The sequence below is a fragment of the Polaromonas sp. P1_G1 genome (assembly GCF_056405595.1).
The window spans coordinates 57,672-170,999 of record NZ_JBFUBU010000011.1 but is presented as its reverse complement, the minus strand read 5'-3'; the positions used below and the strand labels follow the sequence as shown (position 1 = coordinate 170,999).

The window sequence follows — 113,328 nt, the reverse complement described above, 5'->3', positions numbered from 1 at the left end:
GGCCGCGATCAGGGAAAAAATCAGTTTTTTCATTGTTGTTATCTCCTGCTTAGTGGCCGTGAAAAACGATACGGTCAGGCGGCGTCTTGGCAGCCCCCTGGCGGCTCCACCACGGCATCAAAAGGAAGAAACCAAAATAGAACAGGGTGCCGAGCTGGGACACACGCTCACCGATGGCCGACGGCGGCTGCACGCCCAGGTAGCCGAGCACCAGGAAATTGACGACAAAGATGCCGTACATGTATTTGTGCCAGTCAGGGCGATAGCGGATGGACTTGACCGGGCTGTGGTCCAGCCAGGGCAGGAAGAACAGAATGATGACCGCGCCGCCCATCACCACCACGCCCCAGAACTTGGCGTCAATGCCTTTGACCATCATGCCCCAGAGTTCACCAAGGAAAGGCACGCCGGCCAGCGGTGCGGCCAGCGCATCGAGGCCCTTGGCGATGCCGGTACCAACGGATGGCAGGATCAGGCCGACCCAGTTGGCGATGGAAGGCAGCAAACCCAGCAGCAAAGCCGCGCCAATAGCGACGACCAGCACTGCAGGCTTGAAAATGCCCTTGAGTTTGCGGCCGGCGAGCACTGCGGAGACGATCGCGATGATGCCCAGTGCGCCCGCCATCTCGCCGGTGATGGCGCGCAGCATCGAGTAGTAAGGCGTGAAATACCAGACCGGGGCGATGTGCGCCGGCGTCTTCAGCGGRTCGGCCGGGATGAAGTTGTTGTACTCSAGGAAGTAGCCGCCAAACTCGGGCGCGAAGAAGATGATCGCCGAGAAGATCATCAGGAACATGCTCACGCCAAAAATATCATGCACCGTGTAATAGGGATGGAAGGGGATGCCGTCCACCGGGTGGCCTGCAGCGTCCTTGGGCGCATTCGGGCCCTTGATCTCGACGCCGTCGGGGTTGTTGGAGCCGACTTCGTGCAGCGCGATGATGTGCGCGGCCACCAGGCCCAGCAGCACGAGCGGCACGGCGATCACGTGGAACGCGAAGAAACGGTTCAGCGTGGCGTCGCCCACCACGTAGTCGCCGCGGATCAGCAGCGCGAGGTCAGGACCGATGAAGGGAATCGCGGCAAACAGGTTGACGATCACCTGGGCGCCCCAGTAGCTCATCTGGCCCCATGGCAGCAGGTAGCCCATGAAGGCTTCGGCCATCAGGCACAGGAAAATCGCGCAGCCGAAAATCCAGACCAGCTCGCGCGGCTTGCGGTAGCTGCCGTAGAGCAGGCCGCGGAACATGTGCAGGTAAACCACCACGAAGAAGGCCGAGGCGCCCGTCGAGTGCATGTAGCGGATCAGCCAGCCCCAGGGGACGTCGCGCATGATGTATTCGACCGAGCCGAAAGCCAGCGCGGCGTCGGGCTTGTAGTTCATCGTCAGGAAGATGCCGGTCACGATCTGGATGACCAGCACCAGCATGGCCAGCGAGCCGAAGATGTACCAGAAGTTGAAGTTCTTCGGTGCGTAGTACTCGCTCATGTGCTCTTTGTAGAGCTTGCTGGCGGGAAACCGGTTGTCGACCCAGTTCATCGCCTTGGCGGCGAGCGGGGCATCGGGGGAAATTTCTTTGAATTCAGCCATAACTGATCCTGGTTCGGTGGGGTTCTTTGGCAAGCGCCGGATAGGTGCGTCTGGGTGTCGGCAGCTATCTGGCGCTGGCTACAGGGTCTTGTGAAGGAGCTCGGGGAACAAAGCGCCTTCAGGCCTTCTTGTCTTCACCAATCAGCAACCGGGTGTCTGACAGGTACATGTGCGGAGGGACTTCGAGGTTATCGGGCGCGGGCTTGTTCTTGTAGACGCGGCCGGCCATGTCGAAGGTCGAGCCGTGGCAGGGGCACAGGAAGCCGCCGGCCCAGTTGTCGGGCAACGAAGGCTGCGCGCCGGGCTGGAACTTGTCGGAAGGGGAGCAACCCAGGTGCGAGCAGATACCGACGACGACCAGCGTTTCGGGCTTGATGGAGCGGTTTTCGTTGCGTGCGTAGGCGGGGGTCAGTTCGTCGGGCTTGCGCTCGGACTTGGGATCGGCCAGCAGGGCATCAACCTTGGGCAGTTCGGCGAGCTGTGCGGGCGTGCGTTTGATGATCCAGACCGGCTTGCCGCGCCATTCCACCGTGATTTTTTCACCGGGCTTGACGTCGGAAATATCGACTTCGACGGCGGCGCCGGCGGCTTTGGCTTTTTCGGAGGGCTGGAACGTGCTGACAAAGGGAACAGCGGTGGCGAGGGCGCCTGCGCCGCCCACCGCACAGGTGGTCACCAGCCAGTTTCTTTTATCTTTGTCTACGGGAGCGCCGTGCGGCACACCATTCACGCTTGCTTCGCTTGCTTGGGTCATGAGAGTCCTTCAAGAACTGGCTTGAAATAGGCATAGTGGGGTCAACCCGCAATTGTAGCGGAGCGCGATGCCGGTTTTCAAGGCAAGCGGCCGTATCCCGGTGGCCCGAAGCTACGCCGCGGCGTGCTGTCTGCCTGTTTTTTAAGCACCATCCGGATTGCACATACTTTGTTTCAAGCCGGGCCCGCGCGCGGGCCGCGCCGGCAGGCCCAGCCTTGATAATGTTTTTTCCAACAAGAGGAGAGACTTCATGGGAATGATGCAGGAATTCAAGGAATTTGCCGTCAAGGGCAACGTGGTCGACCTGGCCGTCGGCGTGATCATTGGCGCGGCCTTCGGCAAGATCGTGGACGCCGTGGTGAGCGACCTGATCATGCCGGTGGTGGGCCTGGTCTTCGGCAAGCTGGATTTTTCCAGCATGTATGTGCTGCTGGGCAACGTGCCTGCCGGCACCGACATGTCGCTGGACGCGCTGCGCAAGGCCGGCGTGCCGGTCTTCGCTTACGGCCACTTCCTGACCGTGACCGTCAACTTCGTCATCCTGGCCTTCATCATTTTCCTGATGGTCAAGCAGATCAACCGCCTCAAGCGCAGCCACGAAGCCGCGCCAGCGCCGGCGGCAACCCCCGAAGACATCGTGCTACTGCGCGAGATCCGCGACAGCCTCAAAAAATAGGCCGTAACGCAGGCCGATAGGCGTCAGCAAGCCGCAAGCCGCCGCGCCATGCGTACGGCGGCCAGCAGGCTGGAGGCATCGGCGCGGCCGCTGCCCGCGATGTCGAAAGCCGTCCCGTGGTCGGGACTGGTGCGCACCAGCGGCAGTCCCAGTGTGACGTTGACCCCCTGCTCCACCCCCAGGTACTTGACCGGGATCAGCCCCTGGTCGTGGTACATCGCGACCACCACATCAAACTCGCCGGGCTTGCCGGCGGCCTGGCGCGCGCGCATGAACACCGTATCGGGCGCGAAGGGGCCGCTCACATCGAGGCCTTCCGCGCGGGCGGCGGCGATGGCCGGGGCGATGATGGTTTGCTCCTCATGGCCGAACAGCCCGCCTTCGCCGGCATGGGGATTGAGCCCGGCCACCGCGATGCGAGGTGCGCGCCCCAAGCTGGCGCCCACGGCGCCGTGCGTGATGCGCAGGGTTTGCAGCACATTGTCGAAAGTCACGGCCTCGATGGCCTGCCTCAGCGACATGTGGATACTGACCAGCACGGTGCGCAGCTCGTCATTGGCCAGCATCATGCGCACCGGCACCTCACTCACGGCTTTGCCCAGAAACGCAGCCGCTTCGGCCTGCAGCATTTCGGTGTGGCCTGGAAAACCGGCCGCCCAGCCACCGGCGGCGGCGGCCAAGGCCTCCTTGTGGATGGGCGCGGTCACCAGCGCCGCGGCCTCGCCGGCCAGCACGCGACGCGACGCCCAGACGATGCAGTCAGCCGCGGCTTGGCCGGCCATGCCGCTGACCTGCCCGTAAGGAACAAGGCTCGGCAAGGCGCACTGTTGCAACACCGGAATGCAGCGCGGCGGCACACCGGGCAACGCCGCCAGGCTGTCCAGCTGCRCCACCGGCAGCGCCAGCGGGGATGCGGTCAGCGCGGCGGCACGGCGCAGCGTGGCCACGTCGCCCACCACGGCACAGCCGGCCAGGTCGGCAGGCGCCTCGCGAAAAGCTTTTGCGATGATTTCCGGGCCTATGCCAGCCGCGTCACCCATGGTGATGAGCAGCGGCTTAGCCACAGCGCATCCCCCGCCGCAATACGGCGAATTCCAGTGGCAAGGTGCATTCCGCGGCCGGACGGACCATAATCGCGAAAAAATGGGTACGCCCGCGAGCGGCATGGCGCCGCGGCTGGCAAAAAAATACGAGGGGTTCGGGCAGATGCATTCTTGGGGTATTTTGGCGCAAACCACAGCGCAGCGGCCGGCAGGCCCTTGCACGCAGCGCTGAGCCGGCCATGAGTGCGGCCGTCCACCCCATGATGCCCGGCGCCGACATGATGCTGTGGAGCGCTGCCGCCGGCGCGCTCGGCCTGGTGGTCCTGCTGGCCCTGGCCGATACCTTTTACAGCCGCACGCGCGCCGCCTCGCAGACGCTGACCTACCTGGCCCTGTGCTGGGTGGTGGTGGTGCTGCTCAGCGGGCTGCCCGCCGCCGCCTGGCCGGACGCGCAAGACCCGCTGGCCACGGCACAGGTCCTGGCCGGGCCGCTGTGCGCGGCCATGGGCAGCTACGGCGCCAGCCAGTGGCTGTCGGCCCACCAGCGCGACCACCTGATGAAAGTCAGCCTCCTGGCGATGACCCTGGTGTGCCTGGCGGGCGGGCCGCTGTGCCTGCTGCTCGCGCCCGAATGGCGCCTGCCGGTCTCCGGCGCGCTGGCGATCGCCAACCTGTCGGTGGTGCTCTGGCTGTCGGTGCGCGCCACGCAGCTGGGCGACCGTATGGCCTGGGGCCTGGCCCTGGGCTGCCTGCTGACCCTGCCCGCGCAAATCGGCCTTTACGGGATGGCGTTGAATACCACGCGGCCGCCGCTGCCGCTGCAGGCCGGCGTGGCGCTGGCGGCGCTGCTCAGCGTGCTCATCACCGCAGCGATGCTGTGGCTGCGCAACCACCAGATCCGGCAGATGATGCAGGGCGAGGTGTCGCGGCGCGACCCCATCACCCAGCTCTACGACGGCGTGGCCATGGTGCAGAAAATCATTCGCGCGCAGCGCCGCCGCCAGCGCACCCGGCGCGACGGCGCCCTGATGGCCGTGCTGCTGTTCGAGCCCGAGCGCCTGCTGCCGCAAATAGGCCAGGCAGGCCTCAACGACATTTACATCCAGCTGGCGCGCCGCATGCAACGCCACACCGGCACCGTGAACCCGGCGGGCCGCTACTACGACCGCTGCTTCGTGGTGCTGCTGGAGACCATGCACTCGCCGCGCTGGATACGCACGCTGGGCCTGCGTGTGGCCACCAGCCTGCGCCGCCCTCTGGACGTGGCCTCGCTGGACGGACGGCACATCCGGATCTCGCCGGACATCGCCGTCGGCATCGTTCACCTGTCGGCCGCCGGCAAGGACGTGGACCAGTTGCTGCACGAAGCGCAGTCGGTCGCCGAAGCCGCACGTGCAATGCGCTCCCGCGCGGCGCTGCTGGACCCGGAAAGCCGCACCGCCGTACCGGTGGAACATGCCGAACTGGGCTCCAGCTGGCGCGCCCTGCGCGATGCCGTGCCGAAGGCAGTTTCACGGCCCAAAACCCCGAAAAACCCGAAAACCGCCGGCATCAAGCCGCCCCGGGCCGGCCGGCCGCGCCACAAGCCGGCTTGACCCTGCCACTGCGGAAAAGGCCTCAGGCCGGGTTGTCGATGTCGATGAACTGGTGGGCCAGGCCCAGTCGGGCCGCGACCTGTCCCGCCACCGCCGGTGCGCCGTAGCGCTCGGAGGCGTGGTGGCCGCAGGCGATGAAGGCCACCCCCATCTCCCGCGCGTAATGCGCTTGCGGCTCGGAAATCTCACCCGTGATGAAAGCATCGGCGCCCGCGGCGATCGCCGCCTCGAAATAACCCTGTGCGCCACCCGTGCACCAGGCGATCCGGTGGATGGCCTTCTGCGCCGGCCCGGCCTGGACCACGGGCCGCCCCAGCACCTGCTGCACATGCGCCGCCAAAGCAGCGGTATCGGCAAAACGGCCGCTGTCGGCGCGCTCCCCCATAAAGCCCAGGTCCTGCTCGCCAAAACGCCCGCTGGCAGCCAGCCCCAGTTGCAGGCCCAGTTGCGCGTTGTTGCCCAGTTCGGGATGCGCATCGAGCGGCAGGTGGTAGGCGTAGAGGTTGATGTCGTGCGCCAGCAGCAACGCCAGGCGCTGCTTCATCCAGCCCGTGATGCGGCCGTCCTGGCCGCGCCAGAACAGGCCGTGGTGCACAAAAATGGCATCGGCCCGCGCGGCAACCGCCGCCTCTATCAGCGCCAGGCTGGCGGTGACGCCGGAGACTATCGTGCGGACTTCAGGCTTGCCCTCGACCTGCAGGCCGTTCGGTCCATAGTCCTTGAAGCGCGCCGGCTGCAAAAGCGCGTCAAAGGCCTGCAGCAAGTCCTGTCGTGTAGTGCTCATGCCTCCATTGTGTCAGGGCACTCAGGTTTTCTCGAGGCCCAGCAGGGCGTCCTTCAGCATGAAGTCGGCCGGCACGGAGCCCAGCCAGATGCCCAGCACCATGCGGAAGAACTCCGCGTCGCCGACCGGCGCGCCCTGCGGCTGCTCGACGATGAAAAAGCTGGTGCCTTTGCCCGGCACGAATTCCATCGCGAACGAATCGCCGGGCATCAACTTGCTGCGGCCCGAGAAGATGTCGATCAGCCGGTTGCTCGACACCGAATGGCGGCTGACCGCATCGCGGCTGGAGTTGTCGGCCATGCCGCGCAGGAAAAGCCGGCCGAGGTCGGTGCCGGAGACTTCCCGCAGCGCCACGAATGCCAGGCGGATGGGCGTGCCCAGCTTCATCGCCTCATCGGCCGACGCCACCTTGCGGCTCGTATACATGGCCATGTCGTAGACCTGGAAAATGGCCTTGAAGCGTGTGCCGGCGCCGTTGAGCTGCAGCGCCGTGCCCTGCACCACCAGGCTGGCCGGAAATTTCGTCGCGGTGGGCGCGGCCAGGACCGGCAACGCCAACCCCGCCGAACCCGCCGCCATAGCGGCCGCGCCGCGCGCGAGCCAGGCCCGCCTTGAACATTGATGCATGAATGTCGCCTCCGTTATGGTTGTTGATCCCGGGACGGCTGTTCCGGCCAGTCCCGCGGCGCGGTCTGGCAGCCGCCCGGAAACATGGTACCGGAGCAAAGCGGCATGCTTGCTTACAAGCGGCCGGGGACCCGAAGCGATAAACTTCATCACCCGGCCGCTCCCCGGCCAGGCCCCTGGCTTCACACCTGTTTGTTCCCCGCATCCCGCGCACCCGCCCCCATCGCTTCATGAAACGTACCTGGCTTCTTTTTTCCCAAACGGTGACCGTCCTGCTGGCCGCCTATTTTGTGGTGGCCACGCTCAAGCCACAGTGGCTGGACCGCGGCAACACGCCCGGTGTCTCCGTGATCGAGGCGCCRGCCGGCAGCGCGCCGCGCAGCCCGGGCGCCGCCGGCGGTTTTGCCTCGGCCGCCAAAACAGCCTCTGCGGCCGTCGTCAGCATCAACACCAGCAAGGCTGCCGCCAGGAACCCGCACGCCGAAGACCCGTGGTTCAAGTTTTTCTTCGGCGACCAGAGCCCCAACGAGCCGCAGGGCGGGCTGGGCAGCGGCGTGATCATCAGCGCCAGCGGCTACATCCTGACCAACAACCATGTGGTCGAGGGCGCCGACGACATCGAGGTCATCCTCAACGACACGCGCAAAGCCAAGGCCCAGGTCATAGGCACGGACCCCGACACCGACCTGGCCATCCTCAAGATCGACCTGGACAAGCTGCCCGTCATCGTGCTGGGCAACTCCGACGCATTGCAGGTCGGCGACCCGGTGATGGCCATCGGCAATCCCTTCGGCGTGGGCCAGACCGTGACCGGCGGCATCGTGAGCGCGCTGGGGCGCAACCAGCTGGGCATCAACACCTTTGAGAACTTCATCCAGACCGACGCRGCCATCAACCCCGGCAACTCGGGCGGCGCGCTGGTCGACGTGAACGGCAACCTGATGGGCATCAACACTGCGATCTACTCGCGCTCGGGCGGCTSCATGGGCATAGGCTTCGCCATTCCGGTGTCCACCGCCAAACAGGTGCTTGAAGGCATCGTGAAGGACGGCCAGGTCACGCGCGGCTGGATAGGCGTGGAGCCGCAGGACCTGAACCCCGAGCTGGCCGAGACCTTCGGCCTCAAGCCCGCCGCGGCCAGGGACGGCGGCGTCATCATCACCGGCGTGCTGCAAAACGGCCCCGCCGCGCAGGCCGGCATACAGCCGGGCGACGTCATCACCGCGGTGGATGGCAAGGGTGTGCGCAATGTGAGCCAGTTGCTGACCGCCGTGGCGGCCCTCAAGCCCGGCACCCCCGCCCCGCTGACGGTGCTGCGCAAGGACAAGCAGACCGAAATCGCCGTCACGCCCGGCAAGCGCCAGCGGCCCAGGGCGCAGCAGCAGCGCTAGGCTGCCGGCGGCCGTTTCAGGATTTGGCCGCTTCGGCGTCGCCGTCGGTTTCGGGCGGCTTGGTGTGCTTGACGAAAAGCAGGGCGGCGAGGATGCCCACTTCATAGAGGCCTCCGACAACGCCCAGCAGCATGATCATCGAGCCCGCGTCCGGCGGCGTGACCAATGCGGTGCCGATGGCGGCCGCCACCCAGAAGTAACCGCGGTACTCGCGCAACTGGGCCACGGTGAGCACGCCCATGCGCACCAGCAGGATCACCGCGATCGGCACCTCAAAGGCCAGCCCAAAGGCCAGAAACATGCCCAGCACGAAGCTCAGGTATTCCTCTATGTCAGGCGTGGCGATGATGGACTTGGGCGCAAAACTCTGGATGAAATGAAACACCTGCCCGAACACGACGAAATAACAAAACGCCACACCGATAAAAAACAGCAGCGTGCTGGAGATCACCAGCGGCATGACCAGCTTTTTCTCGTGCGAGTAAAGGCCCGGCGCCACAAAAGCCCATACCTGATAAAGCACCACCGGCAGCGCGATCATGAAGGCCGCCATGAACAGAATCTTGATCGGCACCACAAAAGGCGTGATCACGCTGATGGCGATCAGTTTGGAGCCCTGGGGCAGGGTTGCCACCAGCGGCGCTGCCATCAGGTCATACAGGGCACTGGCACCGGGATAAAACGCCAGCACCACGGCGGCGATACCGATGGCGATCACCGCTTTGATCATCCGGTCGCGCAGCTCCATGAGGTGCTGCACAAAGGGCTGCTCAGTGCCCGCGAGTTCGTCGGGCTTGTCGGTGTTGGGATCGCTCATGAAGGAAGTTTGCGCTGGGTGGGTGGCGCCGTGGGATGCGCAAAGAACAGAAGGTCAGCGGGAAGGCTCAAGACAGGCGGCCCGGCTGCGGACGGAAACGTGCCACGCGGGCTGCGCCGGACTGCGCGCGGGTGCGCACGCCGGAACGGGCCTTGTACCACTGGGGTGTCGCGCCTTGCTTGAGCCGCCACTTCTTTTTGGGATGCTTGTACTCGGGAAAGATTTCCATGCCCGGCAAGGCGCCTGAGGACGACTCGCCCGTGGCCTCGGCCCAGGACTTCTCGAAGTCGCTGGCATTGGTCTGGATGGAATTCTCGACGTCGCGGGCCGCGCCCTCGACGGTTTCCTTCATCTTCTTGAGTTCGTCCAGCTCCATGGAGCGGTTGACCTCGTTCTTGACGTCGGCCACATAACGCTGGGCTTTCCCCAGCAACATGCCCACGGTGCGCGCCACGCGCGGCAGCTTTTCCGGGCCGATAACGATCAGCGCCACGGCGCCTATCAGCGCCATTTTGGAAATGCCGAGGTCAATCACTGAATGTCAGGCCTGAATTACGACTTCTGGCGAGCTTCGACGTCGATCGTGGTCTTGTCCGAGGCCTGGGCATTCGTCGTGACGCTTGCGGGCGGCACGGGAACGTCGGCGGGAGGCTGGCTGCCGTCCTTCATGCCGTCCTTGAAACCCTTGACCGCGCCACCCAGGTCGCTGCCCATGTTTTTCAGCTTTTTGGTGCCGAAGACCATGACCACGATCAACAGCACGATCAGCCAGTGCCAGATGGAAAATGAACCCATGATTTGCTCCTAATCTGTAAATACAGGTGTAAATGCAATATTGCCGGTTGGGGCGGTTTGCACGCAGTTGCGTTGATTCTAAAGGCCAGTCCCGCCTGGGTACCGATTACACCCATTGGCCTACCGGGTTAGTGTGTTTACGCGGCCCGGGGTTCCCGCTGCTTCCTAGCCCTTCAGCCAGGGGCGAGGGCCCCCGATCACGTGGAAATGCAGGTGGTGAACTTCCTGCCCGCCTTCCGCGCCGGTATTGGTCACGATGCGGTAACCGCCAGCTGGGTAGGGGTTGCAGCCCTGCTCAATCGCCAGCTTGGGCGCCAGCACCATCATGCGGCCCAGCAGCGCGGCGTGTTCGGGACCGACCTGCGCCATGGACGGGATGTGCGCTTTGGGGATGACCAGGAAATGCACCGGCGCCCAGGGATTGATGTCGTGAAAAGCGAACAATTCGTCGTCTTCATAGACCTTGCGGCTGGGGATGGCGCCTGCGGCGATCTTGCAGAAAATGCAATTGTCGGAATGGCTCATGGGGCTTGGTCAGTTTGGAAGGACTTAAGTGGGGCGATGGCTGTTGAAACGCATCCAGCCGCGCACGCAGCGGTACAGGTACCAGAGCCACACGACGACGTAGGCGATAAAACCCGGGAACACAAACAGCAGCCACAGCGGCGACAGCAGCACCAGCCAGCCCAGCGTCCACCAGAAGGTGCGGATCATGTAATTGTGGTGGTCGATGTAGAGCGGGTCGGACTCTTCGGCGCGGCGTATGTAATTGACGATCAGGGCGATCACCGCGAACACGCCGCCGCTGAACCAGGCCAGCGTGTGCAGGCCGTACAACACGTGCATGACAACGCGGTCGTTGGGGTTCTTGCCCTCGAATTCGGCCAGATCGGTTTCCATGGGTCAGCTTCCTGTCACGGTGAAGTCAAAAATGAAATCGGCGGCCGGCGCGCTCACGGTTTTTCGGCCGCGTCGCGGTGCTGGGCCTTGCGCAGCGCCTTTTCCTCGATGCCGCTGGTGCCTTCGCGGCGCTCCAGCTCGGCGATCACGTCGGCCGGGCTCAGGCCGTAGTGCGCCAGCGCGATCAGGCTGTGAAACCACAGGTCGGCGACTTCACCGACCAGCTTGCCCTTGAGCTCGTTCGACGCGCCGCCCTGGGCCAGCGCACAGTCGATGTCCTTGGCGGCCATCACGGTTTCGGTGGCCTCCTCGCCGATTTTCTTCAAAAAGGCGTCGGGGCCCTTGTGCAGCAGGCGCGCCACATAGCTTTTGTCCGGGTCGCCACCGTTGGCCGCTTTGCGGCTTTCGATGATAAGCGCCAGGCGCTGGAGGGAGTCATTCGTGGTCATGTTTGCCGGGAGTCTGTTTGTACATGGTTGTCGGGTCTTTCAGGACCGGCTCGGTCACCACCCACCGGCCGTCTTTATACACACTGAAAAAGCAGCTGTGACGGCCCGTGTGGCAGGCGATGCCCGGCGTGTGGCCCAGCTGCGTCACCTTGAGCAGGATCACGTCGTTGTCGCAGTCCAGGCGGATTTCATGCACCGTTTGCTGATTGCCGGATTCCTCGCCCTTGTGCCAGAGACGGCCGCGCGAGCGGCTGTAGTAGACCGCCTGGCCCAGCTCGGCGGTTTTTTGCAGCGCCTCGCGGTTCATCCAGGCGAACATGAGCACATCGCCGCTGGAGGCTTCCTGTGCAATGACAGGGATCAGGCCCTTGTCGTCCCAGCTAACATCGTCTAACCAGTTCATGGGGCTATTGTCGGGGATTGCACGAAGCCTGCGGAGGTTGCGTCACATCCTCACGGGGATACCCCGTTTTGCCATATGTTGCTTGGCCTGCAACACTGTGTATTCGCCGTAATGAAAAATGCTGGCGGCCAGCACTGCATCGGCGCCGCCCGTCTGCACGCCGTCGGCCAGGTGTTCCAGGTTGCCGACGCCGCCCGAGGCGATCACCGGCACGCTGACGGCATCGCTCACCGCGCGGGTCAGGGCCAGGTCGAAGCCCGACTTGGTGCCGTCGCGGTCCATGCTGGTCAGCAAAATCTCACCGGCGCCGCGCCGTGCCATGTCGGTGGCCCAGGCCACGGCGTCCAGGCCGGTGTTTTTGCGCCCGCCATGGCTGTAGACGTCCCAGCCCGGGCCCACGGGCTCGCCGGCGGGGGTCAGGCGTTTTTCGTCTTCCGCGTTGCGGCGCTTGGCGTCAATGGCCACCACGATGCATTGCGAGCCGTATTTGGCCGACGCGTCGGCGATCACCTGCGGATTGGCGATGGCGGCCGAGTTGAAACTGGTCTTGTCGGCCCCGGAATTGAGCAGGCGCCGCACGTCTTCGACGGTGCGCACACCGCCGCCCACCGTCAGGGGAATGAAGACCTGCGAGGCCACAGCCTCGATGATGKGCARGATCAGGTCGCGCCCGTCGCTGGTGGCMGTGATGTCGAGRAAMGTGAGTTCGTCGGCGCCYTGKTCGTTGTAGCGSGCGGCGATTTCCACCGGGTCGCCTGCGTCACGCAGTTGGGTGAAGTTGACGCCCTTGACCACGCGGCCGCCAGTGACGTCAAGGCAAGGGATGATTCGTTTGGCGAGCATGTTGGGTTCAGTGGACCTGGCGATGATTGAAGATGCCTCTAGGAGTGCCTAGAAATTCGATTGTCGGGATGCAGGGCAAGGCGCCCGGAGCGCAGGAACCGGAATGCACTTGCGGTGCATGAGGATTTCGAGCACCGCGCAACGCCGCCATGAGCCCGAGAATCGGATTTATAGGCACTCCTAGCCGTTCAACTCATCTGCTCTGGCCTGAGCCTTCTCAAAATCCAAGTCGCCGCTGTAGATCGAACGGCCGCAGATCACGCCTTCCACACCTTCTTCCTCGACCTCACAGAGCTTTTCGATGTCGGCCATGTTCGAAAGGCCGCCAGACGCGATCACGGGAATCGTCAGCGCCTGGGCCAGTTTGACGGTGGCATCGATGTTGATGCCGGTCAGCATGCCGTCGCGGCCGATGTCGGTGTAGATGATGGATTCGACGCCGTAGTCCTGGAATTTCTTGCCCAGGTCTATGACCTCATGGCCGGTCATCTTGCTCCAGCCGTCGGTGGCGACCTTGCCGTCCTTGGCGTCCAGGCCGACGATGATGTGGCCGCCGAAGGCGGTGCAAGCATCCTGCAGGAAACCCGGGTTCTTGACGGCGGCCGTGCCGATGATGACGTAGCGCAGGCCGGCGTCGAGGTAGCGCTCGATGGTGTCCAGGTCGCGGATGCCGCCGCCCAGTTGCACGTCGATTTCGCTGCCCACTTCGGCCAGGATCTGCTTGATGGCCGCCTCGTTCTTGGGCTTGCCCGCGAAGGCGCCGTTCAGATCCACCAGGTGCAGGCGCCGCGCGCCCTTGTCGACCCAGCTGCGCGCCATGGCGGCCGGGTCTTCGCTGAAGATGGTGGATTGATCCATGTCGCCCTGTTTGAGGCGGACGCAGTGACCGTCTTTCAGGTCAATCGCGGGGATGAGTAGCATGTGGCGGTAAAAAAGACGGTAAAAAAAGAAAACGGGTGCTCAGGGTAACAAAAAGCGGGAAGCCCCGATACCGGGTCTGACCCAAGGCGGCTGTGAGTGGCTACGGGTTCCAGTGCAGGAAATTGCGGTACAGGGCCAGCCCGTGGTCGGCGCTTTTCTCGGGGTGGAACTGGGTGGCAAAAATATTATCGCGTGCAATCGCCGCCGCGAAGCGCGCGCCGTAATCGGCCTCGCCGGCGATGTGGCGCGCATCCGACGGGCGGGCATAAAAGCTGTGCACGAAGTAAAAGTAGGCGCCGTCGGGCACGCCGGCCCAGACCGGGTGGGGTGCCGTGCCCGCACCATTTTGGTAAACCTGGTTCCAGCCCATCTGGGGTACCTTGTAGCGGCTCCCGTCAGGCTGTGTCCTGCCCGCCAGTTCGAACTTGACGACCTGGCCCGGAATCAGCCCCAGGCCGGGGGTGCCGGCACCGCCGTCGCCGGGCTGGCCTTCGTCGCTGTGGCTCAGCAGCATTTGCATGCCCACACAGACGCCGAACAGCGGTTTGTGGGCCGCCGCGTGCAGCACCGACTCCAGCATGCCGGAATCGGCGAGCTCACGCATGCAGTCGGCAATGGCGCCCTGGCCGGGCAGCACAATGCGCTCGGCGTTCATGACGTCTTCGGCTTTGGAGGTGACCAGCACCTCAAAGCCGCTGCCCGCCGCCACATGGCGCACGGCCTGCGAGACAGAGTGCAGGTTGCCCATGCCGTAGTCGACCACGGCCACTGTTTTGGGTTTTGCCATCAGGGGTTCAAGAAGGGTTGGCTGTGAATTTAAGGGCTGCCGGCGCCCATTGTTAGGGGGCGATGCCAAAAACAAAGGTGGGTTTCGGCGCGGCGGCTTTGGGAAGAAGCTTAAAGCGAGCCCTTGGTCGAAGGGATCACACCGGCCGCGCGCGGGTCTATCTCCAGCGCCATGCGCAGCGCGCGGGCAAAGGCCTTGAACACGGTCTCGGCTTGGTGGTGGGCGTTTTCACCCTTGAGGTTGTCGATGTGCAAGGTCACGAAGGCATGGTTCACAAAACCCTGGAAGAACTCGTAGGCCAGCTGGCTGTCGAAGGTGCCGATCATGCCGCTCTTGAAGGGCACGTGCATCTCCAGGCCCGGGCGGCCCGAAAAATCGACCACCACCCGCGACAGCGCCTCATCGAGCGGCACATAGGCGTGGCCGTAACGGCGCAGGCCTTTCTTGTCGCCCACGGCCTTGGCCACGGCCTGGCCCAGCGTGATGCCCACGTCTTCCACCGTGTGGTGGCCGTCGATGTGCAGGTCGCCCTTGGCCTGGATGTCCAGGTCGATCAGCCCGTGGCGGGCGATCTGGTCCAGCATGTGGTCGAAAAAGCCTATGCCCGTGGACAGGCTGGCCTTGCCGGTGCCGTCCAGGTTGAGCTTGACGGTGATCTGGGTCTCCGCCGTGTTGCGCGAAACTTCGGCCGTCCGGGGCGCCAGGGGAACGGTGGAAACAGGTGTGGGGGTAGTCATAGGGATTTTTCAAGCGCCGCCAGCATTTGCGCGTTCTCGTCCGCGGTGCCGACCGTCAGGCGCAAACAATTGGCCAGCAATGGATGCATTTTAGAAACGTTTTTAACCAGGACCTTGTGCGATTTCATGCCGTCAAAGGTTTTGGCCGCATCGGGCACGCGCACCAGGATCATGTTGGCATCGCTTTTCCAGGTTTTGACACCTCTGGACGCCATGCCGGCCAGCGCGTCCATCAGCGCGGCGCGCTGGGCCACCAGGTCCTGGGCCTGGGCGGCGAATTCTTCCTGGTGCTCTAGCGCGAACAGTGCGCATTCGTAGTTGAGCACGCTGATGTTGTAGGGTGGGCGCACCTTGTCGACCTCGGCAATCAGGGCCTTGGGCCCCATCATGTAGCCGAGGCGTACGCCGGCCAGGCCGAACTTGCTCAGGGTGCGCATCAGCAGCACGTGGCCATGTTTGGCGATACGGTCGATATAACTTTTGCTCGAGAAGGGCTGGTAAGCCTCGTCCATCACGACCAGCCCAGGCGCGGCTTCGACGATCTTTTCGATCACCGCGTCGTCCCACAGGTTGGCCGTGGGATTGTTCGGATAGGCCAGGTAGATGATGGAGGGCTGGTGTTCCTGGATGGCGGCCAGCATGGCGGCTTCGTCCAGCTCAAAGTCGGCCGTCAGCGGCACGCCGATGAATTTCAGGCCCTGCAGCTGGGCGCTCATGCCGTACATCACAAAGCCCGGCAGAGGCGCCAATATCGAGCCGCCCTCCACGTCGCATGCCATGGCCAGCAGCGAGATCAACTCGTCCGAGCCGTTGCCCAGCATGATGTCGAAGCCCTCGGGCATGCGCGCGTAGTCAGCCAGTGCCTTGCGAAGGTCGTTGACCCGGCCGTCGGGGTAACGGTTCAGCGCCAGCGCACCCAGGCGCAGGCCCAGCTTGGCCTGCAGCGCCGCAGGCAGCCGATGCGGGTTCTCCATGGCGTCAAGCTTGACCATGCCGGCCGAGTCCTGGATGGCGTAGGCATGCATGGACTGCACGTCCTGGCGTATCAGTTTTTTGAGCTTGTTATCCAACAGAGGGGCAGGCAGGGTCATGCAAGGGGCTCCAACAGTTCAACGCCGGTTTTAAAAGGATTGATCACCTGCACACCGCCGTAGTGCTGCTCATGCGCCAGGTTTTCGCTGAGCAGGTAGCGGCAACCCAGGTGCTGCGCCGCCGCGACCACCAGGCTGTCCCGGTAATCCAGGCCATAGCGGCTTTCCACCGCCCAGGCGGACTCGACGGTGGCGTGGTCGGTCAACCAGGGCTGCCAGAGTTCATAGCGGCGCACCTCGGCGCGCGCATCGCCCGCGGGCATGGGCGGCTGGATCTTGCGCGTGGCCAGCAGGTAAAACTCATTGAGCACCTGCGTGCTGGTGCGGCCCAGGCCGCGCCGCCACAACACGGCCAGCCAGGCCAGCGCGGCTTGTTGCCGGGCCGGGTCGGCGCCGTCTTCGCTGTAGAGCAGGATGCTGGCGTCCACAAAAACGTTGTTCGAAGCCTCGCTCATGCGCCCGCCTCATCCAGGTCGACGCGCCTGGGATAGGGCTGGCCGTCGGACACCCATAGCCGGTCCTTGTTTTGCCAGTCGTGCATGGCGCGCTGGTAGGCGTCTGTGCGCTGCATCTTCTCGGCCAGCATCTCGCCCACCAGGCGCGAGACGCTGGTATTGCGCCGCGCCGCCTCGATGCGCGCCCATTCCAGGGCAGCATCGTCGACGGTGATGGTGACGTTCTTCATGGCTCAAAGTTTACACGAATTTCGTGTTGCACGAAATTCGTGTGATTTAAAGCCTTATTTCAGCCGCATCTCGGCCGCCCGCGCATGCGCCTGCAGGCCTTCACCGTAAGCCAGCTCGGCGGCGATCTTGCCCAGCACCTGGGCGCCGGCTTCGCTGACTTCGATCAGGCTGGAACGCTTCTGGAAGTCGTAGACACCCAGCGGTGAGCTGAAACGCGCCGTGCCGCTGGTGGGCAGCACGTGGTTGGGGCCTGCGCAGTAGTCGCCCAGCGATTCGCTGGTGTAGGCGCCCAGGAAAATGGCGCCAGCGTGCTTGAGCAGGGGTTCCCACTTGTGCGGGTCGCGGCTGGAGACTTCCAGGTGTTCGGGCGCGATGCGGTTGCTGATCGCGCAGGCCTCTTCCATGCTGCGCGTGTGGATCAGCGCGCCGCGCCCGCTCAGGGATTTGGCGATGATCTCGGCGCGCGGCATGTCGGGCAGCAGGCGGTCTATGGCGGCCTGCACGGCGTCGATATACGCGGCGTCGGGGCACAGCAGGATGCTTTGGGCCAGTTCATCATGCTCGGCCTGGCTGAACAAGTCCATCGCGACCCAGTCAGCCGGCGTGCTGCCGTCGGCCAGCACCAGGATTTCCGAAGGGCCGGCGATCATGTCTATGCCCACCGTGCCGAAGACGCGCTTCTTGGCGCTGGCGACGTAGGCATTGCCGGGGCCGGTGATCTTGTCGACCTTGGACACCGTTTGTGTGCCATAGGCCAGCGCGGCCACGGCCTGCGCGCCGCCAATGGTGAAGGCGCGGGTCACGCCGGCCACGTAGGCGGCGGCCAGCACCAGGGCGTTTTTCTCGCCTTTGGGCGTGGGCACGACCATGATGATTTCGCCGACGCCGGCCACATGGGCCGGGATGGCGTTCATCAGCACCGACGAAGGATAAGCGGCCTTGCCGCCGGGTACATAGATGCCGACGCGATCCAGCGGCGTGACTTTCTGGCCCAGCAGGGTGCCGTCTTCGTCGCGATAGCTCCAGCTTTCGCCGCTGGCCTTCTTCTGGGCCTCGTGGTAGCTGCGCACACGGCGCGCAGCGGCTTCGAGTGCATCGCGCTGCGCCGCCGGGATCGCATCAAACGCGGCCTTCAGCTCGGCTTGCGTGAGTTCCAGCTGGCCCATGGCGGCCGCGTCCAGGCCGTCAAAGCGCGCGGTGTATTCCAGCACCGCCGCATCGCCACGCCGCTGCACGTCGGCCAGGATGTCGGCCACGCGCTGCTCGATGGCGGCGTCGGTGTCGGCGGACCAATGCAGGCGCGCCTTGAATTCGGCCTCAAAGTTGGCGGAAACAGTGGACAGGCGGGCGGGTGCGGCGGTCGGCTTCATGGGTCAGGATTTTCGCGAGGAGGCCGTGGCGGCCGAAAGGGCATCTATGAGCTGGCGGATCGGCTCTTGCTTGAGCTTGAGCGCGGTCTGGTTCACTATCAGGTGCGAGCTGATGTCCATGATGCGCTCGACTTCGACCAGATGGTTGGCCTTGAGCGTGCTGCCGGTGGAGACCAGGTCGACGATGGCGTCGGCCAGGCCCGTGAGCGGCGCGAGTTCCATGCTGCCGTAGAGCTTGATCAGGTCGACGTGCACGCCCTTGGTGGCGAAGAAGTCGCGCGCGATTGCCACGTATTTGGTGGCGACCTTGAGGCGCGAACCCTGGCGCACGGCGGCGGCGTAGTCAAAACCCTCGCGCACGGCCACGCTGATGCGGCATTTGGCGATCTGCAGATCGAGCGGCTGGTACAAGCCCTGGCTGCCGGACTCGAGCAGGGTGTCCTTGCCGACCACGCCGATGTCGGCGCCGCCGTACTGCACGTAAGTGGGCACGTCGGTGGCGCGCACCAGCACCACGCGCACGCCGGGCTGGTTGGTGTCCAGGATCAGCTTGCGGGATTTTTCGGGGTCGTCCAGCACCTCGATGCCGGCCGTTTTCAGCAACGGCAGGATGTCGTCGAAGATGCGGCCCTTGGACAGCGCGAGCGTAATCATGCTTTCACCCGTTCTATGTCTGCGCCGATTCCGCGCAATTTCGCTTCCATCTGGTCGTAGCCTCGGTCCAGGTGGTAGATGCGGTCCACCAGGGTTTCGCCTTCGGCCACCAGGCCGGCGATCACCAGGCTGGCGGAGGCGCGCAGGTCGGTGGCCATAACGGTGGCGCCGGAAAGTTTCTCAACGCCCTCCATCACCGCGACCTTGCCTTCGATCTGGATCTTGGCGCCCAGGCGCACCATCTCGTTGACGTGCATGAAGCGGTTCTCAAAAATCGTCTCGGTCACGGTGCTGCCGCCCAGGGCGATGGCGTTGAGCGCCATGAACTGCGCCTGCATGTCGGTCGGGAAACCGGGGTATTCGGTGGTGCGAAAGGATTGCGCCTTCATGCGGCCGCTGGCCTGGATGCGGATAAAACCCTCGCCCGCCGTCACGGTGGCGCCGGCTTCGCGCAGCTTGTCGATCACGGCGTCGAGGTGGTCGGCGCGGCCGTGCTTGAGTACGACGTCGCCGCCGGCGGCCGCCACGGCGCACAGAAAGGTGCCGGTCTCAATGCGGTCGGCCACCACCTGGTGAGTGCAGCCGTGCAGGCGCTCCACGCCCTGGATACGGATACGGCGCGTGCCGTGGCCTTCGATCTTCGCGCCCATCTTGATGAGCATTTCAGCCAGGTCGCCGATTTCCGGCTCCTGGGCCGCGTTTTCCAGGATGGTCTCACCTTCGGCCAGGCTGGCGGCCATCAGGAAGTTTTCTGTCCCGGTGACGGTCACCATGTCGGTGGTGATGCTGGTGCCCTTGAGCCGCTTCTGACCGGCCGGCAGCTTGGCCAGCATGTAGCCGTGCTCCACCGCGATCTCGGCGCCCATGGCCTGAAGACCCTTGATGTGTTGGTCCACCGGGCGCGAACCGATCGCGCAGCCGCCCGGCAGCGAGACCGTGGCTTCGCCGAAGCGCGCCAGCAGCGGTCCCAGGGCCAGCACGGAGGCGCGCATGGTCTTGACCAGCTCATAGGGCGCCTCGGGAGAACTGAGCTTGCCGGCGTTGATGCGCACCGTGCCGTCATCGCCGCGCTCGGCCTCGACACCCATGTTGCGGATCAGCTTGAGCATGGTGGCGACGTCCTGCAGGCGTGGCACGTTGCGCAAGGTAACGTCGTCGGCCGTCAGCAGCGCGGCGCACAGCTCGGGCAACGCGGCGTTCTTGGCGCCGGAAATCTCGACCGTGCCGGCCAGCGGCTTGCCGCCCTTGATAAGTAGTTTGTCCATGTTTTATTCAGTTCGCGTTGCTGTTGTCGTTGCTGTTGTTATTGGCCCATTCGGCCGGCGTATAGGTTTTCATCGACAGCGCATGCACCTCGTCGGTCTGCATGCGGCCGCCCAAGGTGGCATAGACCTTCTGGTGGCGCTGGATCAGGCGCTGGCCTTCAAAGGCGCTGGAGACCACGGTGGCATACCAGTGGCGGCCGTCGCCCGACAGCTCGAGGTGCTCGCAGGGCAGGCCCGCGGCGATGATGGATTGGAGTTCTTCGCTGGTCATGTTTCTAGTGTCTTATCTTGTAGCCGGTGCGCAGCAGGTTGATGGCCACCGCGCTGACGGCCAGCAGGGCCGTCGCCACGATGCCCAGGCTCAGCCACGGCGAAACGTCGCTGACGCCGAAAAAGCCATAGCGGAAGCCGTCAATCATGTAGAAGAAGGGGTTCAGGTGGCTGACCTTCTGCCAGAAAGGCGGCAGCGAGTGGATGGAGTAAAACACGCCGCTCAGGAAGGTCATGGGCATGATGACGAAGTTCTGGAACGCCGCCATCTGGTCGAACTTCTCGGACCACAGGCCGGCGATCACACCCAGCGCGCCCAGCATGGCGGCGCCCAGCACCGCGAACAGCACGATCCACAGCGGCGCCACAAAAGCCGGCTGGCCGAAAAACACGGTGACGGCGAACACGCCCACACCCACCAGCAGGCCGCGCGCGACCGAAGAGCCCACATAAGCAAAAAACCAGTGCCAGTGCGACAGCGGCGTGAGCAGCACAAACACCAGGCTGCCCATGATCTTGCTCTGGATCAGCGAGGAGGAACTGTTGGCGAAGGCGTTCTGCAGCACGCTCATCATCACCAGGCCCGGCACCAGGAAGGCGGTGTAGCTGACCTGGTTGTAAACCTTGACCTGGTCCTGCAGTACGTGGCCGAAGATCAGCATGTAGAGCACGGCGGTCAGCACGGGCGCKSCCACCGTCTGAAAACCCACCTTCCAGAARCGCAAGGTCTCTTTGTAGAGCAGTGTTTGCCAGCCGGTCATGTTGCTACTTTCGCGAGGTCTACCGCCACGGCCGCGGTCTCGCCGGCGGGCTTCTTGTTCATGACGTCGAGGAAGACGTCTTCCAGGTCGGCTTTGCGGATTTCAACGTCTTCGGCCACCAGGCCCGCCTCGCGGATGGCCGCGAGGTATTGCTCGATTTCGTTCGCATTGTGGGCCGGAAACTGCACGATGCGGCCGGTGATGCGGGCCTGCACGGCCAGGTGCATGGGCAGTTCGCTGTCGATCTTGAAACGCAGCACGTTGGAGGACGCCGCCTTGAGCAGCTCGGAAGTCTGCGCCAGCGCCACCACCCGGCCCTGCTTGAGCATGGCGATGCGGCTGCACAAGGCCTCGGCTTCTTCGAGGTAATGCGTGGTCAGCAACACGGTGCTGCCCTGCTTGTTGAGTTTGGCGATGAACTGCCACAGGGTCTGGCGCAGTTCCACATCGACGCCGGCGGTGGGCTCATCCAGCACGATGACCTGCGGCTTGTGCACCAGGGCCTGCGCCACCAGCACGCGGCGCTTCATGCCGCCCGAGAGCTGGCGCATGTTGGCATTGGCCTTGTCGGCCAGGCCCAGGCTGACCAGCAGCTCGTCGATCCAGTCGTCGTTGTGCTTGATGCCGAAATAGCCGGACTGGATGCGCAAGGCCTCGCGTACCGAGAAGAAGGGGTCRAACACCAGCTCTTGCGGCACCACRCCSAGCTTGCGSCKGGCRTYGGCATAGTCRGTCWGCACRTCGCTGCCGTGTACCTTGACGCTACCGCCGCTGGCGCGCGACAGGCCGGCCAGTATGCTGATGAGGGAGGTTTTTCCAGCGCCGTTGGGGCCCAGCAAGCCAAAAAATTCGCCCTGCCGGATATCGAAACTGACGTCGTCAAGCGCCTTGACGACGGGACCTGTCTGATTTCRCGCGGAGGAGTAGGTTTTGGAGACGGACTGGAATGAGATCGCTGGCATGAGCCCGCCATTTTAAGGGCTGATGCTGTTTTTCAACTGGGCGCGCCGTGCAATGCCCTTGGCGGGACCGCCTTGGGGACCAACGGCGGCCAGTGGCGGGTGAAGCGCCTCAGGCCTGGGCGGCCGGAATCAACTCAGCCACGCCATAGAGGCCGGCCAGCTGGCGCAGGCGGGACGGCAGACCCGCCACCGAAAAATCCTTGCCGGCGGCCAGCGCCTCGCGCCGGCACTCGAGCAGCACGGCCAGAGCGGAGGAGTCAAACTCCTTGAGCGCGCCGGCGTCCGCCACCACACCAGCCGGCTGGGACAGCACAGCCTGCTTCAGGCCGCGGGCAAAACCTGCGGCTTCGGTATGCGTGAGGATGGGGGGGAGCGTCAGCACCGGCAGCGCGTCCGCTCAGGACTTCTTGGCGCTTGCGCCGCTGTTGGACTGGTTGCGCTGCACCAGCGAGGCGATCAGGCCGTCCACGCCCTTGGTGCTGATTTCCTGGGCGAACTGGGTGCGGTAGGTTTCCACCAGCCACACGCCGAGCACGTTCAGGTCATAGATCTTCCAGCCCGTGGGGGTTTTTTCCATGCGGTAGTCGAGCTGGACGGGGTCGCCACGGCCCAGCACTTCGGTGCGCACCACCACCTCGGTGTCGGCAGCCTCCGCGCGCAGCGGCTTGACGCTGACGCTCTGGTCGCTGACCTGCGCGAGGGCACCGGAATAGGTGCGGATCAACAGGATCTTGAACTCATCCTGCAGCTTCTTTTGCTGCTCGGGCGTGGCCTGGCGCCAATTGCGGCCCACGGCCGCCGCCGTCATGCGCGTGAAGTTCACGTTGGGCATGATCTTGCTGTCGACCAGGGACAGCACCTTGGTCAGGTCGCCGGCTTTGACAGCTTTATCGGTCTTGATGTTGTCCAGCACTTCTGCGGACACCCGTTTGATCAAGGCGTCAGGGGCCTCGACCTGTTGGGCGCGGACAAAGGGCGCGGCGCCCAGCAGGGCCAGGCTAAGAGTGGCGGTCAACAAGTGGCCAAGGGTTCTGCGTTTCATGGTGCTCCTTCGGTGTCGAAACTTGGAATCAACTTCATGGGCATCGGGTTGATGCATCACGCGTTGAAAACCGGTGTTTCGAGGATATTTTGCGGGATTGTTTCCGGACTGGGGATGAAGTTATTCGGCAGTCTTGTAAATATTGGCGCTACCAGGCCTTCTCAAGGCCTGGTTTTGGCCCCTGTTCAAGCTTGTTTCACCTGCTTACTTGGCTGCCGGCGCGGGGGCGGGCGTGGCCTGCGCGCCTTCAGGCAGGTCAAAGCGCTCTTCCTTTTCCGCTGTCCCATTGCCGATCAGGCTGTTGCGGCGCTGCTGGTAGATATCACGGGTAAAACTGTATTTGTCCAATGCAGCCTGGTCCAGCACGTCACTGGCGCCCAGCAGGTTGGCGCGGACATTGACCACGCGCAGCGTCGTCAGGGTATTGCGGACACGGACATTGCTGGCCTGGGTGACCGCGTCCATCTGGGAGTCCACCAGCAGGCCGGCGGTATCGCGAACCGAGGAGGAGCCCAGCACGGGCAGTACCAGGTAAGGACCCGATCCCACGCCCCAGACACCCAGGGTCTGGCCGAAATCTTCCGAGTGTTTCGGAATCTTCATTTCACTCGCCACGTCAAAAATGCCGCCCAGGCCCCAGAGGGTGTTGGTAGTGACGCGGAACAGGCTGTCGGCGGCCGCTTCGCCCTTGCCCTGCAGCAGGTTGTTGACCATGGACCAGACATCGGAAATGTTGCCGAAGAAGCTGGTGACGCCGGTGCGCACGGGCTGGGGCGTGACGTCGCGGTAGGCGGTGGCCACGGGCTTGAGCACGGTGCGGTCCAGGCCTTCGTTGAAGCCGAACATGGCCCGGTTGAAGGGCTCCAGCGGGTCGGACGGATTGGCGCCGGGGCCGGTTGCGCATCCCTGAAGCAGCGCTACTGCGAGAACAGCGCCGGCCCACCCTGTTGATTTTTTCATTGTGTTGTTGCTTGTCATTTTTTTTCTGTCGTCGCTGGTGGCGGCGCAGACCCTGATCCGGAACTGCTATCCGCCGCTTTACTGTATAAAAACTGGCTGATCAGATTCTCAAGTACTACGGCAGATTGCGTGTTTTTGATCACGTCTCCCGCCGCGAAATTTTTCTCGTCCCCGCCGGCCTCCACGCCGATGTACTGTTCGCCGAGCAGGCCGCTGGTCAAAATCTTGAGCGAGCTGTCTTTGGGAAACACATAACGGCTTTCCATCGCCAGGCTCACGCTCGCCTGGTAGGACTTGTCGTCGAAAGTGATATTTTCAACCCGTCCAACCACCACGCCGGCACTTTTAACCGCGGCGCGCGGCTTCAGGCCGCCAATATTGTCGAATTTCGCCGTGATCTTGTAAGAAGTATCGAAATTCAGTGAGAGAAGGTTGGCGGATTTCAGCGCCAGGAACAGGATGGCGGCGCCCCCAATCAGGACAAACAGGCCAACCCAGAGATCATTTTTGGAGCGTTGCATGGTTCTTCTTTCAGTGGCCCCGAAGGGCTGCCCTGCACCGACCATTCAACAAGGCGAACACTGGAACGGTGGATTTTCTCATGGGCGGATTAAAAATGTTTTAGGGTGGTTGAAAGGCCGGATCAGAGGCTGAACATCGACGCGGTGAGCAGGAAATCCAGCCCCAGCACGGCCAGCGAAGCCACCACCACGGTGCGCGTGGTGGCGCGCGAGACGCCTTCGGGCGTGGGCTGGGCCTCAAATCCCTGGTGCAGGGCGACAAAGGTGACGGTCACGCCGAACACAAAACTCTTGATGATGCCGTTGCCCACGTCGCGCCAGACGTCCACGCCGGACTGCATCTGGCTCCAGAAGGATCCGGCGTCTATGCCGATCATGACCACGCCGACCAGCCAGCCGCCAATGATGCCSACMGCGCTGAACACSGCMGCCAACAGCGGCATGGCAATGACGCCACCCCAGAAGCGCGGCGCCAGGATGCGGCGTATCGGGTCGACCGCCATCATTTCCATGGCCGACAGCTGCTCGCCGGCCTTCATCAGGCCGATTTCGGCGGTCAGGGCCGTGCCGGCGCGGCCGGCGAACAGCAGCGCGGTGACCACCGGCCCGAGTTCGCGCACCAGGCTGAGCGCCACCAGCAGGCCCAGCGCCTCGGCCGAACCGTAGCGCTGCAGCGTGTAATAGCCCTGCAGGCCCAGCACAAAGCCGACAAACAGGCCGGACACCGCGATGATGGCTAGCGAATAGTTGCCCAAAAAGAAGATCTGGTCGCGCACCAGGCCAAAGCGGGCCAGGGCCGGCCCGGTCAGGGCCACCAGCCGCGACATCAGCCGCGCGGCATAACCCAGGTCGACCAGTTGCCTGCGCACCGCAAAACCGAGGTCGGACACCAGGCCGACGGGACTGTAGCGGCTCATGCGCGCTCCTTTTTGGCCGCATCCGCGTTGCCGAAGTCAGCCTCCACGCCCGGCCCCGGGTAATGGAATTTCACGGGGCCCTCGCTCTCGGCATTGACGAACTGGTGCACCAGCGGGTCTGTGGAGTGCCTGACCTCATCGGGCGTGCCCTGCGCCGCGATGCCGCCGTTGGCCAGGATGATGACCTTGTCGGCGATGCGGAAGGTTTCTTCCAGGTCGTGCGAGACGACGATGCTGGTGATTCCCAGGGTGTCGTTGAGTTGGCGTATGAGCTGTGCGGCGGTGCCCAGCGAGATCGGGTCCAGCCCGGAGAAGGGCTCGTCGTACATGATGAGTTCGGGGTCCAGCACGATGGCGCGCGCCAGCGCCACGCGCCTGGCCATGCCACCGGAGATTTCGCTCGGCATCAGGTCGCGCGCGCCGCGCAGGCCCACGGCATTGAGCTTCATCAGCACGATGTCGCGGATCAGGCGTTCACCCAGCGCGGTGTGCTCGCGCAGCGGGAAGGCCACGTTGTCGAACACGCTCAGATCGGTGAACAGCGCGCCGAACTGGAACAACATGCCCATGCGCCGGCGGGCGAGATAGAGTTCTTCCTGCACCAGCTGGCCGACGTCCTTGCCGTCAAACAGGACGGCGCCGCCGGTGGCCTTCTGCTGGCCGCCAATCAGGCGCAGCACGGTGGTCTTGCCGCCGCCCGAGGCGCCCATCAGCGCGGTGACCTTGCCGCGCGGCACGGACAGGGTGACCTTGTCGAGGATGACGCGATCGCCGGCCGAACCCGGGTAGGAGAAGGTCACATCCTTGAATTCAACCAGTGATGAAGCGGAGATGTCGGCCATGGGGCAAAAGGAAAGCCGACGAAGGCGCCGGCGGTGCTAAGGGAATGCCCTAATGATACGGGGTTTGGCCCGGCCCATCCCGGGAAGTAATACCCGCCGGTAATACCGTGGGGTCTCCGCCCTGCTCACCTTGCGGTGCAGGCCATCGCGCATCCCGGCAAACGCCTGGATTTCCTTAACCGCCAGATAAGGCGTTCAACAGGGCGTTTAGCGAGGCAAGTCGCTATAACCCATCAGGAACTCATCCACGGCGCGCGCAGCCTGGCGGCCTTCGCGAATCGCCCATACCACCAGGCTTTGTCCGCGGCGGATATCGCCGGCGGCAAACACCTTGGGCACGTTAGTGGCATAACCGCCGGTGAAATCCGTGCTCGCCTTGGCGTTGCCGCGGTTGTCTTTTTCAATGCCGAAGGCTTCCAGCACGGAAGCCACCGGCGAGACAAAGCCCATGGCCAGCAGCACCAGGTCGGCTTTCAGGGTCTGCTCGGAGCCGGGCACCTCGACCATCTTGCCGTCTTTCCATTCGACGCGAACGGTCTTGAGGCCCGTGACCTTGCCTTTTTCGCCCATCAATTCCTTGGTGGAGATGGCGAACWCGCGCTCGCAGCCTTCCTCATGCGACGAGSAGGTGCGCAGYTTGAKCGGCCAGTARGGCCARGTCATGGGGCGGTTTTCTTCTTCGGGCGGCTGGGGCATCAGTTCAAACTGCGTGACACTGACGGCACCGTGCCGGTTGCTGGTGCCCACGCAATCAGAACCCGTATCACCGCCGCCAATCACAATGACGTGCTTGCCGTCAGCGCGCAACTGGCCTTTGACCTTGTCGCCGGCATTGACCTTGTTCTGCTGGGGCAGGAACTCCATGGCGAAATGSAYGCCGTCCARGTCGCGGCCGGGCACGGGCAGRTCGCGCGACTGCTCGGCGCCGCCGGTCAGGATCACGGCGTCAAAGTCTTTTTGCAGTTGCTCGGGGCTGATGCTTTCCTTGGCCCAATTGGTGACTTTGGAGTCCTTGGGCAGGCTGCCGACCATCACGCCGGTGCGGAAGTTCACGCCTTCGGCCTTCATCTGCTCGACGCGGCGGTCGATGTGGACTTTTTCCATCTTGAAGTCGGGGATGCCGTAGCGCAGCAGGCCGCCGATGCGGTCATTCTTCTCGAACAGGGTCACCTCGTGGCCGGCGCGCGCCAGCTGCTGGGCCGCGGCCATGCCGGCGGGGCCGGAGCCGACGACGGCGACCTTCTTGCCGGTCTTATGTTTGGGCATCACCGGCTTGACCCAGCCTTCGGACCAGGCGCGGTCGATGATGGCGTGCTCAATCGACTTGATGCCGACGGCGTCGTCGTTCACGTTCAGCGTGCAGGCGGCCTCGCAGGGCGCCGGGCAGATGCGGCCGGTGAATTCAGGGAAGTTGTTGGTGCTGTGCAGCGTGTCGATGGCGTTTTTCCAGTCGGCGCGAAACACCATGTCGTTGAAGTCGGGAATGATGTTGTTGACCGGGCAGCCGTTGTTGCAAAACGGCGTGCCGCAGTCCATGCAGCGCGCGGCCTGCTTGTTGGCCTGCGCGTCGTCCAGCCCGATGACGAATTCGCGGTAGTTCTTCAGGCGCTCCGGCACGGGCTTGTAGCCCTCCTCGACGCGCTCGTATTCCATGAAGCCGGTGATTTTTCCCATGATGAGGTCCTGTGCAATTCTTCTTTAAGCTTTTCCGGCTGCCGGCCCATGCATCATGGGCGCGGGCAGTTCCGGTTCAATGCAAGCGTGGGGCTTGGCGGCCTACTTGGCGGCCACCGCTTCCTGGTTGGTGGCGACCTGGGCCCGGGTGGTCTCGGTGGCCGCTTCCAGGCGGCGCTCCTTGCGCTCGATCAGGGCCCGCTTGTACTCATTCGGGAAGACCTTGACGAACTTCAGGCGCGACTCGCTCCAGTTGTCCAGCAGTTCGCGCGCGCGCTTGCTGCCGGTCCAGCGGTTGTGGTCCTGCAGCAGGCGCTTGAGCAGTTCCTCGTCGCTTTCGCCGGCGTGCCAGTCGGCCTTGTCATGGGTGTGCTGCTCGGCCGTGGTGACGATGCGGTCCATGGAGACCATGGAGGTGTTGCAGCGCGTGGCGAACAGGCCGTCCTCGTCGTACACATAGGCCACACCGCCGCTCATGCCGGCGGCGAAGTTGCGGCCGGTCTTGCCCAGCACCGCGACGGTGCCGCCCGTCATGTATTCGCAGCCGTGGTCGCCCGTGCCTTCAACGACCGCCGTGGCGCCCGAGAGCCGCACGGCAAAACGCTCGCCGGCCACGCCGCTGAAGAAGGCCTCGCCGGTGGTCGCGCCGTAAAGCACGGTGTTGCCGACGATGGTGTTCTTCACCGCGTCGCCGCGGAAGTCGATGCTGGGGCGCACCACGATGCGGCCGCCTGACAGGCCCTTGCCGGTGTAGTCGTTGGCGTCGCCTATCAGGTACATGGTGATGCCCTTGGCCAGGAAAGCGCCGAAGGACTGGCCGCCCGTGCCTTCCAGCTGGATGCGCAGGGTGTCGTCGGGCAGGCCCTGCGGATGGTGGCGCGTCAGCTCGCCCGACAGCATGGCGCCGACGGTACGGTTGACGTTGCGCGCCACTTCGATGAACTGGACTTTTTCGCCCTTTTCAATCGCGGCTTTGGATTTTTCGATCAGGCGCACATCCAGTGCCTTGCCGAGCGCGTGGTCCTGCTCCATCACATGCAGGCGCGGCACGTCGGCCGGCACGTTGGGCTGGTAGAACAGGCGGCTGAAATCCAGGCCGCTGGCCTTCCAATGCTCGATGCCTTTTTGCGTATCGAGCAGGTCGGCGCGGCCGATCAGGTCGTCGAACTTGCGCACGCCGAGCTGTGCCATCAGCTGGCGCGCCTCTTCGGCGACGAAGAAGAAGTAGTTGACGACGTGCTCGGGCTTGCCGCTGAACTTCTGGCGCAGCACCGGGTCCTGCGTGGCGACGCCGACGGGGCAGGTGTTGAGGTGGCACTTGCGCATCATGATGCAGCCTTCGACCACCAGCGGCGCGGTGGCGAAACCGAACTCGTCGGCGCCCAGCAGCGCGCCGATGATGACGTCGCGGCCGGTTTTCATCTGGCCGTCTGCTTGCACGCGGATACGGCCGCGCAGGCGGTTGAGCACCAGGGTCTGCTGGGTTTCGGCGAGACCAATTTCCCAGGGCGAGCCGGCATGCTTGATGGACGACCAGGGCGAGGCACCCGTGCCGCCGTCATGGCCGGCGATCACCACGTGATCGGACTTGGCCTTGGCCACGCCTGCCGCGATGGTGCCGACGCCGACTTCGCTGACCAGTTTGACGCTGATGCTGGCGCGCGGGTTGACGTTCTTCAGGTCGTGGATCAGTTGGGCCAGGTCCTCGATCGAATAGATGTCGTGGTGCGGCGGCGGCGAAATCAGGCCCACGCCGGGCACCGAGTAGCGCAAGGCGCCGATGTATTCGCTGACCTTGCCGCCGGGCAGCTGGCCGCCCTCGCCGGGCTTGGCGCCCTGCGCCATCTTGATCTGGATCTGGTCGGCCGACACCAGGTATTCGGCGGTGACGCCGAAGCGTCCCGAGGCCACCTGCTTGATGCGCGAGCGCAGCGAGTCGCCGTCCTGCAGCGGCAGGTCGACCTCGACCTGTTTCGGGCCGATCACGCTTTTCAGCGTTTCACCCTTCTTGATCGGGATGCCCTTGAGCTCTTGCCGGTAGCGGTTCGGGTCTTCACCGCCCTCGCCCGTGTTGCTCTTGCCRCCWATGCGGTTCATGGCCACGGCCAGCGTGGCATGGGCCTCGGTGCTGATGGAGCCCAGCGACATGGCGCCGGTGGCGAAACGCTTGACGATGTCCTTGGCCGGCTCGACTTCATCAATCGGGATGGCCTTGGAGGGGTCGATCTTGAACTCGAACAGGCCGCGCAAGGTCATGTGGCGGCGGTTCTGGTCGTTGATCAGCTGCGCGTATTCCTTGTAGGTGTTCCAGTTGTTGGAACGCGTGGAGTGCTGCAGCTTGGCGATCGCGTCGGGCGTCCACATATGGTCTTCGCCGCGCACGCGCCAGGCGTATTCGCCGCCGGCGTCCAGCATGTTGGCCAGCACCGGGTCGTCGCTAAAGGCGGCGCGGTGCATGCGCAGCGCTTCTTCGGCGATCTCGAACACGCCCATGCCTTCGACCTGGCTGGCGGTGCCCGTGAAGAACTTGGCCACGGCGTCGCGGTTCAGGCCTATGGCCTCGAACAGCTGCGCGCCGCAGTAACTCATATAAGTAGACACGCCCATCTTGGACATGATCTTGGACAGGCCCTTGCCGATGGCCTTGGTGTAGTTGTAGACGGCTTTCTCGGTGCTGAGCTCGCCCGGCAGGCCCTTGGACAGCTCGGCCAGGGTTTCCATGGCGAGGTAGGGATGCACGGCTTCGGCGCCGTAACCGGCCAGCACGGCGAAGTGGTGCACTTCACGGGCCGAGGCGGTTTCGACCACCAGTCCGGCCGTCGTGCGAAGGCCTTCTTTCACCAGGTGCTGGTGGATGGCCGACAAGGCCAGCAGCGCCGGGATGGCGACTTGCGTGGCGCTGATGCCGCGGTCGCTGACGATCAGGATGTTCTTGCCGTCCTTGATCGCATCAACCGCCTCGGCGCACAGCGAGGCCAGCTTGGCCTCGACGCCCTCGTGGCCCCAGGCCAGCGGGTAGGTGATGTCCAGGGTGTAGCTCTTGAACTTGCCCTGGGTGTGCGACTCGATGTCGCGCAGCTTCTGCATGTCGGCAACGTTGAGCACCGGCTGGCTCACTTCGAGCCGCATGGGCGGGTTGACCTGGTTGATGTCCAGCAGGTTGGGCTTGGGGCCGATGAAGGACACCAGCGACATCACGATGGCTTCGCGGATCGGGTCGATGGGCGGGTTGGTCACCTGTGCGAACAGCTGCTTGAAGTAGTTGTACAGCGGCTTGTTCTTGTTCGAGAGCACGGCCAGCGGGCTGTCGTTGCCCATGGAGCCGGTGGCTTCCTCGCCGTTGGCGGCCATGGGGGACATCAGGAATTTGATGTCTTCCTGGGTGTAGCCGAAGGCCTGCTGCCTGTCGAGCAGGGGGATGTCGGAAACGGCGGGCACGGTCACCGGAGCAGCCTTCGCAGCCTTGCCGGCCACGTCGTCCAGCTTGATGCGCAGGTTTTCGATCCACTGCTTGTAGGGCTTGCTGTGCGCCAGCGTGGCCTTGATTTCCTCGTCGTCGATCATGCGGCCCTGTTCCAGGTCGATCAGGAACATCTTGCCGGGCTGCAAACGCCATTTGCGCACGATTTTGTGCTCGGGAATCGGCAGCACGCCCGATTCGGAGGCCATGATGACCAGGTCGTCGTCGGTCACGCAGTAGCGCGAGGGGCGCAGGCCGTTGCGGTCCAGCGTGGCGCCGATCTGGCGGCCGTCGGTGAAGACGATGGAGGCCGGGCCGTCCCAGGGCTCGAGCATGGCGGCATGGTATTCATAGAAGGCCTTGCGGCGCTCGTCCATGGTGGTGTGCTGTTCCCAGGGCTCGGGGATCATCATCATCACGGCCTGGCTGATRGGGTARCCRGCCATGGTCAGCAGTTCCAGRCAGTTATCGAAGGTGGCGGTGTCGGACTGGCTGGCAAAGCTGATCGGGTAGAGCTTTTGCAGGTCGGCGCCCAGCACCGGCGAGGACATCACGCCTTCGCGCGCCTTCATCCAGTTGTAGTTGCCCTTGACGGTGTTGATCTCGCCGTTGTGCGCGACGTAGCGGTAGGGGTGGGCCAGCGGCCACTCGGGGAAGGTGTTGGTGGAAAAACGCTGGTGCACCAAGCCGAGCGCGGAAACGCAGCGCGTGTCGGTCAGGTCGCGATAGTAGGTGCCCACYTGGTCAGCSAGCAGCAGGCCYTTGTAGACCACSGTGCGGCTGGACATGCTGGGAACGTAATACTCTTTGCTGTGCGTCAGGCGCAGGTTCTGGATGGCGGCGCTGGCGGTCTTGCGGATGACGTAGAGCTTGCGCTCCAGTGCGTCCTGGACGATCACGTCGTTGCCGCGGCCGATGAAGATCTGCCGCAGGATGGGTTCTTTTTCGCGCACGGTAGGCGACATGGGCATGTCGCGGTTGACCGGCACGTCGCGCCAGCCCAGCAGCACCTGGCCTTCGGCCTTGACGGCGCGCTCGAGCGCCTGTTCGCAGGCCAGGCGGGAAGCGTGCTCTTTCGGCAGGAACACCATGCCGACGCCGTATTCACCGGGCGGTGGCAGCTGAACGCCTTGCGTCGCCATTTCTTCACGGTACAGCGCGTCGGGCAGCTGGATCAGGATGCCGGCGCCGTCACCCATGAGTTTGTCGGCCCCCACTGCACCCCGGTGGTCGAGGTTTTCGAGAATTTTCAGGCCTTGCTGGACGATGGCATGGCTTTTGTGCCCCTTGATGTGCGCCACGAAACCGACGCCGCAGGCATCGTGCTCGTTGGCTCCGGAGTACAAACCGTTTTCTTCAAAATGCTTGATTTCAGCAGCCGTGGTCATGGCAATTCCTCGTCGGTTGGGGATGACGGCGATGCAAGGGTGGCCTCGAAAAAAGGCCGGCAACGCTTCCATCCGCAAGGTTCATAATTTTTCGCAGGGAATGGGAGCATAGTGCAGTGCAACAACAATGCCAAGCACTTTAAATGGGGTCAGATACTGATTAAATATCGATTAAATTAATCGGAATTTAATTGGGGACATATTAAATTTCACCGCAGCAATCCCCTTGAGAAAGGTTCTGCTCAGGAGGTCGACACTTCCTCTTTTGGCGCCGCAGGCGGACGCCCTGCCTGGTTTTTGGTCACCCGGCGGTCCGTGCGCTTTTGCAGTTCCGCCAGAAAATCAGCCCCGCCGAGCGCCCAGCCGCTGAGGGCCGCGCGGGTCAGCAAGTCTTGCTGCTCCAGCGTGATGCCGGCGCGCACCAGTTCGGCGTAAGCCGCCTCCCGGGCAAAAGGCGTGTTGCCCAGCGCCCAGACCAGCGGATGTGGCGTCAGCAGGCTGTCTACCCGCAGGCCCGCGTAATGGCCGTGGCTGGACCAAGGATAGTCCCTGGCCTCGGCCACCAGGCCCGCGCGGACCGGGTTCAGGTCCATATAGGCCATGCAGGCCAGCAGGTAGCGCTCGGCCTCGATCACGGTGGCGCGGTAACGCCCTTCCCACAGGGTGCCGGAGCGCCCCTGGCTGTCATTGAAGTAGCGCACATAACGCCGCCCCGCGGCCTGCATCATCTGCGGCAGGCCCTCCGCTGTGCTGGGCGTGGCCAGCAGGTGGAGATGGTTGTCCATCAGCACGTAGGCGTGCAGGGCAACGCCGGATTTGCAAGCGCTTTCGTCGATCAGCCCCAGCAGCATCTGGCGGTCGGCGGCGGACGAAACGATGGCCTGGCGGTTATTGCCCCGCTGGATGATGTGGTGGGGGTAGCCGGGAAGGGTCAGACGCGGAAGACGGGCCATGGGATGCAATGCCTGGAGTTTGCACCATGATATTGGAACCCGACCCTGATTTCACCCTCTCCCCCGAGAGGGCCGAGAAAGCGGCCGCGGCGTTTAGCGGACGACCTTGCCGTCGGGGGTGATGGTGACCAGGTCTATCGCGCGCACCGATTCGTATTTCTTCGGACGCAGGTTGACGCGAAAGCCGCCCACRTCGTAGTCCGTCATTGATTCAAAGGCTTTTTGCAGACCGGCCCGGTCCGGCTTGCCGCTACCCGCCGCGCTGCGGCGCACGCCTTCAGCGAAGGTGCGGGCGGCGATGTAGCCTTCCACGCTTTCATAGCTGGGGGTCTGGTCGGTCTGGTTCAGCACATCAAGGTATTCCTTGATGATGGGCGTGCCGGTGCTGCGCGGCGAAGGCACGACCTGCGAAATCACGACACCGCCGATTTCCTTGCCGAGGGCGCTGAACAGCGGATCGATGCCGACGACAGAAAAATTCAGGAACTGGCCGCCGAAGCCGGCTTGCCGCATCTTGCGGATGAAAGCCGCCGATGAATTGAACAGGCTGACCTGGATGACGGCCTGCGGCTGCGCCTTCATCAGCGTTGCCACGGCCGCGTCGACCTTGTCGCTGTTGACCGGTGACAGCGCGCTACCGACGATGGCCGGCCGCTTCAAGTCTATGAGCGCCTGGTTGACGGCCGCCAGGCCGCCGCGACCCATGGCGTCGTCTTCGGCAAACACGGCGATGCGGTCCTGGTTCAGCGTGGCGCAATGGCGCGCGATCTTGTAGGCCTCGTCGGCCAATGCGGGACGCACATGGAACACGTTGCTGAGTGCGGGATCGTGCAGCGCGTCCGACGCGGCGAAGGGCGCGAAGAACAAGGTGCCCGAAGCTTTGGCGGCGGCAAACGCGGCATCGCAACTGGCCGTGCCGGTGAAACCGAAAAGCGCGTCAACGCCCTCGTCGATCAATTGCTTGGCATTGGCCGCGGCCTTGGCCGGCGCGTAACCGTCGTCCAGCGCTTTGACTTCGATCTTGTAGCCGCCCGCGCCGTTCTTGGCGTTGATCGCGTCGAAGTAAATCTTGGCGCCGTTCAGGTAGGCCAGGCCGATCTGGTCGGCGGCGCCGGTGAGCGGCACGGATTGCCCGATGACGATTTTTCGCGCGGTCTTGCTTTGCGCCCACAGCGCGGGACTTGCCACCACAGCGCCTGCCGACACACCACCGAGAATTAACTGACGCCGATTGAAACCCATGACAACACCTTTTGAGATACGGGAATAGCCAAAGCAGGTTTGATGCCTGCATTGCAGCATGCGCTTACTGTTCCAAAGAAATGTCACAAAGTGTGCGCAGACCTCAAGCGTAATCCGTGTGAAGCCGAAAAGACAGCGGGGAAATGCCGACACGTCATAAGCCTATGCGCCGTCTTATAGCCCTTGATGACGGCACTCGGCGCTCTATTGTGTGGGACTGGCGCTAATGCGTCGGTGTGCGCAAAGCCGCCAAGCGGTGCAGCTGCAGCGCCAGGACAAGGCCAAGCGCAGAGCTGGCCGCAGTGACCCAGCCCGTCCATTGCCAGCCCCCTGCTGCCGCAGCCACCCAGGCCACCAACGGAGGGCCCGCGAACTGGCCCAGCGCCGACCACTGCTGCATCCAGCCCACCGTGGTGGACACCGTGTCGGCACTGGGGGCCAGGCGGACGGCCAGGCTGAACAGGGTCGCGGGAATCAAGCCGCCAACCATGGAGAAACCGAGGATGGCCGCGTATTGCAGCGCGGGCGGCACGCCCGAAAAAGCCAGCAAGGCGCCGCCGCCCATTGCCAGGAAGCCCGCGCCCAGCAACACCAGCGGCGGCAGGCCGCGGCCCAGCAAGCGCCCGGCGGCGACGTTGCCGATGATATTGACGGCGGCGGCCAGCGCCGTCAGCGGCCCCGCCCAGTTAGCGGCCACACCGGCCTGCGCATAGATGGACGGCAGGAAACCGACCACCGCGAGCCATTGTCCCGAATACGCCGCAAAGGCCATGGCCATCAGCCAGGCAGCGCGCGAGCGCAGGGTTGCCGCGATGAGTTGGCCGCCGCGGGGCCGGCCGGCCGCCGGGACCGCCTCGGGCGGCTCAACCGGCACCCGCCATGCGAGCACCAGGGCCAGCACCGCAGCCAGTGCGGCCAGCAGCCACCACAGGATGCGCCAGCCCCATTGCGGGCTGCCCAAAGCGATGAGGTGGGGTCCGCCCAGCAACGCCAGTGAAGCGCCCAGCGGCATGTAAGCGCCCCACATGCCGAGCATGCCGTTCAGCTTTTCCTTTGGTACCAGCCGGCGCACCAGGGCCGGCGCCGGCAGCACCACCCACAAAAATCCCAGGCCTTCCAGGACGCGTGTCGCCAGCAGGCCATAAACACCAGGCGCCATGGCCCCCAGGGCGCTGGCCAAGGCCAGCACCCAGAGGCCCGCCACCATGCTGCGCTTGAGCCCCGCGCGCTGCACGGCCAGCCCCGTCACCAGCCCAAGCGCCATACCGGCCAGTTGCACCAGCGACAACAAAAAGCCAGCCTGCAGCAGCGAGACGCCCAGCACCTGGCCCAGCACAGGCAAAGCGGGCGGCAGCTTGCCCACATGCAGCGCGGCCACCACGCCGGCCGCGATCACGCACCAGGCGGCTCGCATGCTGGCGACGGTATCCGGCTTGGTTTCAGTCACGCGGGGGCAAGGCGTGAGGGGAAAGTTCAGGCCGCGAAAGCGGTCCGCCCCTTGAGGCGTTCATGTTCTTTGGCGGCAAAGCGGTCCGTCATGCCGGCGATGTAGTCGGCCACCACGCGCTCGGGCTTGGCGCCGGCGGCGTGCGGGACGTCGACGCCGTCAAAGCGGTCGATGTGGGCCTGCGGCATCTGCGCGGGGTCGGCCATGTAGGCCTCGAACAGGTCGCGCACAACTTGCTTGGCGGCCTGCGTGGTCTCCACCACCTTGGGGTGGCGGTAGAGGTTTTGCAGCAGGAAGCGCTTGAGCAAGGCCGACTGCCGCGCCATCTCTGGCGTGAAGCAGACCAGCGCGGGGTGCTGGCGCACCTCGTCGGCGCTCGCGGGCGCCGCCTTGTGAATCGCCGCCCAGGTCGCATCCATCACGTTGTAGACCTGCGCGCTGAGCATGCGGCGTATGGTCTCAAACAGCAAGCGGCGACCCTGCAGGCCGGGATGGGCCAGCCGCGTCTCGCGGCAATATTGGCTGAAGAGTTCCACATCCTCGAATTGCTCCAGCGTCAGCAGGCCGGAGCGCACGCCGTCGTCGATGTCGTGCGCGTTGTAGGCGATTTCGTCGGCCAGGTTGGCGAGCTGCGCTTCCAGGCTGGGCTGTTGCCATTGCGGGCCTTCGGTGGGCTGCTCCACGAATCGGCGGGCCACGCCGCCCGGCTCGCGCGCCTCGATGCGCAGCGCATTGCGCCTGGAGCAGTGTTTGAGGATGCCCTCGCGCGTCTCGAAGCTGAGGTTCAGGCCGTTGTAGGCCGGGTAGCGCTCTTCCAGCGCATCCACGACGCGCAGGCTTTGCAGGTTGTGCTCGAAGCCGGCGCTCTCGGGATGGCCGGCTTTGAGGCAGGCGTTCAGGGCATCCTGGCCGGCGTGGCCGAAGGGCGTGTGGCCCAGGTCGTGCGCCAGCGCGATGGCCTCCACCAGGTCCTCATTGAGCTGCAGCGTGCGGGCGATGGAGCGCCCCAGTTGCGCCACCTCCAGCGAATGGGTCAGGCGGGTGCGGAACAGGTCGCCCTCGTGGTTGAGGAACACCTGGGTCTTGTAGACCAGGCGCCGAAAGGCCGTGGAATGCACGATGCGGTCGCGGTCGCGCTGGAAGTCGGAGCGCGTGGGCGCGACCGGTTCGGTGTAGCGGCGCCCGCGCGACAGCGCGGGGTCACAGGCATAAGGCGCGAGGGTCATGGTTCACGCTCTCCAGGCGGTTACGCGCACTACGCGCAGCACAAGTCGATCACGCCGCGCACCAGCGCGTCGGGCGCGCTGCGAAGCGCCGCTTTGCCTGGGCCGTCGATCACGATAAAACGGATCTCGCCGGCTTCGGATTTTTTGTCGACACGCATCAGTTCCAGGTAGCGCCCGGCATTGTCGGTGGCCGACAGCACAGGCGCCTTGACCGGCAGACCGGCGCGCCGCACCAGCCGGGTCAGCCGCTCCACAAAAGCCATGTCGACCAGGCCCAGGCGCTCGGACAGGTGGGCGGCCATCACCATGCCGCAGCCCACGCCCTCGCCGTGCAGCCATTCGCCGTAGCCCAGGCCGGATTCAATCGCATGGCCAAAGGTGTGGCCGAAATTCAGGATGGCCCGCAGGCCCGTTTCACGCTCGTCCTGGCCCACCACCCAGGCCTTGATTTCACAGCTGCGTTTGATCGCGTGGGCCATGGCCGCGGGTTCCCTGGCCAGCAGGCCGTCGAGGTTGGCCTCTATCCACGCCAGGAAATCCATATCGGCGATCGGTCCGTATTTGATGATCTCGGCCAGGCCCGCGCTCAGTTCGCGCGGCGGCAGCGTCGCCAGGGCATCGAGGTCGCAGACCACCAGCAGCGGCTGGTAGAACGCGCCAATCATGTTCTTGCCGAGCGGGTGGTTGATGGCCGTCTTGCCGCCCACCGAGGAATCCACCTGCGCCAGCARGGTCGTGGGTACCTGCACAAASGGCACGCCGCGCATRTAGCTGGCGGCGGCGAAWCCGGTCATGTCGCCCACCACGCCGCCGCCCAGCGCGAACATCACCGTCTTGCGGTCGCTGCCGTTCTCGAGCAAGGCGTCAAAAATCAGCTGCAGCGTGATCCAGTCCTTGTGGACTTCGCCGTCGGGCAAGCTGACCAGCAGCACCTTGCCATAGCGCTGGCGCAGCGCCTGGCTAAGTTGCGCCGCATACAAAGGGGCCACTGTCGTGTTCGACACCACCAGCGCGGTGGCGGCTTTCGGGAGATCCTGGTAAGTCAGCGCATTGCCGAGAAGCCCGTTGCCGATGGCGATCGGATAGCTGCGCTCGCCAAGGTCGATCTGGACCCGTGCCGCCGCTGAAGAGGAATTTGCGTGCATAGGTGGGAGTGTAGAGGGACTCGCCGCGCCGCGGCTACCCGCTTGCAGCCAAAGGGGTGGTCAGGGCGGAGCCAGCAAGCCGGCCAGCTCCAGCTGCATGAGGATCATGTTGACCAGGGTGGACACCGAAGGGCGACCGGTCTCGATGACGAAGTGGGCGGTTTCGCGGTACAGCGGGTCGCGCGCGGCATAAAGGTCCCTAAGCCTGGCCAACGGGTCTGCCACCTGGAGCAGGGGCCGGTTCTGGTCGTGCCGCAGGCGGCGAAATACTTCTTCGGGAATGGAATGCAGGTAGACCACTTGCGCGCGCTCGCGAAGGTGCTGGCGATTGGCGGGGCGCAGCACCGTCCCGCCGCCGCTGGACAGCACGCAGGACTGGCCCTGTGTCAGCTCGTCGATCACCTGCTGCTCGATATCGCGGAAGGCGTTCTCGCCCTCACGCTCGAAAAACTCGCGGATGGAGCAGGCGATGCGCTGCTCGATCACCTGGTCCGAATCGATGAAGCGCAGCCCTATTTTGCGGGCCAGATGCCGGCCGACGGTGGACTTCCCCGAACCCGGCAGGCCCACGCAGGCAATTCTCAACGGGTTTGCATTCAATGGAGTCTGGGGGCATTCGCCCCGGGATGCGTGATTGGAGGAAGGAAAGGAAATGGGCCGGCTTCACAAACGCGACAGGCCCCAAAGGGCCCGCCGTTACCTGCATTTTCCACCAAACCGGCCCCGCCTCGCGGCGCAGCCGGCCCCCGGGTTCAGCGCAGTGCCGATCCGTTGGTCAGCATCTTGGGCGTAATGAACACCAGCAGCTCGGATTTCGTGGCGGAGCGGGTCCGCTGCTTGAAGAGGTTGCCGACGCCCGGCAGGTCGCCCAGGAACGGAACCTTGGTTTCGTTGTCGCGGTCGTTTTGTTCAAAAATACCGCCGATCACCACAGTCCCGCCGTTTTCCACCAGAACCTGGGTCTGGATGTGCTTGGTGTCGATCGCGAAGCCGTTGGCCGTTTCGCGGCCCACGCTGTCCTTGTTGACGTCGACGTTCAGGATGATGTTGCCTTCAGGCGTGATCTGCGGCGTGACCTCGAGCTTCAGGTTGGCCTTGCGGAAGCTGATGGACGTGGCGCCGCTGGAAGTCGCCTGCTGGTACGGCAGTTCCGTGCCCTGCTCGATCAGCGCCTTCACCTGGTCCGCCGTGACAACGCGGGGGCTGGAAACGATCTTGGTCTTGCCGTCAGCTTCGGAGGCGGAAATCTCCAGATTGAGGAATCGCGTCTTGGCCGCATTGAACAGGGACACGGCAAACGTCGCCGCCGAGAAGCCGTTCTGGCCCACGCCCGGCAGGCTCACAAATTCACCGGCATTGGTGCCCGCCGTCGCCGCGCTGTAGGTGCCGCCGAACGCCGTGTTGGTATTCTGGTTGAAGGGCTGGCCGCCGAGGCGCACGCCCAGCGACTTGCCGAAGGTGTCCGAAGCCTCGACGATGCGCGCCTCGATCAGCACCTGGCGAACCGCCACGTCGAGTTTGGTGATCAGACTTTGGACCGCCTCCAGCCTCGAGGGGATGTCGGTCACAAACAGCTGGTTGGTCCGGGCTTCGGAAATGACGCTGCCGCGCTGGGACAGGATACGGGCGCTCGCCGGCCCGCTTCCGCCGGCGCTGATCTGTGTCGCGATGTCCGCAGCCTTGGCGTAATTGATCTGGAAAGACTGGGTGCGAACGGGCTCGAGACTCTGGATGGCATTGCGCGATTCCAGGTCCAGCTTGTCCTTGGCAGCCAGTTCGTCCTTGGGCGCGATGACCAGCACGTTGCCGTTTTTGCGCATGCCCAGGCCCTTGGACTGGAGAATGATGTCCAGCGCCTGGTCCCAGGGCACATCCTTCAGCCTCAGCGTGACGCTGCCCGTCACGGAATCGGACGTGACGATGTTGAAGTTCGTGAAGTCGGCGATCACCTGCAACAGGGAACGGATTTCAATGTTCTGGAAGTTCAGCGAGAGTTTCTCGCCGGTGTAGCCGGGTCCCTGGGTCAGTTTGCTCGGGTCGACCTTCAGGGGGCGGACTTCCAGCACAAACTGGTTGTCGCTTTGGTAGGCGCTGTGCTCCCAGGCGCCCTTGGGCTCCACCACCATGCGGACCTTGTCGCCGGTCTGGAAAGTTGTGACGGTTTGCACCGGCGTGCCGAAGTCGGCCACGTCGAGCCGGCGGCGCAGGCCTTCAGGCAAGGCCGTCTTCAGGAATTCAACTACCAGGGTCTGGCCCTGCTGGCGTATGTCAACGCCCACTTCGTTATTGGTCAGGCCCACGACGATGCGCCCGGCACTGTCGGTTCCACGGCGGAAGTCGACATCCTTGAGCGGCAACACATCGCGATTGCGGCTTTCCGCGAACACCTGCGCGGGCGCCGCTGGCGAAGCACTTGCCGAGGAGGACGGATCCAGTGTGATCACCAGTGATTTGCCCTGAATGTCGGCCTTGTAAGTCGACGGCGCCTTGAGATTGAGCACCACGCGGGTCCGGTCGCCGGCCTGCACCACGTTTGCCGAGCGCAGGTTACCGACGTTCATGTCCACCGCGGTCCGTCCCATGGCATTGCTTACACCGGGGAAATCCAGGGCGATACGCGCCGGCGACTGGATGGTGAATCCGTTGGGGATGGCGGTCAAAGGCTCGGCCAGGTCGATGCGGATGATCTCTGAGCCGCCCTGGACCGAACCGGTCACCGATTGAATGGAGTTTTGCGCCTGTGCGGCCGCCGGCAGCACCGCCACCAGCAGCGACAAAGCCATGCCGAATGAAGCGCCGCGCAACACACGTTCAAGCAAACGCGTCAGGCCGCCTCCCGTACCCTGTGCTGCCAATGCCCATGTTTGCTTGTTCATTTTGATCCCTCTAATAGCTGTAAAGTCGCCGTCCGCTCAATCCATTCGCCCGCAGCGTCCTGCACGATCTCACGCAGGGAAAGGCTTGTTTCACCCACCTGCGTGATCCGGCCGTAATTCTGCCCAAGGTAGTTGCCGACCCGGACCTGGTAAATCAGGTTGTCGACCTTGACCAGCGCCACCGGCTGGCCCACCTTGATCAGGCTTCCGACCATGAAGGTCGCGTCCAGGGGGTAGGCTTCCAGGGGTTCCTTGCGCCGGCTCAGTTCCGGCGCGATCAGGCCCGCATTTGCCGTCGCCTGGTTGGAGTCACGCTTGAGAGCCTGCGTCAATTTCTGGTTGCTGAAGGGCTCAATGGCGCCTTCCTGGTTATAGGCCTGCGGCGAGAATTTGGTGGGCTCGGGCAGAGGGTCGACCTTGGGCCGGGTCGCGTTGCGCTGCTCCGTCATCCATTGCTGGAGTTCTTCCTGCTCGGACGAGCCGCAACCGGCCAACGTCAATAGCGCCAATACCAGACCGCCGGTCAGCACATAGTTGTTAAGCCTCATTTTTTGGCTCCCGGGGCGCTCTTGCGCTGCAGGGCCACTTCCTCGGGGTCGAGGTAGCGGAATGTCTTGGCCGTGGTGTCCATGACGAGATTCCCGTCTTTGGCCGGCACCAGGGCCAGGTTGTTCAAGGTCACGATGCGGGAGAGATTGGCGATGTCCGCGGCAAAGGCGCCAATGTCGTGGTAACGGCCCGTGACGCGCACGGCGATGGGCAGTTCGGCGTAGTACTCTTTAACGCTGACCTGGCCCGGCCGGAACAGCTCGAACTGCAGGCTGCGGCCCAGGCCGGCTTGATTGATGTCCGACAGCAGGGCATCCATTTCAGCCTTGCTCGGAAGCTGCTTCTCCAGCTGGGTCACATATTGCTGAACCTGCTCGCGCTGCTTTTTCAGGGCATCGAGGTTCACCGCCTGCACCAGTTTCTTCTTGTAATCTTCCCGCAACTGGACTTCCTTGGCCTGCTCGGCCGTCAGTTCTTCGTCCGAGGAACTGAGCCAGACAAACCACAGCGCGACCACCACGAGAACCGTGACGGCGACGCAGAGAAGATAGCGCGGCAGCGCCGGCCATGACGGCGGGTCATTGGCGTCAAGCCCGGAGAACTGGGCCTTCAGGCTGTTTTGGATCGCCGAGAAATCGACGGAGATTTTGGGAGTTTTTGCCATGATCGTTCAACCTGCTTCAGGCTTTGGCCGGGATCGCCGCAGCCGCCGGCGCGGCACCAGGCGTCGAGCCGGCCGGTGCGGAACCGGGCGCCTTGGGCGCGGCGGGGCGCTTGAGCCCGACACGCATGGAGAAATTGGATACACGCCGCTGGTCGCGCGGCGTCAGCGACACCATGCTGGCCGTGATTTCAACCAGTTCCGGCCGGGTCAGCCAGGGGCTGTTGTTGGCCAGGTTGCGCAGAAGTTCGGAAACCCGCTCGTTGGACTGGGCCACGCCGGTGATGAACACCGTCTGGTTGTCCTGCTTCATGCTGTTGATGTACACGCCGTCAGGCAACTGCTTGACCAGCTCGCTGAGCAGGTAGACCGGCAGGTTGCGGTTACCTTGCAGGTCTTCCACCGCGTTCTGGCGTGCCCTCAGTGCGGCGATTTCCGCCTGCAGCGTGGCGATGTCCTTGATCTGCGCTTCCAGGCGCGTGATCTCGACTTTCAGGAAATTGTTCTTGCTGCGCTGGGCTTCGATCTGTGCGAGGTACCAGGAGTACACGGCGCCGCAGATCAAGCCGCCGATCAGGGCGGCCATGCCAAGCGTGGCGAAAAACGTTTCGCGCCTGCGCTTGCGCGCAGCTTCGCGGTGCGGGAGCAGATTGACCAGAATCACTGCAGGAACCTCCGCAAAGCCAGACCGCAGGAGGTCAGGTAAGACGATGCCTCACGGCGCATTTTCTTTTCCCGTACGCTGTCGCCCAGTTCCATGCCCTCAAAAGGGTTGGCCAGGAGGCAGGCGAACGAAGTCTGCTGCGTGACGGAATCGGTCAGCCCCGGCAGGGCGGAAGAACCGCCGGCCAGCATGACGTAGTCCACCTTGTTGTGCGGGGTGCTGGTAAAGAAGAACTGCAGGGCGCGGCCGATTTCCTGGGCCATGCTTTCCACAAAGGGCTTCAGGACGCCGGAGCCGTAGTCTTCCGGCAGGTCGCCGCTGCGCTTCTTGCTTTCGGCCTCTTCCGGCGAAAAGCCGTACTGGCGGACGATCAGCTGCGTCAGTTGCGCGCCGCCGAAGGCCTGGTCGCGCTCATACAACACTTCGTCGTTCTTGATGACCTGCATGCTGGTGGTCAAGGCGCCGACCTCGAACAGGGCGACCATGGTGTCCACCCCCTTGTTGGGCAGGTTTTCGATCAGGCGGGCGGTTGCCAGGCGCGAAGCGTAGGACTCCACATCGACCACGATGGGCTTGAGCCCCGCGGCTTCCGCCAGGCCTTCACGGTCCTGGACCTTCTCCTTGCGCGAGGCCGCAATCAGCACCTCGACATCGCCGCTGGAGGTGGCACTGGGGCCCACCACACAGAAGTCAAGGCTGACTTCATCCAGGGAGAAGGGAATATATTGGTTGGCTTCCGACTCGACCTGGGTTTCGAGTTCGGCGTCCGTCATGCCGCCGGGCAGGATGATTTTTTTGGTGATGACCGCGGAAGCGGGCAGCGCCATGGCGACGTTTTTGGTGCGGGTTCCGCTCTTTTTGACCAGGCGGCGCACGGCGTCGGCGACTTCGTCGAATTTTTCGACGTTGCCGTCGGTGATCCAGCCGCGTTCCAGGGGCTCGATCGCACAGCGATCCAGCACCAGGTTACCGGCCTTGTCACGGCTCAACTCCACCAGCTTGACGCTGGACGAACTGATATCCAAACCCAGCAAAGCGGGTTGTTGGCGGTTGAATAACGACCCCAGAGAGATCAAGGCAGTCCCCAAATGACGGCTAATATGTAGCCCTGCATACTTAAGAAATCACTTGAATAGTAGCAGTAAGCTCTTTGTGCAGTAAGGATTTTTCCTGTTCCGCACATCCAGAACGTTGTCAAAAGCCGACGCTTGTAACCGAGTGCAAGTGAGCCGACGGGGGTAAGACGATGTCTGCAAACGTAAAAGAGTGATGCGGCGGCGCCAGCCCGGTACGCCCCGGTTTCCAGGATTTTTATAATAGTGACGCGACTTTACGATTGCCTACATGCCCTCCACGCCCACCTCTCCTGATTCAAATCCCGGCCCGGCCAAGTCGTCAAGGCCAGCCAAGTCCTGGCTGCCGCGCTGGCTGGTCAAACTTATGCTGTGGAGCACCGGCCTGTTGCTCGCAGGCGTCGTCAGCGTCCTGCTGTTCGTCGCCGTGGCCCTGTCGGTTGCCTACCCCAACCTTCCCGACATCTCGGACCTGGTGGACTACCGGCCGAAACTGCCGCTGCGCGTTTATTCCGCCGATGGGGTGGTGATCGGCGAATTCGGCGAGGAGCGGCGCAGCCTGACCCCCATCAAGGACATCCCGCAGGTCATGAAAGATGCCGTGCTGGCCATTGAGGACGCGCGCTTTTTCTCCCATGGCGGGGTGGACTACCTGGGCGTGATCCGCGCCGGCTTCGCCAACGTGGGCCGGGCCAAGAGCCAGGGCGCCTCCACCATCACCATGCAGGTGGCACGCAATGTCTATCTCTCGGCGGAAAAAAGCTACACCCGCAAGATCTACGAGATCCTGCTGACCTTCAAGCTGGAGCACATGCTGACCAAGGACCAGATCCTTGAGATCTATATGAACCAGATCTTCCTGGGCAACCGGGCTTACGGCTTTGCCGCGGCTTCCGAGGCTTATTTCGGCAAGCCGCTCAAGAACATCACGATCTCCGAGGCGGCCATGCTGGCCGGCCTGCCCAAGGCGCCGTCGGCCTACAACCCCATCATCAACCCCAAACGCGCCCGGGCGCGCCAGCTCTACATCATCGAGCGCATGGAGGAAAACGGCTTCATCACGGCCGAGCAGGCCAAGGCCGCCAAGGAAGAGCCCCTGAAGGTCAGGACCGGGCCCGACGCCGGCCGGGTGCATGCCGAGTACGTGGCCGAAACGGTGCGCCAGCTGGTCTACAACCAGTACGGCGACGAAACCTATACCCGCGGGTTGAACGTCTACACGACCCTGCGCGCCACCGACCAGACCGTGGCCTACAAGGCGCTGCGCAAGGGCATCATGGATTACGAGCGCCGCCAGATCTACCGCGGCCCCGAGAAATTCATAGATCTGCCCGCCAATCCCCAGGAAACCGAAGACGCCATCGACGACGCGCTGACCGACAACCCCGACAACGGCGACGTCATGTCAGCCGTGGTGCTCGAGGCCAATCCCAAGCGCATCCTGGCCATGCGCCAAAACAGCGAAACCGTCGAAATCACCGGCGACGGCCTCAAACCCGCGCAGTCCGGCCTGGCCGACAAGGCCGGCCCCAATATCAAGATCCGCCGCGGCGCCCTGATCCGCGTGGCAAAAACGCCGAAAAACACCTGGGAAATCACCCAGCTGCCCGAGGTCGAAGGCGCTTTTGTGGCGCTGGACCCGCGCGACGGCTCCATACGCGCGCTGGTGGGCGGCTTTGATTTCGAGAAAAACAAGTTCAACCACGTGACCCAGGSCTGGCGCCAGCCCGGCTCCAGYTTCAAGCCCTTTATCTACTCGGCCGCACTGGAAAAAGGCTTCACCCCCGCCACCGTGGTCAACGATGCTCCGCTGTTCTTYGACGCCGGCGTGACCGGCGGCCAGCCCTGGGAGCCGAAGAACTACGACGGCAATTTCGAAGGCCCGATGAGCCTGCGCACCGGCTTGAAGAAATCCAAGAACATGATTTCCATCCGGATCCTGCAGGCCATTGGCGCGCCCTACGCCCAGGACTGGATCACCCGCTTCGGTTTTGAGGCCGAAAAGCACCCCGCCTACCTGACCATGGCGCTGGGCGCAGGCTCGGTCACGCCCATGCAGATGGTGACCGCCTACTCCGTGTTCGCCAACGGTGGCTACCGCGTCAATCCCTACCTGGTCACCAAAATCACCGACCAGCGCGGCAAAGTCCTGCTGGACACCAAGCCGCCCGCGCTGGACGAGTCGGCCCGGGGCATAGAGGCGCGCAACGCCTTCATCATGGACAGCCTGCTGCAGGAAGTCGCGCGATCCGGCACGGCAGCCAGGGCGCAGGCCACGCTCAAGCGGCCCGACCTCTACGGCAAAACCGGCACGACCAATGACTCCATCGACACCTGGTTCGTGGGTTTCCAGCCCACACTGGCGGCGGCGGTCTGGATGGGCTACGACACGCCCAAGAAGCTCGGCGACCGGGAAACCGGCGGCGGCCTGAGCCTGCCGATCTGGATCAATTACATGGAATACGCCCTCAAGGGCGTTCCGGTCGCCGAATACCCGGCGCCCGAAGGCGTCGTCAACGTGGGCGGCGAGTGGTACTACAGCGAGTACGCCCGGGGCTCGGGTGTCAGCACCGTGGGCATCCAGCAAGACCCGGCCGCCGCCAATGCGGGCCAGCCGGCCAGCCCCGCCGGACCGGGCGGCGCGATCCAGGTGCTGCCGCCCTCGGACGAGAAAAAGCGCATCCTGGACCTGTTCAAGAACTGACGGTCGCGCACCGTGCATGAAAAACGGCCCTCACGGGCCGTTTTTCACTTCCAGCGCGGCCGGAGCAATCAGTCCGGCGCCTTGAACACCAGCGGCTGGCCGGCCTGCTCGCCGGCGTAGCGTGAGAGCTGGGCGAAAAATTCGCTGGAATCCTTGGTGTCAGCCCAGCGCCCCGCACTGTATTTATAGTGAAACCCGCCGGCCCTGGCCGCCATCCAGATTTCCTGCAGCGGTTTCTGCAGGTTGATGACGATCTGGCTGCGGTTGGCAAAGGTCAGCGTGACCATGCCGCCGGTCCGCTGGTTGTCGATGTCCGCATCGGTCTCATCGTTGATCCGGTCGCAGGCCGCTTCCACTGCCTGGAGCGCGCGCTCGGCCAGATCCTGGTATTCAAGGTCCGTCATTACAATCCCGTCATGGTTTCTTCAGTTCAAATTTTAGGCCGCGCCCGCAATCCCGGCTTCCGGCATGGCCTTGCCGCGATTGTGGCCGCAGCCGCCCTGCTGGCCGGTTGCGGCCAAAAAGGCGCGCTTTACCTTCCCGTGCCACCCAAGGTCCCGGCCGCGGCCCTGCCCACCTCGCCCACGCCATCAACCACTCTTCCCGAGGCACCTCCCGCCGCGGTAACCGCACCGGTTGTGCCGGCCTCGGCCGCCCGCTAAACATTTGACGACCGGCCTTGAGGGACTCCAGGCCGTGCGCGGCCTGAACCTTGAAATCCAAGGCATCGACGCAAAGACACCTTGAATCGGTCATGGCGCGCAGGCCGCGCGCTCCTTAAGATACCTCGAACCTTTCCTTCCACAGCCAGCACCACCCATGACCCGCCCATCCCTTCCCGGCCATCCGCATTTCGCCTACCGTGAGGGCGAGCTCTTTGTTGAAAACCTGCGCCTGCGCGATCTCGCCGCCGCGCACGGCACGCCGCTCTTCGTGTATTCCAAGGCCGCCATGCTGTCGGCGCTGGCCGCCTACCAGCGCGGCTTTGCCGGGCGCCATGCGCAGATCTGCTACGCCATGAAGGCCAACTCCTCGCTGGGCGTACTGCAGGTGTTTGCCCGCGCCGGCTGCGGTTTTGACATCGTCTCGGGCGGTGAGCTCGACCGCGTGCTGGCGGCGGGCGGCGAGGCGGGAAAAATCATTTTCTCGGGCGTGGGCAAAACCCGCGCCGAAATGCGCAAGGCGCTGGCCGCCGGCATAGGCTGCTTCAACGTCGAAAGCGAGGCCGAGCTCGACGTGCTGTCCGGGGTGGCGCTGGCCCAGGGCCTGCGCGCGCCCATCAGCATCCGCGTCAACCCGAACGTGGATCCCAAGACGCATCCCTATATTTCCACCGGCCTCAAGGACAACAAGTTCGGCGTCGCGCATGAAGACGCGCTGCGCATTTACCGGCATGCGGCTTCGCTCAAGGGCTTGCGCGTGGTCGGCATCGACTGCCACATCGGATCGCAGATCACCGACGCCACACCCTACCTCGACGCCATGGACCGGGTGCTGGACCTTGTGGCGGCCATTGAAGGCGCCGGCATCCCGCTGGAGCACATCGATTTCGGCGGCGGCCTGGGCATCAATTACAACAACGACACGCCCCCCGAAGCCGATGCGCTGTGGCAGCAATTGCTGGCCCGGCTGGATGCACGCGGCTACGGTGGCAAAAAACTCATGATCGAACCCGGCCGCTCCCTGGTCGGCAATGCCGGCGTGTGCCTGACCGAGGTGCTCTACGTCAAACCCGGCGAGCACAAGAACTTCTGCATCATCGACGCGGCCATGAACGACCTGCCGCGCCCGGCGATGTACCAGGCTTTCCACGCCATCGTGCCAGTGTCGGTTGCCGCCACGCCCGGAGCCGCGGAGATGACCTATGACGTGGTTGGGCCGGTCTGCGAAAGCGGCGACTGGATAGGCCGCGACCGCGCGCTCAGCGTGGTGGCGGGCGACCAGCTGGCCGTGATGTCGGCCGGCGCCTATTGCATGAGCATGGCCAGCAACTACAACACCCGCGGCCGCGCAGCCGAACTGCTGGTCGACGGCGACCAGGTGCACCTGATACGCCGCCGCGAAAGCGTGGAAGACCAGATGCGGCAAGAGCAACTGGTGGCTGGCTGAAGGCCTGCCCCGCGCTGCCTGCCGCTAGGACAGCTTGCCGCGCACGCCGTAGGCGGGCTGCGGTTTCTTTTTCTTGAAGTACTGCTGCACGCGCCAGCCCAATAGCACCGCGATGATCGCCGCGTAGACAAACACCTCGGCAAAGTTGTTCTTGCCGGCGCGCATCCAGAAAAAATGCAGAAGCCCCAGGCCGGCGATCAGGTAGACCAGCTTGTGCAGCCACTGCCAACGTTTTGCACCCATGGCCTTGATCGCGGCGTTGAAAGACGTGGCCGCCAGCGGCGTCAACAGCACAAAGGCGGAAAACCCCACCAGGATGAAAGGCCGCTTGGCGATGTCCCTGGCGATGTCGGCAAAGTCAAAGCCCATGTCGAACCAGCTGTAGCTCAGCAGGTGGATGACGACATAAAAATACGCAAACAGCCCCAGCATGCGCCGAAAACGCGCCAGCGCCGCCACGCCGCTAATGACCCTGAGCGGCGTGACCGCCAGCACGATGCAGATGAAACGCAGCGTCCAGTCGCCTGTGGCGCGTATCAGCGCTTCGGCCGGGTTGGCGCCCAGTTGGTTGCTGAAAGCGCCGTAGAACAGCCAGGTGAAGGGCAGCAGGCAAGCGATGAACAACACCGGCTTGGCCGCGGGGTGCAACAGCCACTTCTGCGTTGCCGCCATCACAGCCATCCGCCGCCGGGCCGCGCCAGGGCGGTATGAGACATATACCAGCAGGGGCCGGGGAACCGGCTTTGCCGGGCCGCAGGCGCAGCGGCCCCCTCGGGGGGCAGCGCAGTACGCGAAGCGACAAGCGTGGGGGCCATATTCATCAGAAGTTCTTCTTGAGGTCCATGCCCGCGTAGAGCTGGCCTACCTGGGCTTCATAGCCATTGAACATCAGGGTCTTGCGTTTTTTGGCGAACAGGCCGTCTTCGCCGATGCGGCGTTCGGTGGCCTGGCTCCAGCGCGGGTGGTCCACGTTCGGGTTCACGTTGGAATAAAACCCGTACTCCTGCGCCGCAGCCTTGTTCCAGGCCGTGCGCGGTTCCTTGTCGGTGAAGCGGATCTTGACGATGCTCTTGCCGCTCTTGAAACCGTACTTCCAGGGCAGCACCATGCGCACGGGCGCGCCGTTCTGGTTGGGCAGCACTTCGCCGTACATGCCGAAGGCCAGCAGCGCCAGCGGATGCATGGCTTCGTCCATGCGCAGGGCTTCCACATAAGGCCAGTCCAGCACGCGCGAGCCGACGAAGGGCATGGTCTTAGGATCGGCCAGGGTGATGAACTCGACATACTTGGCGTTGCCCAGTGGCTCGACCTTTTTGATGAGCTCGGACAGCGAATAACCGACCCAGGGAATCACCATGGACCAGCCTTCGACGCAGCGCAGGCGGTAAATGCGTTCTTCCTGCGGTGCAAGCTTGATCAGGTCTTCCAGCGTGAAAGTTTTGGGCTGCTTGACCAGGCCTTCAACGGCCACCGACCAGGGTTTGGTCACCAGCGTGTGGGCATTCTTGGCGGGGTCGGCCTTGTCGGTGCCGAACTCGTAGTAGTTGTTGTAAGTGGAGGCGTCTTTGTAGTCGGTGACCTTTTCCATGGTCGTGGCGCCGGCCACCGCCGATTTACCGCCGGTCAGGGCTGCCAGCTTGCCGGGCTTTTGCACCGTCTGCGCCATGGCCTGGCGCCCCGCCCAGCTCGCCATGGCCGTGCCCGCGGCGCCCGTGGCCATCAGCTTGATCAGGTCGCGACGGCCCTGGTAAATGCCCTGTGGCGTGATCTCGCTGGGAACAGTGTGGTCGAAACCGCTGGCGTGGGTCTTGATGAGCATGGGAGCGTCCTTGAAAAAATCCGTTATGGCTTAGTCTGAATACGCGGCAGTTTCTTACACGGATTCAGCCAGGGTAGAACCTGTTTACGCTCTAAGCGGTGCCGCGTTGGGGTGCAATCGGGATGAGTGGACCGACCGGGAACGCCGCATGGGCTAATGCCCATGCAAGGGCTCGGATGGCTCAATCGCCCGATTTCATCCCAACCCGGAGGGCAAGCGCCTTCTCGGGCGGTCTGCGGCGTTGCGGCGCTAGCCCATAGGTGAACTATGGGCGTCGCACCGCGCCTTGCATCCCATCCCGAGAAGGGGCTTGCGCGGCCCCGCTTAGAGCGTAAACAGGTTCTTACAAAGACTCCCCGCCGGCTACAAGGTTCCGTAGCTGTGCAAGCCCGAAAGGAACATGTTGACGCCCAGGAAGGCAAACGAAGTGACCGCCAGCCCCACCAGGGCCCACCAGGCGGCGACCGTTCCGCGCAGGCCTTTCATGAGCCGCATGTGCAGCCAGGCCGCGTAATTGAGCCAGACGATCAGCGCCCAGGTCTCYTTSGGGTCCCAGCTCCAGTAGCCACCCCAGGCCTCGGCGGCCCACAGGGCGCCCAGCACGGTGGCGATGGTGAAGAAAGCGAAACCGACGGCAATCGCCTTGTACATCACGTCGTCCAGCACCTCGAAGCTGGGCAGGCGCGCCGCGATGCGTTTGCGGCCCAGCAGGATGCCGGCGGCGATCAGCCCCGATACCGCGAGGTAACCGACCCAGTAGTAGCTGCCGCCCACTTCAGCCGGCGATTTGCTGCGAAACACRATGGGCACAAAACACAGCACCACACCCAGCAGCCACAGCGGCGTGAGCTGATGCCAGCGCTTTTCATCGGCCTGCTGCTTGATCAGGTAAGACAGCGACACCATGGCGGCCAGCGAGAACATGCCGTAGCCGATGAAGTTGGCCGGCACGTGCAGCTTCATCCACCAGCTTTTGAGGGCGGGCACCAGCGGCTGGATTTCATGGGCTTCGCGCACCACGGTGTACCAGAGCAAAAAGCCGACCGCGGCGCTGACCACCAGCATCACAAAAGCGCCCAGCGCGCGGGTGTTGTACTGCGATTCAAAGTAGAGGTAGAAGGCCGCCGTCATCCAGCAGAACAGCACGAACACTTCGTACAGGTTGCTCACGGGAATGTGGCCGACGTCGGCGCCGATCAGGTAGCTCTCGTACCAGCGCACCAGCGTGCCGACCAAGGCCATGCCGACGGCGACCCAGGCGATTTTGGAGCCCAGCGACTCCAGCGTGCCGCTCTGGCCTTTGGCGAACATGCCCAGCCAGTAAAAAATCGTGCTCATGAAGAACAGCACGCTCATCCACAAAATGGCCGACTGGCTGGACAGGAAATACTTGAGCCAGAACACCTGCTCAGCCCGCGCCAGGTCGCCCTGGTAGGAGGCGATGCCCAGCAGCGCAAAGACGCTCACCACCACCATCAGCACGCGCAGCGGCCGCCAGAACCAGCCCATCGCGATGGCCGCGGGAATAGCCGCCAGCAGGATGCCTTTTTCATAGACGTCCATGAAAGCGCCGTAGCGCGCGAAGGCGTAGAGAAAGCCGCCGGCGACCAGCGCGGCGAACACCCAGTCCAGCACATTGCGCCGGGCGAAATAGCCTTCGTTGAGGCTGAGCGTGCTGTCGCCGCCGCCGGCCTTCAGCGTGGTAGTGTTCACCGCCGTGGTGTTGATGGTGGAGGTATTCATAAAGGCCATAAAGGCGCCTGCAACAGTTTCGTTTTCAACATCTCGAACTCCTTGTCGCCATCCAGGGTCTTGCGATTGGTGGACAAGGCCATGGTGGCCTGGCTGCTTGAGGCCGATTCTGGCACTGAATCCACAACATTGTGATCCTTTGCCTGGTCGCTACCTGCGCCGCGCGGCGCCAGCCAGACCCAGACGCGGCGCTCGCGCACATACAGCATTGCGAACACGCCCAGGATCAGGAAGGCGCAGCCCAGGTACACGATGGTTTTGCCCGGCGCGCGCGCCACCTGGAACACGCTGGCCTGGACCTGGGTGAAATCCTTGAGTTCAAAGGCCATGGGCGCCGGATAGAAATGGGCGTCCGACAGGCTCAGCACCATCTGCGACATGAAGGCCAGGGTTTTTTCGTCCTGCGCCATGGGCTTGAGCCCGGCCTGCTCGCGTGTCATCTGGGCCAGCTCGAACAGCGCGCCGTTGAGGATGCGGACCAGCACCTCGCCGGCGCGGTTGCGCTCGGCCTCGGGCACGTTGGCTTCCATGAAATCGGAAATTGCCTGCAGGCCGGCGGTCTTCCCGCCAGCCGCATCGGGGCCGCCGCCCGCAAACAACGCCAGCGCGCGCGAAGCCGAGGCCGCCAGTTGTTGCGCCAGTTCGGGCCGTTCGCGGCCTATGGCCTGGCTGGCGTAGCGCTTGACGGCCAGCTCGCGCTGGGCCGGGTTGGCCAGCGCTGCGCGCAGGCGCAAAAAGGTTTCCATGCCGCCTTCGGCATCGACTGGAATGCGCAGGTACTGGAAAGGGGCCGAAGGGGTTTCACGCACGCCCATCAGGTAGACCGCGGGGCTGTTTTCGCCGGGGTCGGTCTTGACCGGCAGCATGTAGTTGTGGAACTCGCGGGCCTGGCCGGCGGAATCGCGCAGCTTGTAGCTCACGCTGGGCCCGACGTTGCGCAGCTCTTTTTGCGTGACCGTCTTGTTGGCCGCACCCAGGCGCGAATCGATGGCCTGGTGCAGGTCGACCTTGCGCACGTCGGCGCCCGAGCCGCCCATGCTGCCGCCCGAGGCGAAGTTTTCGACGTTGATGACGCGCAGCGCGGTGTATTCGAGCGTTAGTTTTTCGGCGCTGTCGCCCTGCCCGTTGGTCAGGCTGCTGGTGCCGCCTATGGTGCCCTGGATTTCAAAGGGCTTGGTGGCCGCCGCCATCGGAATGGCCTTGAGCGTGACGCTGGAGCCGCCGTCGTCGAAGCTGGACTGGTAGATCTCGACGCCCTTGTGGCGGGCCGGGTGGTTGACCTCCACGCGCGCCGGGATTTTTTCGCCGGTTTCCTTGTCGTGGATSATGATGTCRYTGGCRAACAGCTTGGGCATGCCGGTCGAGTAGTACTCGACGATGAATTTTTTCAGTTCGATGGAAAACGGCAGCTCCTGCAGCAGCACGCCGCCGGGCTGGTTCAGGATGGCGGTGCTGGACTGCGTGCCTTCGGCCACCAGCAGGTTGGCGCGGAAGGTCGGGTTGCTGTCGCTCAGGCGGTACTGCGCCGGCACGTCGGCGATCAGGCCGCCGCCGGTGTAGATGGATTTGCCGTTGAGCCACATCTGGCCGCGCACGATCATGTCGCCGTCCAGCAGGCCGCCCACGCACACCAGCACGATGGCGCTGTGCGCCGCGATGTAGCCCAGCTTGTTGGCCGCACCCTTCTTGGCGGCCACCATCCAGCCATCGCCTTCGGGCGTGCGGCGCTGCTGCAGCTTGACCCTCCAGCCGCTTTGCACCAGCGTCTGGCCGATGCGGCGCGCGGCGGCTTCGGGCGCTTCGGCCAGCGCGGCCTCGGCGCGGTGGCCGAAGGCCTTGAGGCCTTGCTCGCGGACGTTTTCCTTGAGCTGGTTCAGGTCCACCAGGATTTTGGGCGCATTGCGCGCGATGCACAGCGAGGTGGAAATGACCAGGAAGGCCAGGATCAGCAAAAACCACCAGGCGCTGTAGACGGTGTTGAGGCTCAGCAGGCTGAAGGCCTGGGCCCAGAACGGGCCGAACTGGTTCACGTAGTTACCCAGCGGCTCCGCCTGCTTGAGCACCGTACCGATGATGGACGCGATGCAGATCACGGTCAGCAGCGAGATGGAGAACCGCATGGACGACAGCAGTTCCACCGACGCCCGCAAGCTGCGGGAGCCCCAATTGACCTTCATACCCTGGGTGGAAACTGTCATGCTTTAAATGGAACCGGATCGGGCTGGCGGCAGCCGGCAAGAGAGAAAAAAGAAAAAGGCGGGCTTTCATCAGAAAGACCCGCCTTTGGTGTGATTGGTTTTAGCGGCTTGGGTTCAATACGGCAGTCGCGCTGCGTGTATTTTTTCGGCAAAAAGCCCGCCCTGCGGCAGGCCTCGCCTCAGCGCAGGCCGGCGATGTAGTCGGCCAGGGCGCGGATTTCGCGGTCGTTCAGCTTGGCGGCCACTTGGGTCATGGGAACGCTGTTCTTGCGGCCGCCGTCGCGGAAAGCGGTCAGCTGCGTCACGGTGTAGTCGGCATGCTGGCCGCCCAGGCGCGGGTATTGGGAAGGAATGCCGGCGCCGGTCGGGCTGTGGCAGCCCGCGCAAGCGGCGATCTGGCGATCCTGCACGCCGCCGCGGTAAATGCGCTCACCGAGGGCGACCAGTTCCTTGTCCTTGGCAAAGCCGGTCTTGGCTTTTTTCGAGGTGGCCCAGTAGGCGATGTTTTTCATGTCGTCGTCAGACAGCGCCGAGGCGAAGCCTTGCATGATGGGGTTCTTGCGCTTGYCGGAYTTGAACTCYTGCARYTGCTTGACCAGGTATTCGGGGTGYTGCTGCGCCAGCTTGGGGTWGGCGGGSGTGCCCGAATTGCCGTCGTCGCCGTGGCAGCTGGCGCACACGGCAGCAAAGCTGGCCCCGCCCTTGACCAGGTCAGGCTTGGCAACCTTGGCCGGGGCCGCTGCGGCAGCCGGGGCGGCATCGTGCGCGGGGGCGGCTTCGCCGGCGGCAAACGACGACACGGCGGGCACGGCCAGCAAAGCGGCCAGGAGGGAAGTAACGAACAGCTTCATATCGGGGGTTTTAATTGGTTGGCGCACAAAACTTATAACTTTCTGATTTTACAATGGCTTCAGGGCACCCCCGATTATTCGGGTCTTGCCGCGGCAATCCGCCAGGGGCTCCCTGCCGGTGCACGGCCTCCCAAGCCCCGCCCACAGGGGCGCTGGCCCCTTTCAACGCATGCCGCCGGCATGCAACCGACCTTCAGGGACCGCCCGACCATGACTTCCGCTTCCCCGCCTAAAACGCCCCCAGTCGCACCCGGCACCCCCGATCCCAAGATCGCCATGGGCTGGCTGCACACGGCCAAGTTCCTGACCACCGCGCCCGAACTCAAGCACCTGCCTCGCGTCGACGTGCCGGAAATCGCCTTCGTGGGCCGCTCCAATGCCGGTAAATCCACCTGCATCAACACCCTGACGCAGCAGCACAGGCTGGCGTTTGCCTCCAAGACGCCGGGCCGCACGCAAAGCATCAACCTTTTCAGCCTGGGCAAGCAGGGCGTGACCGACGCGGTGCTGGCCGACCTGCCGGGCTACGGCTATGCGGCCGTGCCCAAGGAAGCCAAATACCGCTGGCAGCAGGTCATGGGCAATTATTTGCAGACACGCGACAACCTCAAGGCCGTGGTGCTGCTGTGCGACCCTCGCCTGGGCCTGACTGAGCTCGATGAAATCCTGCTCGACGTGATCCGGCCGCGCGTCGAAGAAGGCCTGAAATTCCTGGTGCTGCTGACCAAATCCGACAAGCTCAACAAGACCGAAGCGGCCAAGGCGCTGTCCATTGTGCGACTGCAGGCCGGCGGCGGAGACGTCAAACTCTTTTCTTCGCTGAAGCGCCGCGGTGTCGAAGAAGTCGCCCAGCATTTGTGGGACTGGGCGCACCCGCCTGAAAAGCCGGCCAAGGCCGCCAGGGCCGCGGCTGAAGACGTGCCCGAAATCAACGATTAAGGCCGGGCGGCGCTTTCAGCCTTCAACAGGAAGCAAAGCGCAACGCCATGATTGAAACCAGTTTGCAGGCCCTGCCGCACGGCATCACCCTGTCCTGCCGCGCCAGCGGCGCCAGAGGCCGGCCCGTGCTGATGTTCCTGCACGGTTTCCCGGAAGCCGCCTTTGTCTGGGACGGCCTGCTCGAACACTTCGCCCGCCCTGAAAACGGCGGCTTTCGCTGCGTCGCGCCCAACCTGCGCGGCTTCGAGCAGTCCAGTGCGCCCGCGGACGCCGCCGCCTACCGGCCCAAACACCTGGTGCAGGACATCGCCGCGCTGATAGCCCTGGAAGGCGGGCAGCTTGAATGCCTGGTTGCGCATGACTGGGGCGGAGCCGTTGCCTGGAACCTCGCGGCCGGCCAGCCGGCCTTGATGAAGAAGCTGGCCATCATCAACTCGCCGCATCCCGGCACTTTTTTGCGCGAGCTGCAGCAGTCGCCGGTGCAGCAGGCCGCCAGCGCTTATATGAACTTCCTGATCCGTCCCGACGCCGAGGCGCTGCTGGCCGAGGACGACTTTCGCCGCCTCTGGGAATTTTTCACGCACATGGGCGCGGCCGACGGCCCGCACGCCTGGCTGACCAATGCGCTGCGGGACCAATACCGTGCCATCTGGCGCCAAGGCCTGACCGGGCCCTGCAACTACTACCGCGCCTCGCCGCTACGACCGCCCCGGCCCGGCCCACCGCACAACGACCCTGCCGCGGCGGCCGTGACGATTCCGCGCGAGATGCTGGAAGTCCACCTGCCCACGCTGGTGCTTTGGGCTATGGACGACATCGCCCTGCCGCCGGCCTTGCTGGACGGCTTGCAGGACTATGTGCCGCGCATGGACCTGAAGCGCATTGAGGGCGCGACCCACTGGATCGTCCATGAGCAGCCGGCGCTGGTGGCGGCGTACCTGCGGGATTTTTTGCGCTGAAGGCCGCGAGGCCGCTCCAACTCAATACAGAGAAGGATCGCCTTCAGGCCGGGTCTTGAAACGCTTGTGCACCCAGTAGTACTGCGCCGGCATGGCCTCGATGTAGTCGCGCAGCCGCGCGTTCATCAGCGCAGTGTCGGYCACCGGATCTTCGGAGGGGAAGTCCGTCCAGGCCGGCAGCACCTGCACCTCGTAGCCGGTGGGGGTGATGCGTGGCAGCAGCGGCAACACCTTGGCGCGGCCCAGTTTGGCGAAGCGCGACAGGGAAGGCACGGTGGCGGTCGGCACGCCGAAAAAAGGCACAAACACCGAATCGTCGGGACCGAAATCCATGTCGGGCAACAAATACAACGGCTGGCCTTCGCGCAGCGCCGCCACGATGGGCTTGACGCCGGCCGCGCGGCCGAACAGGCGTAAATTGCCGAAGCGCCGGCGGCCGCGCAGTATCCAGCGGTCCACCAGTTTGTTGGACTGGTCGGTGTAAATCGTGGTGGAGGGCCGGGGCATCTGCAGCGCCACGGCGGTCCACGCCGCGTCAAGCCCCACAAAATGCGGCAAAAAAATCACCGTGGGCGCGTTGCCCGCCAGTTCTTCCAGCGCCCCCGTGAGGTTCACGCGCCGCTGCACCCAGGCCTTGGGCGCATGCCACAGCCAGSCACGGTCCAGCCAGGCCTGGGCGAAATAGATGAAGGTCTGCACGTTCAGCCGGCGCCGCTCGTCCGCGGAAAGTGCCGGGAAGCACAGGGCCAGGTTGCTGTCCACCACGCGCCGGCGCGCACCCACCACGGCGTACAGCACCCAGCCGAGCAGCGTGCCCAGGCCGCGTGTCCACGAGAGCGGCACCAGGGCCAGCAGCTGCATAAAGAGGATGCCGCCGCGGGTTACCAGCCGGCCGGCCATCTGTCGGGCAGTCTTCAAAGCGGTGCTTCCTTGCGTGGTGTCTTGTAGCGCGCATAACCCCACAGGTATTGGCCGGGCTGGCTCAGTACGATGGCTTCAATGGCGCGGTTGATCTGCGTCACGGCCTGCAGCAGCTCGGCGCGGGGCTTGCCGGAATCGTCCGGCTGAACGCCTTCGACCGCCGGCCATATCTTGAGGAAATAACCCCGGCCGCGCGGCAGGCGCTCGCAACTCACCGGCAGCAGCACCGCACCGCTTTGCAGCGCCAGCCGCGCCGCCAGGGTCATGGTGTAGGCCGGCTTGCCGAAGAACGGCGCCCAGACGCCCAGCCCCTCGGGCGGCACCTGGTCGGTCAGCAACGCCACGGCCTGGTTGGCCTTGAGGGTTTTGTGCATCAGGCGGATTCCGCTCAACGATGCCGGTACGACGGTGAGGTTGGCGCGGTCGCGCGCGAGGCGCTCCAGGCGCGCCAGCCAGGCCTTGCGCGCGGGCCGGTAGATGGCGGTGATGGGCCCGTAGAGTTCGGCCAGCGCCTGCGGGCCCAGCTCGAAACTGCCGCAATGCGGGCCGAAAAAAATCACGCCGCGGCCCTGGGCGAATGCCTGCTCCGCGTTGGCCTGGCCTTCCACCCGCACATTGCCCAGGCAGGACTCCGTGGCCGGCCGCATCCACAGCTTGGGCAGCTCGGCGATAAAACGCCCGGCTTCGGCGATCGCCGGACGGGCCAGCTCAAACGGCAGGCCGGCCTGCGCCACATGGGCCCGGAACTGCGCACGGTAGCGCGGGCTCGCGGCCCAGACCAGCCAGCCCAGCGCAGCGCCAAGCGCATGCAGGGCGGCCAGCGGCCAGAGGGCGAAGAATCGGAACAACCAGGGCATTGAGCGGAAAAAAGGGGTATTGAAGGGCCAATCCGGCCCAAAACAGGCTGTCTTATAATGAAGGCTGTCGCTGAGTTACTGAACAACTTGCAGGGCGACATTAAACCAAACTGCTAAAGCGTTCGCCGAAGCATTCCAGCCGGCAACGCGCCGACAAACTTTATGGAGTGTACGCAATGGCGAACGATTTTCTCTTTACTTCCGAATCCGTCTCCGAGGGCCATCCCGACAAGGTTGCCGACCAGATTTCCGACGCGATCCTCGACGCGATTTTCAAACAGGACCCGCGCAGCCGCGTCGCAGCCGAAACCCTGACCAACACCGGCCTGGTCGTGCTGGCCGGCGAGATCACCACCAACGCGCATGTCGACTACATCCAGGTCGCGCGCGACACCATCAAGCGCATCGGCTACGACAACACCGAATACGGCATCGACTACAAAGGCTGCGCCGTCATGGTCTGCTACGACAAGCAGTCCAACGACATCGCCCAGGGCGTGGACCACGCCAGCGACGACCACCTGAACATCGGCGCCGGCGACCAGGGCCTGATGTTCGGCTACGCCTGCGATGAAACCCCCGAGCTGATGCCCGCGCCGATTTATTACGCGCACCGCCTCGTCGAGCGCCAGGCCCAGCTGCGCAAGGACGGCCGCCTGCCTTTCCTGCGCCCCGACGCGAAAAGCCAGGTCACCATGCGCTACGTGGACGGCAAGCCGCACAGCATAGACACCGTGGTGCTGTCCACCCAGCACAGCCCCGACCAGAGCGAAACCGCGCACAAGATGAAGGCCTCCTTCAACGAAGCCATCATTGAAGAGATCATCAAGCCGGTGCTGCCAAAAGGCATGATCACCAAGGACACCCGCTACCTGATCAACCCGACCGGCCGCTTCGTCATCGGCGGCCCGCAGGGCGACTGCGGCCTGACTGGCCGCAAGATCATCGTCGACACCTACGGCGGCGCCTGCCCGCACGGCGGCGGCGCTTTCAGCGGCAAGGACCCCAGCAAGGTGGACCGCTCGGCCGCTTACGCCGCCCGCTACGTCGCCAAGAACATCGTGGCAGCCGGCCTGGCCCGCCAGTGCCAGATCCAGGTGGCTTACGCCATCGGCGTGGCCAAGCCCATGAACGTCACGGTCTACACCGAAGGCACCGGCGTGATCTCCGACGAAAAACTTTCGGCCCTGGTCAACGAGCACTTCGACCTGCGCCCCAAGGGCATCATCCAGATGCTGGACTTGCTGCGTCCCATCTACGAAAAGACGGCAGCCTACGGCCACTTCGGCCGCGACGAACCGGAATTTACGTGGGAGCGTACCGATAAAGCTGCTGCCCTCCGGGCTGCAGCCGGCCTGTAAGGCCGCCGCGCATCGCGCGGTATCGGTATGCGGGCGGAGTTCATATTCGCAACGCGAATGTGAACGTAGACCAAAAGACGGACAAGGCAGCTGCGCTTCGCGCGGCTGCGGGCCTGTAAGGCCCCGAGCGAAGCGAGTTTGTCTGGCTTTCAGCGCAGGCTAACTTCGCATCGCGAAGTTAAGGGCCGAAGGCCCGGTGCCGAAGCTAAAAACCGATAAAGCTGCAGCCCTCAAGGCTGCAGCCGGCCTGTAAGCTCCACGCAACAAGCCCGATACCAAGGCGCGGCGTCCTACGCCGCCGCCTGCCAAACACCGGCAACATAAAGCCACCTTCGGGTGGCTTTTTTCATGCCCTGCCGGGGAGGCCGGCCCCTACAATTTTGGACAGATTGCGCCGGCCAGCGGCGCCATTTCGAGAACTTCCACGAAAGCTCCCATGCGAAGCACTCCCCACAAAATGGCCGTCAACATCGCCTGCGCCCTGGTCGCCGTGCTCACGCTGATCGGCATCAGCGAGCTGTCGTACCTCCGATCCATGGAGGCGATGGACGAGGTGGCCAAGGCCCACGTCGCGCGCAGCCATGTGCAGCGGCTGCTGCGCGATGTGCTCGACGCGGAAACCGGGCAGCGCGGCTACCTGCTGACCGGCGACACCATGTACCTGGAGCCCTACAAGGCCGCCATCGCGGACATCAGCCAGACGCAGGACCAGCTGCGCGAACTGCTCGCCATGCGCAAGGACCAGGTCGACACRCTGTCGACGCTGGGGCGGACGGTGCAGCGCAAGCTGGCCGAAATGGACCTGTCCATCCGCATGAAGAACGAGGGCAAGGACGACGCCTGGCGCTTTGTCCTGACCACGGAGGTGGGCAAGGAACAAATGGACATCATCCGCAACGGCGCCGGCCGGCTGGTCACCGAGACCAACCAGGAGACCGCCAACGGCTACACGGAAGTCCGGCACTCACTGCTGTTGACGCGCATTGGCATCACCCTGGTGGCAAGCGTTGCTTTTATCGCCTTCTGGCTGTATTTGCGCCAGACAGCCGCCCTGGACCAGGCCGGGCAGCGCCAGCAGCTGGCATTGCAGGCCGAGCGCGACCTGCTGGACGTCCAGGTCAGGGAACGCACCAGCCGGCTGGCCGAACTGGCCACCCACCTGCAACAGATCCGGGAAGAGGAAAGAGGCCACCTGGCGCGCGAACTGCACGACGAGCTCGGCGCCCTGCTCACGGCGGCCAAGCTCGATGTCGCGCGCATCAAGGCCAAGCTGTCCGGCGACAACGGCGACCTGCCCGCGCGCATCGAGCACCTGATCGAAACGCTCAACAGCGGCATCGCCCTGAAGCGGCGCATCATTGAAGACCTGCGCCCCTCCTCGCTGTCCAATCTCGGGCTGGTGCCGGCCCTGGAAATCCTGACGCGCGAATTCGCCCAGCGTTCGGGCCTGAGCATCGCCACCAACCTTGAGCCCGCGGCGCTGGACGAAACCATCCAGCTGACGGTTTACCGGCTCGTGCAGGAAGCGCTGACCAACATCGCCCGCTATGCGCAGGCGCAGAACGTGGACATCAACCTGCTGAGCTACAAGGACTACATCGTGGTGACGGTCCACGATGACGGCCGGGGGTTCGATCCGCAGGCCGTCCAGGCCTCAAGCCATGGCCTGCAGGGCATGCGCCACCGGGTGGAGGCCTCGGGGGGGCGCCTTGACATCAACGCCACCCAGGGCACGACCATCGCGGCCACGCTGCCCCTGACGGTGCTGCGCAAGTCAGCGCACCAAACCGCCATTCTGGAGACTCACCCGCGCGTGTAAGGCGTCTTTCCGATATGCGGGGTGTTGCCCAATTCTTCGGACGGTTCGCCGTCGGCCTTGGGCTGGGGAAGGGTTTTGTTGGTGCCCTCCTTGCCGAATTCATCCGAAGCCTTCTTGCGGGGCGGGCCCGCAGGGGTCTTTGTGCCGCCGGTCCGCCGGTTTCCCGGCTCCGGACTGTCCGGACTGGATCTGGTGTTCATGTCCCTCTCCCGGGCACAAAGGCGGCGGATTCCATGGAATCCATCAGGTGACAAAACTGCTGCCGGCCGGGACGGATCCTGACGGGCCGGCTTGCGGTCGCGCCGGTGCCGCAGGCACGCCGATCTGCTTGCCGGACACCGGAAAGGGCCAGGGATGGCGGGACCTGGCTGGTTCGGCCGCCGCTTCGCGCGCCGGGCGCAAGCCGCGGCTGTCCTGTGCTTCCTCGCGTGGAAAACTGTCTAGAAACATCTTGCTGCCCATGGGGCCCGGAGTGGATGAATTTCGACTTTAGGGGCGGAGGGGGTAACAAGTCGTCAGCGGGAGAGGAATTCCGTGTAGGACAAGCTCGATTCGGCTGGCACCAGCCCTTCATTTTCGCGGCGCTCTTTTCCACCGCAATCCGCCGCCTCCGCAGCTAGGCCTCCAGGCGCACAACGACCTTGCCGGAGTGCCGGCCCTGTAACAGGTCTGCCAGGGCGGCGGGCGCTTCCAGAAGGCCGTCCACAACATGCTCCACTGCTTTGACCTGTCCACTGCCAACCCATTCGTCCATTTCACTGCGGAACACGTCAAAGCGCGCGCCATAGTGGTCAAGGATGATGAAGCCCTGCACCCGTACCCGCTTCTGCAGAATGGCGGCCAGGAACTGCGGCAACTGGTTGGCGCCGGCTGGGCCTGCCGAGTCGTTGTAATGCGCGACAAAACCGCACACCGGCATGCGTGCGCCGATATTGAGCAGGGGAAGGACTGCCGACAACACCTCACCGCCGACGTTCTCAAAGTACACGTCAATGCCCGCCGGGCATGCGGCGGCAAGCTGCTCTCCAAATAAGGGCCCGTGCCTGTCGATGCAGGCATCAAAGCCCAGGTCGTCGACAGCCTGCCGGCACTTGTCCTCACCGCCGGCGATACCGACGACACGAGCACCCTTGAGTTTCGCGATCTGGCCGACCATGGCGCCCACCGCGCCGGTGGCCGCCGCGACCACCACGGTTTCGCCGGCCTTGGGCTGGCCGATGTCCAGCAGGCCGACGTGCGCCGTGAAGCCCGGCATCCCGAGCGCGCCCAGCGCCAGGGATGGACGGGCCATCTCACCTATCGCCAGCAGGTCGCTCCCATCGCTGACGGAATAGTCCTGCCAGCCGGCGTTGGCGAGCACGAGATCACCCGCGCGGTATTGGGGATGCCTGGACTCCACGATGCGGCTGACGGTGCCGCCCGGCATGGTGCCGCCAAGCGGAACGGGGGGCGCGTACCCGGGCCCGATGCTGTCCATCAGGTTGCGCATGTACGGATCCAGCGAAAGGAACTGCGTTCGCAGCAATACCTGGCCTTCGCCCGGACGCGGCACGGGCTCGGTCACGAGATGGAAGTCGGACGCAACAGGCAGGCCGCGCGGGTGCGCCGCCAATGTGATGCGCCGATTGGTGTCGGGGTCTGGTTTCGGCTTGGCCATGTTCACCTCCGCGATTCAGCCGCGGCCTGATCCGGGGCCGCGCCGCCATGCCAGCAGGCCGCCCAGCACCACCGCCACCATGGCGAATGCAGGGGCGCCGAGCGCGCCTGTCCAGTCAACGATGAGGCCGCCCGCGATGGCGCCCGTGGCAATGGCGATCTGGAAGGCCGCCACCAGCAGGCCGCCCGCGGCCTCCGCCTGGTCGGGCGCGGCGCGCACGATCCAGGTCTGGAAGCCGACCGGGAATGCGCCGAACGCGAAGCCCCAGAGCGCCACGGCCACGGCGGTGACCACGGTGGAGCTGCCGCCGATGAGCAGCGCAGCCGCCAGCAGGGCGATCATCGCGCTGCCGGCGACGATCGCGTAGCGTTCACTGCGCCCCGCCAGCCAGCCACCCGCAAAGTTGCCGAAGAAGCCGCCGATGCCGTAGCCCAGCAGCACGGCGGAGATCGCCGCCACAGACAGTTTCGTCACGTCTTCGAGCACGGGCCGGATGTAGGTGAAACCCGCGAAGTGGCCGGATATCACCAGCAGCACCGCCAGCAGCGCAATGCGCACCGGCCCCCGCGTGAGCAGGTCGCGCAGGCCCTTCAAACTGGCCTTGTCGCGTGGCGGCAGCGCCGGCAACGCCGCCAGTTGCACCAGGAAAGCCAGCACGCCGACCACACCTGCCGCGACAAAAGCGCTGCGCCATCCCCACAAACTGCCCATCCAGGCGCCGACCGGCGCCGCGCAGACGGTGGCAATGGAGACGCCGGTCAACACCAGTGACATGGCGCGCGGGAAAAGCCGCTCCGGCACCAGGCGCATGGCCAGCGCCGCCGCCATCGACCAGAAGCCACCGAGCGCGACGCCGAGCACCACGCGCGCGAACAGCAGCACCGCGAGCGAGCCGGCCGTCGCCGCCAGCAGGTTGGACACGAGCAGCAGGGCGGTGAGCGTCAGCAGCACCCGCTTGCGGTCAAAGTGCGCCCCCCCCGCCCCCACGAGCGCGGTGGCCGTGACGGCCTGGCCCGCGGCGCCCGCCGTGACATGGAGATCGGCCGCCATGGCGGTGAGCAGGCTGGCCGGCAGGAATTCCGCCGTGACCAGGCCGAACACACCGAGGGAAAGTGAGGCGACCGCCGGCCAGAGAGCGGCGGCCTCGCCGGATGAATCGTTGGCAGGGCCTGCATTAGTGGACAGCGGAGCCAGGCTGGCAGAAGAGGAATTGGAGGACATGAAATGTGAAGCCTTGTTGAGGACAGGGTGACCAGCTTAGGCCTAGCATCGATGCTTTTCCATGGCGAAAGAGCCGAAATGCTTGACGATTCCTCCAGAACTTTCACGCCCGTCGTCGTTCAGCCCCCTCACGAAGGCGCAGGCCTGCCCGCCGCGGGGCCCGATCCCCTCACCCAGATCCTGCTGGGCCTGCGCCTGGACGGCGTCGAGTACGGCCGCTGCCTCATGCATGCGCCGTGGGCGATTTCCTTTGCCGCGCAAGCCACCGCGCGTTTTCATTTCGTCGGCAGCGGAGATTGCTGGCTGCACACGGAGCCGTCCGGGTGGGTGGAACTGAAGGCCGGGGACGCGGTGCTGCTGCCGCGCGGCACGGCCCACACCCTGGCCAGTTCACCCGAGGTTCCGCCGGTGGCCCTCGCGACCTTCGACCGCGAACGGGTCGCGGACGATATCTATCTGTTGCGGGACGGAGCGTCCGCGGCGCAAGCACCGTCCCATGTCATGTTCTGCGGCACCATGAAGTTCAACCTCGACTCCCAGCACCCCTTGCTGGCCATGATGCCGGGGGTGATCCGCGCCGGCGACCTGGCCCAGCGCGACCCGGGCGTGCCCATGCTGCTCGAGGCGATGGAGCGTGAAGCCTCGCTCAACCGCATGGGCGCCTGCGGCATCCTGGCCCGCATGGCCGATGTGCTCGCCGCGACCATCATCCGCGCCTGGGTCGAATGCGCCTGCAGCAACTCGACAGGCTGGATCGCGGCGCTGCGCTCGCCCGGCGTGGGCAAGGTGCTGGCCGCCATCCACGCGACGCCGGAGCAGGATTGGAGCGTGCCGGAGCTGGCGAACATCATGGGTGCATCAAGATCACGTTTTGCCCAGGCCTTCAAGGAGTCGGTGGGCGAGAGCCCTGCCCGGTACGTCGCCCGCATCCGGATGTTCCAGGCGCGCAACTGGATCGCGCAGGACGGAATGCGTGTCACCACGGCCGCCGACCGGCTGGGTTACGACTCCGAAGCCTCCTTCAGCCGGGCGTTCAAGCGTGTCGTCGGCCACCCGCCCAGCAAGGCACGCAGTCCTGTTTGACGAATATCGCTATCGCCAGCTGGGTCGGGTTTTGACGGAATTCAGCCCAACGGCGCTCCGCAACACCCGCAGCCACCCCAAAAAGCAGGTTTTCCGGCCCTTGCCTTGAAATGGGGCCCAATTGCCCCTATGATTAGCACTCGATGGTATTGAGTGCTAACAAAGCCCAGTCAATCCACCAAAGTTAACAAGCACCCACTTCCAGCCGGGTGCTTTTTGATTCCCAAAACCAGTGTTCTCAAACAAGGAGCTCTCATGAAACTTCGTCCTTTGCACGACCGCGTGATCGTCAAACGCGTGGAAAACGAAACCAAAACCGCTTCCGGCATCGTCATTCCTGACAGCGCCGCTGAAAAGCCTGATCAAGGCGAAGTGCTGGCCGTTGGCCCAGGCAAGAAGAACGACAAGGGCGAACTGAGCCCCGTGGGCGTGAAAGTCGGCGACCGCGTGCTGTTCGGCAAATACAGCGGCCAGACCGTCAAGGTCGACGGCGACGAACTGYTCGTCATGAAAGAAGAAGACCTGTTCGCAGTGGTCGAGAAGTAATCTCCCGCCGCGTCCAACCCTTAATTAACTGAATCTGGAGAATTAATCATGGCAGCAAAAGACGTCATTTTCGGCGGCGAAGCCCGCGCACGCATGGTCGAGGGTGTGAACATCCTGGCCAACGCCGTCAAGGTAACCCTGGGCCCCAAAGGCCGTAACGTGGTTCTGGAGCGCTCGTTCGGCGCCCCCACGGTGACCAAGGACGGTGTGTCCGTCGCCAAGGAAATCGAACTCAAGGACAAGCTGCAGAACATGGGCGCGCAGATGGTCAAGGAAGTCGCTTCCAAGACCTCCGACAACGCTGGCGACGGCACCACCACCGCYACCGTTCTSGCACAAGCCATCGTCCGCGAAGGCATGAAGTACGTGGCTGCCGGCATGAACCCGATGGACCTGAAGCGCGGTATCGACAAGGCYGTACTGGCCCTGACCGAAGAGCTCAAGAAGGCTTCCAAGCCCACCACCACGTCGAAAGAAATCGCCCAGGTCGGCTCGATCTCGGCCAACTCCGACGAATCCATCGGCAAGATCATTGCCGACGCGATGGACAAGGTTGGTAAAGAAGGCGTGATCACCGTGGAAGACGGCAAGTCGCTGCAAAACGAACTCGACGTCGTCGAAGGCATGCAGTTCGACCGCGGCTACCTCTCCCCTTACTTCATCAACAATCCTGAAAAGCAGTCCGCACTGCTGGACAACCCCTTTGTTCTGCTCTACGACAAGAAGATCAGCAACATCCGTGACCTGCTGCCCACCCTGGAGCAAGTCGCCAAGGCCGGCCGTCCGCTGCTGATCATTGCCGAAGAAGTCGAGGGCGAAGCCCTGGCAACGCTGGTGGTGAACACCCTGCGCGGCATCCTGAAGGTTGTGGCTGTGAAGGCCCCCGGCTTCGGCGACCGCCGCAAAGCCATGCTGGAAGACATCGCCTGCCTGACCGGCGGCAAGGTCATCGCTGAAGAAGTCGGCATGTCGCTCGAAAAAGTGACGCTGGCCGACCTCGGCCAGGCCAAGCGCATCGAAGTGGGCAAGGAAAACACCATCATCATCGACGGTTCCGGCGCCGCTGCCGACATCGAGGCTCGCGTCAAGCAAGTGCGCGTCCAGATCGAAGAAGCGACCAGCGACTACGACCGTGAAAAACTGCAAGAACGCGTGGCCAAGCTGGCCGGCGGTGTTGCCGTGATCAAGGTCGGCGCAGCCACCGAAGTCGAAATGAAGGAAAAGAAGGCCCGCGTTGAAGAYGCWCTGCACGCTACCCGCGCTGCYGTGGAAGAAGGCATYGTGGCYGGYGGYGGYGTGGCKCTGCTGCGCGCCAAGCAGGCTGCAGGCAAGATCGCCGGCGACAATCCTGACCAGGACGCCGGTATCAAGCTGGTGCTGCGCGCTATCGAAGCTCCCCTGCGCGAAATCGTTTACAACGCAGGTGGCGAAGCCTCCGTCGTTGTGAACGCCGTGCTGGCCGGCAAGGGCAACTACGGCTTCAACGCCGCCAACGACACCTACGGCGACATGATCGAAATGGGTATCCTGGATCCCACGAAGGTCACCCGCACCGCACTGCAGAACGCAGCCTCTGTCGCATCCCTGATGCTGACGACCGAAGCCATGATTGCCGAGGCTCCGAAGGAAGAGTCCGGCGCCGGCGGCGGCATGCCAGGCGGCATGGGTGGTATGGGCGGCATGGGCGACATGGGCATGTAATGCCTGCCTGAGCTTCTCGCTCCATCAAAAAGGGCCGCTTTCGCGGCCCTTTTTTTATTGCTCGGCGGGTGCCGCGGGTGCGGCGCCTTCGTCATACTGGTTGGGGCCTTCCGAGGGCTGCACGCACCAGTACAGCAGCAGCAGGTTGACCAGCGGAATCAGGCCGATCAGCATCAGCCAGCCGGTCTTGCCGATGTCATGCAGGCGCCGCACACCCACCGCGATGGCCGGCAGCAGCATCGCCAGCGCGGCGATGCCGTACAGGATGTTGCTGATCATGCCGGTGACGATCAGGACGATGATCTGGAACAGGAAGAACCACCAGAACTCCGGCCGCGATGCCCGGCCGGTAAAAGTGACGTATTTGGAAAAGCAGGTGGTAATGGCTTGGCCGAAATTCATGACAGTGATCCTCCTCACAAGGTGTAAACAGGGTGAATTCCCTGCCGCATGATAATGCGGCCCGCCCTGCGAGGCTACCGCGGCCGGCGGGGGGCCGGCGCAGCGGCCGATTTGGGGCGTGCAAGCCACTTTGCCCGCATCCGTACAAACCTTGTACGAAGAACGTTTTCAATTGGCCATGGCGTTGCGTCTGCGCTTCACCCAGCGGCCTTAAAACCAAGCGGAAGGCAGCGCTTACCGGCGCTTGCCGCTACCATGAGACGCATCGATCCACTGGATGAACCCTCCAACACGCCACAACGGTCACCAGCCCATGACTCTTTCCAGACCCCACCTGATTGCCGCGGCCCTCATGGCTGCTGCTTTCACCCTCCCCGTTTTCGCGCAGCAGGCCGGCACCTGGTCCCTCTCGGCCGGCGTCACCCGCATCAAACCCTCGGTGGACAGCGACACCCTCACGGGCAACATACCGAATGTGCGCGTCGGCGTCAGCAACGATACCCGGCTGACAGGTGCGGTGAATTACATGATCACCGACCACCTGAACCTGCACCTGCCGCTGGGCCTGGGGTTCCGGCATGACGTCACCGGCGACGGCGTGCTCGCGGGTTTCGGCAAGGTGGCCGAAACCAAGGCCTTGCCAGTCACGCTGATCGCCCAGTACCGCTTCTTCGAAGCCAACGCCAGCTTCCGGCCCTACCTGGGCGCCGGCCTGTCCTACGTGCGGTTTTACAAGGAAAAGGGCAGCGCCCTGCTGACCGCGCTGACCAACCCCGGCGGCCCGCCCACCGGGGTGTCCTTCAAATCCAAGCTGGCCCCGTCCTTTCAGATAGGGGGGGTCTACAAGCTCACAGAGAAATGGTTTGTGGAAGGCAGCTACACCAAGACCCTGCTCAAGACGCGCGGGACGCTGAGCACCGGCCAGACGATTGACGTGAGGCTGGACCCCAACTGCTTCACGGTGCAGCTGGGCTACCAGTTTTGATTCCACGCCTGCCGGAGAAGCGGGGATAAACCCCGAAAATCAGGCTGGCCGGCCGAATCGACCGTCGGCCTGGCGCCTGAACTCGGTGGGCGTCATGCCCTTGATCTCCAGGAAACGCCGGTTGAAGTTCGCCACGTTGTTGAACCCGACCTGGTAACAGATGTCGGTGACCTTGTGGTCGGTCTGCATCAGCATGTGGCAGGCGCTGTTGATACGCACGCGGTTGACGAAGTCGGTAAAGCTGTTGCCGGTGGAACGCTGGAAGAAGCGGCTGAAACGGCTTTCACTCATGCCGAGTTCGGCCGCCACGGCCGACATCGAGATCGGCTCGGCCATGTTGGCGGTCATGCGGTTGACGATGCCGTTGATCTGGTCGACCTGTGCATCGCCATCGGCGCCCTGCGCCCCCTGCATCTGCACGCTCGACAGCAGCCGGTAGTCCGTCCATTGCGCCAGGTCGGCCATGAACTCGAAAAATCGGCCTAGGCGGCGCGCCCCGCGCACGGCCTTGATGTTGTCCCAGTGCATTTGCGCCTGTTGCGACATACCGAAGAATTCGATGCCGTGGCGTGCCCGTTCGAGCAATTGCATCACCTCGCGCAGCTCGGGAATCCCGGCCGCCGCGCGTTCGATGGGTTCGTGATGGAACTGGATCACCCGGTCGCGTCCCGCGGCGCCGCCTTCGGGCACGTCGAGCGAAATCCAGTTATGCGGCAGCCGCGGGCCGCACAGCACCAGATGGCCCGGCTGGAACGGCCCTATCCAGTCGCCGACAAAGGCCTTGCCCGAGGTCTCGGTGATCAGGTGCAGTTCATACTCTTCATGAAAATGCCAGCGTACCAGCGGACTCGGGAAGCCGTGCGCAAGACAGCGCACCAGGCCGGTTTCAGGGGCCTCGTAGCCCAGCAAGGGAGAGCGCGCGATGTCGCGTTCCAGCTCGGGCTGGCGCTGGCGGGGTATAGCGCGTCTGGATGCGGACGTGGTCATGGCAGCCTGGATCAGGACCGGGAGGCAAGGGCCTCATTGTCCTCCCGCAGGAGCGCGGCGCGAACGGCTTCCAGCGTGGGTGGATCGGCGCCTTCGCGGATGCAGTTCAGTGCGGCAGCCATGGCGGCGAAGCGCATCACTTCGCGCCATGCGCCGTCGCCCAGCTCGCCGAGCTGGGCCGGGCGTTCGACGCCATGCGCAAGCAGCGAAACCGAGAGCCCGGCCGTAAAAGTGTCGCCCGCGCCTATGGTGTCGATCACCTTGACGCTCGGTGCCGCCACGGCAAGCGCTTCGTGCCCCGCGCGCCAGAGCGTGGCGCCGCCGGCACCGCGCGTGACGATCACCGCGCGCGCGCCGGCTTGCAGGCAATCGGCCGCCAGCGCGTCGGCAGGCACGCCGGGCGCCAGCAGTTCGGCGTCTTCGTCGCTGAGCTTGACCAGGTCCGCCATCGCAAACCAGCCCACGGCCCGCGCACGGTAGGCTGCCATGTCGGAAATCAGGCTGGGACGCACGTTGGGGTCGAACACGATCACACGGCGCCCGGCATTGGCCACCATCAGATCGGTGATGCGCGTGGCGGCAGGCTCCTGCAGGAGTGCGATTGAGCCGAAGTGGAGAAAGCGGCAGTCCGTCGGCAACTGCGGCAGCGGCTCGGGCGCCCAGGTCGCGTCGGCGCTGCCGCGCGTATAGAAGGCATAGCGGTTGGTCTGCGGTGTGCGCTCGACGAAGGCCAGGGTTGACGGCGCATGGCTGCGCAGGATGAATCGGGTGTCCACACCGTTGCGTTCGAGAAAACCCATCAATCGTTCGCCGAACAAGTCGGTCGACAGCTGTGTAAGGAAACCGGTGGGCTCCCCGAGGCGGGCGCAGGCCACGGCCGTGTTGAGCGGCGAGCCGCCTTCATGGCCCAGGAAGGCCAGCGTGCCGGCCTCGCCGGCGGTGAAATCGATAAGGGCTTCGCCCGTGATTGCAATGCGCATGGTGGATTCTCGGTCAATGCAAGGCGCCGGCGTCGGCCAGGAATCCGCGCTCGGCAGCCAGCGTGGCGGGATGGTCGAGCAATTCCGCGAAGAGGCGCGGCGGAATCGTGATGGCCCCCACACCCAGCCCCAGCAAGGAAAGGTATGCCCCACGGGAGCGGACGCTCGCCACCAGCAGGCGGGTGCCGGACGAATGCCGCCGCGCCACCAGCGCCTGCATCTGCGCGATCAGCGCCAGCCCATCGGCACCGGCGTCCTCGAGCCGCCCCAGGTAGGGTGCCGCATACGCCGCGCCCAGTTGTGCGGCAAAGTGCGCCTGCTCGGGTGCGTAGACAGCCGTCCAAGTGACGGGAACACCCTGCGCGATAAGCCGCGCGCCGGCATCAAGGCCCTGGCGGGTGGCGGGAATCTTCACGACCAGCTGGCCGCGGTCGAAGTGCGGCAGCAAGTCTTGCGCGTCTTCAAGCATGCCGTCGACCTCGCTCGAATACACCTGCGCCTGCACTTGCCGCGCGCCCAGGTCGATGCAGCGCGCCAGCAGGCCGGGCACGGCAGAACGGCCTATACCCGCGCGCCGCAGCAGTGTGGGATTGGTTGTCACGCCGTGGACCACCGGGTGCGGGAGGCAGGCCTGCAGTTCGGCCAGGTCGGCGCTGTCGAGATACAAATGGAAGTCGTCAGTCATCGCGGTCAAGCCCGGAAAATCAGCTCATGACGTTACCACCATCGACATTCAGAGTCTGCGCCGTGATGTAGCGCGCCTCGTCGCTGGCAAGGAATACCGCCGCACCCGCGACGTCGGCCGGTACACCCATGCGGCCAAGCGGCACTTCGAGACCCACGCGCCGCTTCTTTTCTCCCGGCGGCAGGCCTTCCGCCCTGGCGAACAAGCTGTCGACATGGTCCCACATCGGCGTATCGACCACACCGGGGGCAATGCCGTTGACGCGAATCCCATGCGGCGCCATGGCCAGCGCGGCGCTCTGGGTGTAGCTGATGACCGCGGCTTTGGTCGCGCAGTAGTGCGACACCAGCGCCTCCCCGCGCCGGCCGGCTTGTGAGGCCATGTTGATGACCGATGCACCTTGCGTGCCGGCTTCGACCATGTGGCGAAGCACGGCCTGCATGACGAAGAACATGCCCTTCACGTTGACGGCAAACAGCCTGTCGAAAGAATCCTCGTCGCTGTCGAGCAAAGGCGCGAGGTCGAACACGGCCGCGTTGTTGAACAGCGTATGGATGGGACCAAAAGCGGCCCGAGCCTCCGCAAGCAGGCGCGCAATCGCCTGGGCATCCGTGACATCCGCCGCGATGTAGGCAATGCAGTCCGGATGGCGCGTCTGCAGCGCCCGCACAGCCTCGGGCGCCGTTGCCGCACGGTCAACCACGCTGCAGCGCGCGCCCTCGGCAATGCAGGCCTTGGCGACCGCTAGGCCGATCCCGCCACCGGCGCCGGTCAGCAGCACATGGCGGTTTTTCAGACGTTCGCTCATGCCCTGGCCTCCAGTTTCATAAAGTCCGACACACGCCCGCTCGCACCACGCACGGCGTCGATGAGCCGTGCATCGCCCGCGGCGGATCCCCACAGCCCGGCGTCCGAGCACAGCGCGATGACCGGGTCGGCAGCGCCGCAGATCGCGTGTGCCACGGCCTCGTCCATGCCCTGGTCCTGGTAGGCATAGGGCAGTTCCCCACGATGCCAGCGCTGCAGGAAGGCGAGGAACAAGGCGGGCAGCATCGCGACGCTGGCTATCGGCTTCCCCATGGCAAGCCGCTCGCGCACCGTGGGCGCAATAAAGCCCGGAATTTTCGAAAAACCATCGGCCGCCACGCGCTGGTTGGTGTCGCGGATCGAGGGGTTGCCGAAGCGGTCGATGACGACGTCCCGGTAGGCCGCAAGGTCGATTGGACTTGGGCTCAGGCAGGGGATCACGTCGTCGGTCACGTAGTCGAAGGCCATTTTCCGGATCGCCGCATGGTGCGTGCCCTCATGGATAAACTCCAGCCCCAGCAGCGTGCCGGCCCAGGCAATGCAGCTGTGCGTGGCATTGAGGATGCGGATCTTGGCTTCCTCATAGGGTTGCACCGATTCGACCAGCTCCACGCCCACACGGCCCCAGTCGGGGCGCCCGGCCGCGAAATTGTCTTCGATCACCCACTGGATGAAGCTCTCGCCCGTGACCGCCGCCGCATCGTCGCGCCCCGTGGCAACCTTCACGCGGGCGCGCAACTCAGGCGGCGGGCGCGGCGTGATGCGGTCGACCATCGCGTTCGGGCAAAGGGTGTTTGCGCCGACCCACGAGAGCAGGTCGCTATCGCCCGCTAGCTCGATGAACTCGCGCAGCCCGTCACGGAAGCGGTCGCCGTTGTGGCGCAGGTTGTCGCAGTTGAGCAGGGTTACCGGACCGCCCTGCCTTGCCTTGCGCGCGCGCAGGATCGCGCAGACGGCGCCGTAGATGGTGACCCCCTCGCCGCTCTCACCGCCCTCTTCCGCGGCCTCGCCGCGGCGTGCGCGTTCAAGGTCCACCGCGAGATCGCTGAAAGACAGGTCCAGCTTGCCCTGGGTGTCGAGGTAGTAGCCGGCCTCGGTCACGGTGAATGAAACGATGCGCGTGGACGGCGCCGCGCCGCGCGAGATCACCACGGCCAGCGAGGACTCCCAGGGAAGAACTTCGCGGATGGCTTCGATCTGTTCGTAGCGGTACTCGCCGGCCGGCGATACGGTTTCCAGCGTGTAGCGCCCGCCCTGTGCCTGCAGGGCCGCGACCACCTCGGCCATATCGGGCCGGATGTTGGCGCCCACTATTAACCAACGGGTGTCGCCCGCATCGATCAGCCGCTGAAGATAGGCGGCCTGGTGGGCCCGATGGAACGAACCCAATCCAAGGTGAAGCACCGTGAATTCCGAAAGGGCCGGTGGCGTTTGCGCAAGAGGCGCTGTTGCGAGAGTCAAGGGAATGCCCGAAAGAAGAGGGAGGAAGGGAAGAAAGAAGGAATCAGGCCGGCACCGCACGGCCTTCACTGTTGAACAGGTGAAGCACCGAAGGGTCGAGTTCGACCGCCACGTCGTCACCCGCATGCAGCGGCGTGCGTTCGTTCTGGCGCGCTATCAGCGGCACGCCGCCCACGTCGACATGAATCAAGGTGTCGGCGCCGAGCGCCTCGATCAGCTCCACGCGGCCCGGCACCCCCGAAGCAGCGGCCTGCTTTGGATGCACACGCAAGCCTTCCGGCCTGACGCCCAGGAAACCGTCGCCCGGCAGGCGTCCACCGGTGGCCGCTGAGAAGCTCGGAATGGCGCCCGCCGCCACCATGTTCATCGACGGCATGCCGATGAACTGCGCGACAAACCRGTTCGCCGGGTGGTCGTAGAGTTCGAGCGGCGTACCGACCTGCTCGATCAGCCCGTCCCTGAGCACCACCACGCGGTCGGCCAGCGTCATGGCCTCGACCTGATCGTGCGTGACGTAGATGGTCGTCGCACCGAGTGCGCGGTGCAGCTTGTGGATTTCGACGCGGGTATTGCCGCGTAGCGCGGCATCCAGGTTGGACAAGGGCTCGTCGAACAGGAATACCTTGGGCGCGCGCACAATGGCGCGACCAATCGCCACGCGTTGCCGCTGCCCGCCCGACAGCTCTTTCGGTGTGCGGCCGAGGTACTGGGTAAGGTTGAGTGTCTTCGCCGCGTGCTCAACCTTGGCCTGTATCTCGCTTTTCGACACCCCCGCAAGCTTGAGCGCGAAGGACATGTTGTCGTACACGCTCATGTGCGGGTAGAGCGCGTAGCTTTGGAACACCATCGCCAGGTCGCGCTTGCCCGAAGGCACCCCTGTGATGTCCCTGCCGTCCAGCAGCAAGTTGCCTTGGGTGATGGGCTCCAGCCCCGCGATGAGGCGCAGCAAGGTCGATTTTCCGCAACCCGAAGGCCCGACGAAGACGATGAACTCGCCCTTGTTGATTTCAAGATCGATGCCGCGAATGATCCGGGCCTCCCCGAAACTTTTCTCGATGCTCTTGAGTTCCAGATAAGCCATCAGTCAATTCCTTTCATTTCACCGCGCCGAATGTCAGGCCTTGCACCAGYTGCTTYTGGCTGAACCAGCCGAACACGACGATAGGCGCGATCGCCATGAGCGAGGCGGCCGACAATTTGGCCCARAACAGGCCYTCGGGRCTGGAGTACGAGGCRATCARSGTSGCCAGCGTGCCGGCCTTGGCCGMACTSAGGTTGAGAGCCCAGAAGGCCTCGTTCCAGCTCAGCACCAGGCACAACAGGCCGGTCGAAGCCAGGCCGCCCACCGACAGCGGCAGCACGACATGGCGGAACTCGGTCCAGAGGCTCGCACCGTCCATGCGCGCGGCTTCCAGGATCTCGTTCGGGATGTCCTTGTAGGCGCTGTAAAGCATCCACACCATGATCGGCAGGTTCGACAGCGTGAACACAATGGTCAGCGCGGTGAGCGAATCCAGCAGACCCGCGGTCTGCGCAAGAACGTAGATCGGCACCAGCGCGCCCACCGCCGGCATCATCTTGGTGGARAGCATCCACATCAGGATGTCGCGCGTCCTCTTCGTGCGGAAGAAGGCCATCGAGTACGCCGCGGGCGCCGCGATCAACAGCCCGATGAGGGTCGAACCCAGGCTGGTGATGAGCGAGTTGCGCGCATAGAGCAGGTAGTCGCTGCGGCGCTGCACTTCGCTGAAGTTGTCGAGCGTGGGCTCAAAGACAAACAGCGGTGGCACATGAATCGCCTGAAGTTCGGTCTTGAAGGCCGTGAGAAACAGCCAGYCGAGCGGAAAGAACAGCAGCAGCGCCGCGGCCCACGCGCCCACGGTGCGAAGCAGTTGCGCAAGAAAGTCGCCAGGTTGCATGGTTCAGTTGCTCCGCTGCGTAAGGGTGTGCATCATGTCTAGTCGAGGTTCTTGCCGACGATGCGAATGAGGAATACCGCCACGATATTGGCCACCACCACCGCGAACAACGCACCTGCCGATGCCACGCCCACGTCAAAATTCATCAGCGACTGCTTGAAGATCATGTAGGTGAGATTGGTGCTTTCGTTGCCCGGGCCGCCATTGGTGGTGATGGCGATTTCGGCGAACACGCTGAGCAGAAAGATCATTTCGATCATGATCACCACCGCCATCGGCCGGCCGAGATGCGGGATGATGAGATAAAAGAAGCGCTGAAATGAACTCGCGCCGTCCATGCGCGCCGCCTCCATCTGCTCGCGGTCCAGCGACTGCAGCGAGGTAATGAAGATCAGGCAGGCGAAAGGCAGCCATTGCCAGGCCACCATGATGATCACCGACAACAGCGGCACATCGGTGAGCCAGTCGACCGGCTGCGCGCCGAAAAATCGCCACAAGTCGGCAAGCACGCCGTAGATCGGGTTCATCATCATGTGCTTCCACAGCAGCGCGTTCACCGCGGGCATGACGAAGAATGGTGAAATAAGCAGCACCCGCACGACGCCCCGCCCCGGAAACGGCTCGTTCACCAGCAAGGCGAGCAGCACGCCGAAGACCACCGTGATGAGGATCACGCTGCCGATCAGCATCAGCGTGTTCCAGGTCGCGGGCCAGAAGTCCGGGTCGGTGATGAAGTACTCAAAGTTCTCGATGCCCGCGAACGGATGGGCGCCGGGCTGCATGAGGTTGTAGCTCACGAACGAGAAATACAGGGTCATCACGAGCGGCACGATCATCCAGAGGAAGAGCGTGAGCACTGCGGGTGCCATGAGCGCGCGAGGCAGGAGGCGGTTCATGTGGTGAATCCCGGGGCAATGTGTGGGCAGCCTGGGGGATTACTTGCGATTACTTGTAATACCCGGCTTTTTTCATCTCGCGCTCGGCTGCCGTCTGTGATGTCTTCAGGGCCTGGTCCACCGTGACCTTGCCCGACAGCGCCGCGCTCATCTGCTGCCCCACCGCCACGCCGATGGCCTGGAACTCCGGAATGGCCGCGTACTGCACGCCGGCGTACGGCGACTTGGGCAGCGTGCTGTCGCTGAGGTTGGCGCTGTCGATGGCTTTTTTCTCGGCCGCGGCGAACTTGGCGACCTTCTGGAACTCGGGGTTTGCGTAGGTCGACTTGCGCGTGCCGGTGGGCACCGCGCCCCAGCCGTGTTCCTTGGCGACCAGGTTGATGTATTCCCTGGAAGTGGCCCATTTCACGAAGGTCTGGGCGGCCGCGCCCTTGGTCGAGCTGGCCGGGATGGCCAGGTTCCAGGTCCACAACCAGTTGGCGCCCTTGGGCGTGACGGCAACCGGCGCCTGCGCAAACGCCACCTTGTCGGCCACCTTCGACTGCTTCGGATCACTGATGAACGAGGCGGCGATGGTGGCATCSAYCCACATGCCGCACTTGCCTTCGTTGAAGAGTGCGAGGTTCTCGTTGAAGCTGTTGGCCGAGGCGCCGGGCGGGCCGTAGGCTTTCATCAGGTCCACGTAGAAGCCGATCGCGTCCTTCCAGGGCTTGGTGTCGATCTGCGGCTTCCACTGCATGTCGAACCACTGGCCGCCGTTGGTGTTGACCAGCGTGGTCAGGAAGGCCATGTTGTCGCCCCAGCCCGGCTTGCCGCGCAGGCACATGCCGTACACGCCGGCTTTCGGGTCGTGGATCTTGCCGGCCAGTTCCTTCACCTGTGCCCAGGTGGGCTGCTCAGGCATCTTGAAACCGGCCTTGTCGGCGAGGTCCTTGCGGTACATCAGCATCGAGCTCTCACCGTAGAACGGCGCGGCATAAAGTTTGCCTTCATGCGACAGCCCGGCGCGGATGGCGGGCAGCAGGTCGTCGACGTCATAAGCGGCATCGGTGGCAATGGGCTGCAGCCAGCCCTTCTTCGACCAGATCGGCGCTTCGTACAGGCCGATGGTCATCACGTCGAACTGCCCGCCCTTGGTGGCGATGTCGGTGGTGACGCGCTGGCGCAGCGTGCCCTCTTCGAGCGTGACCCATTTGAGCTTGATGTCTGGATGGGCCTTTTCAAAAACCGGCGTGAGCTTCTGCATTTCGATCATGTGGCCGTTGTTCACCGTCGCCACCACGAGTTCGGTCACGGCATGGGCCATGCCGGCGCCCGAAAGTGCAAGCGCCAGGCCTGCCTGGATAAAACCCTTCATGAGATGTCTCCTTCGTTATGTCGTTCGAAACGGCAGCTTTGCCGCTCACTGCATTCTGAGGAAACCTCCTGGCGGGTTTGATACCAGATCAGAGGATTTCGATACTTTGTTGCATTGAAGGAGTGGGAATTTCCCTAAACCACGCATCATTAGATGCAACAAATTGTCAAGGTGGGCGTGATATGGCTCTGCCGCTTCGGGCCGCCGGCCTGCGCCGTTCTCACAAATGGACAAAGACATCAGGCCGGCGCAGGCGCGCCGGCCGGGCGCGGCGCTATTTGCGCGCGACGGCCGAAGCCGGCACCAGCTTGAGCGGCCCGTAAAAGGCCTGCAGCTGGCCTTCGTTTTTTTCACCTTCGGTGAAGACAGCGAAGCTCAGCAAGGCGCCCGGGTCTTCGCCAAAAGCCTTGCGGTAGTCGGCGCGGATGTCGCGCTCGTAGCTGCGCCATTCGTTGTAGCCGTGGTCGCCCGAGTCGACGACGATCTTGCGGATGCGGTCGGTGCGCTCGTTGACGACGACCTCGCCGGGCTGGTTGACCCGCGACCACGAATACACCAGCGTCGCGAACGGCATCTCTTCGCCGGTCAGCAGGCGGCTCAGCTCCGACAACAGGGAGTTTTTCATCGACAGCCGCGAGCGGTCGCCTTCAAACGCCAGTACCACCCGCACCGGCACGTCATCGAGTTGCGGCAGCGTCAGGTTGGCACCGGCACCGGCATTCGGCACGTTCCAGGAAAAACGCACGAGGCCAAGCTGTTCCGGCTCGATGCGATAGCGATGGCGCAGGATGCTGCCGGACGCCTCGGCCTTCGCCAGCACTGCGTCGCGGCCCTCATGGCGCACATAGCTGTAGCTGGCCGGCTGCTTGCCGGGCACGCGGAATATTTCCCACTTGAGGTCGTCGGGCTTGAGTTCCCCGGCTATGGGCGGCGCCGACATTGCGGCCCAGGCCGTGCCGGTCACGCCTTCGGCCAGGCCCACCGTGCCGCCCTGGCTGGCCGGTTCGTCGACGTCGGCCTCCTCGTCGGTGGGCGCGCGGGTTGCGCAGCCGGCGACGAGGGCCATCGCGAGCAGCACCGCGGCAACAATCGAAAAACGGGGGGAAACACGGGGGGACGGGACGGGTAAAGACATGGTGCGGGTCATCGAAAAAATCGGCGAAGCGGCAAGTTGACCACGGAAGCACGCGGCCCCGCAATGGAAAAACGCACAGTTTTGCGCAAATCAGCCGGCGATTTTGCGCAGCAGGCCGGCCGTCGAGCCGTCCAGGCCGGCCACATCCCCGCTGCTCAGGCGCGGCTCTATGTCCCTGGCCAGCACCTTGCCGAGCTCGACACCCCACTGGTCGAAGCTGTTGATGCCCCAGATCGCGCCGCTGGCGAACACGCGGTGTTCCTGCAGCGCGACCAGCGCGCCCAGGCTGGCGGGCGTGAGCCGCTCCAGCAGCAAAAAGGTGCTGGGCCGATTGCCGGGGAAATGTTTGTGGCCGCCTCCATCTTCCTTGCCTTGCATCAGCGCCTGAGCCTGCGCCAGCACGTTGGCCAGCAAGGTGTCATGGTGGCCCGGGAGGCTGTGGCCGGCCTGCTTGACGGCGACAAATTCCACCGGCACCACCGAACTGCCCTGGTGCAGCATCTGGAAGTAGGCGTGCTGGCCGTTGGTGCCGGGCTCGCCCCACAACACGGGCGAGGTGGCAAAAGGCAGGGCCTGGCCGTCGGCATCGACGCGCTTGCCGTTGCTTTCCATTTCCAGCTGTTGCAGATAGGCCGGCAGGCGCCGCAGGGCGCTACTGTAAGGAGCGATGCTGCGGCTGCTGAAGCCGTAAAAATTGCGGTACCAGACGTCCAGCAAACCCAGGCGCACCGGCAGGTTGCGCGCCAGCGAGGCGGTGCGGAAATGTTCGTCCATGGCATGCGCGCCGGCCAGCAGCTCGCGAAAGCCCGCCGCGCCTATGGCAATGGCAATCGGCAGGCCTATGGCCGACCAGAGCGAATAGCGCCCGCCCACCCAGTCCCAGAAGCCGAACGTGGTCTTGATGCCGAAGGCATTCGCCGCCGCGACATTGGTCGTGAGCGCCGCGAAATGCCGGGCGACGTCCGTGCCGCCTTGTGCTTCGAACCAGCGCCGCGCCGAATGCGCGTTGGTCATGGTCTCGGTGGTGGTGAAGGTCTTGGACGCGACGAGGAACAGCGTGTTTTGCGGTTTGAGCCCCCGCAGCACGCCGGCCAGCTCACCGCCGTCGACGTTGGAGACAAAATGAAAGCGCTTGCCCGGTATGGCGAATTCAGCCAGCGCCAGCACCGCCATTTGCGGCCCGAGGTCGGAGCCGCCTATGCCGATGTTGACGACGTCGGTGATGGCCGTGTCGGCGCGCAGCTGCTCCGCGTAGGCCAGCATGGCGTCCAGGGTTTCATGCACGCGCGCGAGGTCGCCGCTCATGCCGCCGGCGGCCGGGCTTCTCAATAAAAAATGCATCACGGCGCGCTGCTCGGTGCCGTTGATCAGCTCGCCGGCAAACATGGCGTCGCGGTGCTGCTCAAGCCGGCATTGCGCGGCCAGCTCCAGCAGCAGCGCTTCGCTGCCGGCGTCGATCAGGTTTTTGGAGAGGTCGGCAAAGACATGCGGCGCTTCCTGGCTGAAGTGCCCGAAGCGGCCGGGATCGGCCGCGAAGGCCTGGCGCAGGTCAAAGGACTTTCCGCGGGTGTCAAAGCAGGCCTGCAGCGCGGCCCAGGCCGGCGTGCGGTCGCAACGGGGTCGGGGCTGCACGGCCATGCTCAGGCCGCCTGCATCAGGTGTTCGAGCTTCACGGCATCGGCCGCGAACGCGCGTATGCCCTCGGCCAGTTTTTCAGTGGCCATGGCATCTTCGTTGAGTGCATAACGGAAACCGGCTTCGTCGTAATTGACGGCGGGCAGGTCCAGCGCGGCGGCCGCCTTGGCGTCCAGCGCGCGGGACAGCGGCACATCGGAAGTCGCGAGCTGGGCCAGAAGTTCGGGGCTGATGGTCAGCAGGTCACAGCCGGCCAGCGCGGTGATCTGGCCCACATTGCGAAAGCTCGCACCCATCACCTCGGTGGCGATGCCAAAATGTTTGTAGTGGTTGTAGATCTCGCGCACCGACTTCACGCCGGGGTCGTTGGCGCCGGCCATCGCGGCTTCGTCCCACGATGCGCCGGCGGATTTTTTGTACCAGTCGTAGATGCGACCGACGAAGGGCGAGATCAGTTGCACCTTGGCTTGGCCGCAGGCAACCGCCTGGGCGAACGAAAACAGCAAGGTGAGGTTGGTGTGGATGCCGCGCTGCTCAAGCTTTTCGGCCGCCTGGATGCCTTCCCAGGTGGCGGCCACCTTGATCAGCACGCGGTCGATGTGGATGCCTTCGGCCTGGTAGAGCTCGACGATACGTTCGCCGCGCGTGTAGGTGGCGTTGGCGTCAAAGCTCAGGCGGGCGTCGACTTCGGTCGAGACGCGGCCCGGGATGATGGAGAGGATTTCACAGCCGAAGCGCACCAGCAGGCGGTCCATGATTTCGTCGAGCGCGCGGCCTTTGAAGCGGGCGACGGTGTCTTTGAGCAAAGGCTGGTAATCGGCCTTTTGCACCGCCTTGAGGATCAGCGAAGGGTTGGTGGTGGCGTCCTGCGGCTTGAACTGCCCCAGTTGCTTGAAATCACCGGTGTCGGCCACCACGGTGGTGAACTGTTTGAGGGCGTCGAGTTGGGTCATGGCTGGATGCTGGGCAAAAGGCGGGCGTGGTCCGGATGAAACACCGCTGGACACCTGGGTGCAGGCATCGCACGGGGTTCAAGGTCGAGTTACCATTATGCCCATAGAATGTGAAACTTAATTACCAAGACACTTTTTTACCATGAGCTTTGACCTCATCCTTTTCGGCGGCACCGGCGACCTGGTGTGGCGCAAGATCATGCCGGCCTTGTTCCAGGCCTTTCGCCACGGCTCGCTGCCGGAAGGCGGGCGCATCGTGGGCGTGGCGCGCGACGACCTGTCCGACGACCAGTACCGCGCCTTGATCAAATCCCGCTTCGACAACGTCGAGCTGGCCAAACGCCCGAGCGAAGAAGAGTTCTCGCGCTTTGCCGCGCTGCTTGGCTACCTGCGCATGGATTTGTCCAACCCGGCGGACTACGCCGCGCTGGCCGCGAAACTACAGCAGCGGCCGGCCGACGTGGTGGTGATGTATGTGGCGACGGCGCCCAGCCTGTTCACCACCGTGTGCGAGCAGATCGCCGCCGCCGGCCTCAACGGCCCGCAGACGCGGGTGGTGCTGGAAAAACCGCTGGGCCACGACCTGGCCTCCAACCGCGCCATCAACAAGACCGTGCGCAGCGTGCTGAGCGAGCAGCAGATCTTTCGCATCGACCACTACCTGGGCAAGCCTTCGGTGCAGAACCTGTTCGCGCTGCGCTTCGGCAATTCGCTTTTCGAGCCGCTGTGGCGCCGCGAGACCATCGCCAACATCCAGATCACCATCGCCGAGGACCTGGGCGTCGAAAAACGCGGCGCCTTCTACGACAGCACGGGCGCGCTGCGCGACATGGTGCAGAACCACGCGCTGCAGCTGCTGTGCGCCATCGGCATGGAGCCGCCCATCAACTCGCATGCCGACGCCATCCGCGACGAAAAGCTCAAGGTGCTGCGCTCCCTCAAGGCCTGGACGCCTGAAACACTGAGCCAGCACGTGGTGCGCGGCCAGTACGCGGCCGGCAACATCGAAGGCGAATCGGTGCCCGGCTACCGCGACGAAAAAGGCGTGCCTCCCGACAGCCGGACCGAAACCTTTGTGGCCCTGCGCACCGAGATCGCCAACTGGCGCTGGGCCGGYGTGCCCTTYTACATMCGCACCGGCAAGCGCCTGGCCGGCCGCGACGCGCACATCGAGGTCAACTTCCGGCCGGCGCCGCATGCGATTTTCAAGACCTCCACGGCCGGCTCCAACGTGGCCAACCGGCTGGTCATCAACCTGCAGCCCAAGGACGGCCTGGAACTGCATTTGCTGGCACAAGGCGCCGACCAGCGCTCCGGCAACAGCCATGCGCGCGGCACGCCGTCGCTGGCCCCGGTGCAGCTTGACCTGGACTTCGACAAGCGCTTCGGCTCCGAACGCGTGGGCGCCTACGAACGGCTGCTGCTGGACGTGATCGACGGGCGGCTCAACCTTTTTGTGCGCAGCGACGAACAGGAAGAAGCTTGGCGCTGGGTCGAACCGATTTTGGACAGCTGGAGCAATGATTCCGGCGCGCCGCGGCCCTATGCCGCCGGTAGCTGGGGGCCGAGTGCCTCGAGCGCGATGATTGCGCGCGACGGCTATTGCTGGAGTGAGGAGTGTTAAATATGTGGCCCCCACGGTCGTTCACTTCGTGTAACTCCCTGCCCCCCGAGGGGGCCGCTGCGCCTGCGGCCCGGCAAAGCCGGTTCCGCGGCCCTTGCTGGTTAGAAGAGCTCCCACATTTCCAGCGCGTTGGCGCCACCAGAGACCTATCCCACCATGCTTGATCGAATCAAGGCTTCGCTGCCGTCGCTCGCACCCGCCGAACAGCGTGTCGGCCGGCTCGTGCTGGGCGACCCGCGGGCCTTTGCCAACCTGCCGATCACCGAGCTGGCCAGCCGTTCGCATGTGAGCAAGCCCACCGTGGTGCGCTTTTGCCGCAGCATGGGATATGACGGGCTGTCGGACTTCAAGCTCAAGCTGGCGGGCAGYGTCAGTGAGGGCGTACCCTTTATTCACCGCAGCGTGGATGCCGACGACAAGACCGCCGACGTGATGGTCAAGGTGATAGACAACACCGTGGCGGCGTTTTTGAAGTACCGCAACGATGCGAGTTCGGTGGCGGTGGAAAGGGCCGCCGACGCGCTGCTGGCGACCTACAACACCGGCAGGCGCATCGAGTTTTTCGGTGTGGGCAATTCGGGCATCGTTGCACAGGACGCGCAACACAAGTTTTTCCGCCTCGGCATCACCAGCATCGCCTACAGCGACGGCCACATGCAGGTCATGAGCGCCTCGCTGCTGGGCCCGGGCGACTGCGTGGTGGTGATTTCAAATTCGGGCCGCACGCGCGACCTGATGGACGCCTGCGACATCGCGCGCAAGAACGGCGCCACCACCATCGTCATCACCGTCACCGGCTCGCCGCTGGCAGCGGCCGGCAACATCCACCTGGCGGCCGACCACCCCGAGGGTTACGACCGCTACAGTCCCATGGTGTCGCGCCTGATGCATCTGATGATCATCGACATCCTGGCGACCTGCGTGGCGCTGCGCATCGGCAGCAAGCTGCAGCCGCTGCTCAAGGAAATGAAGAACAACCTGCGCAACAAGCGCTACGCCTGAGGCACCGGGCCGCGGTATCAGGCGAGGGGCAGCGAACGCTCCACGATGCCGGCGAACAGTGCCGAGCCCAGCGGCAGCACGCTGTCGTTGAAGTCATAGCAGCTGTTGTGCAGGAAGCGGCTGCCGACGCCGCCGGTGGTGCCGCCTTTGCCGTCGGGCAGCTGCTCGCCCTGCCCCAGGCGCAGGTAGGCGCCCGGCTTGACGCGCAACATGAAGGAGAAATCCTCCGAGCCCATGCTGGGTTCGAGGTTGCTCACCACGTTTTCCGCACCCACGAGCTGGTCCGCCACGGCGGTGGCCAGTGCGTACTCGGCGGGCGAATTGATGGTGGCCGGGTAGATGCGTTCGTACTTCACGGTGGCGGTGGCGCCGAAGCCCTGGGCCACGGCCGCGCACAATTCCTTGAGGCGGCGCTCGACCAGATCCTGCACTTCGGGCTTGAAGGTACGCACGGTGCCCACCAGCATGGCGGTCTCGGGCACCACRCTCATCGCGCCCAGGTCGCCCGCCCGGACGGCGCAAATGCTGATCACCGCGTTGTCCATGGCCTTGACGTTGCGCGACACAATGCTTTGCACCGCGGTGATGATGTGAGCGGCCACCAGCACTGGATCCACCGTCAGGTATGCATGCGCGCCGTGGCCGCCTTTGCCGGTCACCTCGATAGTGATGCGGTCGGCCGCGGCCATCATGGGGCCGGGGTTGATGCCGATGGTGCCGGGTTGCATCGCGGGCCAGTTGTGCATGGCGTAAATCGCCTGCACGGGAAAGCGCTCGAACAGGCCATCCTTGATCATTGCGTCGGCCCCGCCGCGCCCCTCTTCCGCGGGCTGGAACACCAGCACGGCATCGCCGGCGAAGTTGCGTGTCTCGGCCAGGTAGCGGGCGGCGCCCACCAGCATGGTGGTGTGGCCGTCGTGGCCGCAGCCGTGCATCAACCCAGTTTTTGAAGACTTCCAGCCGAACTCGTTGTGCTCGGTCATGGGCAGCGCGTCCATGTCGGCGCGCAAGCCCACCATGGGCCTCAGGCCGGACTTTGCGGTTTTCTGGCCCTTGATGACGGCGACCACACCGGTCTTTCCGACACCCGTATGCACCTCGTCGACGCCGCATAGCTTGAGCGCATGCACCACACGGCTGGAGGTGTAGACCTCCTCAAAACCTAGTTCTGGATGGGCATGCAGGTCGCGGCGGAAAGCGGTGAGTTCGGGGTGGTACTGCACGATCTGCGCGAAAGCCCGGCCGCTGGCGCGCAGCTGGGGCGGGCGATCCGTGCTGTCGGCGATATCCGCCGCTGCGGTGGGCTGGAGGGATGAGGCACCTGGAATATTTGGAAGGGTGGCCGGAGCGCGCATGTCAGTGAAATTCCGAGTTCAGCTGTTGGAATACTAGTCTTGAAGGGATGGCGGCGCAAACACAGGGCTTTGCAAGAGCTGCACCGATGCGGCGGTCACGGCGGGAACGGCCATGGCGTTCAAAGGCTTGTTCACCAGGCTGACCGGGCCATACCAAGCCTTGGTTTTTTGCCGCGTGTTGTCGCTGTCCGTCATGATGGCAATACCGACCAGCGCCCCCGGCGCTTCGCCGAAGGCTTTTTCATAGTCGGCGCGGATGTCGCGCTCGTAGTCGAGCCAGCGGCCTAGCCGCGCCGGTCCGGACTCAAGCACCAGCTTGCGGATGCGGTCGGTGCGGGGGTTGATGACCACGCTTTCCGGCGCGCTGTGCGTGCCCCACACATACATGAGGGTTGCATAAGGAAGCGGCTCACCCGTCAGGGCCAATGCCAGTTCCGACAGCATGGCGTTTTTGGCGGAGAACTTCGAACGGTCGCCTTCGAAAGCGAGCAACACGCGCACCGGGGAATCGTCACTGTCGCGCTGCGTCATGTCGGCGCCGGCGATCATCATGGGCACCTTCCAGGAGAAACCCAGTTTGCCCAGGTCTGAAGGCTCGACCCGCAACTGCTGCCGCAGCATGCTGGCGGCGCTGTCGGATTCGCTGGAAACGGCTTCACGCCCATCCAGCCGCACCGCGCGATAGCGTGTGGACTTCTTCCCCGGAAATGCGCAATGTTGCCATTTGACGGTGTCCGGGATTGAAGAGGAATTTGAGTTTGAACTTGCGGGCGACGCCGAGGCCCAGTTCACGTCCTGGCTGCTTGCCGGCTCTGAAGTTCCTACTCCCGCGCAGGCCGCAAGCAGGGTCACACAAGCGACAACCATCAGCGCACGGAGCGTTCTCGAGAAAAAACAGGGAAACGACAAGGTCATGGAAAGACAGAAGGTGAAGCTACATAGCTCAACGCGGCCGGGGCAGAAAAGGTTTCAAAAAATCCGGAAATTTGTACTGCAGTCATTTCAGCCATGAAAAAAGCCGCCTCGGGTTTCCCCGGGGCGGCTTTCAGATCTTCATAAGAAACTGGCGTTAAGCCAGCTTCAAATTAGAACGTGTGGCGAATGCCAGCTGCGATCGTGGTGGTGCGGGTGATGCTGCTGGTAGGAGCGATCACCATGGTGTTCGCAGCCACGCCAGAGTAGTTCTTCGTGCTGACGGCACCCGTGTACAGGGTGGTGCGCTTGCTCAAAGAGTACAGAGCCTGGACGCCCCAGCCAGTGCTGGAACCCAGATCGTCACCCTTGGAGCGAGCATAACCAGCGCTCAGGGTCGTTGCGCCCAGAGGCACTGCAACGCTCAGGCTGTACTCTTTCTGTGCGCCCAGTTCGTGAGCAGCAACCACAGCGCCGGTCGAGCTGAACGTGGTGATGACGTCCTTGAACTTGGCGCGGTTGGCACCGAAGCCGACTTTGGCAACGCCGAAGTCATAAGAAACGTTCAGCAGCGTGTTGGTCAGAGCTGGCTTGGTCGTTGCGGTGCGGGCAGCACCTTCAGACTGGTAGCCGCCGGAAACAACCAGAGGGCCGTTTGCGTACTTCAGGTTGGCAGACACGGTGTTGCTTGCGCTGACAGCGGCCGTCTTGTCTTCGCCGAAGGCGTACATGAACGAACCGGTGAAGCCGCCGAAGTTAGGCGAAACGTACTTGACGCTGTTGTTGAAGCGGGTGTTGAAACCAACCCAGGTCACGTGGGCGCCAGAGCCGTTGCCGTTGTGGTTCAGCAGGACAGCATTGCCAGCCAGGGTGCCGATGGCGCCTGCTTGAGCGGTGCTGAAGCCGTTGTTGGTGTTCGAAGGATCGAACAGCGTAGCGCCCATCATGGCGTGGTCAGCAGACACGTCGTCGTAGGAGCTGGAGTTGCGACCGATGGTCACGGTACCGAAGCCGCTGGAGATACCCACGTTGGCGCGACGGCCGAACAGCAGGCCGCCTTGGCCGGAAGAACCTGCGTCGAGGTTGACGCCGCTTTCGAGGTTACCGATGACAGCCATGCCGCCGCCGATGTCTTCGCTGAAGCGAATGCCCCAACGCGAACCGTTCAGGCCGCCGGAGTCAATCTTGGCTTGGCTGATGCCGGTGATGGCAGCGCCGCTAACTTGGTTGGTCTTGTAGCTGCCGATGTTGGCGTCGAGCAGACCATAGATGGTCACGGTCGACTGAGCTTGTGCTGCACCAGCCATCGCGCCGAGTGCGGCCAAAGCGATAAGGGTCTTTTTCATTGAGAGTTTCTCCAAGGTTAAACATAGGGCTCCGGCACGGGGACCATTTGCGGACTTGCGTCCTCGTGGTTCCACCAGAGACCCGGGCCAACCCCCTTTCGGGAAGTTGGCTCTATTGCACCAGACTGGGCTTCAATTCGCAAAGGAATGCCCAAAAAAACCAACAACACGTTGCGCTCAAGCCACAAATGGACGCCAACCAGTGGAAAAGAAACAACGCCCGCAAAAACCGGAGATTCCCTCTTGCCAAAAAACCTGTTCCCGCTTTGATTCCGGCCGTTTCAATGAAAAAAGCCGTTTCAGTGAAACGGCTTTCAGGAAACCCGCGCGAGGCGGGGTTCAGGTTCAGGTCAAACGGATCAGAACGTGTGGCGAATGCCGGCACCGTAGGTGCTGGTCTTGCGCTCGGCCGCGCCGCCGGTTTCCTTGCCGGTCTGGATGCCAGCGTACAGGTTCGAACGCTTGGACAGGGCATACAGGGCTGCAAAACCGTAGCCGGTGCGCTTCAGGTCGGGAGCGCCGGCCAGCAGCGTGCTCTTGGAACGGGCATAGCCACCGGACAGCGTCAGGGCGCTGGTGACAGGGAAGTCCAGGCCGATCTGGTATTCCTTGGTCTTGTCCGCCGCCACACCGGTGATCGGGGTGGTGCCGTTCTTCACGTTACCGTAGGCGCCCAGCAGCTTGACCACGCCGAAGTCATAGGAACCGTTCAACTGCGTGTACTTGACCGCGGTGGCGGCGCTGGTGGTTTTTTCGGTCTGGTAAGCCAGCGAAGCGCCGATAGGGCCGTTCGCGTAAGCGACGTTCATGCTGATGATTTTGCCGGCGCCGACAGCGGCGGTCTTGTTTTCACCGAAGCTGTACATGCCGGCAGCGGAGAAGCCGCCGAAGTTGGGGGTCTCGTAGTAGATCGAGTTGCCGGGACGATCCTGGTAGCTGTTGCTGGCCCACACGCTGGTGGAAGGCGCGAACAGCAGCGAGTCAAAACCAGCAGCGCCGGAACCCTTGACCATGTCGTAAGGGGTCCACATCTTGCCGAGCTTCAATTCACCGAAGCCGCCGGAAAAGCCCATCCATGACTGGCGGCCGAAAATCGCAGTGGAGGTCGCGCCGGTGTAGGGGTTGGTGTAGTTGTTGGAAACACCGGTGCTGGGGTCAAAGCCGGCTTCCAGCAGGAAGTTGGCTTTGAGGCCGCCACCGAGGTCTTCAGAGCCCTTCAGGCCGAAACGGCTGGTCTGCAGACCGCCGCCGCTGCCGGAGAAAGGGTGCGGAACGTTCACGCCGGTGCGGCTGATGTTGTTGTCCTTGACGGTACCGACCCATGCGTCCACGAGGCCGTAAATGGTCACGGTGGACTGCGCGGATGCCACGCCGGAAACGGCCAGCACTGCCAGGGCAACTAGGCTTTTCTTCATCATTAGAAATCTCCAAAAAGGTGGGAAACACATAAAAAACGCGAAAACATTTCAAAGGGCTTTTGATTGATCGACCCCAGGCCGATTTAATCAATCCGTCACAAATCATACAAAGCCCTTATCGCTTCATTAGCAAATTTCACGCCCGATTGTTGGCCCCTGACCACACTGCTAGGTGTCATGCCGTACCAGCCCCATGCCGGGGAGCCGTCTGCGGCCGGATATGCCCTTCGATGTTGCCTAAACACACCAAAATGGCGCTTTTTTCCATAAGCGCATCGTTTTGGTGAACACACGCTGACCGGGGCCGGCGGCCGCGTTTTTCGGCGCTCCATGCCAACCAGAGGCATCGCAACGGGGGCGGTGCACACTCGAAACTGCCCAGGCACCCCGTGGGGCTGTGGCTCACGTACCACGGCTTGGCCAAAATAGAGACCAAGCCCTAAGCCGGCTTCGCGCATCCGCCAAACCAGTTCTTGGCACGACGCAGCACCCCCATCCCCAGAGGGAAGCGGCAAGAAATGGGGGGCTTGCACGGCTTTTTTCGGGGCTTTGCCCTGACGGCAAAAACCTCGGGTTTTCCCCTGTCGCGAAAGTGATACCCCCCGTAGTGACACTCTTTACGGCTCACGGCATCGCCATTAATCTTTCCTTCACAAAGACGGCCTGCCAGGGTAAGGACGGGCGTCAAAATTTCCCGCCATTCAGCGCTTTTTTAATTACAACTCCTGGAGACTCCATGAAAAAACTGACCCTCGTTGCAACTGCGATCATGGGACTTTTGTCCACCTCGGCCGCCATGGCGCAAAGCACCGTGACCGTCTACGGCATTCTTGATGCAGGCTTCAACCACGTGAGCGGTCTGCGCCAGGGCTCCGTGAGCACGATTGCCAGCGGCATCATGGAAGGCTCGCGTTTCGGCCTCCGCGGTTCGGAAGACATCGGCGGCGGCTACAAGGCCATCTTCACCCTTGAAAACCGCCTCGAGCTGGACACCGGCTCCGTGACCAACCGCCCGAACTCCGGCACCCAGATGCCTGATCGCGTCGCCACCTCGGTGGCTGCGGGCGTCGCAGGTCTCCCCCTTCCCGTCGCAACCCGCGACTTGCTGATCGCCGGCGTGAATAACACGCTCGCCACCGGCGCATTCGGCGTGAACCTGGCCGGCAACCTGTTTGACCGCCAGGCTTACGTCGGCCTGGTGACCCCTTTCGGCGCCTTCACGGCCGGCCGCCAATACACGCCCGGCTACCTGGTGGCCGCGCAGTTTGACGCTTCGCAGACCCAGTCCAGCCTGGCCGCCGGCCAGGTCGCCAGCCTGCCAGCCGCATTCGACATCCGCTTGAGCAACACGCTGCAGTACGCGATCCAGACCAGCGGCGTCACCGCATTGCTGATGTACGGCGCCGGTGAAGTCGCGGGCAGCAACTCCGCAGGCCGGTTCTGGGGTGGCATGGTCACTTACAAGGGCAACGGTTTCTCGGTGGGCTATGGCCACAACGGCAAGAACAATGAGCTGGGCCAGAAATCCCTGACCAACGACCTGATCGGCGCCACCGTCGACATCGGCCCCGGCACCCTGTACGGCCAGTACGCCACCATCAAGGACGACAATCCAACCGGCATCTCCACGATTGGCGCTTCTGTCACCGCTTCCACCGGCAGCGCGTTGGTCGGTACGGCGTTCCAGAATGCCTACAACGCCGCCTTCAGGCAAGACGCCAGGCTGATGCACATCGGCTACCGGCTCACCACCGGCCCACACACCTGGGTCGTGGCCTTCAACCGCCTGGATGACAAGCGCACGGTGAACGCCGATACCGATTCCTACGGTTTCACCTACACCTACGCGCTGTCCAAGCGCACCAACCTGAACGCCGTGCTGACCCACTTCAACAACAAGGGCCAGGGCCAGGTCGCACCAGGCGGCAACGGCTTCCTCGGCGGCGTAACCTCCGCGGCCGGTGTTGGCTCCACCAACATCGCCCTGGGCATCCGCCACACGTTCTAAACCGGAACCCCACCCGGATCCAATCCGGGCGCGTCACGAAAAAGCCCCTTCACAGGGGCTTTTTTCATGGGCGTTTGCATGCCAGGAGTCCGGCGCTAACATGGCGCCATGACCACCGCACTCGACACCGCCCTGAATGCCGCCGACGGCGCATTGCGAACCCTTTTTGCCGCCCCCCGCGCCAGCCGCGCCTGCCCCACCGTGCCCGGCGAAAAGACCGAGCTGGCGCTGCAGGACAAGGCCTTGTCGGGCGCGCTGATGCGGGTCAACCATGTGGGAGAGGTCTGCGCGCAGGCCTTGTACGCGGCGCAGGCGCTGGGCACCCGCGACCCGGCACTGCGCGAGCATTTCCTGCAGGCCAGCCGCGAGGAAGGCGACCACCTCGCCTGGACCAAGGCCAGGCTGGACGAACTGGGCGCCCGCCCCTCGCTGCTCAACCCGCTTTGGTACGCCGGCGCCTTCGGCCTGGGCCTGGTCGCAAGCCGGCTGGGCGACCGCCTGAGCCTGGGCTTTGTCGTTGAGACCGAGCGCCAGGTCGAAGCGCACCTGGCCGGGCACCTGGAACGCCTGCCGCTGGGCGACCACGAGTCGCGCGCCATCGTGGCGCAGATGAAGGACGACGAAGCCCTGCACGCGCGGGACGCCGAACAGGCCGGCGCCCTGCAGCTGCCAGAGCCGGTCAAGGCGCTGATGCGCTCGGCCGCGCGCGTCATGACGACGACGGCGCACTACCTCTGAAGCCGCGGCCCGAGCCGCAACGCCCTTAAACCTCCAGCACCTCGAAGCTGGTGGTGATGTCCGCGGTTTTCGCCAGCATGATGGTGGCCGAGCAATATTTGTCGTGGCTCATGGCCACGGCGCGTTCCACCGCGCTGGCGGCCAGGCCCTTGCCCGTCACCACAAAATGCATGTGAATTTTGGTGAATACCTTGGGGTCCACGGCAGCCCTTTCAGCGCTCAGCTTGACCGAGCAGCCATGCACGTCCTGGCGGCCGCGCTTGAGGATCAGCACCACGTCATAAGCGGTGCATCCGCCCGTGCCGGCCAGCACGGTCTCCATGGGGCGGGGCGCCAGGTTGGCACCGCCGTTTTCAGGCTTGTCCGCATCGGGCGCGCCGTCCATCACCAGGGTGTGGCCGCTGCCCGTTTCGGCGAGGAAGCTCATGTTCGAGCGCGATCCCGTGTTGGCGCTGTTGCCCGTCCAGCTCACCGTGCATTCCATAAACTCCGCTCCTTATGCATAAAATTTATAACTAAACCGTGAAAAATGTCGAGTTTGCGCCACAAGATATTGTGCAGCGCAACATCGCTCCGCTATACTGAAATCATCGCATCAATACTGATCGCCCACGGCGTCACAAGGTATTTGGTGCCACTGGTTGTCTCCTCCACCTCCTCTAAGGGTGGATTTACAGGCCCAGATCGCAAGGTCTGGGCCTTTTTTCTTGGGTCATCGAATTGCGTGCCGGCTCGCTGCGGCGCTTTTTCTCGCGCCACTATGATGTCAGGCTGCGAGAAAAACATGCCCACCCCGACCAAAACCGCCAAAAGCCTCCCCAAAACAGCCCCTTCCGGCAAGCCGCTCACCCCCGCCGACTACCTGAAAAAGATTCTCACGGCGCGGGTCTATGACGTGGCCGTGGAATCCAGCCTTGAGCCCGCCAAAAACCTCAGCCTGCGCCTGAAAAACACCGTGCTGCTCAAGCGCGAAGACCAGCAAGCGGTGTTCAGCTTCAAGCTGCGCGGCGCATACAACAAGATGGCCCACCTGAGCCCGGCCCAGCTCAAGAAAGGCGTGATCTGCGCCTCGGCCGGCAACCACGCACAAGGTGTGGCGCTCAGCGCGCAAAAACTCGGCGCCCGCGCCGTCATCGTCATGCCCACCACCACGCCGCAGCTCAAGGTCGACGCGGTCCGCGCCTGGGGCGGCGAGGTCGTGCTGCGCGGCGATAGTTATTCGGACGCCTACGCACACGCCGTGGTGCTCGAGAAAAAACACGACCTCACCTTCGTCCACCCTTTCGACGACCCAGAGGTGATCGCCGGCCAAGGCACGATCGCGATGGAAATCCTCATGCAACTGCAAAGCCTGGGCTCCAGCCGGCTGGACGCCGTGTTCGTGGCCATAGGCGGCGGCGGGCTGATCTCCGGCGTGGCCAACTACATCAAGGCCGTGCGCCCCGAGATCAAGGTCATCGGCGTGCAGATGAACGATTCCGACGCCATGCTGCAGTCGGTCGACGCCAAAAAGCGCGTCACCCTGAGCGACGTCGGCCTGTTCGCCGACGGCACGGCCGTCAAGCTGGTGGGCGAGGAGACCTTCCGCATCAGCCGCGGGCTGGTCGATGAATTCATCACCGTCGACACCGACGCGGTCTGCGCCGCCATCAAGGATGTGTTCGTCGACACGCGCAGCATCGTCGAGCCTTCGGGCGCGMTGGCCGTGGCCGCCGTCAAGCARTAYGTGGCSAMGCACAAGACCAAGGGCGAGACCTATGCCGTGATTTTGAGCGGCGCCAACATGAACTTCGACCGCTTGCGCTTCGTCGCCGAGCGCGCCGAGGTCGGCGAAGAGCGCGAAGCCCTGTTCGCCGTGACGATTCCCGAAGAGCGCGGCAGCTTCCGGCGTTTTTGCGAAGTCATCGGCGAGCTGCCCGGCGGGCCGCGCAGCGTGACCGAGTTCAACTACCGCATCAACGACGACGCCAAAGCCCATGTCTTCGTCGGCCTGACCACCTCGGCCAAGGGAGAAAGCGCCAGGATCGCCGCCAATTTCTCGCGCCACGGCTTCAAGACCCTGGACCTCACGCACGACGAGCTCGCCAAGGAACACATACGCCACATGGTGGGCGGGCACAGCGCGCTGTCCAAGGACGAGCGCCTGCTGCGCTTCATATTCCCCGAGCGGCCCGGCGCGCTGATGAAGTTCCTCTCGAGCATGCGGCCGGGCTGGAACATCAGCCTCTTCCACTACCGCAACCAGGGCGCCGACTACGGCCGCATCCTGGTGGGCCTGCAGGTGCCCAAGGCCGACAACAAGGCCTTCAAGGACTTCCTCGACACCCTGGGCTACCCCCACGTCGAGGAAACCGCCAACCCGGTTTACCGGCTTTTCCTGCAAAGCTGACCCCGGCACAACCGCCATGAATGCACAAGGCGCACCCTCGGCAAAGCCCGCCCCGGCCAACACCTCGGTGTGCCCGCGCTGCGGTGCCGGCCTGCGCTGCGGCATGGTGGCGGGCGATGCCGAATGCTGGTGCGTCAAGCTGCCTCACGTCATGCCTGTTCCCAGCGAACGCACCCCATCATCGCAAGGCAGTGCGCTGTCCTGCTTCTGCCCCGCCTGCCTCAAGCTGATCACCGATGAACGCTCCCGACTTTCCACCCCTGATCCTGCCCGCGATTGAGCCCACCGCCGACCTCCCGCTGGAGGCCAGGCTGCGGCACAAGATTGCCCACAAAACCAAGCCGCTGGGCGCGCTCGGCCGGCTCGAAGGCCTGGCGCTGCAGCTGGGCCTGATCCAGCGCAGTGAAACCATCACGCTGCGCGAGCCGCAGATGGTGGTTTTCGCCGCCGACCACGGCATCGCCGCCGAAGGCGTTTCAGCCTACCCGCAGGCCGTCACGGTGCAGATGGTCGGCAATATGCTGGCCGGCGGCGCCGCCATCAACGTCTTCGCGCGCCAGCATGGTTTTGCGCTGCAAGTGGTGGACGCCGGCGTCGCGGCCGAACTGGCGCCGCACCCGCAACTGCTGCAGCGCAAGATCGCGCCCGGCACACGCAACATCCGCCACGAGCCCGCCATGACGGCCGCGCAGGCACGTGCCGCCTTGCAGGCCGGCATGGACATCGTGCGCCAACTGCCCGGCAATGCCGTCGCCTTCGGCGAGATGGGGATTGCCAACACCTCCGCCGCCGCCCTGCTGTTCGCGCGCCTGGCGGGCGTCGGCATAGACGAGGCCACGGGCCGCGGCACCGGGCTGGACGACGCACAGCTCGCGCACAAACGCCAGGTGCTGGCACAGGCGCTGGCCCGCCATGCCGGCGCCGTGCAACCCCTAACTGCGCTGGCCGCCCTGGGCGGCTTTGAAATCGCCATGATGGCCGGCGCCATGCTGCAGGCCGCGAGCGAGCGCCGCGCCGTGCTGGTCGACGGCTTCATCGCCGGCGCCGCCGCGCTGGTGGCCCGGGCCCTGGCGCCCGCCGCGCAGGACTACATGGTGTTTTGCCACCGCGGGGACGAACACGGCCACCGCCTGCTGCTGGCCCACCTTGAAGCCGATCCGCTGCTGGATCTGGGCCTGCGCCTGGGCGAAGGCACGGGCGCGCTGCTGGCCTGGCCGCTGCTGCAGTCTGCGGCCGGCTTCCTCAACGAGATGGCCAGCTTTGACTCCGCCGGCGTGAGCGGCCGCGAAGACGCCTGAACCGCACGGGGCACCGCATGACCGCCATCGCCCAGTTCATCCGCGAGTACCTGCTCGCCGTCCAGTTCTTCACCCGCATCCCTATCACTGGGCGGCTGGCTGACTGGGTGGGCTACAGCCCCGAACTGCTGCGCGCCAGCGCCGGGCACTTCCCGGGCATAGGCATCCTGGCCGGCGCTTTTGCCGCCGCCCTGTACGCCCTGGTGCAAGCCCTGTTGCCAGACACCACCTTCACGCCGCTGGTGGCCGCCGCGCTGTCCACCGCCGCCACCGTGCTGCTGACCGGCGGCTTCCATGAAGACGGCCTGGCCGATACCGCCGACGGCCTGGGCGGCGGCTACGACAGGGAGCACGCGCTGCAGATCATGAAGGACTCGCGCGTCGGGGCCTTCGGCGCCATGGCGCTGGTGCTGGCCGTGCTCGCCAAGGTCTCGCTGCTGGCCATCCTCGGTTCGGTCGAAGGCGCGCCCACCGGCTGGGAAGAAGCGCCCTTTGCCAGCTGGTACATCTGCGCCGCGCTGTGGACGGGCCACGTCGTCTCGCGCGGCCTGCCGCTGCTGCTGATCTACCTACTGCCACACGTCGGCGACACGGCCGCGTCCAAGTCGAAGCCGCTGGCCGACCAGATCTCGCCGGGCGCCCTGCTGGTCGGCTTTGCCTGGTGTTTCGTGGCGCTCGCCCTGGCCGCCCTTGCGCTGGACGCATTGAATCTCATCGTCGCCTGCAGCTTTGCCCTCCTAGCGCTGCTGTGGATGGGCCGGATGTTCAAGCGCCGGCTGCAGGGCTTCACCGGCGACTGCCTGGGCGCGACCCAGCAGGTCTGCGAGATCGCTTTCTACTTTGGCCTGGCCATCAGCCTGTGACCAGGACAAGCACCAAGCCATGAAACTCTGGCTGGCCCGCCATGCAACGCCACTGGTGAATCCCGGCATCTGCTACGGCCGGCAGGACGTAGCAGCCGACGCGACCGCCACCGCAGCATGCGCACAGGCACTGTCCAAGCTGCTCCCCGCAGGTACCCGGGTCAGCTATTCCCCGCTCAAGCGCTGCGCGCAACTTGCAAAAGCCTTGCGCCAACTGCGGCCCGACCTCGCCTGCAGCAGCGACCCACGGCTTCAGGAAATCAACTTCGGCGCCTGGGAAGGCCGCGCCTGGCAAGACATCGCCCCCGCAGAACTGCAATCCTGGACAGACGGCTTCGCCGAATACGCCGTGGGCGGCAGCGGCGAAAGCACAAGCCAGGTCATGGCGCGAGTCGCCTCGGCCTTCGATGAATTGCGGGGCCAGGCAAACACCCTGTGGATCACCCACGCCGGTGTCATACGCGCCGTGGAACTGATCGCACGCGGCACGCGTCAGGTCAACAGGGCCGACGAGTGGCCTGTTGAAGCGCCGGCCTACGGCCAATGGTGCACACTCGAGCTGAAAACTCCCTCCTAAAACCCAGACAAGGCATAAAAAAATGGCAGCAACCCTGGATGGTCAGCTCGTGGTGGCGATCTCGTCGCGCGCGCTGTTTGATTTTGAGGAAGAAAACCTCGTCTTTGAAACCGGCATGACGGCCGCGCCGCCACCCGGCGTCAAAAAAGACGCGGCCTACATGAAGCTGCAGCTCGAACGCCTGGACGTGCCGGCCAAGCCCGGCGTCGCCTTCTCGCTGGTCAAAAAGCTGCTGGCCTTCAACGACGCGCCCGAAAGCGCCGGCGAGGCCGCCAGCCCCGCGGCGCCCGCCCAGCGCGTGGAGGTCGTGATCCTGTCGCGCAACGACCCGGTCTCGGGCATGCGCGTCTTTCGCTCGGCCCAGCACTACGGCCTCAAGATAGAGCGCGGCACCTTCAATCGCGGCGAAGCGCCCTGGCGCTACCTCAAGCCGCTGCACGCCAACCTGTTTTTGTCGGCCCACCTGAGCGACGTGCGCGACGCGCTGGCCGCGGGCGTGCCGGCCGCGCAGGTCTACCCCCATTCTGTGCGCGCCAGCGACGCCCATCCCAATGAAGTGCGCATCGCCTTCGACGGCGATGCGGTGCTGTTTTCCGACGAGGCCGAGCGCGTGTTCCAGGCCCAGGGCCTGTCGGCCTTCCAGCAGCACGAGCGCGACAAGGCCTCGCAGCCGCTGCTGGCCGGCCCCTTCAAGCCCTTGCTCGAAGCGCTGCACCGCCTGCAGCAGGTCGGCACCTCGCACATGCGCATACGCACCGCGCTGGTCACCGCGCGCAGCGCCCCGGCGCACGAACGCGCCATCCGCACGCTGATGGAATGGAACATCGAGGTCGACGAGGCCATGTTCCTGGGCGGCCTGGCCAAGGGCGAGTTCCTGCGCGAGTTCGAGCCCGACTTCTTCTTTGACGACCAGACCGGCCACGTCCATTCCGCCGCCCAGCACGTACCCTCGGGCCATGTGGCCAGCGGCGTTTCCAATCAGTTGTCCTGAATTTCGAAAACAAAAATGTCCACCATGACCCAGACACCCGCCTCCGGCCTGTTCGCCAAATTCCGCGCTTTCCGGCGCTTGGCGGGGCGCATAGTGGCGCTGGCCGCACCCTATTTCCGGTCCGAAGAAAAATGGAAAGCACGCGGCCTGCTGCTGGCCATCGTGCTGCTCAACCTCGGCACGGTCTACATGGCGGTGCAGTTCAATGACTGGTACCGCGTGTTTTACGACGCGCTTGAAAAGCGCGACCAAACTGTCTTCTGGCAGCAGATGGGCCGCTTCAGCTACCTCGCCTTTGGCGCGATCATCATCGCCGTCTACAAGTTCTACCTGACCCAGCTGCTTCAAATGCGCTGGCGCGCCTGGATGACACGCGACTACCTTCGCCGCTGGCTGTCGCACCATGCTTTCTACAAGATGGAGCTCGCGCGCTATTCCACGGCTACCGACATCAACGCCAGCCCCGACAACCCGGACCAGCGTATCCAGGAAGACGTGCACTCTTTCACCACGTCCACGATCTCATTGAGCATGGGCGTGCTCAACGCGGTCGTGACGCTGGTCAGTTTTGTCGGCATCCTCTGGACACTGTCGGGGCCGCTTGGATTCACCCTGGGCGGCAGCAGCTACAGCATCCCGGGCTACATGGTCTGGGCCGCGGTCGCCTATTGCCTGGTCGGGAGTGTGCTGGCCCACTACATCGGCAGGCCGCTGATCAAGCTCAACTTCATGCAACAGCGCTATGAGGCCAACCTTCGCCACCATCTGGTACGGGTTCGCGAATACAGCGAACCCATCGCGCTGGACCATGGCGAGGCTGTGGAACGCGGCCAGCTCGACGGGCGCTTCACGACAGTGCTGGCAAATTACCTGAACCTGATACGCGCCAACAAAAAGCTCATCTGGTTCCAGAGCTTCTTCGGCCAGGCCGCCGTGATTTTTCCCTTCTTTGTCGCGGCACCTCGCTTCTTCAGCGGGGCGATCCAGCTCGGCCAGCTCATCCAGATTTCCTCCGCCTTCGGCAAGGTGCAGGATTCGCTGAGCTGGTTTGTGGACAACTACGACACGCTTGCCAGCTGGCGCGCCACCACCGACCGCCTGACCAGTTTTGAAGACAGCATGATCGCGCAGACAAAAGACAATGAAGCGCTCGTCACCACACCATCAACCGAACTTGGGTCCACCGGCCTCAAGCTCGCGCTGCCCACGGGTGCCGTGCTGCTGGCGGACATGTCGCTGAAGGCTCACACCGGCGACCATATCCTTCTCAAGGGCCCATCGGGCAGCGGCAAGTCAACCCTGTTTCGCGCCTTCGCCGGCATCTGGCCTTTTGCCAGCGGCAGCATCGCGAAACCTGCAAACGCGATGTTCATTCCCCAGCGCGCCTATTTCCCCAATGGCTCCCTGCGCGATGCGCTGGCCTACCCCGAGCCCGCCGCGGCTTACAGCGACGAGGCCCTCAAGCAGGCGCTTGAGGAAGCCCTGCTGCCCGACCTGGCCTCGCGGCTCGATGAGGAAAATGCCTGGAGCCAGAAACTCTCGGGCGGCGAGCAGCAACGCCTGGCGATCGCACGCGTGCTGCTGAAAAAGCCCAAATGGATTTTTGCCGACGAAGCCACCAGCGCACTCGACGAAGCCGCCGAAAAGACGCTGTATGAACGCCTGCTCGCGCTCGTGAAATCGTCGGGGGGCTCTCTAATCTCCATAGCCCACCGGCCCAATGTCGCCGCCTTCCACGACCGGCAGTGGACCCTGGAAAAGCAGCCCCCGGGCTCAGCCGCCCTGTACCGCTTGACGGCCAGCCAGCTCCCAGGAGGAAGCGCCGCGAATGCCTGAAGAAATGTCCAAGCCGGCTGCGCCGGAGGCCGCCGACCTCTCCGCCTGGGCGCCCATCAAGCGTCCGGTGTTCCGCATGCTGTGGAGCACCTGGCTGGTCGCCAACATCTGCATGTGGATGAACGACGTGGCGGCGGCCTGGATGATGACCTCCATGACCACCTCGCCGATCTGGGTGGCGCTGGTGCAGTCGGCCTCCACCTTGCCGGTGTTCCTGCTGGGCCTGCCCAGCGGAGCGCTGGCCGACATCCTGGACCGGCGCCGCTACTTCATCATGACGCAATTCTGGGTGGCCGGCGTGGCCACGCTGCTGTCCATCACCGTGATCTCGGGCGTGATGACGCCGGCCCTGCTGCTGGCGTTGACCTTTGCCAACGGCGTCGGCCTGGCGATGCGCTGGCCGGTGTTCGCCGCCATCGTGCCCGAACTGGTGCCGCGCGTGCAGCTGCCAGCCGCGCTGGCGCTTAACGGCGTCTCCATGAACGCTTCCCGTATCGTCGGCCCCTTGGTGGCCGGCGCGCTGATCGCCGGCGCCGGCACCGAATACGTCTTTGTGCTCAACGCCGTACTGTCGGTGGTTTCGGGCTTCGTCATCATGCGCTGGCGGCGCGACCACGCGCCCAGCCCGCTGGGGCGCGAGCGCCTGGTCAGCGCCATGCGCGTGGGCCTGCAGTTCGTCGGCCAGTCGGCGCGCCTGCGCGCGGTGCTGCTGCGCATCGCCATCTTCTTTTTCCATTCCACCGCCCTGCTGGCCCTGCTGCCGCTGGTGGCGCGCGGCCTGCACGGCGGCGATGCCGGCACCTTCACGCTGCTGCTGGCCTCCATGGGCGCGGGCGCCATCGTCGCCGCGCTCAACCTGCCGCGGCTGCGCCAGATGATGCCGCGCGACGTGCTGGTGATGCGCTCCACGCTGCTGCAGTCGGTCTCCATGGCGGCCATGGCCTATGCGCCCAACGCCTGGGTGGCGGTGCCGGCCATGGTGCTCAACGGCATGGCCTGGATCACCTGCGCCAATTCGCTCAGCGTCTCGGCCCAGCTGGCGCTGCCCGACTGGGTGCGTGCCCGCGGCATGTCGATGTACCAGATGGCCATCATGGGCGCCAGCGCCGCCGGCGCCGCGCTGTGGGGCCAGGTGGCCACGCTGAGCAGCGTCTCCACCGGCCTGCTGGTCGCTGCCGCCAGCGGCACCGCTGTGATGTTGGTGGCAAAGCACCTGGTGTCCGACCTCAGCATCGAGGAAGACATGACGCCCTCGCGCCAGTTCAAGGCGCCCGTGGCCGAAGAACCGCCCGGCGTGGGCAATGTGGTGGTGACGATTGAATACCTGGTGGACCCGGCGCGCGCCGACGACTTCCGCGCGCTGATGCAGGAAAGCCGCCGCAGCCGCCTGCGCCAGGGCGCGCTCGAATGGGAACTGCTGCGCGACGTCAACAAGCCCGGCCGCTTTGTCGAGCAAATCGTCGACGAATCATGGACCGAACACCTGCGCCGCTTTGACCGCGTGACCGCCAGCGACGTGGCGCTGCGGGAGCGCAAGCTGGCGTTTCATATCGGCGAAGAGCCGCCGGTGGTTTCGCGATGCGTAGTGGAAAGCCTAGTGAGGGTCTGATTTAACTCCTTCCCCCTCTGGGGGAAGGTAGGGATGGGGGCCAGCGGCGTGCGATTCATCAACCTGCCGGCCAGATCAAACAGCCCCCATCCCAGCCTTCCCCCAGCGGGGGAAGGAGCAAGAGCAACTCAGGCGGCGCTTGCCGTATACCGTTCAAAGCCCCGCGCCCGCAGCTCACAAGCCGGGCACGTCCCACACCCATAACCCCACGCATGGCGGTGCACACGATCACCCAGGTAGCAGGTGTGGGTGTGCTCCACGATCAGGTTCACCAGCGCCTCGCCGCCGCCCGGCTCGCCTGACTTCTCACCAATGTCATGCGCCAGCCGCCAGGTATCCGCCTTGTCTATCCACATCAGCGGCGTTTCGATCAGGAAGCGCTTGTCCATGCCCAGCGACAGCGCCAGTTGCATGGCCTTCATGGTGTCGTCGCGGCAATCGGGGTAGCCTGAGAAATCGGTTTCGCAGACGCCGGTGACCAGCACCTGCAGGTCGCGCCGGTAGGCCAGCGCTGCCGCCAGCGTGAGGAACAGCAGGTTGCGCCCCGGCACAAAGGTGTTGGGCAGGCCCGAGCTTTCCATCTTGAAGGCCACGTCGCGGGTCAGCGAGGTGTCGCTGACCTGGCCCAGCACCGCCAGGTCCAGCAAATGGTCTTCGCCGAGCTTGTGGGCCCACTGCGGAAACTGGCTCTTGATTTCGCGCAGCACATTGAGGCGCGCTTCCAGCTCCACCTTGTGGCGCTGGCCGTAGTCAAAGGCCACGGTTTCGACGCGTTCGTATTTGGACAATGCCAGGGCCAGGCAGGTGGTGGAATCCTGCCCGCCGGAAAACAGCACGAGTGCGGAAGTGTGCATGCCGGTTACCTCCTTGCCTTAGATCAGCTTTCGCTTGGCCAGGCTTTGCATCAGCGCCGAGATGCCGAAGGTCCAGGGCGCGGCCTTGTCGGAAGTCGTCACGCGGTTGACCAGGCTGCCGAGCTGCGGCGTGGCCACAGTGACTACGTCGCCGACCACATGGGTAAAGCCCTGGCCGGGGCCGTGGCGGTCCTGCGTGGGCGCGAACATGGTGCCCAGGAAGAGCATGAAGCCGTCGGGATACTGGTGGTTGGTGCCTATGGCCTGGGCCACCAGGTCCAGCGGGTCCCGGCTGATCTTGCTCAGCGAGCTGCCGCCCTTCATCTCAAAACCCTCGGGGCCGGTCACCGTCATGTTCAGGTCGCTGCGGCGCACGTGGGCGATGTTGAACTTGTCGTCGAACAGTCGGATGAAGGGGCCGATCGCGCAAGAGGCGTTGTTGTCCTTGGCCTTGCCCAGCAGCAGCGCGCTGCGGCCTTCGAAGTCACGCAGGTTGACGTCGTTGCCCAGCGCCGCACCCACCGTCTCGCCGCGCGAATTGACGGCCAGCACGATTTCGGGTTCGGGGTTGTTCCAGTGGCTGTGCGGGTGTATGCCCACCTCGGCGCCCGTGCCCACGGCGCTCAGCGGCTGGCTCTTGGTGAAGATTTCGGCGTCGGGGCCTATGCCGACTTCCAGGTACTGCGACCACACGCCCTGGGCGATCAGCACTTCCTTGAGCTTGTCGGCCTCGGGCGAGCCGGGCTTGATGCTGCTGAGGTTGTCGCCGATCACGCCGACCACGGCCTTGCGCACCGCCTCGGCCTTGCTGGCATCGCCGCGCGCCTGCTCTTCGATCACGCGCTCCAGCATGGAGGCCACAAAGGTCACGCCGGCCGCCTTGAGCGCCTGCAGGTCGCAGGGCGCCAGCAGCCAGGGCAGCGCGGGCTTGCGCGCATCGGCCGCGGAATTGGCCAGCACCTCGGCCGTGCCCGCCAGGCGCGGCAGCGAGGGCGCGGCGGCGCGCACGGCCTTGGCCACATCGGGCAGTTCCAGCAGCTGGCTGGCCGTGGCGGCCACGCTGGACAGGTCGAACACGCTCTCAGGTGTGACCAGCGCCAGCACGGGCCCGGTGCCCTCCACCCACACACGCCCGACCAGCAGGGCATCGGCGGCATCAACAGGCAAGGCGGAAGCAAGGCTCAAGGAGTTTTTCATGATGAAGGAATGGGTTTGCGGAAGGGAACGGAGCGCCCAAAATCGGGCCCAGGGCGCCAATACTACAGGGGTCGGACAGCCGCCGGCGCCGCTACACTGAAATGCCCCGGCCCTCCTGGGCAGCCCCCACCCCACCCTCTGATCAATATGTCCCTCACACCTGAACAGATCACGCAGGCCGCCACGGAGTTGACCGCCCGCCGAAACAGCGGCCAGCCCGGCCAGCGCCTGCCCGAAAGCTGCCGCCCGCTGGACCTCGAAGACGCCTGGCAGGTGCAGCAGGCCGTCACCCTCGGCCTGGACCAGGCGGTGGGCGGCTGGAAGGCCTCTCCGCCCAGTCCCGGCAAGCTCGTGATGGCGCCGATTTACCGGCCCGCCATCAGCCGCCCCGCTATCTGCACCGTGGCTTTTCCCGTCGACAGGGACCTGGACAGCGTGAAGGTCGAGCCAGAGCTGGCCTTTGTGCTGGCGAAAGACTTGCCACCGCGCGAGCAGCCCTATACCGAGGCCGAGATCGATGCGGCGGTGGGCGCCGTGCATGCCGCGCTCGAAATCTGCGCGAGCCGCTATGAAGACCATAGCGGCCTGCCCTTCCCCGAAATGCTGGCCGACGGCCTGGTCAACAACGGCCTGTGGCTGGGACCTGAGCTGGCGGCGCCCGAGGCCGCTTCCTTTGAATTGAGCTGGCAGGCCGGCGACCAGCCGGCCAAAAAAGCCCAGGCCAAACACCCCAACGGACACCCGCGCGCGCCGCTCTACTGGCTGGCGAATTTTCTGAGCGAGCGCGGCCTGGGCCTGAAAGCCGGGCAGGCTGTCATCACCGGTTCCTATGCCGGCGTGCTGACGGTGCCGGCCGGTCAGACGGTGACATTTGATTACGCCGGGCTGGCCCGCTTTGAGGTGGAATTCCGGCGGGGTATATAGGTCTGGAAATAGCCGCTAACAGCCGCTAATGCCGCCGCGGCTTGCTAAGCTGTACACCCTTGTTCTTTTCCCCAGCGGAGACCCCATGCGAGCCCTTCACCACCCGCAGTTTTTGCAACTCCACCAGTCACCCGGCAACATCCTGCTGTTGCCCAACGCCTGGGACGCAGCCAGCGCAAAAATCTTTGAAGCATCCGGCGCCGCGGCCGTGGCCACCAGCAGCGCTTCGCTCGCCTGGGCCTGCGGTTATGCCGACGGCGGCGCGTTGCCGCCGGACGAACTGCTGCATGCGGTCAGCAACATCACCCGTGTCCTGAAGGTGCCGCTGACGGTCGACATGGAAGATGGTTACAGCACCGACCCGGCCGAGGTCGGTCGGCTGGCAGCCGCGGTGGCGTCGGCCGGTGCCGTGGGCATCAACCTCGAAGACGGAAGCGACGCGCCTGCGTTGCTGATAGAAAAAATACGCGCCATCCGTACAGCGCTCAAAGGCTCACCGCTGTTCATCAATGCCCGCACCGACGTCTACCTGCGCAAGCTGAAAGTCGATAGCACCCCGGCCCAGGCCAGCATCGCCCGCCTGAAGCTGTACCAGCAGGCCGGCGCCGACGGCGCTTTTGTGCCCGGCCTCACGGCCCTGCCCGAGGTCGAAGAAATCGGTACGGCCGTCAGCATGCCGCTCAACCTGATGGCCATGCCCGGCTTGCCGGCCGTCGCCGCGCTGCAGGCGGCAGGCGTGCGGCGCCTCAGCGTGGGGCCTGCCCCTTTCCAGGTGGCTTATGAACATGCCCGGACCAGCGTCGAGGCCTTGCTCAAACAAGACTTGTCGCCGCTGCTGGGTCCCAAGCTCGACTACTCGGCCATGAATGCCTTGCTGGCGGCCCGCTGATCCAGTCCATTCGCTCCCGAACATCGCCTGACTCCCCCTGGGATTCAGGCGATTTTTCATGGATTTCATTTTTTTTGGAAGCAGGCGTCACAAACGGCAAAGCTGGATCGTCAATACGGTGTGACACCCAACTTTTAATCACTTTTTAAGGAAACACCATGACTGCCACCACCGCTACCGCCGCCAACACCGCGCCCGTCCGCATTGACCTCGCCATTCCCGACGTTTTCCCCGCCTTGCTCAAGGTCAGTGAAACCATAGCCGCCCAGGGACTCGACAAAAAACTTCAGCACCTAATCCACCTACGCGCCTCACAAATCAACGGCTGTGCCTTCTGCGTGAAGATGCACCTGCGCGAAGCCCGTGAAGACGGCGAAACCCAAGACAGGCTGGACCGCCTCGTCGTCTGGGCCCACGTCAACGACTTCAGCGAAGCCGAGAAAGCCGCACTGGCCTGGACGGAAGCCCTGACCACGCTCGACCACAAGACCGACTACGCCAGCCTGCGCGGCCGCCTGCGCCAATCGTTCACCGACAAGGAAATCGGCGCGCTGACCGCTAACATCGGCCAGATCAACCTCTGGAACCGCATCCAGGTCTCTGCACACTAAGGTTCGTCATGGAAAACATCGACCCCACCGCCGTGTTTGAAGAAAGGCGCAGGCACCTGTTCGGCCTGGCCTACCGCATCCTCGGCTCGCGGGCCGATGCCGAAGACGCCGTGCAGGACGTCTTCATCAAATGGCTGGCGGCCGACCACGCCAGCATCGCGACGCCGGCCGCTTGGCTCACCGCCATCTGCACGCGGCATTGCATAGACATGCTGCGCGACGCCCAGCGCAGCCGGGTCGACTATGTCGGCACCTGGCTGCCCGAACCGATCCAGACCCGCACCGACGAAACACCCGAAACCCACGCGCTGCTGGCCTCGTCACTCAGCATGGCTTTTTTGCTGCTGCTGGAGCGGCTCACGCCCAAGGAGCGCGCGGCCTACCTGCTCCACGAGATTTTTGACACGCCCTACCCCGACATCGCCGAGATGCTGGACATGGAAGAAGCAGCCTGCCGCAAGCTGGTCTCGCGCGCCAGCGTCAACATCGCCCAGGGCAAGGTGCGGCACGTGACGCCGCCCAAGGTGCAGGACGACCTGCTCAGCGCCTTCCGCGAAGCCATCAGCGCCGGCAGCACCGAAGCGCTCGCCGGGCTGCTCTCCGACGACATCGCCGTCTGCGCCGACAGCGGCGGCAAGGTCAGCTCCATCGAAGGTGTGGTGCAGGGCAAGGGCAGCGTACTCACCCTCATCGCCACCCAGTTGGCCCAGTACTGGGCCGCCTACGAATGGCTGCCCTGCGAGATCAACGGCGGCCGCGCCATCCAGCTGCGCGCGAACGACGGCGAAATCGCCGCGGCCATCACCTTCGCCTATAACGACGAGGGCAAGGCCACCAACATCTACATCATGCGCAACCCCGACAAGCTCGACGGCCTGCATTTCGGGCCTGAAGCGCTGGCATGAGCAGCGCACCCACGGGCTGGGCGGCCCTGCTGACCGGCGTCAATGCCGTGCGCACGCTGGCCCTGGTGGGCGGTGTGGCCCTGCATGCCATCAATCTCTACATAGGCACGACCATCCTGCCGTCCGTCGTGCGCGACATCGGCGGGCTCGAGTTCTATGCCTGGAACACTGCGCTGTTTGTGGTGGCCTCCATCATCAGCGCCGCCATGGCGACGCAGGTGCTGGGCAAGCTTGGGCCGCGCCTTGCGTATGTGCTCGGCGCCGCGATCTTTGCCCTGGGCTCGCTGGCCTGCGCGCTGGCGCCGTCCATGCCCGTGATGCTGGCCGGTCGCGTGGTGCAGGGCTTTGGCGGCGGCCTGCTGCTGGCCCTGCCCTACGCCATGATCCGCCTGCTGTATGACGAAGCCTTGTGGTCCCGGGCCATTGGCCTGCTGTCGGGCATGTGGGGCGTGGCCACCCTGGTCGGGCCGGCCATAGGCGGTGTGTTTGCCCAGATGGACGCCTGGCGCGTGGCCTTTGGCGCGCTGATTCCGGCGGCGGCGCTGTTCACGCTGCTGGCCGTCAGCGTGATTCCCCGGCGCAACACCAGCAGCAACCCGGCGTCGCCGGTGCCTTGGGCGCAGCTCTTTTTGCTGGCCGGCGCGGTGTTTGCGGTGTCCGCCGGCAGCGTCAGCCCGCAGGTGGCCTGGAATGCCGGCGGCGTGGCGGTCGCGACAGCGCTCAGTGCCTTGCTGGTCATGGTCGACAAGCGCGCCTCCAAGCGTTTGCTGCCTAAAGACGCCTTTAGCCCCGGAACGCTGGGCGCGCTGTACCTCGCGATGGCGCTGCTGGCCATGATGGTCACGTCCACGGAGATTTTTTCGCCGCTGTTTTTCCAGGTGCTGCATGCGCAGACGCCGCTTGCCTCCGGCTACCTCGCCGCCATCATGTCGGCGGGCTGGACCTTGGGTTCGCTCATCAGTTCCAGCGCCACCGGCGGCCGGGCCAGGCTGGCGATCCACATCGCACCGGTGCTGGCACTTGCGGGCCTGGTGGGCATGGCGGTGCTGATGCCCTCGCCCAGCGACGGCAGCTGGCAAGTGCTGGCCCCGATCTGCATCGCCATGGTGGCCGTGGGTTTTGCCGTCGGCATCGCCTGGCCGCACCTGAGCACCCGTGTGCTGCAGATCGCGCCGCAGGGCGAAGAAGACCTGGCGGCATCTTCCATCATGACGGTGGAGCTGTTTGCCACGGCCATGGGCGCGGCGCTGGCCGGCATGTTGGCCAACCTGGGCGGGCTGACAAGCCCCGGCGGTGTGCCGGGGACGGCCGGCGCGGCTCAATGGCTGTTCGCCGTGTTCGTCATCGCCCCCGCGCTATGCCTGCTGACCTCGCGGCAAACAGCGAACACAGATTCGCCGGCGACCTCGCAGTCAGCCGACAGGGCCGCGTGAAGCGGCTCAGGCCTGCGCCGGTGTCTTACTTCCGCGAACGGAGCGCGTCCACGCCCCATGCGCCGCCGCCGGCAGCGGCAAAGAACAGGAAGACAAAGCAGAACAACACAGCCGACTCGCCGCCATTCAGCATGGGGGACTGCACAAAGCCTTTGGACGCGTGGCCGATGAAATAAGCAAACGCCAGCAGGCCCGACAGCACAAAGGCCACAGGGCGCGTGAAGAGGCCGACCAGCAGCAGCGCGCCGCCAAAGAGTTCCAGGATGCCGGCAAAGCCAATCAGCGACATCACCTGCAGCCCGTCGAAATAGGCCACATGGGGAAAGCCCAGCAGCTTGGCCGTGCCGTGCTGAATCAGCAAATAAGCGGAAACAATGCGAAGCACCGACAGTGCGCGTGAAGTCAATTGGTCGTTCTGGGCAAAAGCCATGGGATTCCCTCCGTTAAAAGGGAGTCTGAGAGGCCTGCCGTGAAAAAGTTCAGCGCGGCCGCGCAAGTTTCTGGCGCGGCCTGGCCGAAGCTACTGAAGGGCTTGCGGCCGGCGCCGCGCTTTTCTCGGCCAGCAGCTGCACCAGGTGCTGGCGTATCACCGAGGTGATGTGCTCGCGCTGGCCCTGCTCCAGCATGCCGATCAGCCGCGTCGGGGGCCGGCCCGGCAGCGGCAGCACGCGCAGCAGCGCATCGTTGGCCCAGTCGGCGTTCTTGACGTGCGGCACGATGGTGATGCCCACGTTCTGGCGCACCAGCTCGATGATGGCCGACAGCGAGCTGAGCTCGAGGAAGTCCTGCGGGGCCAGGCCCAGCTTACGCAGGGTCTGCTCTATGCGTATGCCGCTGGGCGTGCGCCTGTCGAAGCGCAGAAAGGGCTGTTCGCGCAGCAGCTTCCTGAAATCGCTGCCCGGCGGCGCGACCTGCGAACTCGCGACCACCGTCAGGGGCTCGGTGTACAGCGGCGTCCAGCGCATGCCCTTGCGCTCCTGCGGCGAGTCGTCGACGAAGATGGCGGCGTCGAGCTCGCCGCTCTGCACGCTGCGCGCCAGGCCGCTGGACTCCTGCATGACCAGGCGCACATTGAGGCGCGGGTACAGCGGCTTCATGCGGACCACGGTGTTGGAGAGCAGCCCCATGGCCGTGACGATGGAGCCCACCGTCACCGTGCCGGCGATCTCGCCCTCGCCTTCCAGCCCCTCGCGCATCTGGTCGTAGTAGCCGATGATTTTTTCGGCATGCGCAATCAACGCACGGCCGGCGTCTGACAGCACGACGCCGCGCCCCGAACGTTCGAACAACACAGCCTTGAGCTCGGTCTCAAGCGCGCGCATCTGCAGCCCGACCGCGGCCTGCGTGAGCGCGACGCGGTCGGACGCGGCGGCGAAGGAACCGCCTTGCGCCACGGCGAGAAAGGTCCTCAAAAAGCGGATGGTGCTCACGCGCGACTGGCCTCAATACAAAAGAATAACTTTATCATCTCACAACATAATATAGATATATTTTTTAAACTGGATGGAGAACAATCCGCCCTAACAGGGTTGTGTGACGGACTCATGTCCTCCGCCATCACGGCGCATCACCCTTGGCCAGCAGGCCGCTTTGAATCTCTTTTTGTGGGTGGTGATTTATGTCTGAAGTGCTCTCATCGAATGCCGCAACGGCGTCGAGCCCGTCTTTCGGCGACAAGCGGGCGGCCGCGATCTACGACCTGGGCCACAGCACGATTTTCGCGTCACGCACCGACCCGCGCTTTTCCTACTGCACCTATGTTCCGCCGCACCTGGGCCATGCCAAGCAGCCCATGCAGCTGGTGGTGGTGGTGCACGGCACGGGCCGCGCCTTCACCGAATACCGCGACGCTTTCGCCGCCTTCGCCAAGTGGAACGACTGCATCGTCCTGTGCCCGCTGTTCCCGGCCGGCCCGCAGGGCGACGGCAACCGCGACGGCTTCAAGCACCTGCGCGAAGCCGATATCCGCTACGACCAGATCCTGCTGAGCATGGTCCACGAGGTGGCCGTCAAGTTCGGCTGCGATTTTTCCAAATTCGCGCTCTTTGGCTATTCCGGCGGCGGCCAGTTCGTCAACCGCTTCGGCCTSCTGCATCCCGAGCGCCTCTGGGCCCTGTCCATAGGCGCACCGGGCTCGGTCACGCTGCTGGACTTCCAGCAGGACTGGTGGGTGGGCGTGCGCGACTTTGAAAAGCGTTTCGGCAAGCCCCTGAACTTGCCCGCGCTTAAAGCCCTTCCGGTGCACATGGTGGTCGGCAAGGCCGACATGGAAACCTGGGAGATCACCCACCGCGAAGGCGRCAAGTTCTACATGGCCGGCGCCAACGACGCCGGGCGCACGCGGCCCGAGCGGCTGGAAACCCTGCGCCAGTCCTTCGCGCAGGCCGGCGTCAGCGTCACCCTGGACCTGGTCGACAACGTTCCCCACAACGGCCTGGCCTGCGTCGACACGGTGCAGGACTTCCTCGCGGGCGTACTGGCCGACATGCGCACAGCCTGATGCCCTCCACACCCCAGCCCTGAAAGCCCGACCATGCTACGTTTCGCGCTGGCCCGCCTGATGATGGCGATACCGACCCTGCTGATCGTGGCGGTCGCGGTGTTTGTGCTGATACGGCTGATCCCCGGCGACCCGGCCCAGCTGCTGCTCGGCGACCTCGCCGATCCGGTGCGCCTGGCCGACCTGCGCGCCCAGCTCGGCCTGGATAAAAGCTGGCCGGTGCAGTTCGGCATCTGGGGCCGCCACGTGCTGGGCGGCGACCTCGGTGTGTCCATCAACACCGGCGAGCCCGTGCTGCAGCTGGTGCTGGGCCGCTTCCTGGTCAGCGCGCAGATWGTGCTGGTCGCGGTGCTTTTCGCCACCCTGGTCGCGGTGCCGGCCGGCATGATCGCCGCCTGGAAGCAAAACCGCCTGCCCGACCTGATGCTGGTCGGCACGGCCACGCTGCTGGTGTCCATCCCCACTTTCTGGCTGGGCCTCTTGCTGCTGCTGTTCTTTGGCCTGAAACTCGAATGGCTGCCCGTGGTCGGCTACGTCT

The 113,328-nt window shown here is 64.4% G+C and carries 113 protein-coding genes (2 of these 113 running past the window's edge); 34 read left to right on the top strand and 79 right to left on the bottom strand.

Features of this window, described 5'->3' with window-relative positions; translation table 11 throughout:
- From AC1D1Y_RS07725 to petA, 3 genes are all read right to left on the bottom strand, one after another.
- Positions 1-33, bottom strand: partial view of a cytochrome c1 gene (locus AC1D1Y_RS07725; protein ID WP_477681822.1) — the 5' portion only. Its footprint begins 723 nt before the window's first position; only the first 33 of its 756 coding nucleotides appear in the window; it begins with the start codon at positions 31-33; the stop codon falls past the left edge of the window.
- Between the two features lie 16 nt (positions 34-49).
- Entirely contained in the window at positions 50-1,591 is a 1,542-nt protein-coding gene (locus AC1D1Y_RS07720) for a cytochrome b (RefSeq protein ID WP_477681821.1), read from the bottom strand.
- A 118-nt stretch (positions 1,592-1,709) separates the two neighbouring features.
- Positions 1,710-2,345: a ubiquinol-cytochrome c reductase iron-sulfur subunit gene (petA, locus tag AC1D1Y_RS07715; RefSeq protein WP_477652463.1), complete on the bottom strand. Its 636-nt coding sequence runs from the start codon at positions 2,343-2,345 to the stop codon at positions 1,710-1,712.
- Positions 2,346-2,595: 250 nt separating this feature from the next.
- On the opposite strand from petA, the gene mscL reads away from it, so the two are divergent.
- Positions 2,596-3,021 (top strand): large conductance mechanosensitive channel protein MscL, encoded by a 426-nt coding sequence (gene mscL, locus AC1D1Y_RS07710; protein WP_477681820.1) that lies wholly within the window; start codon positions 2,596-2,598, stop codon positions 3,019-3,021.
- Between the two features lie 23 nt (positions 3,022-3,044).
- Here mscL and pdxA read toward each other — a convergent pair whose 3' ends face one another.
- Positions 3,045-4,085 carry a 4-hydroxythreonine-4-phosphate dehydrogenase PdxA gene (gene pdxA, locus AC1D1Y_RS07705; RefSeq protein ID WP_477681819.1) on the bottom strand — a complete coding sequence of 347 codons (1,041 nt, stop codon included), beginning with the start codon at positions 4,083-4,085 and terminating at the stop codon, positions 3,045-3,047.
- 218 nt (positions 4,086-4,303) lie between these two features.
- Here pdxA and AC1D1Y_RS07700 point away from each other — a divergent pair, with 218 nt between their 5' ends.
- A complete protein-coding gene (locus tag AC1D1Y_RS07700) occupies positions 4,304-5,659 on the top strand; it encodes a diguanylate cyclase domain-containing protein (protein WP_477681818.1) in 1,356 nt (451 codons plus the stop codon).
- Between the two features lie 22 nt (positions 5,660-5,681).
- On the opposite strand, the gene AC1D1Y_RS07695 is transcribed toward AC1D1Y_RS07700, so the two are convergent.
- Both AC1D1Y_RS07695 and AC1D1Y_RS07690 read right to left on the bottom strand, forming a co-directional pair.
- Complete coding sequence (locus AC1D1Y_RS07695) at positions 5,682-6,443, bottom strand: Nif3-like dinuclear metal center hexameric protein (RefSeq protein ID WP_477681817.1); 762 nt, start codon at positions 6,441-6,443, stop codon at positions 5,682-5,684.
- A 21-nt stretch (positions 6,444-6,464) separates the two neighbouring features.
- Entirely contained in the window at positions 6,465-6,986 is a 522-nt protein-coding gene (locus tag AC1D1Y_RS07690) for a chalcone isomerase family protein (RefSeq protein WP_477681847.1), read from the bottom strand.
- A 314-nt stretch (positions 6,987-7,300) separates the two neighbouring features.
- On the opposite strand from AC1D1Y_RS07690, the gene AC1D1Y_RS07685 reads away from it, so the two are divergent.
- Positions 7,301-8,461, top strand: coding sequence for a S1C family serine protease (locus AC1D1Y_RS07685; RefSeq protein ID WP_477681816.1), 1,161 nt, complete (start codon positions 7,301-7,303; stop codon positions 8,459-8,461).
- A 16-nt stretch (positions 8,462-8,477) separates the two neighbouring features.
- Here the strand turns inward: AC1D1Y_RS07685 and tatC are convergent, their stop codons facing one another.
- The 39 genes from tatC to AC1D1Y_RS07490 form a co-directional block, all read right to left on the bottom strand.
- Positions 8,478-9,278 carry a twin-arginine translocase subunit TatC gene (tatC, locus tag AC1D1Y_RS07680; protein WP_477652457.1) on the bottom strand — a complete coding sequence of 267 codons (801 nt, stop codon included), beginning with the start codon at positions 9,276-9,278 and terminating at the stop codon, positions 8,478-8,480.
- A 67-nt stretch (positions 9,279-9,345) separates the two neighbouring features.
- Entirely contained in the window at positions 9,346-9,813 is a 468-nt protein-coding gene (gene tatB / locus AC1D1Y_RS07675) for a Sec-independent protein translocase protein TatB (RefSeq protein WP_477652456.1), read from the bottom strand.
- A 17-nt stretch (positions 9,814-9,830) separates the two neighbouring features.
- Positions 9,831-10,073, bottom strand: coding sequence for a Sec-independent protein translocase subunit TatA (gene tatA, locus AC1D1Y_RS07670; RefSeq protein WP_477652455.1), 243 nt, complete (start codon positions 10,071-10,073; stop codon positions 9,831-9,833).
- Positions 10,074-10,238: 165 nt separating this feature from the next.
- Entirely contained in the window at positions 10,239-10,598 is a 360-nt protein-coding gene (locus tag AC1D1Y_RS07665) for a histidine triad nucleotide-binding protein (RefSeq protein WP_477681815.1), read from the bottom strand.
- Between the two features lie 24 nt (positions 10,599-10,622).
- A complete protein-coding gene (locus AC1D1Y_RS07660) occupies positions 10,623-10,973 on the bottom strand; it encodes a DUF4870 family protein (protein WP_477652453.1) in 351 nt (116 codons plus the stop codon).
- 53 nt (positions 10,974-11,026) lie between these two features.
- Positions 11,027-11,422 (bottom strand): phosphoribosyl-ATP diphosphatase, encoded by a 396-nt coding sequence (locus AC1D1Y_RS07655; protein ID WP_477681814.1) that lies wholly within the window; start codon positions 11,420-11,422, stop codon positions 11,027-11,029.
- Entirely contained in the window at positions 11,409-11,825 is a 417-nt protein-coding gene (hisI, locus tag AC1D1Y_RS07650) for a phosphoribosyl-AMP cyclohydrolase (protein ID WP_477681813.1), read from the bottom strand. Before hisI ends, AC1D1Y_RS07655 begins: the two co-directional genes overlap by 14 nt.
- A gap of 42 nt (positions 11,826-11,867) precedes the next feature.
- Positions 11,868-12,668, bottom strand: a complete 801-nt coding sequence (gene hisF, locus AC1D1Y_RS07645; protein WP_477681812.1) for an imidazole glycerol phosphate synthase subunit HisF — start codon at positions 12,666-12,668, stop codon at positions 11,868-11,870.
- A gap of 180 nt (positions 12,669-12,848) precedes the next feature.
- Entirely contained in the window at positions 12,849-13,589 is a 741-nt protein-coding gene (gene hisA, locus AC1D1Y_RS07640) for a 1-(5-phosphoribosyl)-5-[(5-phosphoribosylamino)methylideneamino]imidazole-4-carboxamide isomerase (RefSeq protein WP_332700223.1), read from the bottom strand.
- A gap of 100 nt (positions 13,590-13,689) precedes the next feature.
- The gene (gene hisH, locus AC1D1Y_RS07635; protein WP_477681811.1) at positions 13,690-14,376 is read right to left on the bottom strand and encodes an imidazole glycerol phosphate synthase subunit HisH; all 687 of its coding nucleotides are present in this window, start codon (positions 14,374-14,376) and stop codon (positions 13,690-13,692) included.
- Between the two features lie 110 nt (positions 14,377-14,486).
- Positions 14,487-15,113 (bottom strand): imidazoleglycerol-phosphate dehydratase HisB, encoded by a 627-nt coding sequence (gene hisB, locus AC1D1Y_RS07630; protein ID WP_477677554.1) that lies wholly within the window; start codon positions 15,111-15,113, stop codon positions 14,487-14,489.
- Positions 15,110-16,204: a histidinol-phosphate transaminase gene (hisC, locus tag AC1D1Y_RS07625; RefSeq protein ID WP_477681810.1), complete on the bottom strand. Its 1,095-nt coding sequence runs from the start codon at positions 16,202-16,204 to the stop codon at positions 15,110-15,112. Before hisC ends, hisB begins: the two co-directional genes overlap by 4 nt.
- Positions 16,201-16,659 (bottom strand): PIN domain-containing protein, encoded by a 459-nt coding sequence (locus tag AC1D1Y_RS07620; RefSeq protein ID WP_477681809.1) that lies wholly within the window; start codon positions 16,657-16,659, stop codon positions 16,201-16,203. The genes hisC and AC1D1Y_RS07620 overlap by 4 nt, the downstream gene beginning before the upstream one ends.
- The gene (locus tag AC1D1Y_RS07615; protein ID WP_436157475.1) at positions 16,656-16,889 is read right to left on the bottom strand and encodes a CopG family transcriptional regulator; all 234 of its coding nucleotides are present in this window, start codon (positions 16,887-16,889) and stop codon (positions 16,656-16,658) included. The genes AC1D1Y_RS07620 and AC1D1Y_RS07615 overlap by 4 nt, the downstream gene beginning before the upstream one ends.
- 54 nt (positions 16,890-16,943) lie before the next feature.
- Positions 16,944-18,260, bottom strand: coding sequence for a histidinol dehydrogenase (hisD, locus tag AC1D1Y_RS07610; protein ID WP_477681808.1), 1,317 nt, complete (start codon positions 18,258-18,260; stop codon positions 16,944-16,946).
- A gap of 3 nt (positions 18,261-18,263) precedes the next feature.
- Positions 18,264-18,914 carry an ATP phosphoribosyltransferase gene (gene hisG / locus AC1D1Y_RS07605; protein ID WP_477681807.1) on the bottom strand — a complete coding sequence of 217 codons (651 nt, stop codon included), beginning with the start codon at positions 18,912-18,914 and terminating at the stop codon, positions 18,264-18,266.
- Positions 18,911-20,179 carry a UDP-N-acetylglucosamine 1-carboxyvinyltransferase gene (gene murA / locus AC1D1Y_RS07600; protein ID WP_477681806.1) on the bottom strand — a complete coding sequence of 423 codons (1,269 nt, stop codon included), beginning with the start codon at positions 20,177-20,179 and terminating at the stop codon, positions 18,911-18,913. The genes hisG and murA overlap by 4 nt, the downstream gene beginning before the upstream one ends.
- Positions 20,180-20,186: 7 nt before the next feature.
- Positions 20,187-20,450: a BolA family protein gene (locus AC1D1Y_RS07595; protein ID WP_477681805.1), complete on the bottom strand. Its 264-nt coding sequence runs from the start codon at positions 20,448-20,450 to the stop codon at positions 20,187-20,189.
- Between the two features lie 4 nt (positions 20,451-20,454).
- Positions 20,455-21,210: an ABC transporter permease gene (locus tag AC1D1Y_RS07590; protein ID WP_477681804.1), complete on the bottom strand. Its 756-nt coding sequence runs from the start codon at positions 21,208-21,210 to the stop codon at positions 20,455-20,457.
- A complete protein-coding gene (locus AC1D1Y_RS07585; protein ID WP_477681803.1) occupies positions 21,207-22,172 on the bottom strand; it encodes an ABC transporter ATP-binding protein in 966 nt (321 codons plus the stop codon). Before AC1D1Y_RS07585 ends, AC1D1Y_RS07590 begins: the two co-directional genes overlap by 4 nt.
- 109 nt (positions 22,173-22,281) lie before the next feature.
- The gene (locus tag AC1D1Y_RS07580) at positions 22,282-22,554 is read right to left on the bottom strand and encodes an STAS domain-containing protein (RefSeq protein ID WP_477681802.1); all 273 of its coding nucleotides are present in this window, start codon (positions 22,552-22,554) and stop codon (positions 22,282-22,284) included.
- A 15-nt stretch (positions 22,555-22,569) separates the two neighbouring features.
- On the bottom strand, positions 22,570-23,214 hold the full coding sequence (locus AC1D1Y_RS07575; RefSeq protein WP_477676334.1) for an MlaC/ttg2D family ABC transporter substrate-binding protein: 645 nt from the start codon (positions 23,212-23,214) through the stop codon (positions 22,570-22,572).
- 204 nt (positions 23,215-23,418) lie between these two features.
- Positions 23,419-24,174, bottom strand: coding sequence for an MlaA family lipoprotein (locus tag AC1D1Y_RS07570; RefSeq protein ID WP_477681801.1), 756 nt, complete (start codon positions 24,172-24,174; stop codon positions 23,419-23,421).
- A 14-nt stretch (positions 24,175-24,188) separates the two neighbouring features.
- Entirely contained in the window at positions 24,189-24,695 is a 507-nt protein-coding gene (mlaD, locus tag AC1D1Y_RS07565) for an outer membrane lipid asymmetry maintenance protein MlaD (protein ID WP_436157486.1), read from the bottom strand.
- A gap of 122 nt (positions 24,696-24,817) precedes the next feature.
- A complete protein-coding gene (gene mlaE, locus AC1D1Y_RS07560) occupies positions 24,818-25,612 on the bottom strand; it encodes a lipid asymmetry maintenance ABC transporter permease subunit MlaE (protein ID WP_477681800.1) in 795 nt (264 codons plus the stop codon).
- A complete protein-coding gene (locus AC1D1Y_RS07555; protein WP_477681799.1) occupies positions 25,609-26,454 on the bottom strand; it encodes an ABC transporter ATP-binding protein in 846 nt (281 codons plus the stop codon). The genes mlaE and AC1D1Y_RS07555 overlap by 4 nt, the downstream gene beginning before the upstream one ends.
- A gap of 207 nt (positions 26,455-26,661) precedes the next feature.
- On the bottom strand, positions 26,662-28,128 hold the full coding sequence (locus AC1D1Y_RS07550; RefSeq protein WP_477681798.1) for a glutamate synthase subunit beta: 1,467 nt from the start codon (positions 28,126-28,128) through the stop codon (positions 26,662-26,664).
- A gap of 102 nt (positions 28,129-28,230) precedes the next feature.
- Positions 28,231-32,976: a glutamate synthase-related protein gene (locus AC1D1Y_RS07545; RefSeq protein ID WP_477681797.1), complete on the bottom strand. Its 4,746-nt coding sequence runs from the start codon at positions 32,974-32,976 to the stop codon at positions 28,231-28,233.
- Between the two features lie 242 nt (positions 32,977-33,218).
- Entirely contained in the window at positions 33,219-33,929 is a 711-nt protein-coding gene (locus AC1D1Y_RS07540; RefSeq protein ID WP_477681796.1) for a transposase, read from the bottom strand.
- Positions 33,930-34,022: 93 nt separating this feature from the next.
- Positions 34,023-35,171 (bottom strand): ABC transporter substrate-binding protein, encoded by a 1,149-nt coding sequence (locus AC1D1Y_RS07535; RefSeq protein ID WP_477681795.1) that lies wholly within the window; start codon positions 35,169-35,171, stop codon positions 34,023-34,025.
- A 223-nt stretch (positions 35,172-35,394) separates the two neighbouring features.
- Positions 35,395-36,618, bottom strand: coding sequence for an MFS transporter (locus tag AC1D1Y_RS07530; protein ID WP_477681794.1), 1,224 nt, complete (start codon positions 36,616-36,618; stop codon positions 35,395-35,397).
- A gap of 26 nt (positions 36,619-36,644) precedes the next feature.
- On the bottom strand, positions 36,645-37,844 hold the full coding sequence (locus AC1D1Y_RS07525) for a deoxyguanosinetriphosphate triphosphohydrolase (RefSeq protein ID WP_477681793.1): 1,200 nt from the start codon (positions 37,842-37,844) through the stop codon (positions 36,645-36,647).
- Between the two features lie 29 nt (positions 37,845-37,873).
- Entirely contained in the window at positions 37,874-38,989 is a 1,116-nt protein-coding gene (gene aroB / locus AC1D1Y_RS07520; protein ID WP_477681792.1) for a 3-dehydroquinate synthase, read from the bottom strand.
- 60 nt (positions 38,990-39,049) lie between these two features.
- Positions 39,050-39,574, bottom strand: coding sequence for a shikimate kinase (locus AC1D1Y_RS07515; protein WP_477652804.1), 525 nt, complete (start codon positions 39,572-39,574; stop codon positions 39,050-39,052).
- Between the two features lie 167 nt (positions 39,575-39,741).
- Positions 39,742-41,865 (bottom strand): type IV pilus secretin PilQ, encoded by a 2,124-nt coding sequence (locus AC1D1Y_RS07510; RefSeq protein WP_477681791.1) that lies wholly within the window; start codon positions 41,863-41,865, stop codon positions 39,742-39,744.
- The gene (locus tag AC1D1Y_RS07505; protein ID WP_477681790.1) at positions 41,862-42,413 is read right to left on the bottom strand and encodes a pilus assembly protein PilP; all 552 of its coding nucleotides are present in this window, start codon (positions 42,411-42,413) and stop codon (positions 41,862-41,864) included. The genes AC1D1Y_RS07510 and AC1D1Y_RS07505 overlap by 4 nt, the downstream gene beginning before the upstream one ends.
- Positions 42,410-43,078 carry a type IV pilus inner membrane component PilO gene (locus tag AC1D1Y_RS07500; RefSeq protein WP_477681789.1) on the bottom strand — a complete coding sequence of 223 codons (669 nt, stop codon included), beginning with the start codon at positions 43,076-43,078 and terminating at the stop codon, positions 42,410-42,412. Before AC1D1Y_RS07500 ends, AC1D1Y_RS07505 begins: the two co-directional genes overlap by 4 nt.
- 16 nt (positions 43,079-43,094) lie before the next feature.
- Entirely contained in the window at positions 43,095-43,739 is a 645-nt protein-coding gene (locus tag AC1D1Y_RS07495; RefSeq protein ID WP_477681788.1) for a PilN domain-containing protein, read from the bottom strand.
- Complete coding sequence (locus tag AC1D1Y_RS07490) at positions 43,736-44,815, bottom strand: pilus assembly protein PilM (protein WP_477681787.1); 1,080 nt, start codon at positions 44,813-44,815, stop codon at positions 43,736-43,738. The genes AC1D1Y_RS07495 and AC1D1Y_RS07490 overlap by 4 nt, the downstream gene beginning before the upstream one ends.
- Positions 44,816-45,083: 268 nt before the next feature.
- On the opposite strand from AC1D1Y_RS07490, the gene AC1D1Y_RS07485 reads away from it, so the two are divergent.
- Positions 45,084-47,516 (top strand): penicillin-binding protein 1A, encoded by a 2,433-nt coding sequence (locus AC1D1Y_RS07485; protein ID WP_477681786.1) that lies wholly within the window; start codon positions 45,084-45,086, stop codon positions 47,514-47,516.
- 68 nt (positions 47,517-47,584) lie between these two features.
- On the opposite strand, the gene cyaY is transcribed toward AC1D1Y_RS07485, so the two are convergent.
- Positions 47,585-47,920: an iron donor protein CyaY gene (gene cyaY, locus AC1D1Y_RS07480; protein WP_477681785.1), complete on the bottom strand. Its 336-nt coding sequence runs from the start codon at positions 47,918-47,920 to the stop codon at positions 47,585-47,587.
- Positions 47,921-47,932: 12 nt separating this feature from the next.
- Here cyaY and lptM point away from each other — a divergent pair, with 12 nt between their 5' ends.
- Positions 47,933-48,178, top strand: coding sequence for an LPS translocon maturation chaperone LptM (gene lptM, locus AC1D1Y_RS07475; protein ID WP_477652419.1), 246 nt, complete (start codon positions 47,933-47,935; stop codon positions 48,176-48,178).
- A 157-nt stretch (positions 48,179-48,335) separates the two neighbouring features.
- On the top strand, positions 48,336-49,625 hold the full coding sequence (lysA, locus tag AC1D1Y_RS07470) for a diaminopimelate decarboxylase (protein ID WP_477681784.1): 1,290 nt from the start codon (positions 48,336-48,338) through the stop codon (positions 49,623-49,625).
- 24 nt (positions 49,626-49,649) lie between these two features.
- Here the strand turns inward: lysA and AC1D1Y_RS07465 are convergent, their stop codons facing one another.
- From AC1D1Y_RS07465 to AC1D1Y_RS07440, 6 genes are all read right to left on the bottom strand, one after another.
- Entirely contained in the window at positions 49,650-50,297 is a 648-nt protein-coding gene (locus tag AC1D1Y_RS07465) for a protein-methionine-sulfoxide reductase heme-binding subunit MsrQ (protein ID WP_477681783.1), read from the bottom strand.
- 148 nt (positions 50,298-50,445) lie between these two features.
- Positions 50,446-51,444 (bottom strand): protein-methionine-sulfoxide reductase catalytic subunit MsrP, encoded by a 999-nt coding sequence (msrP, locus tag AC1D1Y_RS07460; protein ID WP_477681782.1) that lies wholly within the window; start codon positions 51,442-51,444, stop codon positions 50,446-50,448.
- Between the two features lie 363 nt (positions 51,445-51,807).
- Positions 51,808-53,187 (bottom strand): c-type cytochrome biogenesis protein CcsB, encoded by a 1,380-nt coding sequence (gene ccsB, locus AC1D1Y_RS07455; RefSeq protein WP_477681781.1) that lies wholly within the window; start codon positions 53,185-53,187, stop codon positions 51,808-51,810.
- Positions 53,184-55,394, bottom strand: coding sequence for a cytochrome c biogenesis protein ResB (locus AC1D1Y_RS07450; protein WP_477681780.1), 2,211 nt, complete (start codon positions 55,392-55,394; stop codon positions 53,184-53,186). The genes ccsB and AC1D1Y_RS07450 overlap by 4 nt, the downstream gene beginning before the upstream one ends.
- Positions 55,391-55,546 (bottom strand): hypothetical protein, encoded by a 156-nt coding sequence (locus AC1D1Y_RS07445; protein WP_477681779.1) that lies wholly within the window; start codon positions 55,544-55,546, stop codon positions 55,391-55,393. Before AC1D1Y_RS07445 ends, AC1D1Y_RS07450 begins: the two co-directional genes overlap by 4 nt.
- A 27-nt stretch (positions 55,547-55,573) precedes the next feature.
- Positions 55,574-56,245, bottom strand: coding sequence for a c-type cytochrome (locus tag AC1D1Y_RS07440; protein WP_477681778.1), 672 nt, complete (start codon positions 56,243-56,245; stop codon positions 55,574-55,576).
- A gap of 210 nt (positions 56,246-56,455) precedes the next feature.
- Here AC1D1Y_RS07440 and yihA point away from each other — a divergent pair, with 210 nt between their 5' ends.
- Both yihA and AC1D1Y_RS07430 read left to right on the top strand, forming a co-directional pair.
- Positions 56,456-57,184, top strand: a complete 729-nt coding sequence (gene yihA, locus AC1D1Y_RS07435) for a ribosome biogenesis GTP-binding protein YihA/YsxC (protein ID WP_477681777.1) — start codon at positions 56,456-56,458, stop codon at positions 57,182-57,184.
- Positions 57,185-57,231: 47 nt separating this feature from the next.
- Positions 57,232-58,143 (top strand): alpha/beta fold hydrolase, encoded by a 912-nt coding sequence (locus tag AC1D1Y_RS07430; protein WP_477681776.1) that lies wholly within the window; start codon positions 57,232-57,234, stop codon positions 58,141-58,143.
- Positions 58,144-58,164: 21 nt separating this feature from the next.
- Here the strand turns inward: AC1D1Y_RS07430 and AC1D1Y_RS07425 are convergent, their stop codons facing one another.
- Both AC1D1Y_RS07425 and AC1D1Y_RS07420 read right to left on the bottom strand, forming a co-directional pair.
- On the bottom strand, positions 58,165-59,061 hold the full coding sequence (locus AC1D1Y_RS07425) for a lysophospholipid acyltransferase family protein (RefSeq protein ID WP_477681775.1): 897 nt from the start codon (positions 59,059-59,061) through the stop codon (positions 58,165-58,167).
- Positions 59,058-59,921 carry a lysophospholipid acyltransferase family protein gene (locus AC1D1Y_RS07420; RefSeq protein WP_477681774.1) on the bottom strand — a complete coding sequence of 288 codons (864 nt, stop codon included), beginning with the start codon at positions 59,919-59,921 and terminating at the stop codon, positions 59,058-59,060. The genes AC1D1Y_RS07425 and AC1D1Y_RS07420 overlap by 4 nt, the downstream gene beginning before the upstream one ends.
- Positions 59,922-60,097: 176 nt before the next feature.
- On the opposite strand from AC1D1Y_RS07420, the gene metK reads away from it, so the two are divergent.
- Together metK and AC1D1Y_RS07410 are read left to right on the top strand one after the other, a co-directional pair.
- Entirely contained in the window at positions 60,098-61,282 is a 1,185-nt protein-coding gene (metK, locus tag AC1D1Y_RS07415) for a methionine adenosyltransferase (RefSeq protein ID WP_477652407.1), read from the top strand.
- A 436-nt stretch (positions 61,283-61,718) separates the two neighbouring features.
- Positions 61,719-63,101 carry a sensor histidine kinase gene (locus AC1D1Y_RS07410; RefSeq protein WP_477681773.1) on the top strand — a complete coding sequence of 461 codons (1,383 nt, stop codon included), beginning with the start codon at positions 61,719-61,721 and terminating at the stop codon, positions 63,099-63,101.
- Here the strand turns inward: AC1D1Y_RS07410 and AC1D1Y_RS07405 are convergent.
- From AC1D1Y_RS07405 to AC1D1Y_RS07395, 3 genes are all read right to left on the bottom strand, one after another.
- The gene (locus AC1D1Y_RS07405; protein ID WP_477681772.1) at positions 63,086-63,301 is read right to left on the bottom strand and encodes a hypothetical protein; all 216 of its coding nucleotides are present in this window, start codon (positions 63,299-63,301) and stop codon (positions 63,086-63,088) included. The two genes, AC1D1Y_RS07410 and AC1D1Y_RS07405, sit on opposite strands and share 16 nt — an antisense overlap.
- A 416-nt stretch (positions 63,302-63,717) precedes the next feature.
- Positions 63,718-64,758, bottom strand: a complete 1,041-nt coding sequence (locus AC1D1Y_RS07400; RefSeq protein WP_477681771.1) for an NADP-dependent oxidoreductase — start codon at positions 64,756-64,758, stop codon at positions 63,718-63,720.
- 15 nt (positions 64,759-64,773) lie between these two features.
- A complete protein-coding gene (locus AC1D1Y_RS07395) occupies positions 64,774-65,979 on the bottom strand; it encodes an MFS transporter (protein ID WP_477681770.1) in 1,206 nt (401 codons plus the stop codon).
- Between the two features lie 78 nt (positions 65,980-66,057).
- Between AC1D1Y_RS07395 and AC1D1Y_RS07390 the strand changes: the two genes are divergently transcribed.
- The 3 genes from AC1D1Y_RS07390 to groL all read left to right on the top strand — a co-directional run bounded on the left by AC1D1Y_RS07390 (position 66,058) and on the right by groL (position 69,309).
- Entirely contained in the window at positions 66,058-67,062 is a 1,005-nt protein-coding gene (locus tag AC1D1Y_RS07390; RefSeq protein WP_477681769.1) for an AraC family transcriptional regulator, read from the top strand.
- A gap of 255 nt (positions 67,063-67,317) precedes the next feature.
- The gene (locus tag AC1D1Y_RS07385) at positions 67,318-67,608 is read left to right on the top strand and encodes a co-chaperone GroES (RefSeq protein ID WP_477681768.1); all 291 of its coding nucleotides are present in this window, start codon (positions 67,318-67,320) and stop codon (positions 67,606-67,608) included.
- A gap of 48 nt (positions 67,609-67,656) precedes the next feature.
- On the top strand, positions 67,657-69,309 hold the full coding sequence (gene groL, locus AC1D1Y_RS07380) for a chaperonin GroEL (protein ID WP_411877453.1): 1,653 nt from the start codon (positions 67,657-67,659) through the stop codon (positions 69,307-69,309).
- A gap of 54 nt (positions 69,310-69,363) precedes the next feature.
- On the opposite strand, the gene AC1D1Y_RS07375 is transcribed toward groL, so the two are convergent.
- Positions 69,364-69,711, bottom strand: coding sequence for a DUF805 domain-containing protein (locus AC1D1Y_RS07375; protein WP_436157523.1), 348 nt, complete (start codon positions 69,709-69,711; stop codon positions 69,364-69,366).
- Between the two features lie 313 nt (positions 69,712-70,024).
- Here AC1D1Y_RS07375 and AC1D1Y_RS07370 point away from each other — a divergent pair, with 313 nt between their 5' ends.
- A complete protein-coding gene (locus tag AC1D1Y_RS07370; RefSeq protein ID WP_477681767.1) occupies positions 70,025-70,696 on the top strand; it encodes an OmpW/AlkL family protein in 672 nt (223 codons plus the stop codon).
- Positions 70,697-70,735: 39 nt separating this feature from the next.
- Here the strand turns inward: AC1D1Y_RS07370 and AC1D1Y_RS07365 are convergent, their stop codons facing one another.
- The 12 genes from AC1D1Y_RS07365 to tal all read right to left on the bottom strand — a co-directional run bounded on the left by AC1D1Y_RS07365 (position 70,736) and on the right by tal (position 83,511).
- Positions 70,736-71,683, bottom strand: a complete 948-nt coding sequence (locus tag AC1D1Y_RS07365; RefSeq protein ID WP_477681766.1) for an AraC family transcriptional regulator — start codon at positions 71,681-71,683, stop codon at positions 70,736-70,738.
- An 11-nt stretch (positions 71,684-71,694) separates the two neighbouring features.
- Complete coding sequence (locus AC1D1Y_RS07360; RefSeq protein WP_477681765.1) at positions 71,695-72,663, bottom strand: carbohydrate kinase family protein; 969 nt, start codon at positions 72,661-72,663, stop codon at positions 71,695-71,697.
- A gap of 13 nt (positions 72,664-72,676) precedes the next feature.
- Positions 72,677-73,348 (bottom strand): transaldolase family protein, encoded by a 672-nt coding sequence (locus AC1D1Y_RS07355; RefSeq protein ID WP_477681846.1) that lies wholly within the window; start codon positions 73,346-73,348, stop codon positions 72,677-72,679.
- A 19-nt stretch (positions 73,349-73,367) separates the two neighbouring features.
- On the bottom strand, positions 73,368-74,156 hold the full coding sequence (locus AC1D1Y_RS07350; protein ID WP_477681764.1) for an L-iditol 2-dehydrogenase: 789 nt from the start codon (positions 74,154-74,156) through the stop codon (positions 73,368-73,370).
- A complete protein-coding gene (gene dalD, locus AC1D1Y_RS07345; protein WP_477681845.1) occupies positions 74,153-75,559 on the bottom strand; it encodes a D-arabinitol 4-dehydrogenase in 1,407 nt (468 codons plus the stop codon). The genes AC1D1Y_RS07350 and dalD overlap by 4 nt, the downstream gene beginning before the upstream one ends.
- A gap of 100 nt (positions 75,560-75,659) precedes the next feature.
- A complete protein-coding gene (locus AC1D1Y_RS07340; protein WP_477681763.1) occupies positions 75,660-76,697 on the bottom strand; it encodes an ABC transporter ATP-binding protein in 1,038 nt (345 codons plus the stop codon).
- 13 nt (positions 76,698-76,710) lie between these two features.
- Positions 76,711-77,535: a carbohydrate ABC transporter permease gene (locus AC1D1Y_RS07335; protein WP_477681762.1), complete on the bottom strand. Its 825-nt coding sequence runs from the start codon at positions 77,533-77,535 to the stop codon at positions 76,711-76,713.
- Positions 77,536-77,573: 38 nt separating this feature from the next.
- A complete protein-coding gene (locus AC1D1Y_RS07330) occupies positions 77,574-78,431 on the bottom strand; it encodes a carbohydrate ABC transporter permease (protein WP_477681761.1) in 858 nt (285 codons plus the stop codon).
- Positions 78,432-78,480: 49 nt separating this feature from the next.
- The gene (locus tag AC1D1Y_RS07325) at positions 78,481-79,788 is read right to left on the bottom strand and encodes an ABC transporter substrate-binding protein (protein ID WP_477681760.1); all 1,308 of its coding nucleotides are present in this window, start codon (positions 79,786-79,788) and stop codon (positions 78,481-78,483) included.
- Between the two features lie 274 nt (positions 79,789-80,062).
- Positions 80,063-80,923 (bottom strand): DUF3047 domain-containing protein, encoded by an 861-nt coding sequence (locus AC1D1Y_RS07320; protein WP_477681759.1) that lies wholly within the window; start codon positions 80,921-80,923, stop codon positions 80,063-80,065.
- A gap of 90 nt (positions 80,924-81,013) precedes the next feature.
- Positions 81,014-82,561: a glucose-6-phosphate isomerase gene (gene pgi, locus AC1D1Y_RS07315; RefSeq protein ID WP_477681758.1), complete on the bottom strand. Its 1,548-nt coding sequence runs from the start codon at positions 82,559-82,561 to the stop codon at positions 81,014-81,016.
- Between the two features lie 2 nt (positions 82,562-82,563).
- Positions 82,564-83,511, bottom strand: a complete 948-nt coding sequence (gene tal / locus AC1D1Y_RS07310; protein WP_477681757.1) for a transaldolase — start codon at positions 83,509-83,511, stop codon at positions 82,564-82,566.
- A gap of 142 nt (positions 83,512-83,653) precedes the next feature.
- Here tal and zwf point away from each other — a divergent pair, with 142 nt between their 5' ends.
- Both zwf and AC1D1Y_RS07300 read left to right on the top strand, forming a co-directional pair.
- Positions 83,654-85,135: a glucose-6-phosphate dehydrogenase gene (zwf, locus tag AC1D1Y_RS07305; protein WP_477681756.1), complete on the top strand. Its 1,482-nt coding sequence runs from the start codon at positions 83,654-83,656 to the stop codon at positions 85,133-85,135.
- Positions 85,136-85,291: 156 nt separating this feature from the next.
- On the top strand, positions 85,292-86,137 hold the full coding sequence (locus tag AC1D1Y_RS07300; RefSeq protein ID WP_477681755.1) for a MurR/RpiR family transcriptional regulator: 846 nt from the start codon (positions 85,292-85,294) through the stop codon (positions 86,135-86,137).
- Positions 86,138-86,154: 17 nt separating this feature from the next.
- Here the strand turns inward: AC1D1Y_RS07300 and AC1D1Y_RS07295 are convergent, their stop codons facing one another.
- Positions 86,155-87,492 carry a M20 aminoacylase family protein gene (locus AC1D1Y_RS07295; protein WP_477681754.1) on the bottom strand — a complete coding sequence of 446 codons (1,338 nt, stop codon included), beginning with the start codon at positions 87,490-87,492 and terminating at the stop codon, positions 86,155-86,157.
- Positions 87,493-87,525: 33 nt separating this feature from the next.
- Positions 87,526-88,167 carry a DUF3047 domain-containing protein gene (locus AC1D1Y_RS07290; protein WP_477681753.1) on the bottom strand — a complete coding sequence of 214 codons (642 nt, stop codon included), beginning with the start codon at positions 88,165-88,167 and terminating at the stop codon, positions 87,526-87,528.
- 13 nt (positions 88,168-88,180) lie between these two features.
- On the opposite strand from AC1D1Y_RS07290, the gene AC1D1Y_RS07285 reads away from it, so the two are divergent.
- Positions 88,181-88,504, top strand: coding sequence for a hypothetical protein (locus AC1D1Y_RS07285; RefSeq protein ID WP_477681752.1), 324 nt, complete (start codon positions 88,181-88,183; stop codon positions 88,502-88,504).
- A 73-nt stretch (positions 88,505-88,577) separates the two neighbouring features.
- Here the strand turns inward: AC1D1Y_RS07285 and AC1D1Y_RS07280 are convergent, their stop codons facing one another.
- Together AC1D1Y_RS07280 and AC1D1Y_RS07275 are read right to left on the bottom strand one after the other, a co-directional pair.
- Positions 88,578-89,750: a porin gene (locus AC1D1Y_RS07280; RefSeq protein ID WP_477681751.1), complete on the bottom strand. Its 1,173-nt coding sequence runs from the start codon at positions 89,748-89,750 to the stop codon at positions 88,578-88,580.
- Between the two features lie 359 nt (positions 89,751-90,109).
- Positions 90,110-91,168 carry a porin gene (locus AC1D1Y_RS07275; protein WP_477681750.1) on the bottom strand — a complete coding sequence of 353 codons (1,059 nt, stop codon included), beginning with the start codon at positions 91,166-91,168 and terminating at the stop codon, positions 90,110-90,112.
- 736 nt (positions 91,169-91,904) lie between these two features.
- Here AC1D1Y_RS07275 and AC1D1Y_RS07270 point away from each other — a divergent pair.
- Complete coding sequence (locus AC1D1Y_RS07270; protein ID WP_477681749.1) at positions 91,905-93,176, top strand: porin; 1,272 nt, start codon at positions 91,905-91,907, stop codon at positions 93,174-93,176.
- Between the two features lie 108 nt (positions 93,177-93,284).
- Positions 93,285-93,914: a 2-polyprenyl-3-methyl-6-methoxy-1,4-benzoquinone monooxygenase gene (gene coq7 / locus AC1D1Y_RS07265; RefSeq protein ID WP_477681748.1), complete on the top strand. Its 630-nt coding sequence runs from the start codon at positions 93,285-93,287 to the stop codon at positions 93,912-93,914.
- Between the two features lie 25 nt (positions 93,915-93,939).
- On the opposite strand, the gene AC1D1Y_RS07260 is transcribed toward coq7, so the two are convergent.
- Positions 93,940-94,398 carry an OsmC family protein gene (locus tag AC1D1Y_RS07260; RefSeq protein ID WP_477681747.1) on the bottom strand — a complete coding sequence of 153 codons (459 nt, stop codon included), beginning with the start codon at positions 94,396-94,398 and terminating at the stop codon, positions 93,940-93,942.
- Positions 94,399-94,698: 300 nt separating this feature from the next.
- On the opposite strand from AC1D1Y_RS07260, the gene ilvA reads away from it, so the two are divergent.
- The 8 genes from ilvA to AC1D1Y_RS07220 are packed head-to-tail and all read left to right on the top strand — an operon-like array spanning position 94,699 to position 103,477.
- Positions 94,699-96,303, top strand: coding sequence for a threonine ammonia-lyase, biosynthetic (gene ilvA / locus AC1D1Y_RS07255; protein WP_477681746.1), 1,605 nt, complete (start codon positions 94,699-94,701; stop codon positions 96,301-96,303).
- A 16-nt stretch (positions 96,304-96,319) separates the two neighbouring features.
- Positions 96,320-96,583 (top strand): cysteine-rich CWC family protein, encoded by a 264-nt coding sequence (locus tag AC1D1Y_RS07250; RefSeq protein WP_477681745.1) that lies wholly within the window; start codon positions 96,320-96,322, stop codon positions 96,581-96,583.
- Positions 96,540-97,601, top strand: coding sequence for a nicotinate-nucleotide--dimethylbenzimidazole phosphoribosyltransferase (gene cobT, locus AC1D1Y_RS07245; protein WP_477681744.1), 1,062 nt, complete (start codon positions 96,540-96,542; stop codon positions 97,599-97,601). Before AC1D1Y_RS07250 ends, cobT begins: the two co-directional genes overlap by 44 nt.
- A 17-nt stretch (positions 97,602-97,618) precedes the next feature.
- Positions 97,619-98,464, top strand: a complete 846-nt coding sequence (locus AC1D1Y_RS07240; RefSeq protein ID WP_477681743.1) for an adenosylcobinamide-GDP ribazoletransferase — start codon at positions 97,619-97,621, stop codon at positions 98,462-98,464.
- A gap of 19 nt (positions 98,465-98,483) precedes the next feature.
- Complete coding sequence (locus AC1D1Y_RS07235; protein ID WP_477681742.1) at positions 98,484-99,041, top strand: histidine phosphatase family protein; 558 nt, start codon at positions 98,484-98,486, stop codon at positions 99,039-99,041.
- 22 nt (positions 99,042-99,063) lie between these two features.
- Positions 99,064-100,032 carry a 5'-nucleotidase gene (locus tag AC1D1Y_RS07230; protein WP_477652372.1) on the top strand — a complete coding sequence of 323 codons (969 nt, stop codon included), beginning with the start codon at positions 99,064-99,066 and terminating at the stop codon, positions 100,030-100,032.
- Positions 100,033-100,056: 24 nt separating this feature from the next.
- Complete coding sequence (locus tag AC1D1Y_RS07225; RefSeq protein ID WP_477681741.1) at positions 100,057-101,868, top strand: ABC transporter ATP-binding protein/permease; 1,812 nt, start codon at positions 100,057-100,059, stop codon at positions 101,866-101,868.
- Positions 101,861-103,477 carry an MFS transporter gene (locus tag AC1D1Y_RS07220; RefSeq protein ID WP_477681740.1) on the top strand — a complete coding sequence of 539 codons (1,617 nt, stop codon included), beginning with the start codon at positions 101,861-101,863 and terminating at the stop codon, positions 103,475-103,477. The genes AC1D1Y_RS07225 and AC1D1Y_RS07220 overlap by 8 nt, the downstream gene beginning before the upstream one ends.
- 128 nt (positions 103,478-103,605) lie before the next feature.
- Here the strand turns inward: AC1D1Y_RS07220 and queC are convergent, their stop codons facing one another.
- Positions 103,606-104,331 carry a 7-cyano-7-deazaguanine synthase QueC gene (gene queC, locus AC1D1Y_RS07215; RefSeq protein WP_477681739.1) on the bottom strand — a complete coding sequence of 242 codons (726 nt, stop codon included), beginning with the start codon at positions 104,329-104,331 and terminating at the stop codon, positions 103,606-103,608.
- Between the two features lie 18 nt (positions 104,332-104,349).
- The gene (locus AC1D1Y_RS07210) at positions 104,350-105,528 is read right to left on the bottom strand and encodes a fumarylacetoacetate hydrolase family protein (protein ID WP_477681738.1); all 1,179 of its coding nucleotides are present in this window, start codon (positions 105,526-105,528) and stop codon (positions 104,350-104,352) included.
- A 147-nt stretch (positions 105,529-105,675) separates the two neighbouring features.
- Here AC1D1Y_RS07210 and AC1D1Y_RS07205 point away from each other — a divergent pair, with 147 nt between their 5' ends.
- From AC1D1Y_RS07205 to AC1D1Y_RS07185, 5 genes are all read left to right on the top strand, one after another.
- Positions 105,676-106,452 carry a 2-keto-4-pentenoate hydratase gene (locus AC1D1Y_RS07205; RefSeq protein ID WP_477681737.1) on the top strand — a complete coding sequence of 259 codons (777 nt, stop codon included), beginning with the start codon at positions 105,676-105,678 and terminating at the stop codon, positions 106,450-106,452.
- Between the two features lie 85 nt (positions 106,453-106,537).
- Positions 106,538-107,341 (top strand): isocitrate lyase/PEP mutase family protein, encoded by an 804-nt coding sequence (locus AC1D1Y_RS07200; RefSeq protein ID WP_477681736.1) that lies wholly within the window; start codon positions 106,538-106,540, stop codon positions 107,339-107,341.
- A gap of 158 nt (positions 107,342-107,499) precedes the next feature.
- Complete coding sequence (locus tag AC1D1Y_RS07195; protein ID WP_477681735.1) at positions 107,500-107,952, top strand: carboxymuconolactone decarboxylase family protein; 453 nt, start codon at positions 107,500-107,502, stop codon at positions 107,950-107,952.
- Between the two features lie 8 nt (positions 107,953-107,960).
- Entirely contained in the window at positions 107,961-108,857 is an 897-nt protein-coding gene (sigJ, locus tag AC1D1Y_RS07190) for an RNA polymerase sigma factor SigJ (RefSeq protein WP_477681734.1), read from the top strand.
- Complete coding sequence (locus AC1D1Y_RS07185) at positions 108,854-110,290, top strand: MFS transporter (RefSeq protein WP_477681733.1); 1,437 nt, start codon at positions 108,854-108,856, stop codon at positions 110,288-110,290. Before sigJ ends, AC1D1Y_RS07185 begins: the two co-directional genes overlap by 4 nt.
- A gap of 25 nt (positions 110,291-110,315) precedes the next feature.
- Here the strand turns inward: AC1D1Y_RS07185 and AC1D1Y_RS07180 are convergent, their stop codons facing one another.
- Both AC1D1Y_RS07180 and AC1D1Y_RS07175 read right to left on the bottom strand, forming a co-directional pair.
- The gene (locus AC1D1Y_RS07180) at positions 110,316-110,720 is read right to left on the bottom strand and encodes a DoxX family protein (RefSeq protein ID WP_477681732.1); all 405 of its coding nucleotides are present in this window, start codon (positions 110,718-110,720) and stop codon (positions 110,316-110,318) included.
- A 49-nt stretch (positions 110,721-110,769) separates the two neighbouring features.
- Positions 110,770-111,720, bottom strand: coding sequence for a LysR family transcriptional regulator (locus AC1D1Y_RS07175; RefSeq protein ID WP_477681731.1), 951 nt, complete (start codon positions 111,718-111,720; stop codon positions 110,770-110,772).
- A gap of 188 nt (positions 111,721-111,908) precedes the next feature.
- On the opposite strand from AC1D1Y_RS07175, the gene AC1D1Y_RS07170 reads away from it, so the two are divergent.
- Together AC1D1Y_RS07170 and AC1D1Y_RS07165 are read left to right on the top strand one after the other, a co-directional pair.
- Positions 111,909-112,790 (top strand): alpha/beta hydrolase, encoded by an 882-nt coding sequence (locus AC1D1Y_RS07170; protein WP_477681730.1) that lies wholly within the window; start codon positions 111,909-111,911, stop codon positions 112,788-112,790.
- Positions 112,791-112,823: 33 nt separating this feature from the next.
- A protein-coding gene (locus AC1D1Y_RS07165) for an ABC transporter permease (RefSeq protein ID WP_477681729.1) crosses the window boundary here: on the top strand, positions 112,824-113,328 show its 5' portion. 440 nt of this gene lie beyond the right edge of the window; only the first 505 of its 945 coding nucleotides appear in the window; it begins with the start codon at positions 112,824-112,826; the stop codon falls past the right edge of the window.

Coding starts and splice junctions, on each gene's coding strand:
- AC1D1Y_RS07570 (WP_477681801.1), bottom strand. CDS start 24,174: ATGAAAAAATCAACAGGGTGGGCCGGCGCTGTTCTCGCAGTAGCGCTG.
- AC1D1Y_RS07365 (WP_477681766.1), bottom strand. CDS start 71,683: ATGACCACGTCCGCATCCAGACGCGCTATACCCCGCCAGCGCCAGCCC.
- AC1D1Y_RS07395 (WP_477681770.1), bottom strand. CDS start 65,979: ATGTCCTCCAATTCCTCTTCTGCCAGCCTGGCTCCGCTGTCCACTAAT.
- AC1D1Y_RS07270 (WP_477681749.1), top strand. CDS start 91,905: ATGAAAAAACTGACCCTCGTTGCAACTGCGATCATGGGACTTTTGTCC.
- AC1D1Y_RS07180 (WP_477681732.1), bottom strand. CDS start 110,720: ATGGCTTTTGCCCAGAACGACCAATTGACTTCACGCGCACTGTCGGTG.
- AC1D1Y_RS07220 (WP_477681740.1), top strand. CDS start 101,861: ATGCCTGAAGAAATGTCCAAGCCGGCTGCGCCGGAGGCCGCCGACCTC.
- metK (WP_477652407.1), top strand. CDS start 60,098: ATGGCGAACGATTTTCTCTTTACTTCCGAATCCGTCTCCGAGGGCCAT.
- tal (WP_477681757.1), bottom strand. CDS start 83,511: ATGACCCAACTCGACGCCCTCAAACAGTTCACCACCGTGGTGGCCGAC.
- cyaY (WP_477681785.1), bottom strand. CDS start 47,920: ATGACGGACCTTGAATACCAGGATCTGGCCGAGCGCGCGCTCCAGGCA.
- hisH (WP_477681811.1), bottom strand. CDS start 14,376: ATGGCAAAACCCAAAACAGTGGCCGTGGTCGACTACGGCATGGGCAAC.
- AC1D1Y_RS07360 (WP_477681765.1), bottom strand. CDS start 72,663: ATGCGCATTGCAATCACGGGCGAAGCCCTTATCGATTTCACCGCCGGC.
- AC1D1Y_RS07200 (WP_477681736.1), top strand. CDS start 106,538: ATGCGAGCCCTTCACCACCCGCAGTTTTTGCAACTCCACCAGTCACCC.
- hisC (WP_477681810.1), bottom strand. CDS start 16,204: ATGACCCTGCCTGCCCCTCTGTTGGATAACAAGCTCAAAAAACTGATA.
- yihA (WP_477681777.1), top strand. CDS start 56,456: ATGACTTCCGCTTCCCCGCCTAAAACGCCCCCAGTCGCACCCGGCACC.
- AC1D1Y_RS07375 (WP_436157523.1), bottom strand. CDS start 69,711: ATGAATTTCGGCCAAGCCATTACCACCTGCTTTTCCAAATACGTCACT.
- AC1D1Y_RS07280 (WP_477681751.1), bottom strand. CDS start 89,750: ATGAAAAAGACCCTTATCGCTTTGGCCGCACTCGGCGCGATGGCTGGT.
- AC1D1Y_RS07225 (WP_477681741.1), top strand. CDS start 100,057: ATGACCCAGACACCCGCCTCCGGCCTGTTCGCCAAATTCCGCGCTTTC.
- AC1D1Y_RS07400 (WP_477681771.1), bottom strand. CDS start 64,758: ATGGCCAAGCCGAAACCAGACCCCGACACCAATCGGCGCATCACATTG.
- AC1D1Y_RS07240 (WP_477681743.1), top strand. CDS start 97,619: ATGACCGCCATCGCCCAGTTCATCCGCGAGTACCTGCTCGCCGTCCAG.
- hisI (WP_477681813.1), bottom strand. CDS start 11,825: ATGAACTGGTTAGACGATGTTAGCTGGGACGACAAGGGCCTGATCCCT.
- AC1D1Y_RS07185 (WP_477681733.1), top strand. CDS start 108,854: ATGAGCAGCGCACCCACGGGCTGGGCGGCCCTGCTGACCGGCGTCAAT.
- AC1D1Y_RS07350 (WP_477681764.1), bottom strand. CDS start 74,156: ATGAGCGAACGTCTGAAAAACCGCCATGTGCTGCTGACCGGCGCCGGT.
- mscL (WP_477681820.1), top strand. CDS start 2,596: ATGGGAATGATGCAGGAATTCAAGGAATTTGCCGTCAAGGGCAACGTG.
- AC1D1Y_RS07235 (WP_477681742.1), top strand. CDS start 98,484: ATGAAACTCTGGCTGGCCCGCCATGCAACGCCACTGGTGAATCCCGGC.
- AC1D1Y_RS07700 (WP_477681818.1), top strand. CDS start 4,304: ATGAGTGCGGCCGTCCACCCCATGATGCCCGGCGCCGACATGATGCTG.
- AC1D1Y_RS07660 (WP_477652453.1), bottom strand. CDS start 10,973: ATGGAAACCGATCTGGCCGAATTCGAGGGCAAGAACCCCAACGACCGC.
- msrP (WP_477681782.1), bottom strand. CDS start 51,444: ATGCTCATCAAGACCCACGCCAGCGGTTTCGACCACACTGTTCCCAGC.
- mlaD (WP_436157486.1), bottom strand. CDS start 24,695: ATGCAACGCTCCAAAAATGATCTCTGGGTTGGCCTGTTTGTCCTGATT.
- AC1D1Y_RS07525 (WP_477681793.1), bottom strand. CDS start 37,844: ATGACCCTCGCGCCTTATGCCTGTGACCCCGCGCTGTCGCGCGGGCGC.
- AC1D1Y_RS07695 (WP_477681817.1), bottom strand. CDS start 6,443: ATGAGCACTACACGACAGGACTTGCTGCAGGCCTTTGACGCGCTTTTG.
- AC1D1Y_RS07595 (WP_477681805.1), bottom strand. CDS start 20,450: ATGACCAGCGAAGAACTCCAATCCATCATCGCCGCGGGCCTGCCCTGC.
- tatC (WP_477652457.1), bottom strand. CDS start 9,278: ATGAGCGATCCCAACACCGACAAGCCCGACGAACTCGCGGGCACTGAG.
- AC1D1Y_RS07465 (WP_477681783.1), bottom strand. CDS start 50,297: ATGGCGGCAACGCAGAAGTGGCTGTTGCACCCCGCGGCCAAGCCGGTG.
- AC1D1Y_RS07500 (WP_477681789.1), bottom strand. CDS start 43,078: ATGGCAAAAACTCCCAAAATCTCCGTCGATTTCTCGGCGATCCAAAAC.
- lysA (WP_477681784.1), top strand. CDS start 48,336: ATGACCCGCCCATCCCTTCCCGGCCATCCGCATTTCGCCTACCGTGAG.
- AC1D1Y_RS07355 (WP_477681846.1), bottom strand. CDS start 73,348: ATGACTGACGACTTCCATTTGTATCTCGACAGCGCCGACCTGGCCGAA.
- AC1D1Y_RS07430 (WP_477681776.1), top strand. CDS start 57,232: ATGATTGAAACCAGTTTGCAGGCCCTGCCGCACGGCATCACCCTGTCC.
- AC1D1Y_RS07320 (WP_477681759.1), bottom strand. CDS start 80,923: ATGTCTTTACCCGTCCCGTCCCCCCGTGTTTCCCCCCGTTTTTCGATT.
- AC1D1Y_RS07510 (WP_477681791.1), bottom strand. CDS start 41,865: ATGAACAAGCAAACATGGGCATTGGCAGCACAGGGTACGGGAGGCGGC.
- AC1D1Y_RS07665 (WP_477681815.1), bottom strand. CDS start 10,598: ATGAGCCATTCCGACAATTGCATTTTCTGCAAGATCGCCGCAGGCGCC.
- AC1D1Y_RS07505 (WP_477681790.1), bottom strand. CDS start 42,413: ATGAGGCTTAACAACTATGTGCTGACCGGCGGTCTGGTATTGGCGCTA.
- hisD (WP_477681808.1), bottom strand. CDS start 18,260: ATGAAGCCGACCGCCGCACCCGCCCGCCTGTCCACTGTTTCCGCCAAC.
- AC1D1Y_RS07250 (WP_477681745.1), top strand. CDS start 96,320: ATGAATGCACAAGGCGCACCCTCGGCAAAGCCCGCCCCGGCCAACACC.
- murA (WP_477681806.1), bottom strand. CDS start 20,179: ATGGACAAACTACTTATCAAGGGCGGCAAGCCGCTGGCCGGCACGGTC.
- AC1D1Y_RS07420 (WP_477681774.1), bottom strand. CDS start 59,921: ATGCCCTGGTTGTTCCGATTCTTCGCCCTCTGGCCGCTGGCCGCCCTG.
- cobT (WP_477681744.1), top strand. CDS start 96,540: ATGAACGCTCCCGACTTTCCACCCCTGATCCTGCCCGCGATTGAGCCC.
- AC1D1Y_RS07330 (WP_477681761.1), bottom strand. CDS start 78,431: ATGAACCGCCTCCTGCCTCGCGCGCTCATGGCACCCGCAGTGCTCACG.
- tatA (WP_477652455.1), bottom strand. CDS start 10,073: ATGGGTTCATTTTCCATCTGGCACTGGCTGATCGTGCTGTTGATCGTG.
- pgi (WP_477681758.1), bottom strand. CDS start 82,561: ATGGCCGTGCAGCCCCGACCCCGTTGCGACCGCACGCCGGCCTGGGCC.
- AC1D1Y_RS07205 (WP_477681737.1), top strand. CDS start 105,676: ATGTCCCTCACACCTGAACAGATCACGCAGGCCGCCACGGAGTTGACC.
- AC1D1Y_RS07655 (WP_477681814.1), bottom strand. CDS start 11,422: ATGACCACGAATGACTCCCTCCAGCGCCTGGCGCTTATCATCGAAAGC.
- AC1D1Y_RS07275 (WP_477681750.1), bottom strand. CDS start 91,168: ATGATGAAGAAAAGCCTAGTTGCCCTGGCAGTGCTGGCCGTTTCCGGC.
- AC1D1Y_RS07195 (WP_477681735.1), top strand. CDS start 107,500: ATGACTGCCACCACCGCTACCGCCGCCAACACCGCGCCCGTCCGCATT.
- AC1D1Y_RS07620 (WP_477681809.1), bottom strand. CDS start 16,659: ATGAGCGAGGCTTCGAACAACGTTTTTGTGGACGCCAGCATCCTGCTC.
- AC1D1Y_RS07575 (WP_477676334.1), bottom strand. CDS start 23,214: ATGAAACGCAGAACCCTTGGCCACTTGTTGACCGCCACTCTTAGCCTG.
- AC1D1Y_RS07230 (WP_477652372.1), top strand. CDS start 99,064: ATGGCAGCAACCCTGGATGGTCAGCTCGTGGTGGCGATCTCGTCGCGC.
- hisG (WP_477681807.1), bottom strand. CDS start 18,914: ATGATTACGCTCGCGCTGTCCAAGGGCCGCATCTTCGACGACATCCTG.
- AC1D1Y_RS07555 (WP_477681799.1), bottom strand. CDS start 26,454: ATGGCCGACATCTCCGCTTCATCACTGGTTGAATTCAAGGATGTGACC.
- AC1D1Y_RS07210 (WP_477681738.1), bottom strand. CDS start 105,528: ATGAAAAACTCCTTGAGCCTTGCTTCCGCCTTGCCTGTTGATGCCGCC.
- sigJ (WP_477681734.1), top strand. CDS start 107,961: ATGGAAAACATCGACCCCACCGCCGTGTTTGAAGAAAGGCGCAGGCAC.
- queC (WP_477681739.1), bottom strand. CDS start 104,331: ATGCACACTTCCGCACTCGTGCTGTTTTCCGGCGGGCAGGATTCCACC.
- lptM (WP_477652419.1), top strand. CDS start 47,933: ATGGTTTCTTCAGTTCAAATTTTAGGCCGCGCCCGCAATCCCGGCTTC.
- AC1D1Y_RS07405 (WP_477681772.1), bottom strand. CDS start 63,301: ATGAACACCAGATCCAGTCCGGACAGTCCGGAGCCGGGAAACCGGCGG.
- hisB (WP_477677554.1), bottom strand. CDS start 15,113: ATGACTACCCCCACACCTGTTTCCACCGTTCCCCTGGCGCCCCGGACG.
- coq7 (WP_477681748.1), top strand. CDS start 93,285: ATGACCACCGCACTCGACACCGCCCTGAATGCCGCCGACGGCGCATTG.
- petA (WP_477652463.1), bottom strand. CDS start 2,345: ATGACCCAAGCAAGCGAAGCAAGCGTGAATGGTGTGCCGCACGGCGCT.
- AC1D1Y_RS07615 (WP_436157475.1), bottom strand. CDS start 16,889: ATGAAGAACGTCACCATCACCGTCGACGATGCTGCCCTGGAATGGGCG.
- AC1D1Y_RS07540 (WP_477681796.1), bottom strand. CDS start 33,929: ATGGCCCGTCTTCCGCGTCTGACCCTTCCCGGCTACCCCCACCACATC.
- hisA (WP_332700223.1), bottom strand. CDS start 13,589: ATGCTACTCATCCCCGCGATTGACCTGAAAGACGGTCACTGCGTCCGC.
- AC1D1Y_RS07390 (WP_477681769.1), top strand. CDS start 66,058: ATGCTTGACGATTCCTCCAGAACTTTCACGCCCGTCGTCGTTCAGCCC.
- AC1D1Y_RS07370 (WP_477681767.1), top strand. CDS start 70,025: ATGACTCTTTCCAGACCCCACCTGATTGCCGCGGCCCTCATGGCTGCT.
- AC1D1Y_RS07260 (WP_477681747.1), bottom strand. CDS start 94,398: ATGGAATGCACGGTGAGCTGGACGGGCAACAGCGCCAACACGGGATCG.